The organism is Nitrospiraceae bacterium (assembly GCA_020632595.1).
Lineage (GTDB): Bacteria > Nitrospirota > Nitrospiria > Nitrospirales > UBA8639 > Nitrospira_E.
Map to the genome: position 1 here is coordinate 345,758 of JACKFF010000001.1, position 115,343 is coordinate 461,100.

Below are 115,343 nucleotides of genomic sequence, written 5' to 3' on the forward strand. Positions count from 1 at the left end.
TTTTCACCTATTCCAAGCACCCCATAGGGATGCCCGATTAATAACACCCCGGGCGAAACCACTGCTCTAATGGACCCAAGTCCATTTCCCAGCTCGATTTCCGTTCTTGCAGGCATTACCTCGATTGCTGCATGCCAAGGCGACGTCCTCTCCCCAACAATTGCACCTTTAGATCTAACTCCTTGTCCCACACGATGTAAATCGAAGGATGCTATCCAGCTTCCCATCACAGGCATGAGTCGTCGCGTCAGACCGCGGAATCCTTCACAAACAAGGATCTGCCATAAACTCCGCACAACCATCGTGACCCCGCCATGGGAACGAACAGCCTGCTTCGTCATCCCAACAAATTTAAGGAAAGTTCCCATTGATTATAGGCGGATTATGGCCATGTCACTCTCAACTCTATGGCCAGTAAATTTTCTTGCTCCTTGTGAGGCAGAAGCCTCCATTGAGAGGATTTTATCGAATAGACAACGCAAGATTAAAAATGATCTATACGATTTCGGAACTCGTTACACAATCTTCAAGGCGGCAAGCCGAGCTCGATATTTGGTCCCCACGGCCAATGGACTGTGATAGGTTTTAATAAAGTCCGCCGCATATTGACCAATTGTTTGCGCATAATGCGGCTCCGTAACGACTCGCTTCATAAACCACACGGCATGCTCAATATCAGGGTCTGCCCACTTCTGCCCCTTTCCAAATGGATACTCATCTTCCCTGACCGGAATAAGCCGATAATCCACGAGGCACGAATTGTGGGGATTGGTAAAATCAAGATTTCCTGAATACCCGGTCGCAATCACCGGCTTCCCGAGATACATGGCTTCCGCCAGCCCACGACCAAACCCTTCCGACCGGTGCAGGGACAGAAAACAATCGCACAGCTTGACCAGGGACTTGGTTTCCCGATCCGTTAATACCTTATCTATCAAGATGATTCGAGGATCCTCACAATCAATGGATTCAAGAAACGCCTGGTATTCCTTCGGACGCAAGCCCATGCCATTCATCTTAATGACCAATCCGACGCGCGTATCCGAAAGATCGGGAAACGCCTGCAAAAAAGCCCGGATGACCGCATGCGGGTTTTTTCGATGCACATAGGAGGTAAAATCGAAAAAGAAAAGGAAAAGAAAACGATCCTCAGGTAAACCAAAAGCTTCCCTGTGCACGCCGTTGGGCTCAGGAAAATCGACGGCCAAAGGCATCCTGATGACGGGGGATGAGGTTTTATCGGCAATGGCCTGTTCAATAAATCGTGAGGGAGCCCAGACTTCATCCACCAGTTGAAGCGATGGACACCACGCGTCGGGAAAATGGCTTAACTCCCATGCCCAATATCCAATATTGTACCGATCCGCAAAAAGGTCCTTACCCAGATGAATTTGAGCATTCCCCATCTCATCCGCATTGATGTGAAATACATTGGCCCGATAGGCTCCAGCTCTGGAAATCTTATCCATGAAAGGGAAATCCTGGTGGATGTCGGCCAAATGGATGCCATACTCTCCCTGAACATTTCGAATACCGAATGGGACTTCCGCCGCTGAGCAGGCCGCAGCAGATAATCGGACATGCTCCCCCATACCAAGCACCTCATAGGGATGGCCCAGTAGAAGGGCGCCAGGGGTCAGGACAGCCCTGGGGGAACTGGAATTTTTTTCAATATTGGGTGTTGCCTCTAATCGGATCATTCCATCTGATTCGTCACTGGACACGAAGGCCTTTCGATTAGCCAGCAACTGCCTTACTTTTTTCTTCAGCCCGAGAAATCCTTCAAAAGCCAACACCTGCCACAGACGTCGAAACACCATGGTGATTCCTCCATGATGACGAACAGCCTGTTTTGCCACACCCACAAAATCCGCAAAAGTACCCATTGATTAGCCTACAACCTTATTCCTATGTGTCCTGGACACCCATTCCTCCGTTGCATATGGAAGGCGATTCTTAAATGAACTAAGGGAACCATGAAGAAAAACCGCCATCCCATACCTTCAGTCCATTCCCAATCATGCATAAGAGAAGAAATTGTCCTACTGTGTGACGACATACTCATCGCTGGCGTTCTATACCGGGCAACGGCTATTGAAATGCCGTTTCCCCTGCGAGAGCATAACTCCGGCCCTGATAGGATCCGAAGACATAACGTGGTGGAGGAAAGCCGGGATCCTCAAACTGAAAAAAAACATCGTGCTGATAGACCTGCAACGTCTCCGGTGCGCAATGAAATACCACGCTTCGCCGAGTCATTTTTGGATTGGCTGCAGGGGCACCACCATGAGGCAGTTGAGGATGCCAAATGGCGACATCGCCCTTTTGTAGCACAGCCTGCTTCGTTTCTCCGATGGCCCCTGATCGGGCCATCACTTCCCCATAATAGGCTTCGAGAGCATGGCGCACCAACCAATCATCGGGCTGGCCAGGATTTTCATCACGAACTCGTTTATAGATCGCATGCTGATCACAAGGAAATCGATGACCTCCAGGCACATACATCAATGGACCGGCATCGGGATCTATGTCTTCCAGGGCACACCAGGCGCCAACAAAATAGTTGACAGGAAAGGTATGAAAAAAAGGGGCATCACGATGGATGGGCTGCTCGGTGCCATATTCAAAGGTTAACGACGTATAAATGCCGGCTTTATACCCGAAAAGATAATCCAATGCCCTCATAATTTCATCGTGGCATCCGATTTTCATGGCATTCTCGGAGGACATATGGAAATTTACCAGTCTGTGATGGCGCCCCTTGGCATCGAGATACTGATCGGCATATCCCTTATTAGTTTCAAGGTATCGTTGATAATCACTGACCACCGCATCGCAAAGACCGGGCTCAATCACCCCTTTTAAAATGGTAAATCCCTCGGTGATCATCTCCTTGGCCATCCTGGGATAGTGCGAAGGATACCGGTCGGCTCGTGATACAGCCTCCTGCTCTGCATCAGGCAGATCCAGCCACAAGGCTCCCATCTCACCTCTCGCGCTTACCGGTTGTTCAGATAAATTGACCATACGCAGGATTCTCCTGAAGGAATGATGAAACCTTTGCCATCCCGGAAGACTCATCAGACACACATCACAATCTGTCAGTTCGGAAAGCCACTACTTCACGGCACGAATAATAATGGGAAGCATATTGCCATATTCATACTCGGGATGATTATTCGAGACCAATCCAGAAAACACATCGTAATTGACACCGACACGGACATCGCGAAAACCGCACAGGACTAAATCATCCAACAATCCCCATCCATAATGATAAAAGGTCAACGCCCCCTGAGGGTTAATCGGATCACCATGGTATTCAGGCTCCATCAACAACTCGAGAGATCCATCCGCCAGGACCCGTGCCTTTTGAATCTCCCGGTCAAGCCTGAAAAAAAAGGGGCAGGTAAAAATGAGAGCTCCCCCTTTCCTCAGAACCCGATAAAGTTCTTCCAAGGCTTTTTTATAGTCAAAGACATGCTCAAGCACGTCATTATGAACAATGACATCAAGCGAACATGATGAAAATGACAACCCCGTAATTGACTCGTGTCTGACGGAGATTCCGCACGCTGTATGCATAGTTCCTCCCTGGACATCCTTTCCGATATATTCAGATCCGATAATCCCAGGGTAGATTTCCTGAAGACGTTGATATAAGACAGAGGTTCTCTCCAATATGGCTATCTGCACATCAGCATAATTTTCGGTCTCCAATGCAATGGCCGAATAGATCAGACGGTTGCGATTTCCCAACCCGCACTCACAGACTAATCCTTCCCGGAGATTCGGGAGGGGTCCGAAATAGACACCAGCATTGACCGTGAATTTCCTTACCCCCCGACATGCGGCACAATACCCGGACACCTCACTTTGCGATGAAAGATAGCGCTCGACCTCGAGTTGGTACGATTTAATCTGAGTTACATATTGAAGAAAATCATGTTTTCCATTGAACCACGTAAACATAGTCATTTTTATAGAAAATTAAGCACCGTCGGTTATCCGAGACCATTTTGGGTAGCCACAAGATATTGATGACCAAATTCCCGATCAGGTTCCAAGTGGTTCCCTTCGGCCCATTCATTCCATGCGTTAATAAAAACCACTCGTTCATCGCCAAAATGGAATCGCCGTGTTTGTTCAACAATCTGCCGCAACCAGTATTCGTATCGTTCGGGAGTTGCACCCACAAAGACATGAGAGACGTCTTGCCGACGCGCAGTATTGTCCCATGAAGGCATCACACCTTTAAAGAGTTTGTAAGAGGGCCAGGTTCTTCGTATAAAGTTTTCGGATGTCTGGACATAATCAAACAATACGCCCTGATACTCAGGATTAATCAAGGGTTGTGAGAGCTCAGCCTGCACCGGATACCGATGAGGAGGAAATTCAATAGCCGCATCAAACCCATAGAGACTTGGATCGTCTCCCATCGGCATTCGATCAAAGCATTGAACATAGGCTAAGTAAATTTCTCCAATCCCCGCGTTCACACAGTATTCCCGCCACAAATCCGCAGTCCGTTTCGGCTCCGGAAACTGGCCGAGGCGATACACAATCACCAAAGGCTTTCCATGGATTCTGACATACCGGGGATCCAGCAGCGCTGGAGCAATCTCCGCAATAAAGCCCGCATGATCCTCCTGTGTGTGACTTTGTGCGATGAGGATATCCTCCTCACACCCGTCCCATCGTCTCGTCCAGTTCTCATTGGCCCAACAGAGGCAGAACGGAAAGTCCGGAGAACCGGATTGCAACACTTCGTCAAAGGGTCGATTCAGCAGTTTCTTTCCGGCAAACCAGTAATAGTAATAGCAGAAGGCCGAAATGCCATATTGGCGCGCTAACCGGGCCTGCTCTTCTCGTACTTCGGGCATACGTAAATCATAAAATCCTAAATCCGCCGGCAGATGGGGTTGATAATGACCTTGGAAATTCGGTCGCGCTTTCGTTACATTCGTCCATTCCGTAAAGCCTTTTCCCCACCACCGATCATTTTCAGGAATGGGGTGAAATTGAGGCAGAAAAAATGCGATCGCACGCACCTCATGAAGTTTTTTCAGCTCATCGCTCCATCGTTCCATGAAAATTCGACTATTTTTCGCAATGAGAGGCATCTTCGCGTGCATGGAATCATTGGTGCTGACGCTGAGATGGTGAACAACCACGGAACGCGGTTGATAGAAGACCCGCTTCCCCAACCTTCTCACACGGAAGGCTAAATCCGAATCTTCGCAATAACTGGGTGCATAGATGTCATCAAATCCCCCCAAGGTCTTAAATAACTCAGCCTTGATGAGCAAGCAGGCCCCGGAGCAATAATCGACCTCCCGCACCACATTATATTCAGGCCTGCCCGGATCATCATTCAACCCCACCAGTTCCGCTGAACCATCCGGCTGAATAATGGCCCCAGCCTCCTGGAGCACACCATTGGGATACAGCAATTTTGAACCCACAAGGCCAACTTCTGATTGTTCCTGAAAGGTATTCACCAATTCATCAAGCCATCCCTCAAGCACCTGCGTGTCATTATTCAGCAACAGCAGATACTGGCCGCGAGCCAATGCAGCACCCCTATTGCAAGAATGGAGAAATCCAATATTAGTCTCATTCCTGCAATAACGAATGTTCTGCACATCCGGGAGAATATTGGGGGTCTCATCCTGCGACCCATCGTCGACGATAATCACCTCAAAGCTACACCGAGGCGCATGCTTCAAAATCGAAGCCAAACAACAAACGGTGTATTCCAGGTGATTGTAGACCGGGATCACAATGGACACCAGGGGCTCCTCCACTTCGGTAAAGTTGAAGGACTGAATGAGCGTGGTCATCCCACCCGGCTCAAGCTGAATGAGAGAGACCGGCTGACGAAGAGGACTCTGATGAGAGCTGTGTGGATTTCCATAATCATGCAGGACAGGCAATTGGCGGTCTTTCCACCGTCGATAACTTTCCGTCTTTTGAAAGAACGAGCCGAACCGTCCAAAGACAAACGACACGACCTGATGTTTTTGGTGAGAGGAAAGGGGCAATAGGGATTTTGCACTCGTTAGGATTCGATCAAGCGATTCAACAGGAAATTGCCGGCTTTGAGTCACAGGAAGACCTGAGCCCTTCAACCAATGCACAAAACTTGCGCACACCCTTCCCCGCCATGAGCCCTCTGGACACAGCCGTTCCCTCAGGATCCTGACTTTACTGATATTTCGCCAGAGCAAGGATGAATGCATGCGGCGTAATTCTTCCTCTTTCGTCAGCAGTCGGGCATACAGGTTGCCAAAACGCTGATCGCGTTCCTCAAGGACACGGGCATGTTCAGCCATGGTATTTCTCAACTGGTTTTGAAGATGCCCAAGCTGTTGATCGCGTTCTTCAATACCAGCCTGCAAGGCCATGTGTTGATTCCAATAGTCGGGAACCTCGGGAACAAATATCCCAGAAGGGAGGACAGGTAATTCTCCGTTCCCGACTATGGCCAGGAAATAGACAGGCTCGGGTATACTCAAAAACTTATGGGCTCGCCCTTGGGATAATCGAAAATTCGCTGGAGGCGTGAAGGAGTTATGGAGCGGACCAATACATGATCCATACCGGACTCGTTGGCCATAAAACTGCGCATGCCCGAAATAATTTAACAGCAGCTCCTGAAACTCTTCGAAATAGAGTTCCTTTACATGAAAGGAATTGACGAAATGTGGTTTATCGGAATATTCAGCCTTATCAGGGCTGGAGATTAAGACCAGACCGTCTGGGCGTAAGACTCGAACAAATTCCCGCATCATTTCATGATGCTCATCATGGTGTTCGATCGTTTCAAAACTCACAATAAGGTCTATACTGGCATCAGGGAGGGGAATGCGACCACAGGCTCCGTGCTTAAACTGGACGTTCGAACGCTGATAGCGTTCATCTGCATAGCGAATTACTTCTTCCGAGGCATCCACACCCACAACACTCCGGGCAACCTCGGCTAACAGCAGGGAACCATATCCCTCCCCGCATGCAATATCGAGCACATCCTTTCCTAACGCCAGTTCGCGGGCGAGGTAATAGCGGTGCAAATGTTCTAGTTCAATATCTCCAATGACTCCCGGCACATAACGTTCGCCTGTCCACGGAAGCTTTGGCCGTTCTATCACATCCGCCATGATATCCTGCTTTCTTTCAGTAGAAGACAGAGGGCTTGAATCAGATTTAATGCTTTCCATTTCCTGGCCTGCGCCCCCTATTAATGGTTTACCCCCTGGTGAACCTTGCTCCTCAATTTTTTTCATGATTTGGCTCTATGTAAAATTCACCGCCACCAAGCCGAGGTTACAATGACGTCTGCACTCTCCCAAACCACCGAAATGTGCTTTCGGCTGTACCTAGTATGGAACACCTCTAAATTTGACCCCATATCACTGAGCTCTTCTCACGATGGGGCCAAGGGCATCACCGAGGATTCAAATTCAATCGATAACATTGGAATCCCGATGAGTCCCCGTTGGACATGGCTTGAGTGGACTCGGAAAAACAGGGCATCGTCAATCCAATGATGAAGAGAATGATTCTCTGGCGTCCCCTCGGCTATCGCCGCAATCACCGAATAATCGCCGGTTGGGAGATACGGTAACTGAAAACGAAACATCGCGTGAAATCGCTGCCCCTTTTCAAGGGAGCGGTCCACGTCACGATACATCAAATACGTATTGTCCCCAAACAAATACTGACCTAAGCGATCCTTCACATAAAACCCCAGAATGGGCCGTGCTAAGGGTCGTTCCGACACACACCGGATGATCAGTGTGACTTCCTCTCCACCATCTAACGTTGTCAGGAGTGAACCATGTTGATCGGAAATCGCCACTTCACAAATACTGGCTCCACGCTCACCAAACCACGGAGCATTCGGATCGAAATCGAAAATCTCCAACTCATTTCGACGTGAAGAGTTCTTTAACATCTCACTTCGTGGATCTTTCACCCGCATAGCTCGATCTGTTGGGGCTTTGCGGCTTCCGCCAATACGAAAGGTATTAGCATTTTCTTTTTCGTGATACAGCGCAGCGAGAAAATTATGACAAATCTCTTTTGCAGGACCAATTTCCCGTACGACTCCATTATCAAGCCAAACAACCCGGTTACAAAGATTAGTCACGGAAGCCGTATCATGGGAGACAAACAGAAGCGTACCTTTTTCCCTGAATTGATGAAGAAAGCGCATACATTTTTGAGTGAACGCAGCATCACCCACGGCAAGAATTTCATCGATTATCAGAATATCGGCATCCACATGAGCGACCAGGGAAAATGCCAATCTCGCATACATTCCACTCGAGAAAATTTTGACGGGATGATTAATGAAATCTCCAATGGCCGCAAATTCGGTTATGGATTCATACCGAGCATCGATCTGCTCATTGTTCAGACCAAGAATAGAGGCAGCCAAATAGACATTTTCCTTTCCCGTAAATTCAGGATTAAAACTTGAACCCAATTCCAGCAACGCCGCGACTCGGCCTTTGACCGTTAACTCCCCACAAGTCGGTGCTAACGTGCCACACACCAATTGCAAAAAGGTCGATTTCCCTGATCCATTTCGACCGATAATCCCGACCGTTTCCCCTCGATATACGCTCAGATCCATACCTTGGAGACCCCAAAACTCTTCATAGAACTGTCGGTGCCCTCTCCATAGCATCTGCTTTAACCGATCTTCAGGCTTTCGAAAGATCTGATAGGCCTTCCCAAGTCCTTGTACGTGTATAGCCAGGTCAGACGACATCAGCAAATCCTTTTCGGGTTTTTTGGAACCATGCAAAGCCCAACCAACCGACGACCCAAAAAACAACCGTATACAGAAGCCAGTCTACCCTTTCCGGGATTTGTCCCCAAAATATGACCGATTTCGACGCATTCAGGACAGGTGTCAACGGATTGAGCTGAATGAATCCTCGATAGGTTTCAGGAATAGCAGAGAGGGGGTAAAATATCGGACTCAGAAACATCATCATCGTGGTCATCACGCCTACTAACGGCTGGACATCACGCAGAAATACCCCCATCGAAGCTAGAAACCAACCTAATCCTACAATCAAAAGAACAAACGGAAAAAGTACCGCCGGCAATAGCAAAACCGTTATGGGTGGAAGCCCATGGACTATGAGGTAAAAAACCAACAGAATCAAAAGACTGACGGCAGCATTAAAAAGTGCCACCAGCATCGATACCCAGGGCATTATCTCCAGAGGAAACACCACCTTTTTGATATACGACACATTTTCGAGCATAAGACCAGGAGCACGCGTGACACATTCGGAAAACAGATTAAAAATAATCAACCCTGAAAATAATATCAGAGCAAAGGCGCCGTTTTCCTCCATTGGCACCTCCCATCGAATCCGAAACACAATCGAAAAGACAAACGTATATACACCTAGCATCAATATCGGGACGACAAAGGCCCAGATTACCCCAAGCATTGACCCTCGATAACGAGCATCGATCTCTCGCTTGGCAAGGCGAGCAATTAAGGTTCTGTGCTGCCAGGCACAGATCAATGGTGAAAAAGGGTTGTACGTATTATTCATGTATAATGAACGGTCTTAGCGAAGATGGTCTTTGATTCTGCAACTGGGGGAAATGGCCCAGTGTGAATTCAAAGGCTAATTATTCCTCAGGCAACCCATTTTTTTTCAACACGATGCTCGCAAATATCCCAAAATGAAAATCTCACACTCATAAGAAACCTCGACTCGAACCATCTACTTAGTTTCTCAATGCCAGTAAATAAAAACCGACGGAATCACAGGGGTGGGCGACCAGGAAGTGGAAAAAATTCTAAAAATAAATTTTTGGGTATGCGTCAGAAAGAAGTGACCTACTCAAGCTTAGGGAAGATTCCATTTATATTATTGAGGGGGGAAAAGTCCAAATAGGGCTACGAGATCTTATATCAAAATCAACACTATACCATCAAGCATCCAGCCTAAGATCATCGAGCATTTCAAAGCTTTTTCAATATTTTATTGACGTGCCGTACTTTTGACAAAAAAGAGAAATACCTCCGACCTCTGAGGCCTAAATCCATCCCTAGCCGTGCCTAGACCAACACACAACCAGCCAAAGAATATAAAAAGAAATACGTACTCTTCACGATATGAATTCGCCTCTCAAACCATTCGCCCGTCATCTGTCAAGCCGGCAAGAATTTCTGGCCATCTGAGAAAGGAGCCACGCTGCCTAATAAACCTCTACACAAATCGTCACGCTAACCACCAACCAGACTAAGCCAACACATCTTCATAGTTTGCCGGCTACCGGCGGGTGAAAGCCTCAGAATAAGGACACCTCTAATTTGGGGCCGATCCCAGGCATTCAAAATGAAACCTAGTCAAACCGGAGAAGATCAGCAAAATGGTATTTCAGCGTCCCTGAGAGGCAAAGCCCCTTTTGACCTGCGCGCACCTCAGGGACCAACACTTCGTCTGGAGGTTCTACTCAAAAGGATTTCATTTCACTCATATATCCGAAAAAAAACGCCTTGTGCTGGACGTAGACGAGTCGGGAAAGGTTCAAGCCCTTGAAGGCACTTAACCTGTCTACCCATGGAGAAAGGTCACTGCCGATCAATCGCCCACCACGAAACGTGCTATTCTTTCTCGAAAAATGATTGAGGTTCCCACAGAGATGTTCCAAGAATCTGAACAGCTTAATATGTGAATATGCGCCCAGAAAATTGGCAGGATTATGCCCACCTGAAAGGAGCATATGATGAAGAGAGGATCCCATCAAAAGCACGTACCAGCGTGTAAATCCAATGTGGCCTTCGTCGCAGTCATTCGGAAGCCCACGATGGCTGAACTTGCGGGGTGATTTGATGGCCACCCGAATCAAAAGATTCAATGAAAAAATTTTCGCCTAGAGCGCACCACGGATGCATTTGCCGCGGGAGACTCCACGCTAGAGCCGCCAATTTGACGTGAAGGTCCTGCACGCCAATATGAACAAGTTGACCTTAAATAACAACAGAAGGGTTTCACGGTGGGCCGCAAGCATGTGGGCACGCGGATGAGACGCATGGGACTTGAAGCCCTGTATCAAAAGATCAAGACGACTCAGCGGTCTTCTGCTCATCAGATCTTTTCCTACTTGTGACGCCACCGTGCCATCGCTCGATTCAATCACATGTGGGCGATTGATGTGACGTAGGTCCCCATCGCCAGGGGCTTTGTGTATCTGGTGGCCGTGGGGAATTAGGCGACGCGTCGAGTGTAGGCCTTGCCCGCGTCCATCGAGGTATCTTCAAAAGGTGTGTAAATAGGAGAGAGGCGGTGTATCCTCTCGGGTGACGAAACCCACCGGGAAAATCCGGTTAACAAAAGGAGGCACCGCCATGAAGAAGCAGAGCACAACGCAGACTGGTGAATCAAGCCCAACCTGGGAGACCTTAGAGGTCTGGATTCGGGGTCATGTCCAACAATTTCAACACGTCTTGGAAGAGGAAGTGACGGAGTTGCTTGGCCGACAGAAATCTGTCCGGCGTATCGGCCTCGATGGGTCCTCTGGGTACCGGAATGGGTATGGCCAACCACGGCGGTTAACCTTGGGCTGCGGCACGAGCATGGTGCGGCGTCCACGGGTCCGCGAGTGCGAGGAACGCTTGATCAGTCGTGTACTCCCCTTCTTCAAGCGAAAAAGCACTGCTGTAGATCATCTCTTGCCCGAGTTATATCTGCACGGGCTGGTTCAGGGTGACTGTGATCTGGCTCTTGGTGGATTGTTCGGCGCAGACGCGCCGCTCTCGAGTTCCACCATCGCCCGACTCAAGACACACTGGCAGGCAGAATTCGTGAACTGGCAAAGCCGGTCGCTGGAGGACCTGGAGGTCGTCTATCTCTGGGTAGACGGCCTCTATGTGAAAGCGGGGTTAGAGAAAGACAAGGCAGCCCTCCTCGTGGTGTTGGCGGCGTTGAGCAATGGGCCAAAAGTCATCCTTGCTGTCGTGCCAGGCCACCGAGAATCCACCGCCAGCTGGAGTGCCGTGTTACGGGATCTGAAAGCTCGTGGGTTACGTACCCCCCGATTGGTAATTGGCGATGGCCATCTGGGGATTTGGGCGGGCCTGCGCAATGGCTATCCGGATGTCGAGGAACAGCGCTGTTGGAATCACAAGAGCCTGAATGTGCTCGACAAACTTCCCAAGCGCGCACAACCGGAAGCCAAGGTTCTCCTCTGGCAGATTCCCTATGCGCCAACGTGCCGAGAGGCAGAACGGCGAAAAGAGCAGTTTGTGCGGTGGTGTGAACCACAGGGGCACAGGGAAGCCGCCACCGGTCTGGAGCGGGATTGGGCCCGGCTTACGACCTTTTATCAATTTCCACAGCCGCATGGGCAACATCTGCGCACGACGAATCCAGTGGAGTCGCCGGTTGCCGCCGTCCGCTTACGCACGGATGCGGCCAAACGGTACAAGACAGTGGCCAATGCCACCGCCGTGATTTGGAAACTGCTCATGGTCGCGGAACAGAGCTTTCGTCGAGTGAAACATCCGGAGTTGATGGCCGAAGTCTATCGCGGAGTGGAATTTGTGGATGGAAAACAATCGAAAACTGAGGTGGCCGCCTAACTCTGTTTACACACTATTTGACGGAACCTCCGTCCATCACAATGGATGCCTAATGCTGACTCGACTCGACGCGGCGGCGGATGCCATGGAACGCTATGGTCGCTCAGACATCATTATTGCAGAGCGGGGCAGTCAGGGTACCAGTCATGTCTTACCCGAGTGGCTCAAGGCCCAAGGTATTGCAATCAGCATGTAAGGCGAAGCGCGTGGTGGAGCACCGCCTTTATGGAGCGGCATTACCCAGGAGGATGCGATTCATTTATCAAATGTGGGTCAAGTGGTTCAAAGAAACAGCGCAACCTCTAAGTCCTGGTTTTTGAATAATCTGGGATTCCATCGATACTTCACCCCGACTTCGAGGACCTGGTGCTATGGTTAGGAGCATATATTTTGCCAAATCACCGACAACCGTATCCGCCCCGTGAGACTTGGGAAGGTTCATGAGTGGATTGCTACCATGAAAAACAATTTCAATAGTCCCAATTGAACATAGGATCATCTCATGGACCGCATCAATCAAGCCCACCTTGATCTAAGTGGCAAAAGATCAAGAAATGTTCAATGAAATCCTAAACGGTGCCTATTCACTGCCTTAACCTTTTCCAGAAAAACACAGCCAACATTTAAGCGGTTGATGCCAACTATGCCGATGATGAATGTTTTTGGAAGAGCGATTGAATCGAGAGGGACTCCGGGTTGCAGACTGCCCATCAATCAACCAATCGTACCTCAGAGACGGTTGAGGCAACTATCTCCATAAAATCCGCGGATTAAAAAACTCAATATTTCGACACCTCTATACAAATTTCTCCAGCTAATTTTTCTTATAAGATTTTCAAAACTTAAGACTCATCGTGCCAACCGTTCCGATCTTATCGCTCAGCTTTCCAGTCACGGTTGCATATTCCGAAGCATCTCCTCCTGCAAGTAGTCGGGCACCGGCTCAATCTCCATGGGTGGATAGGATGTGGCTGGAATGATTGGCATGTCCGGTGTATTGGCTGGCGGCGTCACCTGCATTCCACTACTACCACTACTTGGCGGCACCATGGGCATCGTGGTTCCAGCGGGTACCGGCTGAATGTCCATAGGAACGCCTACCACCGGAGCTCTTAACCCGTGGCTTTCTCCTGGAGATGAGAAGGATGAGGACGCCGGCGAAAAATTCCCACCAGACTCTCCTTCATGAGACAGGAATGAGGGGGTGTTCACCTCTTCTTGTACCGATTCCATTTGCCGATCTGAACTTAAACCCGATTCACCCGACACATTCGAGGATCCAGCATCTGCTGGGTTCCTCGTCTCAGAAACCGCTTCTCTTGGTGGGGCTTTCGCGGTTACATAAAGAAATTGCAGGCGTCCCGCCGCATTGACCGTAAACGCGTAATCCCACTGCGCCAGAATTTTGGCCAAGGCCGGAAGGATTTTATCCTGCTGCAGATCGACCGAAATGACTTTATTCAGTTCTTCAACAGGAGCCTCATATTTGATACCCAACTGTTTCTGTAATTGCTCCAGCACCGTTCGTAAGGTCACCTGTGAAAGATGACCTGTTAGCCGATCACCCTCAACGTGGAGAGGCCCCTCAGAGGTCAATGCCATCACTTGTCCTATGAGTGCCCCAAATATTGCGAAGACCACCAGCGCAAGCCCACTTATCCATCTAGACATTCCTTGTTTGGATCTCATTGTGAGTCTCCTTATCTAGCAGTCTAGCAGTTCACACGAAAAAAACATGGACTATTCCCATCTACGATTTCCCACTTCGCCCCTTCGTCATTTGTGATTTTCACAACCAAAAACATCTAATTATCAGGAACATACGGAAATATTAAGGTATTTCCAGATCTTGCAATTAATAGAAATTCTTACCGAGGATTTCGCCCTATGTTGTTTAAAAAAGATAGAAGGACTATCGCCACCGGGCGATCTCAATCACTCACAAAAATGTTAGTCCCATAAATGGCGAAGGTCAAGAAACAGTATCGAGAGAATTGGATAATTGAAGGGTGCAATCCGTTTCGACTAGATTATTCCTTGGATCGAAAGCATGATCGTATTACTGTTGAAATCAAAGTTGGCTACGTTTGAGCTTCTCTTCTCGAATATATAATCTAAACGGAAACCCAGCCATTTTTGGGTGCGGTATTCCGGTCCAATCCGAAAGCGAAATCGATTATCTGTTCTATTCGTATTAAAGTTATCGTTCGCGTAGTAAAAGTTTCCTCTGATGCCAAAGCGGTCAGTAAACAGCTGTCTAGCATTAACATAAAAGCCTGTTGATCTAAACGTGGAAGTACCCTGAACCGCTGACTGCTGGATTGACGAAAAGGGCATCAAATAAATGTTTAACCGAGTCGTAGGATTCCAAAGCAAGCGTCCTTGCATGTAAAGGGAGGTCTGCTGCTTCGCTCCTAAGCTTAAATTCTTTGCGATAAGGTCCTGGCCACGGGCCGAGTCTTTATCGATAGGCGCATGGTCAAAATTTAAAATCTGGTAGCCTACATTGACTTCCCCCGATAGCCGGCGGGTAGGCGCCAAACTAAAGCCCGTAAACACCCCGTAACCGAAACTATTCTGCTGCTTATTCGTATTATAATCATAGTTGACTATTCGAACGCCAAGAAGGCCGCGGGTTGTGGGAGTTACAGCGATAAAAAGGCTTAAATTGCCATCAACACGCGTCCGGTCCCGCGGGGCAGCCTGCCCATTGTTTGTGTAATTTAAATCTTGGAAGGACGACCGAAGACGAATACCAAACGTTTGCCCCGAGAATTCAACTTGACTTAAAGCATGATTTATATTCCATTTGGTAATATCCGTTTGTTGCGTATCCACTTCCGACCCTCTTGGGTCAAACCCTTCTATATGTCCACCTTCAAGGTCTATGGCTACCCCACCAGGATAATTCAAGCTGACGTGTCCGAGAGCGTCTTGGGCTAGGGCATTATTTTGAGTAAATTTATTGTAGCGAAATATACCCGCGCGATAGTCAAGAAGGACTGAATGTTTACCTCCGCCAAATGGCATGATCGCCTGAAGACCAGGCGCGATGGTCGTAAGAGTGTCGCTTTTCCTATTGGTGTTTCTCCGAAACACATTGTCGGTATATACTTCTGCTACCCCTAAAAATGGATGGAGCCGGACAGGACCAGCCTTGAGACCATTCCCTATACCGGGTCCCTCCAGAAATTCACGAAAGAAAAGTGAACGTCGCGGCTGATGGGACCCTGTAAAATAAAATAATCCTGTATCAGAAAAGGATTGAGCCTGGCCCCTCACCGGCAGAAAAAATTCACTCCCAAAAAGCAAAACCAGGAGGAGAGGAAGGAGCCATTTTCTTTTAAGCATCGCTGACGGGGAGGAGAGAGACACCGTTCCTAATTGTGACCATACGAAATCAATCATCAAGTTACCTTCGCCTCATTTCGATGGAATTGGGGGGGAGGGATGGAGTCAGAAGAACACTCAATAATTTTTGGGCATGACTAACTCTTGAATATGGTGCCCTCATCAGACTGTTATGTCAATTCCAGGGTGAGTTCCCTGACAAGGATCGGACCTTACCATAGGAGCCGGCACAAGAAACAGCATTCTAACTTAATTAGTGCGATTTTTTTCGCAGACCGCTTTTCTTAGGAGGGGATGAATACCAAAATTACAGGATAAAGTCGATCACGGTGGGAAAACAAAAAACTCTACCGGAACCCTAAAGATTTAGATACGGGACTAATGCCGGACTTCATGAGAAATTACTTGAGGACAGTTTGCAAAAATCAATGGAGGAAGATTATTTGAGAAAATCGCAGAATACTAATGAGATTTCAAGTCACCGACTCAAATCCAACATTTAACGAACGCAGGAGAAGCATTCTTTTTAAATGCGACATTCTCGGAACATCCTCGTTCTCTTCATTGCCCTCGCGGCAGTTGGCCTTCGTTATCACGGATCCCGCCTCACAAAACCCTGAAGCATCTGGCTCTTAGAGCAGTTCCTTTGATGCACCCTGTCGCAAATACAATCTATTAGCAAACATTTGTCGCAGAGGACAATGTTGAATTTCAATAAACTCGTACATCTTTAGGAGGAGCAGGACGCGCATCTACGATAGGCAACGTAACACTCACCTGGTTCGAATAAGGGCTTTCGATTTTTCGATTCGGGTCGTATGCCTTAACCGCAAAATAATACGTTTGACCGGGGTTCAGGCTTGTCACGGTATAAATGGCCTGGGCTCCAACATCTTGAGTCTGTGTGTAACTGCCGCTTGAGGTCCCGTAGGCTAAAATAAATCCTCCATATTCCGCAGAAGGAGGATCCCAGGCTAGAGTGACTTCTCCCGCAACTGCATTGGAGGAAAAAAGACAGAGAAAGAGAACAGTAGTCCAAAATAAACCAAATGCGGATCGAAAAGAATGGATACGGGGAGAAGTTATTCGAGAGAAACCGTGATCATCTGCCATACGAGATCTCCTTCATGCATGTGATTCATGCCGAGCGAAAAGCCACTCTGCCCATGATCCAGGAGACTCTGTGGCTTGCCTGGCAACCTGGCAACCCTATCTCAACTCCGAGACGTAGGCCCATGGCTTTGCGTCCCACCCTTTCAGATGGTTTGCCTTTTTCAGCGTACAACCGTTTTAATTGCTTGATGATTCATCGGGATCTCTGCAAAATTCTTTAATAGGCGAGAAGAGAACTTTTAATTCCACAAGAATTCATGAAGGGTGCCAAACCCCAATCACAAAAGAACAAGAATTAATGAAAATGGATAACATGATTCATGACTCAATCTTATAATTGAGCTGACGCCATACTTTAACGAACTTCTCATCTCATGAGCCTACACCTGAAGCACGGGGAACTTGACCAGTTGCCCAAAACCTGTTTGTCAGGAAAATCGGCCTCACATGAGTCGGTTCCCAAGGCAGCAATATAGGAATCCAAGGTGCCTGCTCAGAGGGCTCACAGTTAACTTACATCAATATCGACAGGTTTATTTCATGTTGCTCGCAACTTTGGATCAAGATCAAGTTTGCGTGCGAGATCACGCTCTCATAGAGATTTTTTCTAATGCAACATTGTGATCAAAAGTGGCATCAAGTATTCAACTCAAGGGGGGTCGCAATCTGTCGCATCAATATATTTCAAAGGCCCAATGCTCTTCTTCTCTACTTTTTGGCTGAGGGCAAGCAGAAATTGCTTTAAAGTCAAGGTGAGACTATATTCAGTGCTTTAAAGTTAACCTCTTACCATCCTAGCAATTGCGAAAAGACAAGATAAATCCAGGAGGCTCCAAAGATATAGGTGATTTCTTTTTCACCAATCCGTTCATAAAACAGACGATATCCCAGAATCGGCACAATGGCTAAGATCAGGGCAGAAAAAAAATGCCCAACCACATCTCCTATGATGGCGCCAATCTCGGAATGTCCAGGTACCGCAAGCAAGATACTGCCACCAAGCATAGCTACCCACAACCATTTCACGTTGGCCATCAGCATGTCCATACTCACATACAAGGGAAAAAGCTTGTCATCACCAGATCATGTCTTTCCCATTGAACTCTCAGCTAATAATGGCTCGAAATAATATTATGACCGCTTAAAAACAATGGACCTGGAAACCAAAACTTGTCATGAGGAAAAAACAAATTCCATCATCAGCGTGACACCTGGGACGGCATGTGCTCTTAATCTCAAACTACCTCTTAGACTCCCGGCAAATCCGCTCACATGCGTTCTGCACCTCAACCCGCTTTCATGAGGAAACAACAATTTAGGTAATTATATGTATTTTGTTATAGGTTTCTATTTTAACCTTGTCTAATGTTGGATTTCCCAATTAATTGAGGTGCTGCCCGGAAACCCAATCGACATAACGGTGAGCCCATTCATTACCCATACCGCCACCGTACCCGTCTGATTGTTACGCCAAATTATATCTGCGCTTCCATCCCCATTGACATCACTGGTGCTCGCAATCTCCCACCCCTGAGGCACCACGCCAAAGAAACCGGGCGAGCGGAGAGTCACCCCATTCATCAACCAAATTGCAACCTCCCCGTTACTCGTTTTACGCCAAACCAGGTCCCCCATCCCGTCATCATTCACATCACCCACCCCTGCAATCTGCCAATCCGTGGAGACCTCTCCAGCGAAACCCACTGACAGGACCGTGAGCCCTTGCATAAGCCACACTTCCACTGCTCCAGTCAGGTCATTCCGCCAAATAAGATCGACTTTTCCATCTGCATTCATATCTCCAGTCCCGGATATTCGCCACTCCAACGGCACGGCACCCAAGTGGCCTGAAGAACCAATCAAGGAGCCGTTCATTAGCCAAATCGTCACTTCCCCACTCCTCGTGTTTCGCCAGACGAGGTCCGCCCTTCCGTCACCGTTGACATCACCCACACTCGCGATTTGCCAATCCATAGAGGCACCACCAGGAAAACCCACCGACATGACATTGAGACCATTCATCAGCCACACCGCTACCGCTCCTGTGTCGCTGTGACGCCAGATGACATCGGCTTTCCCGTCCTCATTGATATCTCCGGTACCAGCAACCTGCCATTTCGACGACACCACGCCCAATGAACCGGATGAAGCAATCCTCGAACCGTTCATCAGCCAAATCGCAACAGCCCACGTACTCGTGTTGCGCCAGAGGAGGTCTGCCTTCTCGTCACCGTTGACATCATTCCGAGTTGGGAAACTCACGCCAGCCTCAAATATCCAACCTAAATCTTGCAGCAGAGGCTGAGCTAACCCGAGATCGTGAATAGCCCTTCCGGAAGCTATTCCGGGCTCCATAAGCTGATCGGGCTTAACCGTGTTTGTGAAATGAGACACCGATGAACCCAATTGAACCGGGTTTGGCGCGTACATCTGAACATGGGTATCTGTTCGTCCGGCCGTCAGGGTCCCGGATGCCTCTTGCAGATTGACACCAACAAAATGAAGATTCGGACTCGCCACATTCGCATATTGCCTTTGGCTATCGGTCATTGAGGGGTAATTGGCCGGACTGCCTCCATGAAGCTCCAACCAACGCATAAAAACATCATTGGTTCCTAGGAATTTCTCTCCGGTTTGCACATCAACAAGTGACAAAAAACCGAGGCCATGAATAATTTCATGAAGTACCACCGTAACAAAATCAAATTGTCCAGATGGGGGATTGGCATCCAGCCCAAAATACCAATTCGTAAAATTTGCACTGAAGGTGGCACTTATATCACTGGTAGTAAGATCCAGGTCCTGTTCTGCAAGTTTATTGGCAAGAGCTTGGACATACCAGGTATTCGCGACAGGAGCATTGGGGAAATTTCGATGGACGGTATTAGGGCCGGCCGATCCCAGTATTCCTGCTCCTAAGGAATCAATTCGAGCATCCACTCGAATGCCCACTGTGCTCACCAGTACCTGCGCTAAAATATTTGCCGCATGCTCAAAGGCTTTCAACCGTGCCTCCCCAAGGGTGGTGGCCGTATTTCCACCCACTGGTGAAAAAGGCGCAGGATCGTTAAATCCTTCCCCTGGGCTATCTTTATTCACAATTATAATGGTGGCACCGAAGGTCTCGGGCAAGGGGTTAAAGCAGCCAAAGAATAAGACCACCAGAGATACAGATACGCAGAGGCTGAAGGGTATCGGTAACTGAGAAGGAGAGGGGCTTCCCAATCTGGCAACGTTAGGATAATTCATTAATGAACAAGGTCTTCCAAAAATCTTCAGGGTTTCAATGGCCTTAGGTCCTCAGGTTCATGATGATGGACCGCATGGTCCGATCCGTCAGGCACCTTCAGGATAGACTGAAACCGGCCCTCAACATTCACCATTGTTCCTCCCCCCGCATCCGGAACATCCCGTAAGCCTTCCGTACTCATACGACTCTGGGGTATCGAGCCAGAAGAAAGAGGTCTCAGGGTCCCATCCGGCTCTTCAATCCGCATTGGGGCTTTACCTGGTAGAGGGTTTTTCTGACCATGTTTACGAGACATCGCTTCCTCTTCTCCGCTATTTGTTTCAACAATAACCTCTGCTTTCAGGAGCGGGACACTAAGCAACATTATCCAAAGCATGGCAGATACCGGCATCATCATTTTCATTCTATTTCCTCCTTCAACAGTGCAATTTATTCTCTCTGGGAGAAAATTCCGCGGGAAGTCGATCAAAAAATTATCTTGCAATTTCCATCCAATCTACTATTCCTTTTCGTCCTTGACAACTAAAGAAAAATAAACACGATGTTTCATTGAAAAAGTATGCCATTTCTACCACACGTTGTGTGTAGTTATGCATTGGATGCATAAGCGAGGAACATTAGTATATCCCAAGAGTTCCAACCACTCCATAGAAAGAATATGTACAAGGCGTGTGGATGCCACGAATTTAGTCCTAAAGCAAGGGATTCGGCCAATTGGAATTCCCTTGAGAACATTAGAGGGAGGTAAGTCCAAAGTTTGCTTGGCCTTAGGATTTCGAATCTGAAGGATAAAAAACTACCAATACACCATTTGAAGGCAGCTCTTCTTGATTTTATTAGCAAGCCCAAAAGGGTCAATTGGGATTGAGGGATCCCAAGAAAAACATGGAAAATTCGATATTTTATTTGACATTCATGAAAAGTTCGAGGCAGCCTTGAGAGTAAATCCTAAATTGAGATGCTTGATTTCCTTCAAATAGGATAGCAGTTGAATGGCCATTACTTCATTCTGACTGAAACATTCTTTGTTGTCCGACGGGGGTTTGGGAAAAGGGAAAAGCTCCCTTTCTGAAGATAAAAAAATCACCGTCTAGGCCAATTTGCTTCCAGGGACGGCAACGAAGAGCAGGGTACATATGAATACGGTTTTTTCATCGACCATATTTTTATGAACTTTAGGCGTGATGCGCATTTTCAAGAAGGGATGGACATCCGGTCGCATGACATTTTCCCACTTTCCTTCAGGATATGTACCGAAGGGATTTAAGTGTGGAAAGATCCATTTACCTCCTTCAGTTCCAAACCTACTTGGGGCATAGTCCTTACCGCTTTTTCCTGTCCCATTTAAGCCAGCTGTGATTTACCTTAGATTCGAATTCTACATGCCACTCAAAGGATCGGTTAATTTGGACAACGGCGATAGCCATGGCCTTGCCTCACAAACCAAAAAAGAGGAGAACACGTGAACAGCGACATACAGCTTACTAGCGAACAAGGGGATCAAATGGTGGACCTTCTGAACTCCGGAACCAAAATCAAAATTGTGCCAATGAAGGAAATATACAGAACCACAATCAGGTGGAAAATCCAACTGAGTCTGGGCTTCGGTGCTGTTGGTCTCACTAATACTATCACCTGATCCAAGCCCAGAAGGTGACCAAAGACTCCCTTGGCAAGCAAAGACTTTCAGTCGGAGAGAAGTGTAGGCAAACGTGAAGTGCAATTTACTTGGGCCAAGACTTACTGCGAGTTCAAACGCCAGCGCTTTCTCTTTTCATCCGGCTCGTCCTCATCAACGAGTTTAATCTTGCCTTCCTTATGGAGTAACCGCAACATTTCACTACAGGTGTGGTCCAATTCCCCCGTGCCCATATTATGCAACCCAGCCCGTCGGGCAATTTCTTCTTGAAAAACTCCGGTTCCTCCCGGCTCTGCATCCGGATGCCCATGAAGAACCTCTAGTACATGGCCCTTCAATGCATTAATCAGCTCCGTCCCGCGTTGATGAAGGTTCATGGCGTCCCCTTTTACATAATTAATCTTTGTAATGACATACTGTCTTTTCCCATCAGACCCCGGACACTCAAACCTCATTCAGAGTTGATCATTCCCCTTTAATTTTCTCAGGATTACTTAACCAGTTCAAGAATCAGACAGAAACGTTTCTTCCTATCCTAAACGTTCCGTCTCCGTGGGTTGAGTGAACACAAGAAATCAGAAAAATAGTGGACCTTGAGCCATCTGTCCATTGAAGGGCATCTCTAAAAACTACTGACAATTTGGGCAGATTCTGGCATAAGTCCTCTGAAGGAGGATGAACGATGCAGACACCCCATCAACTTTGGTTTTGTTAATCTCACCAATCGCTATGCGGCCCTTAGTCAGCAGGGCGATCCCTTAGAACAGCTGGCGAAGGTGATTCCCTGGGGAGGCTTTCGCCCGGCCTTGGCCAAAGTTCTTCGCCGCTCCAAGCGGAAACAAGGCGGACGTCCTCCCTTTGATGCCGTACTGATGCTCAAAATCCTTGTCCTGCAAGCCTTGTATAACTTGTCTGATGATCAGACCGAGTATCAGATTCGTGATCGTCTGTCCTTCATGCGGTTCTTGGGACTCGATCTGGCTCAACGCATCCCTGATGCCAAGACGGTCTGGTTGTTTCGCGAAACTCTCGCTCAAGGCCAAGTCGTTGAGCGCCTGTTTGCACAATTTGAAACCTATCTGGCCGAGCACGGCTTACAACCGCGCGGTGGCCAACTCATTGATGCCTCGCTGATCCCGGTGCTCAAGCCACGCAATTCCCGCGACGAACATGCACCGATCAAAACTGGCGCCTGTCCACCGTAGTGGGAGCGTCATCCTGCCATGCGGCGCCAGAAAAATACCGAGGCTCGCTGGACCGTGAAGCATGGGGAGAATCATTATGGGTACAAAAACCATGTGAATGTGGATAAGACGCATAAGCTCATTCGGCAGTATACGATCACGAATGCGGCGGTCCATGACGGTCCGGTGCTGGAAGACGTCCTGCTGCCTGCGGAGGCTGGACGGGAGGTCTGGGCTGACTCGGCCTATCGGTCCGAGGCGATCGAAGCCCATCTCCACGCGACAGGCTTGCGCTCCAAGATTCAACGCAAAGGCTATCGCCATATCCCTCTGACCACTCAACAGAAGGCCCGCAATCGTGGGCGCTCGCTCATTCGCGCCCGCTTGGAACATGTCCTCGGCCATCAGGTGACCGCGATGGGCGGCAAATTGATTCGCACCATTGGGCTCGTTCGGGCTCGACTTAAGATTGGGCTGAAGAATCTCACATATAACTTCCATCGATTCCTGCTCCTCTCCGCACCACCGAAGAGACAGGTGGCCTGAGGTGGAGGCAACCAGTAAAGCAAAGGCCTAAAACACCCATGAAGCCGCCGCAGACTCTCTACTTCCAGGCCATCATAAATTTTCGAATCGAGATCGTGTGGCATTCAGACAAAATCAGGCGTTTTTAGAGGTCCCCTGAAGTTAAAACCGAGGGGAATTAGTCTCAAATAGTGATGTATTTGGGGGGAGAAATGTGGAATATGGAAAAGTTGGCTGGGGGACCAGGGATCGAACCTGGGCAGCCAGATCCAGAATCTGGCGTCCTACCGCTAGACGATCCCCCAACCTAGGCTGAGCTTAATTCACTGTACAAAAGCAGTCAAGCGAAGAAGCAAGACAAATCAGGAAGGCTGGTTTCTGGGAGTGACGGCTCGCTCGACCCCGGCGCGAATACGTTGAAGTGACCGCTCTTTTCCTAGTAGCGCCATCACCTCATAAATGCCTGGGCTGACTGTCCGGCCGGTCAACGCCACGCGTAACGGTTGAGCCACTTTGCCCATTTTGAGGCCCTGACGCTCAATAAGGCCATGTAGAATGCCTTCCAGAGTCTCCTTGGAAAATTCCTCAGCGACCTCCACCTGATCGGCAAATTCCTTGAGAATCGGAGCGACCGTCTGGGTGAGGTATTTGTTCGCAGCCTCTTCCTCCATCGTCATAGGCTCTGCCAGATAAGGTATAGCCCCTTGCACAATATCCACCAGCGTTTCCGATCGCTCTCGTAAGGGTGGGATCAAGGCCTCAGCGCCTCCAGGAATTCTAGACAAGGCGGCATGGTCATAGCCTGCGCTTTGTAAAAAAGGCAAAAGAGCCTCAGCCACCTGCTTAGGTTCGTTGTTTCTAATGTACTGCGCGTTGACCCAGCGTAATTTTTCAGGATTAAAGACGGCTGCCGAAGCCTGCACCTGCTTAAAATCGAAAAACTCGACCATTTCCTGAATGGAAAAAATTTCCTGATCGCCATGGGACCATCCCAGACGGACCAGATAATTGATGAGCGCTTCCGGTAGATACCCCATCTCTTTATAGGCCAACACCGATGTGGCTCCATGACGTTTGGACAGACGCGTTTTATCAGACCCCAGAATCATAGGGAGGTGAGCAAACTGAGGCACCGGAAACCCCAGAGCGGAAAAGAGCGGGACCTGTCGCGGGGTGTTGTTGACATGATCATCCCCGCGAATGACGTGGGAAATGTTCATAAGTCCGTCATCCACCACCACCGAAAAATTATAGGTGGGATAGCCATTGGACCTTAGGATGATGAGGTCGTCCATGACCGTGTTATCAAACACAATCTGGCCTTTAATGAGATCATGAACAACTGTCTGCCCTTTCTGCGGGGTTAGAAAGCGAAGAGCCGCCGGTTCGGCAGGGTCGGAAATACCTCGATTCCGACACCGCCCATCATATTTGATGGATTCGCCCTTAGCCTGAGCTTCTTTTCGTCTCGTCTCTAATTCCTCAGGCGTACAAACGCACCAGTAGGCCAGCTTTCGATTCAAAAGATCCATCGCCCGGTCACGATACAGTTCTAAACGGTCGGTTTGGCGGAAAGGCCCCTCATCCCAATTCAACCCGGTCCATTTCAAGCCATCCAGAATGACCTGAATAGCATCATCCGTGGACCGGTCCCGATCGGTGTCCTCAATACGGAGGATAAAGGTTCCACCCTCATGACGTGCAAACAACCAATTAAACAACGCTGTCCGAACCCCTCCAATATGGAGAAATCCAGTCGGACTTGGCGCAAAGCGAACTCGAACCTCACTCATGTGTTTTCACCGATCTTTCTCTGAGCATCCATGGCCATATAAAGAGACCTCTCCGGATAGGTGCCGTTGATTTCCCATGAGGCCAGGATGACCTCTCCACGCCTCTGTCGCCTGAGATCACAAGACAATCTTTTCCGAGGCAACTTCATACACCATGCAGGACGATCTCCCAAGTCATAACTCTCATTCTCCGGCCCGTTGCTTTACCATGCCGCCTTACCGATGTAAAGAACTGAATTGGCACGGCCTGCTCACTTGCCTTTCCCGTTACCGGCCCTTAAAATTTCACCATGGTCATCAAGAAAATTCTGAGGAGGCAGGACGCATGATTCGAATTATAAGGGAGGGTTCAGCTAAATATCCCTGGATTCTCAAGTTACTCATTCTGGGCATCGCTGTCACCTTTGTCATCGGCATGGGTTGGTATGGGTACGAGTCCACTCAAGGCAATGCTGTGGCAACCGTCGGCCCCTATAAAGTCACCAAGGATGAATATCTCCGGACGAAGCAAGGCTATTTCCGATTCTATCGCGACCAACTCAAACAAGAAGACGTCAAAGAAGAGACCATTAAGCAACTCGCCCTCGAAGGGTTGATCACCACAAAATCCTGGCAATTACTGGCGGATGAAATGAATTTAGCCGTCTCAGCTCAGGAACTCCACGATGCGATTGTAAACCAAAAAGACTTCCAAAAAGATGGCGTCTTTGATACGGAATATTACCAGCGACTCCTAGCGGCCAACCGGATGAAACCTCATCAATATGAGGAACAACGGCGGAATGAATTGCTGGCAGAAAAAGCGAGACTCCTTGTCTCTGAAGCCACAACACTCACTCCGACAGAAATGAAAGAAGTCAAAGAACTCGCTGACCGACAAACGCTTGATGGGGCCGAGCCTGACCTCACCGCCCTAGAACAGATTCGCCTTCAATTCCTCATGCAAAAGAAACAACGAGCCATGCAGGCCTTCCAGACGGCTCTTCGAGCCCGTGGAGATGTTACGATTCACGAGGAACTGCTGTAAGAAAAAGTCTCCGGCCTTCTCCTGACAATCTCATCTGTATGGAGTCCCCCACTGAGCCACCCTTGGAAGCTATCCGTAGGCACAGACTCCTCCTTCATATTTTCATAACCTGAGACCTTTGTCCTACGTAAAATAGTCTTTGCAGAGAAAAGACTTCCGGATTTTTCTCTATTTCTGCCAACGCCATTATTCAAGAATAAGCATGGCATCCCCATAGCTATAGAACCGGTAGCGTTCACACACTGCATGGACATAGGCATTCCTGACCTCCTCTAATCCCGCAAATGCTGCAACTAACATCAAGAGAGTCGTTTCGGGAAAATGAAAATTAGTGAGGAGCCCATCAAGGACCCGGAACTTGAATCCCGGCAGGATAAAGAGGCGGGTCTCTCCTGAACGGGGCCTGAGCTCGCCGGTGTCATCGAGAGCTGACTCAAGACTACGTGCCACGGTCGTCCCGACAGCGACAATTCTCCCGCCTTGCTTCCGAACCTCACGAATCCTCTTAGCGGTCTCCTCGGACACCTCGAACCATTCCGGATGCATGATGTGCCGTGTGATGTCCGTTGTCTTGACCGGCTGAAAAGTTCCAGGTCCAACATGCAGGGTAACCGTGACCGTCCCGATCCCTTTTTCTTCCAATTGCGTGATCAATTGTGGCGTAAAATGCAATCCGGCGGTAGGCGCGGCAATAGCCCCATCCACTTTGGCAAAGACGGTTTGATAATCCTCTTGATCGCGTGCAACGGGTTGGCGTTTCAAGTACGGAGGAAGGGGGATTTCTCCATGGGACAGTAACCATGTCCGCAATGCACCCGGGCCAAGCCAATGAATCACCGTTCGACCAGGCTCTTTTTCCACTACCTGCGCACGGGCTGATCCCTCGCATTCCACAATCTGTCCGACTCCAACTTTCCCCTGAATGAGAACTTCCGCGTGGTCTTCACCAATTTCTTTAACAAACAGCAATTCCACCCGGCCCCCGCTTGGGACCTTCTTCGCCCAGAGGCGAGCCGGAATGACTTTGGTATTGTTCACCACGAGCAAATCCCCAGGTCGTAATATATTGGGGAGGTCTTTGACCTGCCGGTCGATAATATCTCCAGTCGATCGGGTCAGCACCAATAATCTGGCATGATCACGTGGATGAACCGGATATTTGGCAACCAGAGCGTGGTCAAAAGGAAAGTTGAATTGGGAAAGATCCATGACCCGGCAAGAAAAGAAAGTAAAAGAATTAGTCGGTAGCAGTGAGGAGCACACGGTCAATAGGAAGAAGTATCGTGTGGGGGTAATAATGTCGGATAATCGATTGGTAGTCATACCCTAACTCGGCCATCTCGCGCATACCCCACTGACACATTCCCACGGCATGCCCCGCTCCATGACCCACCACGACCACTTCCTGACCCAATGATTCGATGGAAAATTGGGTGCTGAAAATTTTTGAGTATCCAACCACTCGTCGCAAGTCCTGCCCACGTAGAATAATTTCTCCACGGGAATGAAGCAGGCGCGCACGATCAACACGACCCGAAGGCGTAAAGGTATAGGGCGTAAAGGTCGCGATTTTACCAACGTCATACCCTTCTTTCAGCAGTTGCTGCTCAAGAAAATCGAACGTAAATGATGTACGCCAATCATATCGTGGGGCCTGCTCGTCAAACGGGCAATCGACACCTTTGAGATAGGGAAGATCCAATGCCCACACATACAACGCATCCTCAGTAGGACCAGCCGCCGTCGACGAATAGGCCGCAAAGATGGGGCGATTTTCATACGTCACCACTTGGCCCCTGGTGGCTGCAACAGCCTGCAGCACAGATTCAGCTTGTACGGAATGGCCATGATAGACTTGATCCTGCACACCGGCGACCACATCGAAGGCTTGCAATTGGTTTTCAACTTTTTTGTACAACACATAGGTTCTGGCAGCAACGGCTTGAGCTTTCAGGGCTTCTAGAGGCCACTTAGCCCCGACTTCACCCGAGACCACCCCTGCGACATATGATTCAAGATCAACCCAATTAACTAAGGTTAATCCGGATGGGTCCGATCGAATTTCAAGCGGGCCGCGAACCACCCATTCTGGCCGTAAATCCTGGAGCGCAGCCTTTTCGTTTTTGGTCTCCACTCCTACCTGATAGATGCCTGTGGATCCCTCAACCCGCAGACTCGACTCAGACACGACACGTTCATTAAGAAGAAGACCAGCGCCTTGCCTTCGAATAGTCACTCGACCTGAAACATGAAATCTTTTCCCGGAAGACAGAAGCAGGGAAAACGAATCCGCAGATTGAATGGAAAGAACCCGGGCAGCCTGGGCAAGCCCCACACGAATAGCCGGTTCATCCGCCCAAATGACCGGAGAATCCAATATCACCCAACTCACAAGGAGGAGACCTAGGCCCAAGCGATGTGCCACACATGCCATAACTCTTGCCTACCGCCGGAAGAAAAGATAGAAGATCACACTTCCGACCACACTGAGGATGAGACTGGTCGCAAGAGGAAAGTAAAACGTCACGTGATCCCGCTTGATGATAAAATCCCCGGGCAACCGGCCAAGCCAGCCCAAACCGCCCTCACCGTCGGACCATTTCCCCAAGGCCCAAAATATTCCCCCCAGCACGAGGAGGACCGTCCCCAGCAGTATCAGAGCTTTTCCCACTCCACTCATCATCTTGACTCTCACGCATTACCGGATAAGTTCCTCGGCGATTTGTACGGCGTTGAGCGCGGCGCCTTTTCGCAAATTATCCGCCACAATCCACAGATTCAATCCATTAGCCACCGATTCATCTTCCCTCACCCGCCCCACAAATACCGCATCAGTTCCCACCACATCGATCGGCAGAGGATACAAATTGCGACTGGGATCATCGTAGACTTGAATGCCGGGAGCGGCGGACAGTAGAGCGCGTGCGTCATTAGCACTCAGCTTTTGCTCAGTTTCAATATTCACGGATTCCGCATGGCAGATAAAGACCGGGACCCTGACTGTCGTTGACGTAATCGGCAACGACGATTCACCCAGAATTTTCCGGGTTTCGTTGACCATTTTCATTTCTTCCTTGGTATATCCATTCGGCAAAAAATCATCAATATGCGGCAAACAATTAAAGGCAATTTGATGGGGATAGACCGACACTTTGGCTTCTCCAAAACTGAGTAGTTGCCGGGACTGGTCAATCAATTCTTCCATCGCATCCTTGCCGGTTCCGGACACGGATTGAAACGTCGTGACAATGATCCGTTTGATTTGGACCGCATCATGCAGCGGCTTCAAAGCCACGACCATTTGAATCGTGGAACAATTGGGATTGGCAATCAGCCCCTGATGTCCCGAAAGAGCATGGATATTCACTTCAGGCACCACAAGTGGTACGTTGGGGTCCATCCTCCATGCGGAACTGTTGTCCACCACTACGGCGCCAGCTTTCACAGCCATCGGACCGAATTCCTTGCTCACACCGGCTCCTGCCGAAAACAAGGCCACATCCACACCTTCGAACGAGTTGTGTTCCAGCACCTTGACGGGAAGGGTCTGTCCGCGAAACATGACCTCATTGCCTTCGGAACGGGCCGAGGCCAGCGGAACTAATTCCCCGACAGGAAAATCCCGTTCTTCCAGGACCTGGATCATCTCCGTACCAACGGCACCGGTTGCTCCGACCACTGCGACCGTATAGGCCGATTTTTTCTTTATCATGTCAGGCTCACTCCCTCAAGAAAAACATGCATGGCGTCCAGTAATAGACATATCCTATCAGCTTAAAATCCTTGACTCAAAAAATGACACAAGGAAACCTATCGCAGGAGAGCATTCCAGCCAACACCCGAGGTTGAATATTTCGACACCCCCGTGATGGCCGCCGGAACCCTAATTAGACAGGAATATAGCGGATGCGGTGATTAAAGGTATCGGCAATCGCAATATTGCCCAGGGCGTCAACAGCCACACCAAACGGAAAATTGAGGCTACTATCCGAAGACGGGCCTCCATCACCAGCCCATGCCGATCGGCCATTGCCGGCGACCAGAGTCATTTCTTTTTTGATGGCATCCCATTTCCGGATTAAGTGATGATCGGAATCCGTGATGAGGACATGGCCTTGTGGTGTGATCGCGATGCCATACGGCCTGGCCAAGGCCTGAGATTGTTCATTCGCCCCACGCTCATAACGAAACTCGGCGCCATCCCCCGCCACCGTGGACAGAATCCCCGTGCGGTGGTCAAGCATTCGAATACGGCTATTGAAGGTATCCGCAATATAGAGATTTCCATGGCGATCAAGTGCCAACCCGCTCGGTCCCGCAAGCGCAGACTCAATCGCAGGCATGCCATCCCCGGTATATCCCGACTCTCCGGTTCCCGCGATGGTTGTGATGACACCCGAGTCCAAATCCAGCATACGGATACGATTATTACTCTGATCGGCAATATAGAGTCGCGTCCCGTCCACAACTAGTGCCACCGGTTCATTCAAGGAAGCGGAAGCACCGGAACCTCCGTCCCCCGTCCACTTTGCCTGGCCGGTCCCGGCCACGGTATGAATCATCCCCGTTTTGGAATCTACACGCCGAATGCGATGGTTCCATGTGTCGGCAATAAAGAGATTGCCTGCCGCATCAACGGCGACAGCAGAGGGAAAATTTAATTGTGCTCGTGTGGCCAAGGCTCCATCTCCCGCAAATCGATCTTTGCCCATCCCCTGTCCAACTATATACCGGACCGTTCCACTTAAATCAGGCGTTTGAGAGTAGGCCTGGCCCGGAATCTCATTCACATCCGCAAGAGGATCAACCTCCTCCTCGATGTGAGAAGGTGAAGATGGGGTCGGGGGCTGTGGATTCTCTCCGCCGACGCCCCGCATGACGAGACACCCGGCTACCGTTTCGATGACACCGGTTGAATGTCGCAAACGGCGAATGACATGGTTTTCAGAATCGGCAATCAGGAGGTTGCCTTCAGCGTCAAAACACACATTCTTGGGTTCATTCAGAACCGCTTGAGTCCCAGGCTGTCCGTCGCCCTGATACCCGGGCTCCCCCGTTCCCGCTATCGTGAGAATCTGCCCACTCTGTCCCTTCCCAATCATCTGTTTAGGATCCTAACTGCTTTACGATGTGATCCCCCATTTCAGCGGTTCCAACCAGCGTACACCCCTGACTCTCAATATCTTTCGTGCGATATCCCTGCTCAAGAGTCTTCTGAATTGCCGATTCAATCATCTCGGCTTCCTTCATCAATTCGAACGAGTGGCACAACATCATGGCTGCGGAAGCGATGGTCCCAATAGGATTGGCGATATTTTTCCCGGCAATATCCGGAGCACTTCCATGAATCGGTTCGAACATCCCCACTGTCGCTCCGACACTGGCGGAAGGAAGCATGCCTATCGACCCGGTCAACATCGCCGCTTCATCGCTCAGAATATCCCCAAACAAATTGGTCGTCACCACCACGTCGAATTGCTTGGGATAGCGAACGAGTTGCATAGCACAGTTGTCTACATACATGTGACGCAATTCCACATCTTGAAAGTTCTGATGCACGTTAATCACTTCTCGCCGCCAGAGCTCGGACGACTCCAGCACGTTGGCCTTATCGATTGAGTGAACAAGGCCACGGCGCTTCCGGGCTGCCTGAAAAGCCACTTCCGCAATCCGTCGGATTTCCTCCGTCGTATAGACTTCGGTATTGAATCCCCGATGTCCCGCCGCCGTTTGTTCAATGCCTTTGGGTTTGCCAAAATAAATCCCACCCGTCAGTTCCCGAACAACCAGAATATCAATACCTTCCACGACTTCCGGTTTGAGGCTGGATGCCGCTACCAATGCTGAATACATTTTTGCCGGTCGAAGGTTAGCAAAAAGCCCAAGCTGCTCCCGCAACCCGAGTAAGGCACGCTCCGGCCGACGCTCATACTCAAGACCCTCCCACTTAGGGCCACCCACAGCTCCCAAGAGGACGGCATCACTCGATTGAGCCAATTTCAGGGTCTCGGCCGGCAATGGAAAGCCTGTCGCGTCAATCGCCTCCCCGCCAACCTGCCCGTAGGTAAAGGTAAATTGATGCCCACACTTCTGACCAATGGCCTCGAGAACCCGAATCGCTTGTGGCATGATTTCGGGCCCGATTCCATCACCCGGTAATACGGCAATCCGTTTTTTCATGACTCCCCCAATAATATGATGAACACCTTTGGTTTGATTTTGGCGATAAACGCGCACACTAGACGGTTTGAGAGAAAACACCCACCCATGGACGAAGAAAATGGCAGGATATCAGTGGCTCATTGACTTAGATCAAGGGAACGCGTTCTTCAACACAACCCGATTTTTTGTTCGGCTCTGGCATGTCGTTCCGCCAAATCCGCCAATTTATTGAGCGCATTGAGGTAGGCCTGTGCAGAAGCAAGAATAATATCCGTATCTGATCCGTGACCGGTAACGGTTTCCCGATTTTCTTCGACGCGGACCGATACTTCTCCCTGGGCATCGGTCCCACCTGTAATCGCTTTCACGATATAGGCACGAAGAAGACTTTTCGTTTCAGTCAAGGCTGCAATGGTCCGGTACACCGCATCTACCGGCCCATCACCCGTACCCGTCAGTTTCGCGATTCGCCCATCCATCATCAATTCCACCATCGCGGAGGGACGCCGATCCAGGCCACTTTCCACATGCAACCCCTTTAAGGCATAACGCTCAGGAACTTTGGTAATTGCCTTATTGACGATTGTCTCCAGATCTTCCTCAAATAATTCCTTCTTTTGATCCGCCAGATGTTTAAAACGTTCAAAGGCCTCTTGCAATTCCTGGTCAGAAAGAGTGTACCCCAGATTCGCCAGTTCTTCACGAAAGGCATGCCGACCGGACAATTTGCCCATCACCAGCCGACTTTGGGTTAATCCGACGGATTCCGGTCGCATGATCTCATAGGTACTTTTGTCCTTGAGCAACCCGTCCTGATGAATACCGGACGTATGCGCAAAGGCATTGGCCCCTACAATCGCTTTATTGGGTTGAACCACCATTCCGGTGATATTGCTCACCAACCGACTGGTTTTGGAGATTTCCTCCGTGCGTATGTTGGTATCGGACTGGTAAAAATCAGTACGCGTACGGAGTCCCATCGCGATTTCTTCTAATGAAGCATTGCCGGCTCGTTCACCAATCCCGTTGATCGTACATTCCACCTGGCCTGCTCCCGCATATATGGCCGCCATGGAATTTGCGACAGCCAACCCCAAGTCGTTATGGCAATGGACGGAAATAATGGCCCTCTCCATCCCACGGACTCGCTCTCTTAATGTCCGAATAATCTTTCCAAACTCCTCGGGAGTCGTATACCCCACCGTATCCGGAATGTTCACCGTTCCCGCTCCAGCCTCCACCACGGCTTCCACCACCTCACAGAGATAGGTCAAATCGGAACGGGTGGCATCCATGGGAGAATATTCCACATCCTCAACATAACCCCGGGCATGGCGAACCATCTCCGCTGCCCTCTTAAGAGCTTCATCCCTGGTCATGCGAAATTGATGTTTCAAGTGGATATCCGAAGAAGACAAAAACGTATGGATACGGCATTTGGGTGCGCCTTTGAGTGCCTCCCAAGCCCGGTCAATATCCTCCGGTTTCGCCCGGGCTAGACTGCAAATGACCGGACCTTCCACTTCCTGGGCAATACGATGAATTGCTTCAAAATCACCAGGAGAGCTAAACGCAAAACCGGCTTCGATAATATCCACATTCAACCGGGCTAATTGCTTCGCCACGAGGATTTTTTCTTCGATGTTCATGCTTGCGCCAGGAGACTGCTCTCCATCCCGCAAGGTGGTATCAAAAATTCGAATCATCCGTGTCATGGCTCATTACCCCCACATCTGGTCTTCATCCAACGCCCCTTCTCCTCTCGATGGCCGGCCTTTCATTTTTGGAGTCCATCCGGTCTAATCTCTTCCGCCGGCTTTTTCCCCATCATACCTGCCACCAGCCTCCATCCCTGCTCCAACACGCCCGAAAGCGCATAGGCTGCAAACACCACAAAAAGCATTGCCTGCGGATACGCTAAGACCGCCATGAGAATGAGGACTGCATATACCAAATAATTAAAGTGGTGGTGTTCCTGCGTTTTCAATTCTTTCAAACTACGATAACGAAATGTACTCACCATGAGAAATGCCAGCACCAGGGTCAGGATGATCCCAAGGATTGGCTTCACCTTCTCCCCTAACGGCGCCACATGTTGATCAAAAATCACCAACGTGGCCATCACCCCTGCTGCACCGGGAATAGGAAGACCGGTAAACGGCTTGCCATCTCCACCTGTCGTCGCCAAAACGTTATGTCTGGCCAATCTCAGGGCACCACACGCCACAAAGGCAAACATCACCGCCGCACCCAACATCTTCGGAGCGCTCAACGCCCAGGAATACATCAGCAAACCCGGAGCCACCCCGAAAGCCACGACATCTGCCAACGAATCATATTGCAACCCGAAGTCACTCGTACTTTTCATCAGACGGGCCGACGTCCCATCCAAAACGTCAAACACGATCGCCACAAGGATCGCAACGGCCGCAGCCCCATAATCGCCTCCAAAGACAAACAGGATAGAGGCCAGGCCGCTGAAGAGATTCCCCGTGGTCAGCAGATTGGGAATTAAATAGACGACCCGACGTTTTTTTGGCTGTTTCATGAAGGCTCCACGCATAGCAACTCCGCCACGATGGACGACCCTCCCTTTACTTTCTCGCCAACTTTGACTTGAATGGCACTGTCGTGAGGAAGATACAAATCCATTCGAGATCCAAACCGGATAAGTCCAAACCGTTCACCTGCCTCAACCTGTTCACCGGGAGTGACCCAACAGACAATTCGTCTGGCAATTAACCCGGCAATTTGAACACACAGTATTTTTTTCCCATCGGAGCGCCTGAGCATTAACGCATTTTGCTCATTTTCCGCTGAAGCCTCCGAACGACTGGCTACTAAAAACTTCCCGGGGGCATAGACGACATCCTGTAGTACTCCTGCAGCCGGCATCCGGTTAATGTGGACATTGAATACATTTAAAAAAATGCTGATTCTGATACTGGGCTCTTTGAGGAATCGGTGCTCGAATTCCTCTTCTACCGCTACGACCGTCCCATCCCCTGGAGACACAATCAGGTTTTTCCCCTGGGGAATCGTTCTGACCGGGTTTCTAAAAAACCAGGCGGTAAACAGGGTTAACGATCCCATCAGACAAGTGAGCCAGACCGATCCGGCCACCCAAGACCCAAGCGTCAGAAGCCCTCCCCCTGCGATAAAAGGGATGCCTTCTTTGGCAACAGGAACACCTTTTGCCTGATCAGCCATTGGGAATGGGTCTCACGTTCGGCAACCTTCTCATCAATTTTTTTGTTTATCCACAAGCTGATCTTTTTGCAGCCAGGGCATCATCCCTCGCAGCCGTGAACCAACCTCCTCAATGGGGTGCTCCTCTCCTCTTCTCAAGAGAGCATTATACACGGGCCGGTTCGCTTGATTTTCCAGCACCCACTCTCTGGCGAATCGACCGCTTTGGATCTCTCCTAAAATCTCCTTCATCACTTTCTTCGTTTCATCGGTCACCACCCGTGGCCCTCGTGTCACATCGCCATATTTAGCGGTCGTGCTAATAGAATAGCGCATATTGGCGATACCACCCTGATAGATCAGGTCCACGATGAGCTTCACTTCATGTAAACATTCGAAATAGGCCATCTCAGGCGAATAGCCTGCTTCGACCAAGGTTTCAAATCCTGCCTGAATCAGTGAGGTAAGCCCTCCACATAAGACCGCCTGTTCTCCAAAAAGATCCGTTTCCGTCTCTTCTCGAAAAGTTGTTTCAATGACACCAGCTCTGGCTCCGCCAATCGCACAAGCATAGGCCAATCCGACCTTAGCTGTCTGCCCTCCCGGATCCTGGTGAATGGCTAACAAGCACGGTACGCCCGTCCCCTTGGTATATTCCGACCTGACCAAATGCCCGGGACCCTTCGGAGCCACCATAAACACATTCACGTGGCTGGCAGGTTGAATTTGCCCAAAATGAATATTAAAACCGTGCCCAAAGGCCAGATAAGCTCCTTGTTTTAAATTGGGACCAATATCTTTATTGTAGATGGCGGCTTGGGCTTCATCAGGAGCTAACAACATCACCACATCGGCACCTTTTACCGCATCCGCGGTCGGCATGACTTTCAACCCAGCCGCTTCCGCTTTGTTCCATGAGGAACCTTCCCGACAGCCCACGACCACTTGCAAACCACTATCCCGCATGTTTAAGGCATGGGCATGCCCTTGGCTGCCGAACCCCACGACGGCCACAGTTTTTTTGGCTAAAATCTGTCGATCTGCGTCTTTTTCATAATAAATTTTCATCATGCACTCCTCATAAAGATAATATAGTCCTTAGTCGTTCCGTCGATCGGGGTGGACGGATCCCCTCAGTCTAAAGGCAGATGTTGGTTGGCCTGATTAATTCGCTTTCGCAAGCGGTCGGGATTGGGGTTGTGTCGAGCGTGTCGGTTCGCGCCCAATGGCAATCCTGCCGGTTCGTACCAGCTCTTTGATGCCAAGTGGCTGCAGGAGATTGATGATCGCCTGGACTTTCCTCACATCTCCAGTGACTTCAATGGTGTAGCTGGTAGGAGAGGAATCCAGAACATTAGCTCGAAAAATATCCGCAATGCGAAGAGCTTCCGCTCGATCCTCTGGCCGGGTATGAACCTTAATTAGCGCGGTCTCTCGTTCAACAAACTCGCTTTCGCTAATGTCAACGACTTTAATCACATCAATAAGTTTGTTCAACTGTTTCAAGATTTGTTCGATAATCGGATCATCCCCCTTGGTGACCAGGGTCATCATAGATACAGAGGGATCCAGGGTCGGGGCAACTGACAAACTTTCTATATTAAAACCCCGTCCGCTAAAGAGACCGGCTACTCGGGACAAAGATCCGAATTTATTCTCTACCGTCAACGAAATAATGTGTTCCATAACACCCTTTTATGGTTGTACTCTAAGCTGTGATGACAGAATCCGAATCCGCCTGAGTACCAATTTTTTGCATGGCATTGGGCTTCTTTAAGTCCGGAGGATCTGCTAATAACATTTCATGATTACAGCCTCCGGCCGGAATCATGGGATAACAATTTTCAAACTGGTAGGTCGGGACATCAATCACGACCGGACCCTTAATGGAAAGCGCTTCACGAATGCCGCTATCCATTTCCGAAACCTTTTCAATTCGAATACCTGCAGCCCCATAGGCTTCGGCTAATTTCACAAAATCAGGAACGGTCCCCAGATAGCTTGACGCATACCGGCCCTCATAAAACAAATCCTGCCACTGCCGAACCATGCCATGGAAGCGGTTATTTATAATAAAAACTTTAACCGGTAGTTGCTCGACGACTGCGGTCGCCAACTCTTGAGTATTCATTTGAAAACTGCCATCACCGGCGACACACAGAACCAGTCGATCCGGAAACGCAGCTTGCGCACCCATCGCGGCCGGCAATCCAAAACCCATGGTCCCCAGTCCCCCTGATGTTAACCAGGATTGAGGATTTTGTAATTTAAAATATTGAGCTGACCACATCTGGTGTTGACCTACGTCTGTGGCCAAAATAGGATTTCGGTCGCTCGTCAGCTGATACAGGCGATCAATAAGAAATTGTGGCTTAATTTGTCCGTCAGGATCCTGATCATAGCGTAGAGGGTGCGCTTGCCTCCAGGCATTCAGTTGATCCCACCAGGGCTTTCTTTGCTCCTTTTGATTCCCATTCACCGTAGCCCGAAGAATATTATTCAATTCGATGAGTACTCGCTTACAATCACCGACAATAGGAATGTCTACCTGAATATTTTTCCGAATAGAGGTCGGATCAATATCGATGTGAATAATTTTCGCATCGGGACAAAACTCTGAAACCTTGCCCGTCACCCGATCATCAAATCGTGCCCCAACGGCAATAACCAGGTCAGAATAATGCATGGCCATGTTCGCGACATACGTTCCATGCATGCCCAGCATCCCCAGTGAAAGGGGATGGTTTCCGGGAAATGCCCCAAGTGCCATCAACGTCATATCCACCGGAATTTGCGTCAGCTCGGCCAGTTCTTTTACCTCCGGAGAGGCCCCGGATAACACGACTCCTCCACCCACATATAAAATCGGACGCTTGGCTTTCATGATCGCGTCCGCCGCTTGTTTAATTTTCCACCGACTTCCGTCGTACGTGGGATTATATCCGCGAATGGAAACAGCCGTCGGGTAATGAAAGTCCGCTTTATCGAGCGAAATATCTTTAGGAATATCGACTAAAACCGGGCCAGGACGACCAGTGGTGGCAATATAAAACGCCTCCTTAATCGTCTGTGCTAAATCTTTCACGTCCTTGACCAGGAAATTGTATTTGGTGCAGGGACGACTGAGACCGATGTTGTCGGCCTCTTGAAAGGCATCGTTGCCGATTAAGGCGGTCGGAACCTGTCCTGAAAAGACGACTATGGGAACTGAATCCATATACGCGTCCGCAAGTGACGTGATAACATTTGTCATGCCGGGACCGGAGGTAATCAGTGCCACACCGGGTTTCCCCATGGCTTTGGCGTATCCGACGGCCATAAACCCGGCACCTTGTTCATGTCGTGTCAGAATTACCCGAATATCTTTTTGCTGGTGCAAGACATCGAATATTTTGAGAACCACTCCGCCTGGTAAGGCAAACATGGTTTTCACGCCCTCACGCTTTAATGCTTCCAAGAAGATTTCTGCACCAGTGATTTTCATGATTCTCACCCTTTGGTTAATTTGACGACGGACGAAACCTGGTGTACCTCATCGTCCCGGTAAAGGCTCTCAAAAACCTCTCCGACAAAAAATATTCCCCATTTGTGGTAAATTTATTGAGTACATAAATAAACCATTGTAATCATTATAATTTTTTCAAGTCAATATTTATTGTAACAGGGTTGATCCCATTACGAAATACCTGTGGAGGACAGATCCTATAGGTAATATTTCAAAATCTTGCGGCCCTCTCAATGTTTAGAGAAAACCTTCAGACCTTAGCGCAACAACATCTGTTGAGGGAATTATCTCTCATCAACTCCCCCTCGGCTCCTGTTATTTCAGTGGAAGGGCGGGAAGTCCTGCTTTTTGCCTCCAATAACTATCTTGGGCTAGCCAACCATCACCAGGTAAAAGATGCCGCCATGAAGGCCATCGAAAAATTTGGCGTAGGATCTGGAGCCTCACGGTTAATTTCCGGCAACATCACCCCTCATCACGTTTTAGAAGATGAATTGGCCGGTTTTAAGGAAACAGAGGCGGCTCTCACCTTTTCCTCAGGTTATGCCACCAATATAGGAGTCATACCGAATCTTGCTACGGCAGATAGCCTGATTTTAGCGGATCGGTTATGTCATGCCAGTCTGATCGATGGTTGCCGCCTCAGCCGGGCCACGCTACGAGTCTTCCATCATAACGATATCAGCCATCTCAAGCGCCTTCTGGCAACACCACGCTCACGGACTTCGACGCTCATTCTGACTGAAGGAGTGTTTAGTATGGATGGAGATGTGGCTCCGCTGCCCGAAATAGCCAGATTGGCAGAAGAGTATGGAGCCACCCTGCTCATTGATGACGCGCATGGCACCGGGGTCATGGGCGCAACCGGTCGAGGCACGGTGGAACATTTTGGATTAGACTCCCGCCACATCCTGCAGATGGGTACGCTCAGTAAAGCCCTTGGGTCCAGCGGCGGTTTTATTGCCGGGCCAAAAGATTTCGTGTCCTATCTGGTTAATACCGCACGCTCATTTATCTATACCACCGCCCCACCACCCGCCGTTGCCGCAGCAGCGAGCGCAGCTCTGGCGGTCATCCGGCAGGAACCCCAACGCAGGATGATGCTCTGGCGCAATCGAGAGTTTTTGCATCACGGCTTAGTGACCATGGGATTCAAACTGACCGACACGCAGAGCCCTATTCTCCCGATCATGGTGAACGACCCGGAACTCGGGGTTCAGATGAGCCAATACTTACGAGCAGAGGGCGTGTGGATTCCGGCTGTCCGCCCCCCTACGGTCCCTAAAGGAACCAGCCGCCTCCGCATCACGGTTACAGCCGATCATTCTCTTGAGCACCTTGAGACCGCCCTCCGAGCACTACGGAAAGTAGGAACAGCCCTTAAGGTCCTCTGAGCGAAAGATTGCCCCATGAACTCTCCTTATTCCTGCCAGCTGATCCTGAAAAACGCCCTCTCCCTATGTCCTACATTTGAAATCCCAAGAGATCAATAATCCCCTCCATTCAAGAAAATCAAACGGTATTCCGACAAGATGAGCAGGAATTCCATGGCTTCGAGTTTTCCGGATTGCTTGATAAGGGTGCCTTCGTTTCAATGCGCCACGACAACCAAACCTACGCATTCATGACAAATTTTCGTTAAAAAAGTTAGGGTTTTTTGTATGAATACACAACTGTTGCCTGGAAAAATTGAAATACAGGGAGAGATTGCCAAAGGCCAAACCGGTACCATTTACTATGGGTATGATCTCGAACTGCGGCAGGAAATGGCGATTAAAGTGTATCATACCCATATCAATGGTCGGCTCATTCGTGGAAAAGCCTTCATCGAAAAAGCCAAATCGCTCCTTCGGTTAGAACACCCCAATCTCATTAAAATTTTCAAAGTAGAAGAGCAGGACGGCACCCCCGTCGTCTGCATGGAATTTTTTGATGCTCCCAGTCTCCAACACGTCATTCAGAATGAAGGGCCGCTTTCAGTCGAAAAAATGCTCTTACTCGCTCGTGAAATTGCGGAAGTGTTAGTTCACATCCACTTTCAAGGCATCATTCACGGCACACTCCATCCTGGACACGTCCTGGTCGGCCCTCAAGGACAGATCAAAGTCATGGATCTCGGATTATCTTGGATCCTGATGGACATCGTGAAAAACTGTGACGCTGAGTTACTCAGACCATTACCCTACCTGCTCCCGGAAACTGCCAAAAGCGAACTGCTGACCCTCGGCAGCGATTTGTATTGCTTGGGATTCATGATGTACGACATGCTCACCACGCGAGTGCCCTATTCCGGTCTTCCGAAGACATCGATTATGGGGAAACTGGCCTTCGACCAGGCTGACCCGATTTTTGACTTCCCCGACCATGTCCCGAAAGCCATCTGTGAGCTTATTCGCCAAATGACCCGGAATCAGTCCTCAGAACGGCTTCAAGATGCCACCCATGTCCTCACCATTTTAAATCAGCAATTGGCAAAATTTGCCCCTGAAGTTTTGATGCCCCCAGCGGCTCCTGCAGAACCTCAACCAACGCCGGAAATCCAAACAGCCATAATAGAGACACCGAGCCTTCCACCACAGGCACCAGTATCAGTAACCCCTCCAAGCCAACCGCCTGCCATGACTCGGCCGAAACATTCCACCGACTATCAAGGAATACACCGAGCCAAGACCAGAAAAAAATTTGGTGTAATGATTGGAATCGCCTTACTTCTCCTTATTGGTAGCACAATAGGTTATATGTATAAGGAAGAGCTCGGCATCCCTTTCCTGGCATCGAATCAACCTTGGGTCCCCGAGCAGCCACTCATCAACCAACCGGCTCCCAACGTTCAACCAACAGACTCATTCACGACCAGACCTCCTGACGACCCAATTTCTTCTCCGCTGAATACTTCAACGACCGGAATGCCGCAGGGGAAAACCGATGGCACACCAAATAGTGATACCTTAAACTGGGCAATCCCGCCCTCCCCTGCGCCAAAAACGGCGGTGACAGAGGATCACTCCTTGCAATCTGATGCATCACACCACCCGCAAACACCATTGACTTCTCCTACGGAACGCACCCGTGCACAATCTCCGAACCCGAGCCCACAACATATCTCTGAAGGCAACCAGGTTCCGGATCAACCAAACATTGAGCCACCCCAAGACCATTCCAACATAGCCAATCCACTATCTTCAAAAAAACCGGTTACTCCGGTCTCGGCCCCCACGCAGACAACAAATCCTCCAGCAACGGGGCCAAGAACTGTCCCCACGGTCACGGAGAAACCCGAGTCACACTCTGAACAGTCTTCAGTAGTTTCCCCCAAGGGATCGCAACCCTCCCAGGACTCAACTGCTCCCTCCCCGAACTCCGAGTCGTTAGACAACGTGGAAAGCAAGGAACTCAAAGACATATTGGATTCGGTTCAGAGCCCTGAGAACGGAGCAGCCCTTTCCACCGATGGAACAAGTCCTATACTTCCTTCACCTCCGAATCCCCCGTCTCTTACTCCTTCACCGAAAATCCCCCCTCTTTCATCTCCCGTATCCCCATAAGCACTGGCTCACAGTGCAAATTTTCAAAAACCCCATGCATGAGTCAACCACAGAAGACCAATATGTCTGCCCCTTTCGGCCAGCAGGACGATTCCTCCACATTATGAGGTTAAAGGTTCCCAAAAAAACCGGACTTAAAATCCGTGAATGCACACCCACTACAAGTCCTAAACGGGAATAGGTAAGCAACATGTTAGCCAAAATTCAAAGCGTGGGATTAGTGGGATTAGAAGCCAACCTCATTGAAATTGAGGTGGATATTGGTGGAGGCCTTCCACAATTTTCTATCGTGGGGCTACCCGATGCGACCGTTCGTGAAAGCCGGGACCGGGTTCGATCGGCACTTAAAAACACAGGGTTTCATTTTCCTGCAAAAAAAATCACCGTCAATTTGGCGCCAGCCGGATTAAAAAAGGAAGGGGCAGGTCTCGAATTGGGGATTGCCATCGGCATTTTGGTAGCCGAAGGGGTCCTGTCACAAGAAGCCGTCACCTCCTACATTTTTGTCGGGGAACTGGCACTGGATGGCAGAATCAAAGCGGTTCCCGGGGCATTGTCCATGGCTATGGCCACCCGTCACCCCTTTTCATTGATCCTGCCTCACGACAATGCCTCGCAGGCTGCCGTGGTCGACCACGCCACTGTATTTAGCGTCTCTACCCTCCCTCAGGTGGTGGAATTTCTTCAGGGGGCACTCACGCTCCTTCCTGCAAAAAATACCTTCTCCATCGAGCCACCAGGACTTACCGCCACGGAAGAAGACTTTGCCGATGTAGTGGGACAATTTCAGGCCAAACGTGCCTTGGAGGTGGCTGCCGCTGGTGGGCATAATCTTCTCATGGTAGGTCCACCGGGATCGGGGAAAACCATGTTAGCCCAACGGTTAACAGGTATTCTTCCACCCATGAGCTTTCAGGAATGTTTGGAAGCCAGTCAGGTCCATAGTGTGGCCGGAAACCTTCCACCTCATGCGGCCCTTCTTGCCAATCGCCCCTTTCGTGCCCCCCATCACACCATTTCAGAAGCCGGCCTCGTTGGAGGAGGATCCATTCCCCGTCCCGGAGAAGTCTCTCTGGCACATCATGGCGTCCTCTTTTTAGACGAGGCATTGGAATTTAAGCGGTCGCTCTTGGATAGCTTACGCCAGCCACTGGAAAATGGAACCGTCACACTGACCCGCGCACAGGCCAGCTTCACGTTTCCCGCTAAACTCATGTTGATCGTGGCGATGAATCCCTGCCCATGTGGATATTGCGGAGACCCTACCCATGAATGCATCTGTACGCCCTATCACATTCAACGATATCGAAGCCGTCTGTCCGGTCCACTCCTCGACCGGCTGGATATTCACATCGAAGTCCCCGCTGTCCCGGTCAAAGAACTATCGGGCAGAATAACCGGTGAAGCCTCTTCCGCCATTCGTCACCGAGTGATCCAGGCACGACAACGTCAGATCGACCGCTACCGTGCTGAGCAGACCCTCAACAATGCACAGCTCAAGCCTCGCTTGCTTAAAAAATATTGCCAACTGGATCAAGCCGGAAACACCCTGTTAGATCAAGCCGTCAGCCGACTAGGATTGTCCGCACGGGCCTATGGGCGGATTTTACGTGTGGCCCGAACTATTGCCGACTTAGGAGAATCGGTTATGATTTCTTCCACACATGTCGCCGAAGCGATTCAGTACCGAACATTCGATCGACCCATTCTGGCATAAGGACATTTCATGGAATCGTTTAAAGTGTTTCGATGGTGGTTCATGATTGGCGCCCTCATGGCACTGGCTGTCATCATGATTCAAGGCGGGATTCGCGATCTGATGCTGGCTAATGAACCTATATGGGAAATCAAACTGGTCGAATTGGGACCGCCCATCTTTGGGGGAGGTCTCTTGGGTGGATGCATTGCCCTCATCCTGAATCGAATCAAGGATAAGTCCTAATTCCAGTTACGTGTGACGACCTCCCGGCACCCTCTCCCCCACATCCCAAGCGCGCTCAGAATTTAACGCTCAAAGCGTGTCTTCAGCCTGGGCGAAGGAAGGCGCGTTCAGTACTTTCCATAGGTATCCCTAAAACCATCCCGAGTTGCCACACGTGTTTTCAACACTCATCCAAGGAACATTTCCTCTAGCCACCAGGCTGATCCGGTCAGTACAATACGGTTCAGTTCTGAGTCGATTCACTGAAGAAAAAAGGAGGCATGGTGGGCATGGATGTGAAAGTCGGACCGCATTGGTACCGCAATTCCAATGGAATTGTAGAAATTGACGGACTCCCCCAAATCGAAATGCAGCTTCGAAAAACCGGAGGAACCCCTGTTCGAGTCAATTTTGCCATTTTCGATAAAGTTGGAAAATTGCACGCAAAGATTGAAGCCAATTCCCTGGTCATTAACGAACAAGGAGCCTATCAACTGGAACGGTTGGAGAACGGCATAATTTTATCCAACAGAGGAGACAAGAAACGGGTACTGGCCATTAACGTGACTGGCACTGATCAGGTGGAAATACCGGAAGGCGAATTCTATACGCTCAAAGGGCATCTCCTGAAGATCACGCCCCATGAATGGTCAGTAGAAAAAACCACGAAACAGTCAGGCGAGACAGACATGAAGGGACAACCCGTTGCGGTTGGTTCTCAGTAAATGCGTCAGGGAAACGGGAGGTCGTTGAAGCCAAACATTTGTCTTCCCCAGACCACCACGGTCGTCAAATTTCAGCCGACGGGGCGTGACATCGCCCTTCACAAATTGCACACATTCGTCCGCGGACGCCGTCCCCTACTATGGCTGGTCCCAATGAACTGCAGAGGTCCAGCGCCACAACATCTGACCCTTGATACGTCCACAAGCGGCCACATTTCTGACAACAGTACCAAATAGTATACCCAGGCCACTCCCGATCACGCACAGCCATGAGTACAATCTCCTTTGCCTACCTCTTAATTACACGATCGGACTAATCGGACTCAATCGTCCGGCATTTCCGCCTGAATCTTTTCAGGCAGTGTCTGTACCCAATCATCGAAGGGCAGATCGGCATCCACGACAATTTCCAGCTTGCCATTGGGCAACCGACGAACGACCCCTGGACTTGCCGGGGCCAGGGGAATTTCCACTGCCTCTCGGGAAATATCCAACTCATCCGTCACTTCTAAAATTCTCGTAATATGCTGAAACGAAACCGTATCCAATAAACTCACGTAGGCTCCCTTCATCAGGCTGATCAATAGAAATTGTAGGAACTGTCCCAGACCCTGTCAACGAATTCCGGGGTGGCGACATTCACACCGCGGCTGAAAAAACCTGCCTGAAGATCCGCCCGGCAGCAACCATATCTTCATGATTGACATCCAAATGCGTCACCACCCGAAACGCCCGATCCCCCATGGCATTCAACAGGACTCCGGCCTCCCGGCAGTCAGCTAATAACGTGTCGGTCGTTTTAGAAGAATGGGGGACCTGAAACATCACCATATTGGTCTCAACTGTCTTGACATCAACGACCACACTGGGGATGTCCTCCAAGAGTGTCGCCAGATAATGCGCATTCACATGATCCTCTGCCAATCGGGCAATATGATGCTCAAGTGCATACACACCGGCAGCGGCCAGAATGCCCACCTGCCGCATCCCCCCGCCAAACACTTTGCGAAGACGGCGCAATGTTTGAACACGTGCCGCATCCGACACCACCATCGACCCGACGGGAGCCCCCAACCCTTTCGACAAACAAAACGACACCGTATCAAAGGGACGAGCATAGTCAGCAGCCGCCACACCGGTTGAGATCACCGCATTGAACAATCGAGCACCATCCAAATGCAGGGACAGTCCATGGGTGCGGGCCACCTCTGCAATTTGATGGATGACCTCCAAGGAATAAATCGATCCTCCACCCACATTATGCGTCTGCTCCAGACACACCAACGTCGTTGGAGGATTATGAAGCCCCTTTGGCCGAATAGCGGCTTCGACCGATTCCGGCGAGAGGCGCCCGCGATTACCCGGCACGCAAACCAATTGGACACCGGAGAGCGAAGAGGCCGATCCCCCTTCATAGCGAATGAGATGGGACGTACTATCCACGATCACCTCATCACCGGGCCTGGTGTGCAACCGGAGAGCCAATTGATTGCCCATCACCCCTGAAGGAACAAAGACCGCAGCTTCTTTGCCTAACATTTCAGCGGCCATGGCTTCCAATCGATTCACGGTCGGATCTTCTCCATACACATCATCACCCACTTCGGCCTGAGCCATCGCCTCCCGCATGGCGGGTGTGGGTTTCGTCACAGTATCGCTACGCAAATCAATTTTATGCATAAGCCGATTCCTTCCAAAAATATTGACCCTGCAGGTATTCTAAGGAACCGTCTGTCTTCACACAAGATTTTCCTTTTGGCATTGGTCTACAATGCGGGCGATGAACACACGTCTCCTCGTCACCGGCGGAGCGGGCTTTTTAGGCAATCACCTCCTACGTCGGGCCAATCAATTTGTCGCAGCCGGAACGCTGCACGCCACGCCCTCCACATCCCTTCCCGGCGTAACCTTTCATGTGTGTGATCTCCAAAGCCCTGAGGAAGTTCGAATCCTCATGGATCGGGTGCAACCAGACGTCATTATTCACACCGCCTGCTCGGAGCAGGGAAAAGGCATTGAAGCGATCCTCCCTGCAGCAGGACTTCTTGCCATGCAATCAGTAGAACGAAATATTCGCTTCATTCACCTTTCGACCGATCAAGTCTTTGATGGGACTTCGGCGCCTTATACCGAAGAGAGCCCCACGAACCCCATCAACCCCTATGGCCATGCCAAAGCCAAGGCGGAGGAACTCATCCGCTCCCTGAACCCGAAGGCCACCATCATCCGCACCTCGCTGCTCTATGATCTGCGCACGCCGGACCGCCAGACGACACGCTTAATCAAGGCCACACAAACCGGCGAACCGTATCGCTTGTTCGTTGATGAACTTCGCTGTCCCGTCTGGGTTGAAAACTTTGCCAAAGTCTTATTGGAGGTAGCCACCATGGATGCCCCAGGCATCTTACATATAGCAGGCCCTGAAAGCCTGAACCGTTGGGACTTGGGGATAGGTTTGCTCCATCATTTCGGGATCACGCCGACACCAAATATTCAACAGGGAACCATCGAAGAATCCGGACTGGTCCGCCCCAAAAACCTTACCATGATCTCTTCCCGTGCCAAACAGCTTCTCCGTACACCCCCATTTTCCTTTTTGGAAGCCAGGGAAAAATTTCAAAATCTCAAAATTTAAAAAACCTGGCAACCACCATGAAGAAGCTATAAGTCTCTTTTCCCCCCATGGTTAAATCGTGTTCGTCGTCAAGGGATTTATCCACGGCTATTCGCTAACATTCTACATTTTGACATATACCCATATCAGATCATACATCTATACATATGAAGACAACTGTCGATAGGTCTCAATCACTTTGACATGAAGCCAAAAAATTGGGGATGGGGATTGCGGTTGACGCGCGTATCCTAGTGTCTGCCCATCGAGAAGATTCTACATGGCATCACTCGGACTACGACCATCTAGGAAGCTTAGCGGAAAGGGCCAAATCCTGGGCCATTCCCTGGCCATGTCTGCATAAATTTCTGGCGATTGTGACTCATCCGCGAATCTTCAAAATATCCACGGCCCTCCGGGTGCCTGTGAGCAAGTAGATGCGTGGTTAGAATCCCCCAAAGTCATACTCCTTTCAAAGACACATGACTATTGGCAATTATTTCGACTGGCGGTGATAGAGGGAAAAGTTCAAGGTCCTCTCGTCCATGATGCCCGCATCGCGTCTCTTTGCCGACATCATGGCATTCAGGAGTTGTGGACAGCGGATCGTGACTTCAGCTGATTTCCCACTCATTCTCCTCGCAACCCACTGCACTGATACATTGGTGCCTGCAAGCCATGGGAAAAGAAGTGGCTAAGAAAAATGGAAAAATCCCAAGGAGAAATGACTTTGTTTTCGTGGGGATAACCGTAAAGAATATCTTACGGCAAGAGCTGATTACACCCATGGGCCAAGCCCAAGGAACCCCGGCCGCATGGAAGAACCCAGTGGAACGAGTACCCAAAAGCCATGCTCCTGATACCTTACCTTCAAACTCTCACCAACAAACTTGAACCCTAATCCTAATTTATTAGGGGTTTCGTTTATGAATGCCGAGTTTGTTACCGTCGGGGTCCAGGATTATGGCTGCCCGGCAGTGAGGAAGGTCGAAAGGCTCAAGGGCAAACTGGACGTTGTGGTACCTGAGATGTTCTATGGTTTTGTCAAAGTCCTCTACTGTCAGCACAAGCTGGGGACCGTCCCCGGATGGCTTCAAGAAGGGTTCTTTGCCAATGGCCAGCGTGTGAGGACCAACCTCATACTCGACCCAAAATCCGTCGACCAGATCCATGGAAGTCGCACTGGCGAGCCCTAGAACGCCCTCATAAAAGGCACGGGACCGCGCCAGATCTGTGGCCGGGTATACAATAAAAGCAAATTCAACAATCTTCATTGGCGGCATCATATTCGGTGATAGCCTAACAGAGTCAGCATTTTTCGGTCTCCTTATCAGAAGATCTGCCTTCTGCCCTATCAAATTAACCTGCAGATCGGCCAACCGGGCTGACACTCAAACCAGGGGGCGGACCTTGTCTGAGCTTGGCGAGTTGGTCCGCCTTTCCGTTGCTTGCGTCAGCACGATTGAATGTAGCCGATCTGGGCATCAATGGTTTGGGGTCCTTTTGCCGGTACAAAAGAGACGCGGCCGCCGGGACAAAACCCGGCAACACATAACATCACGTTGACACGAGAATTGGAAACACAAATTCAATGCGTTCACCGGCCAGCATATTTTTTCTAGTAAATCCGAAGATGAATTCTCAATTTATATAGTCAATCAGTAGGCCAGATCCATTTTAGAAACCCTAAAATTGGCCAGGCGAATCATTCCTCAATTAACTAAATATGTCAAATTAGCAACCGCCTCAATAGGACCGACTCCCGCCAAAAATTGGGTTGGAAAAGGAAGTGAACAACCCCTATTGACAGTTATTTCTTGTGTGGCAGATATCGATCCACGAATACTCTGGGGGGCACGACCGAAATCCCCTTGTATCCCGATATCTTCTGCAGGGCTTTATCACCACTGCAAATAAATTTTGACCGGCCTGCCAGAGCACAAGCCATAAATTCATCAGGATCGGAGCACACACGTTCATTTAAAGGGGGGGCATGAACGACAATGGCATGGGAGATCAGAAGCTCGAGAAACGGAAAAAGGTCAACGGTTGCGTATTTCTCGGACAGCTCAACGCCAACTCGTCGGTATTCGTCCAGAATTTCAGCAGAGACGACAATTTCAACTTGGCCAACTCTCCAAGATTTCAGAATGTCAAAAGGCGGTCCAGCGAAAAACACCCCAGAAATAAAGACATTGGTGTCAAGGACGAGCCTCATGAAGCGGTTCGGACTTTGGCAATGGCCTTTCCAATGTCCGAACGCTTCAACCTGGCGTCCCTCGCTTGCCGCCTGGCCTTATCGATTAGCGAATCAAATTCATTCAAGACAGGCTTTTTGATGCTTTTGAGAATGACCGCGTCGTCTTGCCCCACTACCACAAATTGATCGCCTTCTTTTAAACCCAGTTGCTTTCGTATCTCTTCCGGAATGACGACTTGGCCCTTGGATGAAAGTTTTGTTGTGGCTATAGATGCCATGTTAGTCTCCTTTTCTTTAAACTTACTAGTAAGATTATATTCAATAGATCGGATATATCAAGAGATTTTCTTAATCAAAACAATTTCCCTGGTTGCCTTAGGACAACGACCCGTGGAGGCAAAACAGGAGAGCAGATGGGGAAGAGGGCCCATCTCATTCATTCAATATTATTTGAGAATTTCTCAGAAACCTACCAGGAAAGAGATTTTTCTTTGCGGTCAAGGACTTCTTGAAGTTTCAGGCGGGAAGTAGCCCCCTGTCGAAGGATGCGTAGCTCCGGAAGGATTTGTAACACCGTGGAGGGTTGACCACCCGGCGCAGGTCCGCCATCGACAATCACGTCAACCATCGACCCTAATTGGTGCATCACATCTTCAGCGGATTGCGCCGGCGGCTGTCCGCTTCGATTGGCACTGGTGCCGGTGAGCGGACCGGTGTGCGTCATGAGTTCGCAAACGCGTGGATCATTGGGCTGCCGGACACCAATGGTTCTCTGTCCGCCGGTCAGGATAGGCGAAAGAGTGGAACGAGCCTGCAGAACAAGCGTGAGCAAACCCGGCCAGAACTCTTCCATGAGTGTTCGAGCGACACCGGGGATATCTGCCGTCAGTTGATTCAGTTGGGACGAGTCACCCACTAACACAGGAAAAGGTTTGTGGCTGCGTTCGCCTTTGATCTGCATCAACCGCTCTAATGCCATGTCATTGAAGGGACTGACCGCAAGCGCGTAAAAGCTGTCGGTCGGTACAGCCAGGACTCCGCCATCCTGCAGACATTGTGCAACCTGATGAATCAGTTGGGGCGATGGAAGGGAATTGAGTTGGAGAACGGTGGCCACGACAGAGCGCCCTTAAATCAGGATGGAACCTGCAGCACGCGGTGGCCGATGTCTGAACGGAAATACCGGCCTTCAAACTGAATCGGGGCAAGTGCCTGATGGGCATGATCTCTGGCTCCGGCCAGGGTCGAATCAATCCCGGTTACCCCTAGGACCCTCCCGCCATTCGTAACAATCTTATTATTGGCATAGGAGGTCCCAGCGTGAAACACCATAACCGACTTCGACTCTTTTTCCGGGAGGCCGGTGATCGGCAATCCCGTTTGGTAGGACCCGGGATATCCGCCGGAGGTCAACACCACGCACACCGCTGCCTGGTTGTGCCACTCCACATGCAGTTGGTCCAAACGATGTTCGACCACAGCTTCAAGCACATCCAATAAATCTGTTTTTAAGAGTGGCAAGACCACCTGGGTTTCAGGATCGCCAAAGCGGGCATTAAATTCCAACACATAGGGCTTACCATCCTTCACCATAATCCCCGCGTATAACACGCCGTAAAATGGACTCCCCACCCTGGACAACCCTGTGACCGCCGGAGACAGCACTTCATCAAGAATACGCTGACGGAGTTCCGGTGTTCCCAATGGAGCCGGCGCATAGGCCCCCATCCCTCCAGTATTCAAACCCGTGTCCCCTTCCCCGATTCGTTTATGATCCTGGGCGGGAATCATGGGGATCACCGTTCGACCATCGGCAAAGGCCATTACGGTAAGTTCTTCTCCATCAAGAAATTCTTCCAGCACCACCCGGGCGCCGGCGACTCCAAATCGCTGTTCTTCCAGCATGCTGCGAACCGCTTCACGGGCATCCGCCCTGGTCGCACAGATGATGACCCCCTTCCCTTGCGCCAGGCCATCGGCTTTCACGACAATCGGGAGCGGGCAGGATTCGACCCAGGTTAAAGCCGGCTCCAGCTGGTCAAATGTGCGGGAAGAAGGGGTGGGAATTTTTTCCCGCACCATGAGTTCCTTGGCAAACGATTTGCTTGATTCAATAAGCGCCGCATTGCGAGTGGGGCCAAAAATCCGTAAATGTGATTTTCGGAATTCGTCGGCGATGCCGAGGGAGAGCGGCAGCTCGGGTCCGACCACTGTGAGGTTGATTTCTTTGGATTGTACAAAATCCTTAAGACCTCCAAGATCATCCGCCTGAAGTGGCACACATTCAGCTACCTGAGCGATCCCCGCATTACCGGGGGCACAAAAGAGTTTCCTCACACGAGGGGATTGTGCAAGCTTCCACGCGAGGGCATGCTCGCGACCACCGTTGCCTATGATTAATACGTTCACCGGAAAAACTTGTGCCTCCCGTCATCCCTTTAACATATGGAGGTCAGGAACATTGCCCCAGTCCTCTTATTTTCACCCAGGGTATGCCCTGATGTTCTCTTCCATCATAATTCCCCACCCATCCAGAAAACCGAAAAGAAACGACAACAATAGAACACAACGCTTACCACGTCAGAACAAAGGAACAAGGGAAGATGGTGAAAATGTCGAGGTTGGATCTGTTAATGACGGAAATGGCGCATGCCCGTCATAATCATGGCCATCTTATGCTCATCCACGGCTTGGATGATCTCCTTATCCCGAATAGACCCTCCTGGCTGAATCACGGCGGTAATCCCTGCGCCTGCGGCGGCATCGATGCCATCACGAAATGGGAAAAAGGCATCGGAAGCCATCACGCACCCTTTGATGGGAAGATTCGCTTTCATTTGAGCCAGTTTCACCGAATCAACCCGGCTCATTTGGCCGGCGCCAATGCCGACGGTTTGGGTCTGCGTGGCAAAGACAATGGCATTAGACTTGACGTGCTTGCAGACTTTCCAGGCAAAATCGCAGGCTTGATACTCGTAGTCGGTCGGCTGCCGTTCGCTCGGCATGGATAACTCACCCATCTCATGCAACGACCCAAGATCCCGGTCCTGCACTAAGATCCCGCCCACAATTTTTTTCATGTCCAACGCATCCCGTTGAGCACTTTCCAACGCACCCACCGCTAACAGCCTCAAATCTTTTTTCCGTTGAAGTTCAGCCAAGGCCTCTTCCGAAAATGAAGGCGCAATCAATACCTCCACAAACGTAGAGGTGATTTCTTTGGCCATGGCCAGATCGACGTTTCGATTACAGGCAATGACCCCGCCAAAAGCGGAGACCGGATCCGTTTCTCGCGCCCGGACATAGGCCTCCACCGGCATATCCCCGATGGCGACCCCGCAGGGATTATTGTGTTTGACGATAACGACCGCCGTTTCATCAAACTCCTTCACCAGTTCCAACGCCGCATTCGCATCTAAGTAATTATTATAGGACATGGCTTTGCCATGAAGTTGTTTGGCCTGACAAAGCGAGGCTTCTTTGGTCTGCCGGTCCCGGTATACCGCACCGGCCTGATGCGGATTCTCTCCATACCGTAGATCTTCGATCTTTTCATACGACAGACACAACAACGAGGGGAATTTTTGCTCTGAGGTATCGGCTAACTTGGAGGTGAGATAATTGGCGATCAGGCTGTCATACCTGGCGGTATGGTCAAAGACCTTTTTAGCTAACTCGCGTCGCAAGCCTAAAGAGACCGTTCCCGACTGCAAGGCCTCCAAGACCCGCTCATAATCCTGAGGATCGACCACCACCAGAACATCCTCATGGTTCTTGGCCGCCGACCGGAGCATGGAGGGTCCCCCGATATCAATGTTTTCAATGGCTTCTTCAAACGTACAACCAGGCTTCGCAATGGTCGCTTCAAATGGGTAGAGATTCACGATCACGACATCGATGGGCTCAATTCCCTGCTCGTGCATTTGTCGCACGTGCGCATCCAACGAACGCCGCCCTAATAACCCACCATGAATCTTCGGATGTAACGTTTTCACCCGCCCGTTCAAGATTTCAGGAAACCCGGTGTAATCTGCCACCTCGGTCACGGCAACTCCGGCGTCCCGAAGCATCTTGGCGGTTCCACCTGTCGACAAAATATCCGCATCAAGTGCCGCCAACCCCTTGGCCATTTTCTCTAGACCGGTTTTATCGGATACGCTAATCAGCGCCTTTCCCAATTTTGCCATGTGTTCTCCTGCCACGCGTCTCTGTTAATGGGTAAAAAAGGAAAGTCAGCTTAGCAAATGACCTGAAGAACTTCAACGAATCCTGAAGATCATGCCCCAAGGACCAGCACCCTATTCCTGCTCGTTACCCTATTCCACACCAGCGACATTTTCCTTTGCGAATCTTGAAATTTTGATGTTTCAGCACGACTATTTTCTTATAAACCTCGCATCAGGAAGAGGCTGATTTTCATCCACAACATATTTCTTTATACACCCATAAAGCCAAATTCCGATTCTGCCGAAATAATATATTGAAAGCCGGTTTAATATAATGGCAGTACCATCATTTTGGACAACCCCTCTGTCCATTTGGTTTCAGTAACAAAATTTTCTACTCACATGGTACGCGAAAAGGAGAGCCATGAGTATCAGGGGATTGTTGCATGTTCTGACCTATTCTGGCCGGCGAAAGCCACCTCCGGCCTAATATGACAACCAAAATTTCACCATACTCACGAGTCATATTCCGTTACGATCTTTTTACAACACTGTAAGGACTCTCATAGTCATAAGGATTCATCGATGGATTTCACCCTGATGTTCGTTGTGTTGTTGGTATGTCTTGCATTCGGTGCCATTATGCTCACAGTAAGCATGGGTCCTCCAACAAAGAATAAAAAAGAAGAAAGCCGGATCCAGGGCACGAGCTTCATTCCATCACAAATGTTCATGGGTACCGATGGCGTTGGAGGCATTGCTGTCAACGACCAAACGCTCAAAATTTGCCTGTTATATAGTCCTGCTGTCCCACCACGATTGATTCATATTTCAAGCCTGGTCGGTTCGTTCTTAGTGAAAAATGGAGAAGTCCTTAACGAAGCGCTAAGAACTGCCCCAAAAGCACTCATCTCATTTCAAAAACTTATGCACGCAAACGCAGAAAGATTGATTAAGAGTTGGCAGGCCTCCTCTTCCCAAAAAGACAACCAGCGAATCGACCTCATGGTGTGGATCCACGATGAAGACGAACCGTTCCATGTTGTTAATTTCCTCAATATGGAAACCAAAGAAGGGGGCATTCTCTTTGAAAAATACTTAGATACGGCAACACATTGGCACAAAGTTTTGAATGGACTGATACTCCAAGCCGACCAGCTCGCGTGTCTTCAGATAGAATCGGACCAGAATGCCACAGAACAGCCGACAAAGAACCCTGCTTTAACAAGCGCAGCCTCATAGATTCTGCGCTCCTGTCTCACCAGCCGTATCCCCAGACTCCATAGTTCCTCTCTTCTCCACTTCCGCAAATTCCTACTTTTGGCGTTCCTCAAAATCTCAAACGGTTGTCAGTACCCCACCCATTCGTGAATACCGGGCCTGACCTACTCGGCTCTTCCAGGAATTCCAACAGTCACTTGTAATTTTTACAGCATAGATCCCCCACACAATTCACAGACACACCAAAAAGCGCGCGAGGAACGCTCCCCTTCAAATGGGGAATGGTGCAGGCCACCGCTTTGACGTTCGCTTCATCTTAATACTCATTGGGCCTACTCCTAAGGCCGTTTGCATTCATCTTTCAAGCAAGGAAACCGTTCTCTCATGCCCCAATCACGTGAATTCACGATAGTCAAATATGTGATGGTATGTATTGGCATTCTTCTATCCTATGCATTGGCGTCAGAGTGGAACACCTTCTCCTTCTCCCAAGAACCCGATCTTCTTCAAGCCATCCAAAATCGTAATTTGCCCCTGGTTCAGAAGCTGGTCTCTCAAGGATCCGATGTCAATCAGCGCACCCCACAAGGAGCGACGCCTCTCCATTTTTCCGCAAGATCCGGACAATTTACGATGACTCGTCTTCTGTTACAAAAAGGCGCAGACCCTGAGGCTATTTATCAGTCCGAATGGACGCCTCTCCATTTCGCCGCGAAGGGAGGACATGTGGATATCGCCGACCTCCTCCTTCAACACGGTGCGCCCGTGGATGGTTTTAAAGGAAAAATCACGCCACTCCACATTGCCGTGCAAGAGCATCACCACCGGATGGCGTCTTTTCTGTTAGCTCACGGCGCAACGGTCCAATCCTCATTTAAGGAAGGCTGGACGGCGCTGCACATCGCCGCACAAACGGGAGATGCCGACATGACTCGCCTGCTTCTGGATTCCGGCGCGCCGATCGATGCCACCAATACCATTGGCATCACGCCCCTTCATTCTGCCGCTCTTTCCGGCCAACGGAATCTGACCCACTATCTGCTGTCACGTGGAGCCACCTGCTCTCTTCCCTCACAACCACTCCAAAGTTCCACTTCTACCGCATCCGGTCAACTGTATGCGGCTCTTCAGGAAGTCTTCCAGCACTGTCCTACTCCTCTAGCTTCCTAATTTTCCTGTAATTGCTGAAGCAATCTCAGATCAGAAATTGTACTCAGAACAACATCTGCAAGCACATATTACTTCCCTGATTTTTCTAAATTCGAGGGCCGTGACCTAATTTTGGATTTTGGTTGTATAAAGTGTTATAAGTACGTGGGGAGTATTTGAATGGAAACCTTAAGTGAATTCCTCCGAAAACAAAAAGCAGCTGACAATCCTGAAGAGCGTGCCCAACGCCAAGAGGCATGGCTGTCTGCTCTGAACAAACTGTTTGCAAAAATTCAATCATGGCTTGCGGAAGCGGAAAAAGAAAATTTAATCGAGACAAGCATCCACCGGGTAAATCATATTGAAGAAAGCCTTGGCACATTGCAGGTTCCTCGCCTAACTCTGAAAGTGGATCACAAAACAATTACTCTAAAGCCAATTGGTGCAACAATAATTGGCGCGGATGGTCGAGTAGATATGGTGACTACAAAAGGAACTTTTATGTTTCTATACCTAGCCGACCAGGACAAGTGGGTACATGGGTCTGGAACGAGACCATCTGAATTCCGTGAATTAACTGAAACAATCTTTACTGATCTCCTCAAACGCGCTCTAGCGTGACTGACCTTGACGCAATCCTTCAAGCTTATCAGGCCTCCATTGATTGCCTGAATATTGTCGGCGACTTACTTGCCAAATCAACAAAAGGAAAAACATTCCACAATACGATCTTTTTCGGTAAATCCCCGAATGAGGCTCAGGAACTGCTTGTTTTTAGCAAAGAAGAGCAGTCTGATTCCACGATCCTTTCTCTTCTCTCCGGGTTTGAGAAACTAATTTTCGATCATCTCGCAACACCGCTGCCAATAAAAGCATCGAGTAAAGAAGGTTTTAGCGGCCTGAACGATGCCATCAAACAATTTGAAAGCCAGGTTTCAACACCCACTTACAATGACGTCGAACGTCTCTGCGGTTATAGACATTGGGTCGCCCACGGGAAAAGGTGGGAAAAACCTAGTTCTGCTGATCCAGCAAACACCCACAACTGTCTCATCGAATTCATGCGTCAAGCGTCTATCCTGCAAATAAAATCCTTGTCCTAGGTTGGGCGAAAATTTCTGTTCCTCATTCCTAACACGTTAAGAAATCTTAGGTTGTGCAAACCTGATTTTTTTGAATTTCTAGGGTCAATTCTTCTCTCATTCGTACTTATAAAAAAATCCACGTAAACAATTGTGAGGATCTAAAATATTCCTTTTAAAACCCAGCAATGGCTACTTCCGGGAGAGGATCCAGTCACGGAACAACTATCAAAAAAAATTTCTGATGATGGAAAAATGAAATCGGCATTTCCTCTATGAGCTGGATGTATTTTGCTCTGTTGGCGGCACTCAGCGAATCCCTGAAAGACCTACTGAGTAAGCAGGGAGTGCGATCCGTCTCCCCTCAACTGGCGGCTTTAGCCGCTGGTGCGACTCCCATTCCCATACTTCTGAGCATTGTACTGTTCACGGATTCAGTCCCTTTGCTGGGCCCCAGGTATGGGTGGGCACTGCTCATTGGAGGAACATTGAATATCCTGGCCCTGTTCCAATTCATGAGGGCCTTACAAAGTTCTGATCTGTCCCTGGCCATTCCCTTCGTTTCCTTTACTCCTCTTTTTTTATTGATCACCTCACCTTTCCTGGTCGGGGATATCCCAACGACACAGGATATCGTGGGCATCTTCTGTATTGTGGGGGGAGCGTATGTCCTACACATTCAGTCAATACACCATGGTTTTCTTGCGCCATTGTTCGCAATCTTTCGAGAACCGGGTCCAAGGCGAATGCTTTCCGTGGCGTTCATATATAGCCTCACGTCGAATTTTGACAAAATCGGCGTGCAGAATTCCTCTCCTCTCTTTTGGAGCCTCTCCATTTCCAGCGTGATGACCATCGGGTTTGTGTTCTTGCTACGATTCCTGCCGGGAAAGAATATTGCCGCTCCTCGCCCGACCACTCTCGTCATCCTTTTGCTCGTCGGCCTGTTTCAGACCATAGGCCTCCTCGTTCACAATACCGCTCTCAGTCTGGGACCGGTTCCTTCCGTCATCGCCATAAAGCGATCGAGTATTCTCTTCGCCGTCATGTGGGGATGGATGTTTTTGAAGGAAAAATACGTAGGGGAGCGGTTGATTGGCGCAGTCTTGATGATGATCGGAGTTGTCGTATTAGGTTTCGGGTACACGGACTAACCTTGTCGGCCCGACAACCAACCGAAAGACATGAGTTGAATCACACAACCGAGAGTTATTTCAGGGAGAGAGAGGAAAGTTCGGCAACCGAAACCAGCGGACCTGGAAAGATTCCGAGCAAAACCACACCGGCAACGGCGCAGGCCAACACAAAGGATACCTGGGGAGAAAGGACCAACCGGGTATGCAATTCCTGTTCGGAGGATGGCTCACGCATATACATCACCATGACAATGCGCAAATAGAAAAAAGCCGAAATGGCGGCAAAGATCAATCCAATGATCGCCAGCCATGCCAATCCGGCATTAACCGCCGCCATGAAAAGATACAGTTTCCCAATGAACCCGGCGGTGGGAGGAATACCCGCCAACGACACCATAAATACCAACATGAGAAACGCGCCACCCTTATGTCGCTTGGCCAATCCGGTGAAATCTTCTATTTCCTCGCCTTCCAGGCCACCCTTCCGTAATACGGCCACCATGGAAAATGCTCCTATCGTCATAAACGAATAAATGGCCAGATAGAGCATCAGGCTCGAAACGCCCTGAGACGAAACCGCTCCTTCTATCCCGGCCCACCCGGCGACCACGACACCAATCAATGCATAACCCGCATGGGCAATGCTGGAATAGGCCAGCATCCGTTTCACGTTGGTCTGAACAATGGCCACAAGATTGCCAAGAGCCACAGTGATAATACATATAACCAGGATCAATAAATTCCAATCCGGTTTGATTCCACCGAAGGCTTCCAGAAGCACACGAAGGAACGCAGCAAAGCTGGCCGCCTTGGAAGCCACCGCCATAAACGCCGTCACAGACGTCGGGGCTCCTTCATATACATCAGGCGTCCACATATGAAAGGGCACTGCCGCGACTTTAAATCCAAATCCCACAATCAGCAGCATGAGCGAAATAAAGACCAACGGGTCATCGATCCCGCGCCCATTGACCACGGCTGCGATTTCCACCAGCCGAGTACTCCCAGTGACACCGAAAATAATCGAAATCCCATAGAGCAAAATTCCTGAGGAAAAGGCTCCCAACACAAAATATTTAGCCGAAGATTCGATTGACCGCAGCTCAAATCGCTTGAACCCGGCCATAATATAGAGGGTAATCGACATCAGTTCGATTCCCAGATAGATCGTGAGCAAATCAGCCCCGGATACCATCACCATCATTCCGGTCAATGCCAACAGGACAAATGCGTAGTATTCCGCGAGCTGGATCTTTTCCTCTTTAAGGTAACCCATTGACAATAAAATGGTCAGACCACTCACCAGATACAGCAACATTTTCCAAAATACGGCATACGAATCCACGACCACTAAATCACTAAAGGCCATCACCCGCTCACCAAACCCGTTCACCGTCACCACGCTGCCGACCACCAGAATGCCGAGACTCATCCACGCCAGGAGATCTTTTTTGTGTGCAGGCGTAATGGGATCAAGAACGAGAATCAGACAGGCCATGCCCACAATGAGCAATTCAGGAAGAATGAGAACAAGATCGGCGAGAGGAAGCGTCATGGGGCAACATCACCCTTCATGATGAGTCGATGCCCAGATGGCTCGGCCGTCATCGCCAGGGTGTGCCCTCGGCCATCTCCCCCCTCCTGAACCATGACTGATGTAGATTGAGACGCGATGACCCGCGCCACGCTCGCATGCATCACATCCAACAACGGTTTCGGATAAAGCCCGATCCAAAACACCAACACCACCAATGGAACCAGCATGCCGAATTCACGGACATTCAAGTCAGTTAATTTGGGGAGCATCTGCGGAGAGGCCGGCCCATAGATCATCCGTTGCACCAAATACAAAATATAGGCGGCAGCTAAAATAATCCCTAAAGCCGCGAGAGTCCCTGTCAGTTTGCTCCAGGCAAAGGTTCCAACCAGGACTAAAAACTCTCCGACAAAACTATTCATGCCTGGAAGACCAACCGACGACAACGCAAAAATCACAAAAAATGTTGCGTATTTTGGCATTGCGTTCGCCAACCCGCCATTATCGGTAATTTGCCGGCTATGCGTCCGTTCGTAAATGATGCCCACACACATAAAGAGCGCGCCGGTCGTAATGCCATGGTTGATCATCTGAAGGATCGCACCCTCAATACCCTGGGCATTTAACGCAAAAATTCCCAGTGTGACAAACCCCATGTGACTGACACTGGAATAGGCAATAAGTTTCTTGAGGTCCGCTTGCGCTAACGCCATATAGGCGCCATAAATAATGGCGATGACCGACAGAGTCATGATGAACGGGGTGTACGCAACCGAGGCATCAGGCAACATGGGCAAGGAAAATCGTAAAAACCCATAGGTTCCCATCTTGAGCAAGACACTTGCGAGAATGATGCTCCCGGCAGTGGGGGCTTCAACATGGGCGTCAGGGAGCCACGTATGAAAGGGAAACATGGGGACTTTCACCGCAAACGCGGCAAAGAAGGCCCAGAACAAGAGGGATTGCAAGCCAGGAGCATAGGACGCGTGCGTTAAAGCCAAAATATCAAAGGTTCGCCCACCTTCAAAAAACAGCACCAGAATCGCTACCAGCAGCAAGATACTCCCGGCCAGGGTATAGAGGAAAAACTTGATCGCCGCATAGACACGATTGGGCCCACCCCAGACGCCAATCAGGAGATACATCGGAATCAGCATGGTTTCCCAAAACACATAAAACAGCACAAAATCCAAGGCCGCAAAGACGCCGATCGTCGCCGTCTCCATCACCAACAAACTGATCAGGAATTCTTTCATTCTGGTTTGAACCGACGTCCAGGAGACGAGGATACAAAGAGGAGTGAGAAAGGTGGTTAAGAGGACAAGCGGCATGCTGATCCCATCCACACCCAGGGAATAATGAATGGCGGGAGAATCAATCCAGAGATGCTTTTCCACAAATTGCATGCCGGCCTGAGCATTGTCGAACGCAACCCACAGGGGCAATGAGACCAGCAAGGTCAGGATGGAGACCGTCAACGCAATAGACCGTGAAAGTGCCTCGTGAGCGAGTAAAACCGCGACCACTCCGAGCAGCGGGAGGATCAGCACGATCGTGAGCCAGGGAATCCCACCTGTGGGAATAACCATCTCAGTCACGATTCAAAGTTCTCCTGCCATACGGTTGCCTGTTGAACCATCACGAGTACCCCATCATACGTTCACCCATCCACACTAATAAAATATCATCGCACCTAAAATGACCGCCGCGCCGACAGTCATGGCCAGCGCATAATTCTGTGCTTGTCCGCTTTGAAGTCTTCGCGTCACCCATCCTCCCCAGGCCACGGCTCGCGCCACTCCATTGACCGCACCATCAATCACCGCAATATCCACCCGTTTCCATAACCGATCCGCCAGATTCAATGTTGGCATGACCACGGTCCGGTCATAGGCTTCATCCACAAACCATTTATTCAAAGAGAACTGATACAGCGATCGCCACTGATTCGCCAGGCGGTCCGGCAAGCCGGGCGACTTGACATAGACCCAATAGGCACCCGCAATCCCTAACAGGCCCATTGCGGTGGCCGTCAGCATAATGCCCATGGCCGCAGATCCTTCGTGATGACCTCCAGCAGCGGGAAATGCGGGAGCCAAAAATTCCGGTATTCCCATGTATCCTGCGAGGATGCTCAGCACGGCAAGAAACAGAAGAGGAATCGTCATCGCTTTTGACGGTTCATGCACATGCTTGGCATGGTGAGGATCCACTCGTGATTCTCCCCAAAATGTCACAAACACCAATCGAAAAGTGTAAAAAGCCGTCATGAGAGCCGTCAGTAATCCTAAGACGGCCAGAACTTTACCCAGGCCACTAGACATCCAGGCAGCCAGGAGTAATTCATCTTTACTGAAATATCCCGCAGTGAGAGGAAAACCGGACAGCGCCAGAGCCCCAATGAGAAAGGTCCAATACGTCACAGGCAGCTTATCCTTGAGTCCACCCATATGTTTCATATCTTGTTCATGATGAAGAGCAATAATCACCGACCCACACCCGAGGAATAACAAGGCCTTAAATGCTCCGTGGGTCAGAAGATGATACATTCCGGCAATATAGCCACCCAGCCCACAGGCCATCATCATGTAGCCAAGTTGACTGAGTGTGGAATAGGCCACAACCCGTTTGATATCGGTTTGCGTCAACGCGATGGTCGCGCCAATAAACATCGTGACTCCACCTACCACTGCCACCACATCCATGGCCACGGGAGAAAGGTTAAATAACGGAGCAAATCTGGCAACCATAAAGACTCCTGCCGTCACCATCGTCGCGGCATGAATAAGTGCTGATATCGGAGTGGGACCTTCCATCGCATCCGGCAACCACACATGCAGAGGCACTTGCGCAGATTTCCCGACTGCTCCAACGAATAAAAAAAGGCAGATCAAGGTCATCACCGATATTTCCCAATGACCTCCGACAGAACCAAGAAGATTCACCAGGCCACCAGCCTTCTGATCCAACTGAGAAAACACTTCCTGATAGTGCAAACTGCCAAAAGTGACAAAGACCAGCAGAATACCCAACATGAATCCGAAGTCCCCGACACGATTCACCAGAAACGCTTTGGTGGCCGCTGCCCTGGCTGACTCGCGCTCATACCAATGGCCGATTAACAGGTAGGAACAAAGACCCACGGCTTCCCAAAAAACAAACAGTTGCAGGAAATTATCGGACATCACCAACATCAACATAGAAAAGGTAAAGAGCGCGATATTGCTAAAAAACCTGGCATAACCCGGCTCTCCATGCATGTAGCCAATCGTATAAACATGGACCAGTGAACTCACTATGGTGACGAGCAACAACATCGCGACCGTAAGCTGATCGATATATAACCCTAAGGCAATATGAAGGTTTCCCGAATCCGCCCACGTATAGAGAGGAATCTGAAGGGCCTGACCACCCGCCACGTCGGCAAGCGCCATGATGGAAAGAAGGAACGACCCCAGGACGGCAGGCACGGCCACCCAATGGCTTCGGTCTTTGATCCAATGGCCGAACAGCCCCAGGATGACAAAGGCCAGGAGTGGGAGAAGAGGAATTAAGGCGTAGAGCATCGCCTTACCATTTCAGCAACCGGAAGTCGTCAATGTTGGTACTGGCCGAATGCCGATAGAGCGCGATGATAATCGCCAGCCCTACCGCAACCTCCGCAGCAGCCACGGTAAGCGCAAAAAACACGAACACCTGTCCGGAAAGATTACCCAAATAGGAAGAAAAGGCTACAAAATTAATATTCGTGGCATTCAACATCAACTCAATGGATAATAAAATGATGATGATATTGCGTCGAATGAGCACTCCCACCAACCCGATTGAGAACACGATTCCGCTCAATACAAGATAGTAGCTCACGGGAACGTCCATTAACCCTTGGCCTCCAATATCCCCTTTTTGGTGAGGATAACCGCACCCACCATCGCCACTAAGAGAATGAGAGACGCGATTTCAAATGGAAACAGATACGTGGAATACAGAAGCTCACCGATCGATTCCGTATTGCCCTGAGTCAAATGGGTCGGTTCTCCCTGATCAGGGAGATTCGCACCCAATGAGGATTCACCTTTCACCACCAGCAGGATCGCCTCTGCAAAGACCATACATCCCAGAAAGAGTCCTACAGTCAATTGGTGGTGAAAATGTACTTCACCCTTCAAATTGAGCAACATCACCACAAAAAGATAGAGCACCAGAATGGCGCCCGCATACACCAGGATTTGAATCACGGCCAGGAATTCCGCATGCAAGGTGACAAAAAGCCCGGCGACGTGGAAAAACATGACCAGGAGCGCCAGAGCACTAAACACCGGACTCCTCAGGGCCACGACAAGAGCCGCCGTTACCACAATCACACTGGCAAAATAGAAAAAAACTATCGTTCCCATCACCGGTTCATTCAAAATTTTTGGCGATATTCATTGGCCGGCAGGTGGACCGAGTGCACCGCCAGGCCATAACGACTACAGTTCTTTTTGCGGAATCTCTTTAAACCCTACGTTAAAATAGGCCACATTGGGATGTTGAAATTCGAGTCGCTTTTCCCGAACTGGAAAGTTGCGATCGCCAATAGCCAGAAGCTGCTCCTTATTTAATTGAAGCTGGCGCTTATCATAGACCGCCCATTCATACTCCTGAGTCATGCCCAACGCATCAACCGGACATGCCTTCACGCACAACCCGCAAAACAAACATCGGGTCATGTCCATGTAATATTCCTTGGAATACCGCTTCGTGGGTTCCCCCGGAACCTCGGCACTCACCACACGGATGACACGGGAGGGACAAGCCGCCTCACATAAATCACATCCCACGCACTTTTCTGTTCCATCATCGTAGCGCAGTAACGCCAACATACCGCGATAGTTGGACGGCAACTGTTTCTTCTCATGCGGGTATTGTAAGGTGATCGGCTTATAATGAAGGAAATGGGATAAGGTCGCCTTCATCCCTAACGCAATCTCATAGAATAGAAGCGTTTTGGCCCATTCCTTGAGTTTCATACCATTCAACCTTCTTAGCTCCCAGGAAAGAGAAATGCAATAATCGACGTCACCACAATATTAGCCAACGCGATGGGAAGGAGGACCTTCCACCCGAATCGCATGAGCTGGTCATATCGTAATCGCGGTAATGTGGCACGTAACCAAAAGAATAAAAAGAGGAAAAACGCCACTTTGAGGACAAACCACATGATGCCCTCAATCCAGAGGAGATGGCCCACCCCGATGTACTCCATAAGAGTGCCTGGATAGGGAGGATGCCAACCACCAAAAAACAAGACAGTGGCCACGCAAGACACCAAAATCATATTGCCGTATTCGGCCAGAAAGAAGAAGGCGAATCGCATGCCGCTATATTCCGTAAAGAATCCGGCCACCAACTCACTTTCCGCTTCCGGCAAATCAAATGGGGTTCGATTCGTTTCCGCTACTGCAGAAATAATAAACACGACGAACGCCACAGCTTGAGGGAACCCCCCTCCTCCGAAAAAGTACCAGTTCCAAAATCCTCCTGCCTGCGCATTGGTAATCGCCACGAGACTCAAGGAGCTTGAAAGGAGCAACACGCCGACAATTGACAGCCCCACATTCAATTCGTAACTAATCAACTGGGCCGCAGACCGCAGGCCTCCAAGAAGGGAATACTTACTGTTTGATGACCACCCGCCCAAAATAATGCCGTATGCCCCGATTGACGCAAACGCCAGGATATAGAGAACGCCGATATTGATGTCGGTAATCACAAATGGTTTAAAGTTGACGCCGCCGACATCAATGGTCCAATCCGGGCCAAACGGAATCACCGCGAATCCGATGAGGGCAGGAACTAATGACAACACCGGCGCCATGCTAAACATGAACTTATTCGCTCCGGCTGGGATGATGTCTTCTTTGAAAAAGAGCTTTAGGCCGTCGGCGACCGGTTGCAAGATGCCATAAGGCCCGACTTCCATCGGCCCCATCCGATCCTGCATCCAACCCAACACCTTTCGCTCCAGGAGGGTGAGTGCTGCGACAGTCAGAAGCACCGCCACCATCACCACGCCAATTTGGCTTAACGTTAAGGCTAATCGAATTCCCGTATCCATGCCGGATTCACTCCTCTCCTCTATATACCGACCCACATGCTGAGAACCGCCTCATGTTCCCACCACTTTTTCAACCAGAACGCGACCCACTTTGAAATAGGGCACTTGCGTTTCCGAATCAACACTATACGGCAAGAGACGGCGGACCTCTTCATCAAAATGCTCAGGGAACATTACGACCCCTTGCGGGATTCGCTCACGAAGCCCTACCGGGGTGATCACCTCACCCAAACGATTGCTCACCTTCACCGTGTCCCCTTCACCAATACCACGTCGCGCGGCATCTTCCGGATGCAGATAGAGTTTGCCAGTCGCTTCAACTTGCAGTAAGCCTTTGGCTTTTCGCGAAAATTTCCCGGAATGAAACAAGGATTGGGAAACCTGCAAGATCATGTCTTCCGCACCAGCAGCGCCATCCTCTGTCGGCAATTGATACCGCGTAGCAATATCCCGCTGATAATCAGTCTTGAGATATCGGGCGATGACTGTCGAATCCGGTTGAGCAGGCAAGGGGGCAGGGCCCAGGGTACGCGTACCGGGGAGAAGATTATGGATCTCTTTGCCAATTTCCTTGACGTCTCCATATTCCATCGGATCGTTCATCATCACCGACAGCGCGGAAAACACTTCCCAATCCGGTCGACTTTCCCCAACCAGATCAATGGCTTTTCGTACTGACTGAATATGCCCTTCCGTGTTGGTAAACGTTCCATCCTTTTCCGCATAGGAACAGGCTGGCAGAAGGACATGAGCTTGCCGGGCCGTTTCGGTGAGAAACAATTCCTGACATACCAGAAACTCAAGCTTCTCCAATGCCGCATGAATACCCGAAGACGGAGGCAAGGAGGCCAGCGGATTTTCACCAACCACAAACAAGGCTTTTAGTTTGCCGTGCTGCGCATCTTCAATCATTTGAGGGAGTGAAGATCCTGGTGTATCGGGAATGGGACGACCCCACGCTTGCGCCAAGCGCTTCCGCACGTCCGGGTCACCCAGGGATTGCCCACCAGGCAACACCGACCCGGTTCCTCCCATTTCAAAGGCTCCTTGATCATTATTTTCTTCCGCCAGGGGAGCAAGTCCACAGCCGAGTTTAGTGAGTTTTCCGGTTACCAATAACAGGTCCAACAAATTCATGGTCATGCCGAATCCGCCCACAGATCGCAGGACTCCCGGTCCGACAAGAATCACAACCTTCTGTCCTTTGGCAAACATCTGGGCTGCCTGAGTTAACACATCCGAAGCCAGTCCGGTTTGCGCGTGAATCGCATCCCAGGACAGGGCTTTCAGGCTGGCGGTCATGTCGTTGGCATACGACTGGGCGCTGGCCTGAAGTTCCGGATCCACCAGTTGCTGATCAATCACCGCTTTCAGCATGCCCAATACCGCCCCGGCATAGGCCGTGGGGTTGACGCCCAGATGATGGTGGGCCAGATTCACAATATTGCTGATGCTCCCAATAGCAGGTTCCAACGCTTCAATGGTGATGAGCTTCGCCCCTCGCCGCTTCACCGCTTCTTTGACCTTCAACCCTGAAATGGGATTGGTTTCCGTAATATTGGTCCCGACAAGTAAGAGGGTATCTGCGGATAGAATATCGTCAAAGTTCACGGCCCAACGATGAGTGCCTTGCACGCGTTGCATGGCATGCACCGCATTCAGGTGGCCATACCGCACACTACTATCAATCCGATTGGTCCCCACCACGCCGCGCATGAATTTCTGAAAAACATAGATATCTTCATTCGTACATCGTCCCGTAATTAACCCGCCAATCGCATCGGGACCATAGGTGGTTTTTATTTCCTTGAAACGCTGCCCCACCAACTCCAACGCCTCTTCCCATTGCACAGGGTGGAAGGCACCCTCTCGACGAACAAGAGGCGCCGTCAGCCGATCAGGATGAACGCTGACATGGTAGCCAAAGTAGCCACGGGCACACAGATCACCATTGTTGCGGCCGGCCCCGTGGGTGGAATTCACTTCGATTAAGTCATTATTCTTCGTTTGAAAGGTAATTTGGCACCCATCTCCACAATAGCCACAAACGGAATCAGTCCGCTTCAGCATCCATGGACGAAATTCATACATGGAGACTCGACTGGTAATGGCTCCGACCGGACAAATCTGGATACATCCACCACAAAACTCACAATCCAGTTCATGGGCCCCGAAGGCTTTAATTTCCGTCATGGTGCCGCGTCCCACAGGCGCCAGGGCTTTCACATCCATGACCTGATCACAATAGCGCACGCATCGCAAACATTGGACACACCGGTTCATCTGCGTCTCAATCAGCGGACTGAAATACTCCTTCGGAAAGACCCGTTTGAGTTCCTTAAATCCGCTGGTCGTCGCGGTATATTCATGGGAAAAGTCCTGAAGATCGCAGCGCCCGCCTTGATCGCAGACGGGACAATCCAACGGGTGATTGGCCAAAATGAAATCCAACACCGATTTGCGGGCGCCCTGCACCACCGGGGAAGAAGCCGATTTCACCACCATGCCCTCCGCCACTTGGGTACTACAGGAGGTTTGCAACCTGGGCATTTTTTCAATTTCCACTAAACACATTCGACAATTAGCATCCGGGGTCAGTTTCGGGTGATAGCAAAAGTGCGGCACCATGACGCCAACCTGCCGCGCAGCCTCAATGACCAGCGTCCCTTTGGCAACCGTTGCCGATTTCCCATCAATCGTAAGCGTAATCATGTCCGTGATTGGTTTTGGGGTTGTGGCCATTTTGGTTACACTCAATGCGTGAAAACTGGAATTTCCTTGTTGCGTGGCATTGTCTCTTGAGCCTCACGAATAAGGGCCTCATATTCCCCACGCCAATGGTGCAGTGTGCTCACAATGGGAGATACAGCCGCATCACCAAACGCACAGACCGTCCGGCCCGGGATATTTCCGCAGAGTTCATCAAGGACTCCAATATCTTCAGGACGCCCTCGTTTGTTCCAGATCCGCTGAAGAGTCTGCACCAGCCAGGAAGTTCCTTCCCGGCAGGGTGTACATTTCCCACACGATTCATGGTAGAAGAATTCCATCAATCGCAGAGCAGCCCAAACCATATTCGTGCCTTCTTCCATTACCGTGACACCGCCGGATCCCAGCATGGACCCCGCTAAAGCCACCGATTCAAAATCCATTTTCACATCTAAATGATCAGGCGTCAGAAATGGAGCCGATGCTCCCCCAGGGATAAAGGCCTTCAGGGGCTTATCCGATCGCATACCCCCGCCCAAATCATAAATCAATTCACGAAAGGTGATGCCCATGGGCGTTTCATAATTACCAGGCCGCTTCACATGTCCGCTTAAACAAAACACCCGCGTTCCGCAACTTTTAGGTGGAGAGCCAATCGAGGCAAACCACTCTCCCCCTCGATTGATAATATGAGGAATATTCGCCATCGTCTCGACGTTATTCACCACAGTGGGGTTTTGATACAATCCATGTGTCGCCGGGAACGGGGGCTTAAAGCGAGGCATGCCCCGTTTGCCCTCTAGCGATTCGAGCAATGCCGTTTCTTCCCCGCAAATATAGGCTCCCGCACCAAGGTGAACATAGATATTGATCGTCAACCCGCTCCCGAAAATGTTGTCGCCCAGATACCCGGCCGCATAGGCTTCCTCAAGAGCCTTCTCAAGAATCTTCGCGCCGAGACGAAACTCTCCACGAATATAGATATAAGCTGTTTGTGCGCCAATAGCGAAACAGGTAATGGCCATCCCTTCCAGCATTTGATGCGGATCACGTTCCATAAGTTGCCGGTCTTTAAATGTTCCCGGTTCGCTTTCATCCGCGTTACAGCACAAATATTTGGGACCAGGATGATTCTTCGGAATGAACCCCCATTTTACGCCGGTGGGGAAGCCGGCTCCCCCACGACCACGCAAACCTGACTTTTTTACCACTTCAATTACCTGATCGGGCTGCATATCCTTGAGAACTGTCCGGAGAGCTCGATACCCACCGGTCCCTTCATAGTCGGCCAACGAACCGTTGTATCCCGGTTGTTCCATATTCTTCAATAAGATTTTTTCGTAGGTGGCCATAAAGACACTGTTTCGTGAACGGGCAGTGATCAATAACCCATGAATTGCTGATCCACGCCTATTCCCTGCAAAAGACTTCTGTCATTTAGCAAGGGGCTGAGGATACATGAAGGGTCCTGATTTAAGCGAACAGGTTCCGTCTCGCCTCAAATCGTCCAGGACGCGTCCGACCTTTTCTTCGGATAATTGCTCATAATAATCATCATTCACTTGCATCATGGGACCTGTCCCACAGGACCCAAGGCACTCCACCACGCTGAGGGTAAAAAAGTTATCTGCCGTTGTCTGACCCTGTGCAATGCCAAGTTTTTTCTGGATCCATCCCACCACATCATCAGATCCGACTAACGCACACATAAGCGATTTGCAAACTTGAAGATGGAACTTCCCGATCGGCTTGAGATTGAACATGGTATAAAACGTGACGGTCTCAAACACTTGTGCCGGGGTCACATCCAAAATTTTGGCAATCTCCTGCATGGCCGATTCACTCACGAATCCCTCTTCACGCTGCGCCAAATTCAATAACGGCAACAACGCCGATCGCTTTACGGGATAGCGGGATAGAATATCATCCACTTCGTTTTTGAAGCGCTCAAGTAGCATAGAACACTCGTGAGTTATAGCGAGCCGTCAACGCCCAATGGCCATGATGTCCATGCCCGCTTACCTTCATCACACCATTCTCCATGTTATCGATCGCATTCCCCCATCACAATATCGTACGTTCCAAAAATCGTGATGATATCCGAAATCAAATATCCACGCGCCATGTGATCAAAGGCGCCCATATGAATAAATGAAGGAGAGCGGATTTTCAACCGATAGGGACGCGAACTTCCGTCACTAATGATAAAAAAGCCCAATTCACCTTTAGGCACCTCCGTCGCACAATACGTTTCGCCCTTCGGTGGCTTAAACCCTTGCGTAAAAATAATGAAATGATGAATCAGGCTTTGCATATCCCTCATCACCTCTGGCTTGGGAGGTGGAATGGCTTGAGCATCGACGGCCATAATCGGCCCCTCAGGCATTTGATTGAGGCATTGCTCGATGATGCGGGCGCTTTGCCACATTTCTTCCATTCTGATCCAATACCGGTCGTAGGTATCCCCGTCTTTTCCAATTGGCACTGCCCAATCCACACGGTCATACACGCCATACGGCTCCAACTTCCGAATATCATAGGAGACTCCCGACCCCCGAAGAACCGGCCCTGTGCATCCGAAATTGATGGCATCCTCCGCAGAAAGGAGGGCCACGCCTTTGGTGCGGGCAACCCAAATCCTATTTTTTTGCAAGAGCGTGTCGTATTCCCGAATGTGTTCAGGAAACGTTTTCAAAAACCCCCGGAGAGCCGTAATAATTTCCGGCGTAAGATCCGCATCTACGCCTCCAATGCGGTAATAATTCAATGTCAGACGAGCGCCACACAATTTCTCAAACATATCCAACAAGATTTCGCGTTCACGGAAGGTCCAGAAGAACACGGTCATCGCCCCAATATCCAGGGCTTGTGTTCCCAGCCAGAATAAATGCCCAATGATACGTTGCATTTCGGCCACGATGGTCCGCACATATTCCGCCCGTTCCGGAACGGTCATATCTATCAGTTTTTCTACGGCCCGCACATAGGCATAGTTATTGGTCATGGCACAGACATAGTCCAATCGGTCGGTATGCGGGACCATTTGCATATACGTCAGGCCTTCAGCCAGTTTCTCCACTCCCCGGTGCAAATATCCAAGATCGGGCGTGGCCTTGCTGACCCGCTCACCATCCAACTCCAACACAACCCGAAGCACTCCATGCGTACTAGGATGTTGGGGACCCATATTGAGAAGCATTTCCGTTGTGCGTTTAGTGTCACCTGGATGATCATCCGCCATGAATTGATGACGTTGATCATCGGGCACCTCGGATTCCGACCATTCGCCGATCGGTTCATCCAACCTGGGAAGAAAATCAAACCGGCTCCTCCATCCTTTTCCTTCGGCCGGAAAATCCTTTCGTAACGGATACCCTTCATCATAATCATCAGGCATCAAAATTCGACGAAGGTCGGGATGCCCGGTAAAGCGGATGCCCATCAAGTCATACACTTCACGTTCCAGGAAATTGGCCCCTTTCCAGATGCCACTGATTGAGGCGATCTCCGGATGATCCTCTGTCACGCGCGCTTTAATCCGGATGCGGGTCCCATGGGGAAGAGAGAGAAAGTGATAAATGACTTCAAATCGTTCGAGGGCATCAGGATAATCCGCCGAACAGATATCGGTAATATGATCCAACGCCATCGCGGGATCGTCATGGAGAAATTGCGCAATTTCCAGCCAATGATCGGCTTGTACTTGTGCCCACAAATCCAAACGCACGGGATCCTGCTGCGCCGTCAGCACAGCCTGAGGAAAGCGATTGACCAAAGATTCGAGAAAAGCATGCATAAATCGGATATGTTGCTGAATCGTAGAATATCAAAAGACCGTCTACACAACTTCCAGAGCTATTTCACGAAGTATTTTTCTTTCTGAATTTTTTCTTGGAGTTTAATGAGACCGTCCATGAGTGCCTCAGGTCTCGGGGGACAACCTGCGATATAGACATCCACAGGGACTATTTGATCCACGCCCTGAACCACACTGTAACTATTGTAATGATTCCCGGATGTCGCGCAGGATCCCATGGAAATCACATACCTGGGCTCCGCCATTTGATCATAAATTCGACGGATCACCGGTGCCATTTTCCGACAGACCGTCCCAGCCACAATCATCAAATCTGACTGACGAGGTGACGCACGAAACACCCCGGCCCCAAAGCGATCGATGTCATACTTGGAAGACACCGAGGCGATCATTTCAATCGCACAACAAGCTAACCCGAACGTCATCGGCCAAAGGGCTGATTTCCGACACCAGGCAATACAATAATCCAGATTGGTCGTAATAATATTCGGTTCAAGCTGTCGTTCAAGCATCCCCATAAGATTACCGCAGGTACCTCAATGTTCTGTGTGAAGCTCGTTGCGTACACCCACAAGATGGGGGTGCCATTGTACTGGGTAGACTCCGGTTTTTTCCAGGAGAAAAGAACTATTTTCTTAATCCCAATCCAACGCACCTTTTTTCCAGGCATACCAGAACCCCACAATGAGAATAGCCAAAAACACTCCCATTTCAACAAGGCCAAGAAGGCCAAGCTTCTTAAACACCACCGCCCAAGGAAATAAGAACACGACCTCAATATCAAATATGACAAAAAGCATGGCAATGATGTAGTAGCGCATCGGAAACTGAACCCTGGCGTCCATAAACAACGGAGCGCCACTTTCGTAAGGAAGCAGTTTCGCCCGATAGGGCCGGCTTGGACGGATTATCCATCCCACAACCAAGGACCCGACTCCAAACAGTGCCCCGATAACCATAAAGATGATGATGGGGAGATAATTAAAAGGAACCGGTTCACTACCCATGGATCACGCTCATTCCAAAATAAGTCATACTCACTCCCCTAACGCCGCTTATCATCTTTCTTCTCCGCCTTCTTCAACCCGAGAACACCACATCATCAAAAAAGGCCGGATAGCGCAACCCTTGAAGGGCGAAAGCCTCCATCCCTTTTCGCTGAACAAGAACCTTAAACGTGGTCCCCATACCATGCGGACGTAATAAATGCGTTAACGCCCGTACATCATCAGACTCCGGATCCTGGTCTCGCACCAATTCTTCGACTCCTAACCCGATCAGCCAATTGGCCATGGTCGTCAATCCGACGAAGTCCAGCCCATGGGTCATCCCAACGCTTGCCAAGGCGGAAAAGTTGACGTGAGCCGTCATATCCTGCTCTCCAACCCTCACATACGGATCAGTCGAAATAGCATGGCGATGATAACATAAGAAGGTCCCGTCCTTTCGGTCGGACCGGTAATAATCACGATGCGTATGACCATAGTCGACAGTCACGACAATACCGCGGCGGAGAAGGCGAGCCACATGCTTCATCCAAACCTCAGAGGCAAGATGGAGTTCTGAGGTTTGCCCTTCACTCAAGGCTACCTTATGCGTCTCAAGGTATTTGATCAATTCCGGAGACAGACGATGATCCAGACATTCAACAAAACGCCCGCTTTTGTAGGACACACATATTTCATGAAGGCGTTGGTCAGCCATTCGGACCCGATGGACAGGTAAGGCATCAACTAATTCGTTGGAAAAAACAACTCCGGTTATGGAATTTGAGTCAACCTCCTCTATGGCAGATTTCCAACTCAAGTGTTCTTCCCCCCAGCCTTGCCCTAAGGCGCTGAGCCTGGCTGCCTGACGCGATTGGAGATGGGAACTCCGCTCGATAATTTGATATGAGAGGCGGTGAGAGAAATCAGAAGCGATGGCTCGGCATTCTTGAATGAAATCAAAGGCAAAGGTTCCGTTCCCTGCACCAATTTCCATAAAAGTAAATTGAGGGGGATGGTTTAACTGGTCATCAATAGCCAAAATCTGGCGAACCAATGTTTTCGCCAAAATAGGGGAGAGTTCAGGTGCAGTAAAATAATCACCATCCCATCCGATTCGGTCTGAAGAGGAGAGATCAGGTTCTGCCTTTTTGGTCATATAATATCCGTGTGGAACATCGTAGAGGGCCAATTCCATGAAACGCGCAAAACTCATGGGCCCATGAAGGCCAATTTCAGACACAATCTTCTCGATAAGATCTGAGTTACTCTGTATTTTCTGTGGTTCGGATGGCACGAATGGACTATGGTCACTCCTTCAATATGCCTATTGAGAATCGGTTACGATAACGGCCTACCTTCAGCCAAGTCAAGCAATCTTGTACTTTTTAAGGCAACAAAAAACAATAGATTCAATATGTTATGGATACGATCCTGGTCAGCAGAGAAAGGAAGAGTAGTGGTCGACAGAAAGGGATTGCCGTCACAACAAGACCGGCATTAAGGAGCAGAGTAAGGAAGGCCTTTCAAGTGTTAGGTCCCATGGCATTTCTTATATTTTTTTCCGCTCCCACATGGGCAGGGATCGTTCCGCCCGACTTTCTCTTCGGCACGTTGAACGGTGCGTTGTTGAGGAGTGGCAGCGGATTCACCTCCGCGATTCAAATTTAATTGTGCCGGGCGAGGGGTTTCCCGCTCAGGCTCAGGCCGTTCCCCGCGAACCAATTGAAATTTAAAAAGCCGTTCCAGGGTATCATTTTTAATCCGTTCCATCATACCTGCGAACATGTCATAGCCTTCGCGCTTATATTCGGCGAGGGGATCCTTTTGCCCATACCCACGCAGGCCGATTCCATCCTTCAATTGGTCCATTCCCCACAAGTGATCTTTCCAATGATGGTCAATCATTTGAAGCAGAATCGTGCGCTCCACATAATGCACTAAATCTTCGGTGGCGCCATGCTCATGAATTAGGGCTTGGACTTTGTTCCGATAGGCCTGCTTTAATTTTTCTGGAATTTCTTCCTTGAGCGCATCTCGACCGACGTCCTTGATCTCATCAGCTTGAATCACATCCACGCCGAATTGTCCCTGCACCGACTCCACTAATCCGGCAATATTCCATTCTTCGGCATATTGTTCCTCTGGACAATAGATATCGACAAAGCGCTCGCCCACTTCCTCGATCATACCGAAAACGTCTTCCGTCACATCGGTGGCGCGTAACACATTCTGTCGATGCTTATAAATAACCTCCCGCTGCTTACTCATCACATCATCATATTCAAGAAGGTGTTTGCGAATTTCAAAATTATGGCCTTCGACTTTCTTTTGCGCGTTTTCAATGGACTTGGTGACCATCCTGTGCTCAATGGGCACCCCCTCCTCCATGCCGAGCTTGAGCATGAGGTTTGAGACCCGTTCAGACGCAAAGATACGAAGCAAGTCATCTTCCAAGGACAGAAAAAACCGCGAGGATCCAGGATCTCCCTGCCGACCCGCCCGGCCTCTCAACTGATTGTCAATCCGACGGCTCTCATGACGCTCGGTCCCGACAATATGTAACCCTCCGGCAGCCAAAACTTCCTTTTTATTCTGATCACAGGCGGCTTTAATCGCGGCGTAGGCCTTTTGTTGCTCCTCCTCTGTCAGATCTTCCCCACGATAAATAACCTGTTGTTTGAAGAGTGCTTCAGCATTGCCTCCCAATAAAATATCGGTTCCTCGGCCGGCCATGTTGGTCGCAATAGTCACCGCACCCTTTTGCCCGGCCTGGGCAATAATTTCAGCCTCTTTTTCATGGAACTTGGCATTCAAAACATGATGCTTCACACCCCGATGCTTCAATAAAGCCGAAAGACGCTCGGATTTTTCAATAGAAATCGTGCCAATCAGAACGGGTTGGCCCTTCTCATGATACTCTTTGATCTCGTCGGCAATGGCTTCGAATTTTTCCTTTTCCGTCCGGTAGACCACATCCGGATTATCAATGCGAATCATCGTGCTATTGGTGGGCACCACATTCACTTCAAGGTTGTAAATTTTCGCGAATTCCGCGGCTTCGGTGTCCGCTGTCCCGGTCATGCCCGCCAGCTTATTGTACATACGAAAATAATTCTGGAACGTCACGGATGCCAAGGTCTGGTTTTCGTTGGCAATTTTCACCCCTTCTTTGGCCTCCACAGCCTGATGAAGCCCATCACTCCATCGCCGTCCCGGCATTAATCGACCGGTAAACTCATCCACAATCATTACCTCGCCATCTTTCACCACATATTCGACATCCCGGTGATAGAGCACATGGGCCTGGAGAGCCTTAATGACGTGATGCACCAAACTCAGGTGTTTTAAGTCATAGAGATTATCGACACCCAAAAGTTTCTCGACATGCGCATTGCCTTCCTCGGTCAACGACACCGTTTTTGTTTTCTCTTCAACCGTATAATCCTCTTCTCGTTTGAGGTGAGGAATGATCCGATCCACCTGGAAATAGAGGTCTGTGCTTTGTTCGGCGGGCCCGGAAATAATCAGCGGCGTTCGAGCCTCGTCGATGAGAATACTGTCCACTTCGTCAACAATGGCAAAGTTCAACTCCCGTTGAACGCCCTGACTCAAATCCGTGACCACCAGATTATCCCTCAGATAATCAAAGCCAAATTCATTATTTGTCCCATACGTGATATCGGCCCCGTAGGCCTCACGTCGCGAACACGGCCGAAGGAATTGCAACCGTTTGTCCGGTGCATCATAGGTCGGATCGAATAAAAACGAGGCGTCATGTTGAATGGTTCCGACTGATAAGCCTAAGCCATGGTAGAGCGGTCCCATCCACTGGGCATCCCGCTTCGCCAGATAATCGTTGACTGTGACCAAATGGACCCCTTTTCCCTCCAACGCATTTAAATAAACGGGAAGGGTCGCAACGAGGGTTTTTCCTTCACCCGTTCGCATTTCAGCAATGCGTCCCTGGTGCAAGACCATACCCCCTAATAACTGCACATCAAAGTGGCGCATGCCAAGCCGGCGCTTGGACATTTCCCGGCACACGGCAAACGCCTCGGGGAGCAAATCGTCCAAGGTCTCTCCGGCTTCCAGTCTTTTTTTAAAAATTGAGGTCTTTGCCGCTAATCCCGCGTCATCAAGGGGTTGCAACGAACTCTCAATTTCATTAGCTCGAACCACTAGGGGCTTGAGCCGCTTGAGCTCTCGATCATTTTTGCTTCCAAACAGAATATTTAATAGACGAACAAACATATCGACCTTACACCTCGGGTACAGAAATAGGGTTGGAGAAACTCACGATGGATAGGGATGGAGGACTAGATACACCTTTCCACGCCGTACAGTTGTCTTAGTATACCGAATTACAGGAGGGAATCAACTCAAGAGAAGGGGATTTATGGCGGCAATGGCGCATCATGCGACAAACGACGACACGATGCAGAGGATAGCCATTTGCTTGACAGAATCTTTGGTATTTCCCTAGCATAAGCCTCCTTTATTATTCAGGGTTTCAGACGCTTTTGGTCTGCACATACCATGACCTATCGAAAAAGTCTCACCATCGTTTTCATTCTAATGCTCTTCCTCATCATGGGAAGCATGCATCGGACCTACGCTTCGCATATTACGGACCATACCCATCACCACACACCAACCACCCACAGCACGGGAATCTGTTCCTGGATGTGCGCTGCCGCACAAACCATTTCCGGAGACAACCTGGATATTTCCCCAAGTTTTCAACTCCTTACCATCATGGAATGGCCGGTTCCTCCGGTCCCTTCTCTTATTTCCACTCATTTTCTTTCAACCAGAGCTCCCCCCCGGTAAATCAGATTAAGTTTAGCTCCTAAACCCCTTTCCCTAAAACCAGTTAGAGAGAGCGGTTTCACAGAGCGCGATCAGATGAGGTGGCTTCATCCCTCTTCCTGATCAGGAGAAACCGAACAGAAGGTAAACTTCTTAACGGGAGAGTGAATTTTTAACCGGCAAAAACGCCAGCCGGTTTTATTTCCGATATGCCGTTACACGAAACAATCAAAAGACAAACCGTGGACGTAAAGCAGAAGGACCGGTCGTCAAGGCACTTAAGGGGAAGAGGTCTTATGATAGGTCGGCACAATCTGATGTTCTATATTATGGGATTGCTTTGGTGCATGCTGACCTCCAACCCAATTTCTTTGGCAGAAAACTCACCTGAAAGCTCAGAACCTATTGAAACATTAGAGGTCATTGAAGTGACTGGGACAACGGTAACAAAAGCCAGCATAACCTATTCATTTCCGTTGCCCTCTTTCAATTACTTAGGGACACCCACGACCTTTCACCACCTGGCCGTTCCCGATCTCCATTATGTCAACCTGCCACAGCAGCCCATGCCCCGTATTCTCCTGGACCAGATCGGAACAACACGCGGGCGAATAAAAAGTGTCAAACCCCTGAAAACCGAACGTCCCCTCTATCCGCGTATGGCCAGAGAGCAAGGCTGGCAGGGGAAGGTGGTGCTACGAACACAGATAACCGCCGATGGCATAGTCAAAAATGCCACCGTTCAGGAAAGTTCAGGATTTTCTCTCCTGGATGAGAGTGCCGTACAATCGGTGAAAAGCTGGTTGTTTGAACCAGCAAAAAATGGAGAATTTGCGATTGCGTCCACCGTAGATTTACCCATTCGATTTGATTTGCTTCAATAAGCTTTTGGAATATTGCCATTATTAATAAGGTTAGGCTATGACACCTCTTTTCCAAAAAATCAGACTCATCGCGGTTTTTCTCTTCCTGACCCATATCGGCATGGGCAGCCCCTCAAGTCAGGCTGGAGAAGCACATGACCTTCTCGCTCAGGCCTTTTCGTCTTATGAACACCAACAATGGACTGCAGCAATTGCCCCCTTGGAGCGCGCGCTGAACTTATACCCGGGATACGCCGAGGCCCACCATCTGTTGGGATTAATTCTCAATAATCTTGATCAGCCTGCTAAGGCCATTATGGAGTTGCAACGGGCGGTGGAGGCCTATCCCCAATTTGCTCAAGCCTATGTGGATCTCGGTTCCATTTACCAGCAAGAATCCCAATTCTCAAAAGCCGAGCAAGCATTCAATCTTGCCTTAAAGGCGTATCCCAAGTTTGCAGAGGCCCGCATCGCCTTGGCAGCTTTTTATGATCAACAACAACAGGCGCAGCAGGCCATCAAGGCCCATCAGGCCGTCTTGGAACTCGAGCCTCATCGCGTCGATTCCTTATACGGCATCGCGTTTTGGCTGGCCCAGGAACAAAAGCCTGATGAAGCCCAACAGTACGTCGACCAACTGGTCTCCCTTCATCCCACGTATGTAAATGGATGGTTAATGGCCGGATCGCTCGCTCAACAATCCGATCACGTGGACAACGCCATTCAGGCCTACCAACATGCCGTCAAATTAAACCATGATTTAGTCAGCGCCTATTTCAACTTAGGCATCCTTTACCAGCAAAAGGAAGCCTTCAAGGAAGCGGCGCAAGCGTTTGAACAGGTCACGAAACTCAATCCCAACAATTCAGAGGCACACGTCAATCTGGGAGTCGTCTATACAGCTTTATCAAAAATTGATCAAGCAGAGAAGGAATATCAAACAGCCCTCTCTTTGAATGATCAGTTGGCCGAAGCCCATTATAACCTTGGCATGTTGTATGAGTTTCATCGCAATGCTCCCCAAAAGGCTCTCAAACACTACGAAGAATTCTTGAAGCTCGGGGGACAGGACGAACGAATTCAAACATTATTACAACGGAGCAAATCGTGAACTCCACGTTTGAAGAATCCTCTTCCCATGTGAACAATCGGATTTTTCTCCTGAGCGCCCTGGGCAGCGCCATTCTTCATGCGGCAATTCTTGCAGCCCTGGCCTATATTCCAAGTCCTCCCACATTCAAGGACCCCACGCCAACGGTTCAGGTAACTTTGGTTCCGGCTCTCCAAGAGATCAGTCCCACCCCACAACCGATCACGAAACCCCTCACGCCAACCAAACCGGATTTTGCGCAGCCAACACCACCGTCCCCTCAGACACAGCCTACGCCGTCCATGCCGGCGCCACCGATGCGAGCATCCATCAAACAGACCCCATCCAAACCTCTGGCTCCGCCGCCGCCTCTTCCTCAGGCACAACCAATGCTCAAAGACACGCGAACAGAGCAGGCCATGAAGAGTCGCCAAATGATGAAAATGGCAGTGCCTTCTCAACACCAGCAAAGGCCTCCGCTTGCAACAGCACCACCGCAGCAGGAACAACCCACTGCCAGAACCCCCTTACCCATGAACAATCGCAAACAAAGAGCCCAACACACACTGCCGCCACCGCCAAGCCCGGCGGCTCGCCCCGCATTAAAAACTCCGCCACCAATGGCGGCCGGGTCCTCAACTTCAAAACCGAAAATCGTGGCCTCATCCAAGCCATTGTATCCCCGTGTGGCGCGGGAGTCTGGTTGGGAAGGCACGGTAATTGTCCGAACATTGATTACCGCCGATGGCGCTCCCAGCCAGGTAGAAATTCGAAAGAGCTGCGGTCATGAAGCCTTAGATCTGGCTGCGCAAGAAGCCATTAAAAACTGGAAATTTCTGCCAGCGAAAGACGGGAACATCCCCATCGCCAAATGGGTCGACATCCCGATTAAATTTGACCTGAACAGTTAAGCCACGCAAGAAGAAGGGAACCTCGGCATGATTCAATTACTCATGGGTGGCGGATGGATGATGATCCCCATCCTAGGCTGCTCATTGTTAGCGCTGACCATCAGCATCGAACGGGGATTCCAATTCCGCTCGTTGCGCTTTAGCCGCTTGGCGGACCGGATGATCAAACTGGTCGAACAGGGAAAATGGACCGATGCGCTGGCCTTGGCTGAACAGCGTCAGAGCCCCACACTCCGCGTGCTTGCGGCAGGGATATTCCATCGAGACCAACAGCCTGACAAAGCCATGGAGGCCACGGGAATCGCCGAAATATCTCGTTTAAAACGCGGGTTACCCGTCCTGGATACGGTCATTACGTTGGGACCCTTACTGGGCCTGCTAGGGACCATCATTGGAATGATTGATTCATTCGGCATCATGTCCAAAACAGGCCTCGGCAATCCCCACGCGGTCACAGGGGGAGTGGCTGAAGCACTCATTTGCACGGCGGCAGGAATCGGGGTTGCCGTCATTACGCTCATTCCTTACAACTTTTTTCTTTCCCTGGTCGAACGTGAAACCGAGCGTATTGAACAATATGCCACAAAACTCCAGTCGTTCCTGGGGCATTCCTAACTCTCCCGTTCAGAAGACGTGCGGTCATGAAAAACCCAGGACACCAACGCAGCAGGATCCCGGGCGGCCATCCGAAAGTTCACTCAAACTCAATTTTCATGTCTGAAACCAACCGAGGGACAACCATTGAGCCTGAAAGACAATGGGACCTGAAGAAACAGGTGACTCATGCCATGTTGTACATGACCACCCTGTTCCTCATGGTTGGACCAGGATTGGTGGGATGCCGCACGACCACTCACCCGCCACCAACTCCAAGTTTCGAACCAGTACCCAACGGGAATACGGCCAGGACCTATGCATTTATCAATGGGCAATGGTTTGATGGGCAAGGCTTTAGTCGGGACACATGGTATGCCGTGCAGGGCTCACTCACCCGCGTACGACCCGAGTCCGTTGAACAGACCATCGATCTGAAAGACGGTTTTGTCGTACCGCCGTTTGGTGAAGCCCACACCCATAATGTCGAAGGCGCATGGAACATCGACCAGGTCATCAATCATTATGTGCGGGATGGTATTTTTTATGTGAAAAATCCCAATGACATTTCTGAATTTGTGGAACAAATCCGCGGTACACTCAACACCCCAACGACCATTGATGTCGTCTTTGCTCATGCCGGCCTCACCGGGCCTAATGGCCATCCCATCGTTCTTTACGAAAACATGCTTCGCACTCATCGATATGAACCGGTCATTGGTAAACGTGAAAAAGGTTGGTTCAACGGTCGGGCCTACTTCTCTATCTCTTCACTAAAGAATTTCGAAGAGCAGTGGCCGACGATCATGGCCACCAAGCCGGATTTCCTGAAGCTGTATCTTGCCGATTCAGAACATTTCGGAACCGAACCCCATCCCGTTCGGCATGGGTTTCGGAAAGGGCTGGATCCTCAGCTTATCAGCCCGATTGTCGCACATGCGCATCAGCAAGGCTTACGAGTTTCCGCACACATTGAAACAGCCGCTGACTTTCGGACAGCCATCCAGGGACAGGTCGATGAGATCGCCCATCTTCCCGGGTGGTATCTCCCTTCACCCGCTCAACGATCAGCCGTCCTGTTAACTCAAAAGGATGCCCAACTAGCCGCCGCACACCGGACCGTGATCATCACGACGACTGTCGCAGAGCACTTTCATCCGCCAGGACACCATCAGTCTGATTCGAAGGCACATCCCCACTCGCCTGCGCATACCACTGACCACAAAGGGCAAGCAGCGGAAAATATCCGTGAGGTTGCCCGTGCAATTCAGACGGAAAATCTCAGGTTACTGCAGCAAGCGGGGGTCCCCATTGCCATCGGAAGCGATCATGCGGAAACGGCCCTGGCGGAAGCCCTGCACCTTCATCAAATGGGGATATTTGACAACCTGACCTTACTGAAAATGTGGAGTGAGACCACCCCTCGGACGATCTTCCCCTCAAGGAAAATTGGACGATTAGACGAGGGATATGAAGCCAGCTTTCTTGTCTTACAGGGCAATCCGCTTGAGGACTTCACACAGGTTCGAAACATTATGTTTCGTCTCAAGCAAGGTTCCCCTCTTTCATGGAGCGCACCTCAGAATGCAGATGACACAGGCAAACATGCGCATTAACCTGCGAGTCGTTCTGAGATAACCGGGATTTTTTAAGGCACCAGACATACCAGCTTTCACATGCCTAACAAGCCATCGAGCCTTTCCATAATGCCGCGTCAACTTAAACTGCCCTCCATCATCTTGGCAGTGGTGTATCTCGCGCTGGTGAGCATAGCCACATATTGCGTGGCATCTCATGAGATCCAACATTCTCCAATCACTCATCATTCCAAAAACGCCAGTTCCCATTCCTCGCTCTGCTCATGGGCCTGTCAGGTCAGTTCGAAGGCGAACTCGGCCGACACAACCCACACGGCACTTCTTACCCTCACCCTCTTCATTGTCGGAGTCGTCTATCTCTGTTTCGTCATCCCCACGCAGGCGACCCTGAATCCCACTCTCGCTCGGGGCCCTCCCATTTAACCAAAGTCCCGCGTTTCACAACCAATCCATAATTTTTCTCCATCAGGGCTAAGGCTTTGTTTGCTCTGATCATGATTCATAGGTTCCGGAAAGGATTTATGCACCGATGAACAACCACAAATGTATGATATTTCCTTATGTAATCATAAGCGTGATGATTTTTACGTTGACGGGGGTTTTTCTGATCCAACCTCCATTCAGCAGGGCTGACGAGCAAATTGAAACACTGCCGACACTCACCGTGGAAGGAACACGGATTGAAAACATCGATGCGGTCAAGGAAGAACTGGCTCGTCGGCCTGCCAGCACCATCCTGATCCCCGAAAAGGAAATCAAGGAATCCCGTGCGTTTAATTTAACCGACGTCCTTCAATTTGCCCCGGGCGTGCGATTCCAATCCCGGTTCGGTGCCGACGAGGGACAATTCCAGATCCGGGGGACCTCCCTCAGGAACAACTTTCACCATCGTGGAATCAACATTCTCATCAACGGGATTTATTTCGGCGATGCGGACGGGTTCTCCGATTTCGAATCCATCGACTTGATGGCCTATGAACGTATCGAGGTGTATAAAGGGTCCAACGCCCTCCGGTATGGAGCCAATACCCTGGGAGGAGCCATCAACTTTGTACCCCGGACGGGCTACAACGCCTCCCTCTTCCAAACACGTGGATTGGCCGGGAGTTTCGGCCTCTATTCAGGACAAGTCTCCAGCGGCCAGGTGACCAAACCATTTAAGGTGGGCACCATGGACACCACAGCCGATTACTATATCAGCGCTTCGGGGAATCATCAGGACGGCTTCCAGGATAACAGCCAGCAGGCACGCGGACGGTTAAATGCCAATTTCGGATTTCAGATCGGTGATCACCAGGAAGTGCGCGCCTATATCCTGGGAGCGGAGGTGTCAGAAGCACTTCCAGGATCGATCACCCAGGAGCAATTGGATTCCAATCGAAGACAGGCGAACACCTTGGGGGGAATCAGTCCGTTCTCCTGCGGTCCAAACGAGCCCTGTAAATGGGGGCGGTACTATAGTTATATCCGGGTCGGGGCCGCGTATCGCAATGAATTCGCTGCCCACCAGTTTTTTGAAATTATCCCCTATTATTCCTACCAGTATCTGGATCATCCTATTTTTCAAACGATCGTCCAGGACAACTATAATGTGGGAGGGGAAATTCGATACGTCAATTCACATCCTATTTTCGGGCATGCAAACAAGTTCCTTATTGGCAATCAGCCACGATACGGGGACACGAATCAACGGCGTTTTGTCAACAATTTAGGCAAACGGGGAAATCAGACCCAAAATCTCACGTTGGAGACGACCAATCTCAGCACCTACCTGGAAGACCAATTCAATGTAACCGATGATTTCCTTGTCATTGCAGGCGGACGATGGGAATACGGGATCCGGCAGGGCAGAAATCAACTCTACAGCCCCTTTACGGGAAATTTAAATACCAGCGATACCGGTGTACGTCATTTTAATGCTCTCATCCCCAAGATGGGGCTCGTGTACCAAACCACCCCGACCTCACAAATTTACGGAAACGTCAGCCGCGGCTACGAACCTCCCGTCAATGTCGAATTGACCTCATCGATCAACCCCGACGGCTCAGTCCCCACAAGCCCCTTCATCAACCTGGATGCCCAACGGGCCTGGCAGTTTGAAATCGGGACCCGAGGCAGCACGGCGGATAACCGCTATACCTGGGACCTCACCTTCTATAACCTGGAAATGCAAAAGGAAATCCTGACATTTAATGTTAATAACCAACCCACCTATCAAAATGCCAAAGGAACGCGACACACAGGAATTGAAGCAGGAGGCAGCATGGTGGTGGCCAACGGACTGCTGGCTCAGGGTCCCAAAAACCAAAGCGATACGATCACCGTTCGAACCGCCTATACGTGGTCGTTATTTAAATTCACAGATGACGTGTACGGCGGAGGAGAAAATGGAACTCAAAAGTTCTTGGTGGCCAAGGACGGCAATCGGGTTCCCGGCGCGCCCGAGCACCAACTTGCCGGGGAAATACGTTATGACCATCCGGTGGGATTTTTTATCGCGCCGAATTTTGAATGGATCATCGCTGGATATTACGTGGACAGCTTGAACACTGCCAAGAACTCGGCTTATTTCATCGTCAATCTGAAGGCAGGCTATAATTACAGTAAGAACCTGTCAATTTTCGCAGAGGGACGAAACCTGTCCAATCAAACCTATGCGGGTGCTGTCGTCGTCAATGACAGTCTGGGCCGGTATTTCAACCCCGGTCAGGGGATCAGCGGGTTCGGGGGAATCGAATGGAAATTCAATTAATCGATTCATTCTAGACACCATCCTGCATGTATAGGGAATATTGAGGTTGTCACACCTAGTTCGTTATTCTAGGTGTGACGCTCAATAGGTCCACAACTGAAGGTAAGATGTTTTTTTTAATTTCCAATTCACCCTACTAACCTGTTCAGTACAACGAACCGGCATTGAGATTTTCATGAGACTATCTGCCACCACAAAGAAGAAAGCCCGCATCGAAATCATTCCGATGATTGACACGATGTTCTTTCTCCTGGTGTTTTTTATGATCGCGACACTATCCATGACCATTCAACATGGGATGCCGGTGAATTTACCGACGGCCGACTCGGCAACGGATAAAGTTCCCGATCAAATTTCCCTCACACTGACCCATGAAGGAACGCTGTACTATAATAAGGACCGCATTGAACTTTCGGAACTGGAAATACGGCTGACAAGCCTTCGGCAAACCGACTCGGACCCCTCGGTCGTCATAAACGCCGATGAACAAGTTCCCCATGGCCAGGTCATCAAGGTGATGGATATCATTCGATTGGCCGGCATTCCCAACATGGCAATTGCCACAAAACCTAACTCGGAACCTTAAACGCCCGGACCCCATGAAGCACCCCTCATCAATCCCCCTCACCAATCTATACTCTCGATTGGCACCTGGCCTGATCGTGCTGTTGATTGGATTACACGTCGTGCTCCTGGGTGCGGGAGCCTTCTGTTCTTCAAGGTCCCTTGATTCCAATCCCACCCATCACTCCCACCCCGCCGAATCTTTCTCTCTTCTTTGCTCATGGGCCTGTCATGTCGCCCAAATTGCCTCAGGCGCCGGATCGATTACTCAATGGGCAGCACCATTTCTTCCCATTTTTCTCTGGTCTCTGACACCGGCATTCAGCTTTCCTCGAACCTTCCCCGTATACATCTTCTCTCCTCGCGGCCCGCCCGTTCGTTTGTGGCTTCATGGATAGATTGGGACTCTCAACCAGTCCATCCTTGAACACATACCGTAAGAGCGGCGTTTCGCCGTGAGCAATATGGTTGATGGTGGAATGATCTCCATTCCCCATTGATTCACTGTCTGGCGCTCCAGAAGAAACCACGCTCAACCCGATTGAAACCATTTCGTGCCGGACTCCTCTGTCAACAACCGGACACGATCACATAATGTTAATCGTATGACACAGCATATATGCTGCGGAAGGAGAACCCATGGACAAACAACTCTTGCGTGTTGGTGAAGCCGCTCAAACCTTAAATGTCAGCCGATGGACTATTTACCGATGGGTTGAAGAGGATCGCCTGAAGGCGACCAAAATCGGAAAAGGCAGCTTACGAATATTTCGGGACTCCATTGATGCGTTGATTCAACAAAATCGAAAAGACCATTGGGAATTTGCAATCACAGAATGCCAATGAGCATGGAGTGAAATGTTGCATCGATGAGTACCCGTCCGTAGACACCCCGCATATGAAGAGCTAGCCTGACGGGAAAGGTCATCGACATTTATGCTGACATCACCCACGATGAGGAAAACCACTCCCACACAGTCGCTTGCCGCGTGCATGCTCAGCATATGCTTCCTGCTCGTGACCGGAGGCCTTGCCTATACGACTCCGCTCCACATACACCACGGGAATCATGATCAGCAGACTCATGGGAACAGTTGGTGTAGCTGGACGTGTCAAGCCGGGCAAGGCCTTCAGACGCTGTCAGCTGACATTCCCCGCACGTTTTCGCTGTTGGGCGTTCTGCCGCTCTTCAAACCAACCGCACCGGATCTCTTTCGCCATCACCATAAACCTTCTCGTGCTCCTCCCCGATTTCTCTCCGCCTAGATTTGTCGTCTGATCCATAACGGCTCCTCTTTGATGAAAGAAGAAGTTACGGTTCCCGCATAGTCTCAATCCAATTGTGTGTCTCGAACTAACTCAGAGACCCGCTCATTTCTTCTATGCGACAGTTGAATATTTCTAATATTTGCCTTTTCAGCAACATATGATTGAAAGAAACCCACATAGGAAAAATAGGAGAGCGTTCAAAAAGGCTCGTCCAGCAAGGCCGCAGTCGCTTGGGCGAGCGGAGCGTACGAAGGAGTACGTGAGCATGGCTAAGCGGCGAGAACGCCGCTGGTGGCATTTTTCAACACTCCCTCTATGCACTCCTTGTGGATAGGAATGGAGGCACTCTCACATGGGGTATGGTTACGTTAACTTTTCCCGACCACCCTTCCGTTTCATGCTGTTAATCGTCCTTCTGATGGTCTGTCCAGGCCACGGGTTCGCGAATGATCAGGACATACTTCCCCTTCGACTCGATCCACGCCCCTTCAGCCCCGCCCTCTGTCAAAGCAGCGGCCATGACAAATCCATAAGGATTCAAGTGGCAAAATATCGGGATCTCGTCATTCGCCGGGTTCCCGGACAATTTATCCCTTCTGAGTCAGGTGAAGCCAGAACCAAACAGTATGTCCATTTCATCAGATTGCAGGATTTAACCGACGGAGTCGTCAACCAGGGAGCGATTGCCTTTGATCGGAATTATGCCGTGATCTTTACGGCGGAGCATCCCGACGGCGTAGCACGGACCAAATTTCTCACCTCACTCCCCGAACCACAACAAGGAATAGGGAACGCCGCCCTTAATACGTTTTTACACCTCCGTCAGGTTCTCTATGCGGCCATCGACTCCTGCCGTTCGTATCCACCATTTGTCGTATACGGTACGGACGAGGAAATTGACCGGATTGAAGCCGCCAGACGGACATTCTCCCAACGGGTCCATCAATTCAATAGTGATCCCACCGCATCGTCTGCATTCACCTGGCACGAAACCGGGATGTCCGATGGATTTGTCGATCCCGATGCGGGCATGGGCACAAATGTCAGCTACCAGGCGATGAATCCACTAAACTTTTATGTGCCATCGAAATATCCCTAACCCCAAACATTCTGGAAATGAGGGCGGTATACAATACGGACCATCTCGCTGTAGCAACAGGTAGTACCCATCTGTAGACGGACCATAGGGTCCATCGTATGCTGGAACCGCCGTGTCAACGTTCTGAAGCTGACTTGCCACAATGTGTCGGTCCGGTCAACCGGACGAGATATCAACAAAGGAAGGGAAGAAGCATGGAGAGAATGAGAATCACGTTTCTGGCTTTGGTAATTCTAGTATGTGCATCCACCATCATGCCTCTTGCGGCCCAATCCGGCTCCACACCGAAAGACGGCGAGTTAGTCTTTCCGGCCGGTTACAAATCCTATGCCGCCTTTCTCCACGGGATTCAAAAACCGGACGCCGTCCGAGACCTCTATATCAACCCCACCGGGGCGAGCGCAAAAGCGGGCCAACCGTTTGCCAATGGCAGCATTCTCGTCATGGAAATCTACAACGCCAAGAAAAATGCCGAAGGGACACTCGAAAAAGGGGCGGATGGAAATCTGGTGAAGGCGGATTTAGCCAAGGTCTTTGTCATGCAAAAAGAAGCCGGATGGGGAAAAGACGCCCCGGAAAATGTCAGAAACCGCGACTGGATTTATTCAGCGTTCAAGGGAAATGGAGAACGCTTGGATGTCGATTATACGACCTGCCGAGGGTGTCATTTACCTCTGGGAGCATCCAAAGACTTTGTGCACCGGTATGATGAATATTTTGAGAAACGAGTGCAGGCGGCTCACTAACCAAGCCCGTTCATCGTTTCCTGGTTACGGGCAGAACGAATCGGCATAGAACATCCAGGGACGGACCGGCCTCCAACCTTGGACGAGTAGGGTGAAGGTGGTTTGCGTATCTGCAGCCTCCTAGGCCTTCACCCTGCTTCTATGCGCCCCCACCTCTTTCTTCCTCAACTCAGTTGAACAGGGCTCAAATAAATTTCGCGGCACATAGTTTCGGCGTAGGGCCTCAAGATTCCTAAAAGACCTCAAAATCCCTCTCTTACGTCGGACCTTGAAACCACATAAGCCTTTTAAAGTGTTGACAATGTGACCAGCAACCTCTCGTGAGAAATACCGGCCTGAGATGGCCTTGGCAAAAGTCTCCGCTAGGGTCAGGAGTATTTGATAGATTGTCGGGATTTCAATGGCAAGAAGCCCATGATACACTCGTTCAAAAGGCACGCAATGGCAAAATCCAAACGACAGACACAATCAGTCGGCTCTGAAACAACAAGAAAGACATCGAATCCTCCGTCTTCCATGTTCTCAGGATCGAAGACCTTCCTTGAACTCTTCATCATTATTCTGGCCGGTGCCGGACTATTGTTAACCGCTTACCTGACCTATACCGCCTCGTTCGAGGTTCACCCGGCATTTTGCAGCGAAGGCTCGGGCTGCGACATTGTGCAGAGCAGCCGATGGGCCACCTTTCTGGGTATCCCCATGGCCTTGTGGGGCTTCGTGACCTATGTGGTGATTGCGGGGCTGGGCTGGTCCGGCCGTGGCAAATCCGGTAGCGGAACGGTATTGATTTACGTGGCGATGAGCGGATTCGCCGTCAGCGCCTACTTGACCATCGTCTCGGTCGTGGAGATCGAAGCCACATGTCCATGGTGCCTGACTTCATTTGCCATCATCACGACAATTCTTGCTCTCGCTCTCGCTCGACGGCCTCCCGATTGGACGAAATCACTGAAAGAGGCAGCCGTGATCGGCCTTGTCATCGTCGGCGGACTTCATTTGCATTATAGCGGGGTGTTCGATGCAGCTGCCGGCCCGGAGGATCCCCAACTTCAAGCCTTAGCCATTCATCTCAATGAAAGCGGGGCCAAGTTTTACGGTGCTTATTGGTGCCCACGCTGCCAGGAACAAAAAGCCGAATTTCTTTCGTCCGCCAAACGGCTTCCTTACGTGGAATGTAGTTCTGGGGGACGAGGAAGCGCTCTCACCGCTCCCTGCGTCAAGGCTGACATTAAAAGCTATCCCACGTGGATTATCGGTGAACGCCGGTTAACCGGCCTCAAGACCCCGCAAGAATTGGCACGAGCCTCCGGATTCGATTGGCAGGAGTAAGTAGAAAGTCCATCCACTATTTTCAGAAACTCAGAAACCACTTGGTTTCTCTTTTTCGTTCCCTTCCTGCTTCCACTCATTCCAGAACTCCGGTAGAGGGTTAAAAACTGCACCATGCAGGGAAGTCATTCAACCATGATTTCCAAGCATACGGCCATTAAACCGCCTCAATGTAGCAAGCATCGGCACACATCCGTAGCTCAGAAGTCGCAAGTCGTGTATATCTGTTGTTGTTTCTAAAAATTCATTGCGCTCTTTCAGCATCAATCGGAGCGGCGTGATTCCTCCCAGACCCACCCCGCTCCATCTCAGGGTGAAGGCATTTGGACTTGCAACCTCCTTGGCCTTCACCCTGACTTTTTATTCCAAAATGCATAATTTGATATTCTTTTTTGCTCTCCATGATGCTCGACCTCTTGAACAATCATTTTTCCTGGCATCCATACTGCCTTTTGAAAAACTGCTCATTCGCCGGGTTCCTCTACTACCCCATTGGCTTGGGCTTGAGAGATAAGTCTGAAGTTCATCAATTCGTGATTTTTCCGGAAACGTTGGTTGAGTGGCTCGAATTATTTTATTTAACAAATTAACTGTAGTATCGACATGCATCCGGTGCGGCGCTGACACACATTCCACATCCTTAAAGTAGCGTAGGCTTTCACCCTTCTGGTAAAAATACATACTCTCACATTGAGAGATTATGAACGTTATTCTTCTTCCAACATTCGAATATCCGTGGAGGCACCCATGATAAGATTGGTACTTTTTGGAGCCGTTTCTCTAGTCCTCTCTATGGGCCTTGGAGGTGATATATCGGGAGTCCTCGGGGCAGACCCATCTGTTTCGATGGTTCAGGCGGGGACGAAACACATCATCGACCATCAAGGCATGCAAACCACCGGCCCAGCCGCCCAACTGGATAAAGACGGGACCCTTCACCTCGCCTGGGGGGGCGAAAAGCAGGAAGATCGCGGAGTCTATTATCTTAAGGTTCCACCTCGACAGGAACAGTATCCAGAACCCATCAGAGTCAATCCATCCAGTCCTCCGGCCACATCCCTCCACGAACCACCGGCCCTGGCGTTAGGCCGCAACAACGATGTATACATCACCTGGACAACACCTCACCCCGATGCCGGCGGTAAATTATTCACCAATCTTCTCCTCCTGAGCCGGTCACTTGATGGGGGGAACACCTTTCTTCCTCCTGTTCGAGTCAACGATGACGACGTAGTCACCGGCCATTCCTTTGACCATTTGACCGTCAGCCCGAATGGTTCCGTCCATATCGCCTGGCTTGATGCCCGGGAAGGAAAGAAAGATCCGGCCACCTACACGGTCTTCTCCCAAGACCAGGGCAAAACCCTTTCACCAAACCTGAAAATTGACGAATCCAGTTGTGTCTGTTGCCGGACCCATATGACTACTGCCTCTGATGGCACCGTCTACCTGGCCTGGCGTAAGGTCTTAGCCGGTGCGGTCAGGGAAACGGTGGTGTCCCGTTCCACCGATAACGGGAAATCGTTTTCTGCACCGGTCATCGTGGGCAATGATCAATGGGTCTATGAGGGATGTCCCCATCGTCCCGCCACCATGGGAGTCGATCAGCAAGGGCGCCTCTATGTCACCTGGTATACGGAGGGCCCTGATGATACTCCGGGTGTGTATCTAGCCTATTCCGATGATCAGGGAAAAACCTTCACGCCTCGGCGTGTGTTGAACATGTCCAAAGGAACGTTTCCGGATCATCCTCAACTGGCGGTGAATCGAGAAGGTCATCTACTCGTATCCTGGGAGGAGCAGTCTCCAGTGCGGAGGGAAGTCGTGTTCACCTATTCCCTCGACCGAGGACAGACCTTCAGTCCCCCGAAAAAGGTGAATGAGAAAAAAGCCAAAAGTCCGGCTGTGGCCTTAAATGATCAAGGGCAAGCCGTCATTGCCTGGTCGGAGCAGGTGGCGTTCCCGGGATGGAGTACGGTGGTCCAGCATTTTTCTTTTCCCATCTCTCGAACAGCTCAATGACACCAAAATTTATGATCGGGCCTTCTCTGCTCGCTTCAAGAATCGTGGGTATTGCCGTGGCTTTGGGAAATCCTTCATCCCCCCCACCCTTCTTAGTCAATTCAATACCGGTCAATCCCTCCCGCCTTTCCAGCTCAGCACCTTGCAGGGCGCAAAAATCCATCCGAATGAATGGGAAGGACGAGTTCCCATCTTGAATTTTTGGCCACCTGATGTTGACCTTTTAAAGAAGAAATGCCGTCTTTGGAACGTCTTAGTCAGAAGCGCTCTCCAAATCAATGAGCCATTCTGGCAGTCACCACCGACATTCGCCCAGGAAAAATGGAATCATTTTGGCAGCAACTCGGCTTACATTTCGATCTCCTCCTGGATGAACAGGATGAACGCTCTCAAACGCGAATGGCCAGAAATCGCGCCACAACTGTGATCGTAGATACCCACAGCCAAGCTGAACCAATGAATCCTATGACCAAGGGAGTTGGATAGCCCTGAATCCCTCCCGTTCATCAAACACCTCTTCAACCCGAAGTCCATGCGCCAACGCCTTCAACCGATTGCCCTCCTGACCTCAAGCCTGTTTCTCGCCATGCTCCTGGCTTCCACGGTGTGCATGTCCGTGCAGGACCTCTCTCACGAATCGCAGCAATCCCATCACAGCAATACGAAACCTCTTCATGGGATGCTTTGCAACTGGGCCTGCCACATCGGAAAACTTTCGTCAACGTCACTCATCACCTCTCCATCATGGCATTCGCCATCACAGGAAGTGGGCGCCGTCCTTTCTGTCTATGCCCAACCTGGCGTACGCCCTTCTCTTCCGAATAAATCTGCCAGAGCTCCTCCACGCATCTTCTTGTCCCGTTTTTTCTAAATGATTTTCAAGGCTCCGTTGTGAGTTGCGGGAGATTCACGCCTCCTTCCCCATACTCATGAATCCGAACCTGGGTCTCACCCGCAAATTCCTTCAGGAAGCCTAATTTTTAGTTGCTGGCCGCATGCATAGCCGGTTGGCTCATGCATGTTCTATTTATTTTTTTGTAAGGAGAGTATCTTGTGAAACAGTTTCTTTCAGTCTGTCAGTGGAATTGGTCATGGCGTTTTTGCATAGTCCTCTTGAGCCTTTCCCAAATTCTTAGCGTCTCATCCCCAACGTTCGCTGCATCAATCGACACTTCTCAGGTGAGCCAAGAATCCCTTCTTCAGCAACAACAGGAGCTGGAGGGAGAACTCGATCACGTCAACAGCAGGCTAGAAGAAATCAGGAAACAACTTAGGGAATTACATCACATACCTGCTTCCCAACAAACCGATGAACAACGCCAGAAACAGGCGACCCTCCAGGAGGAGGAAGTGGTGACACTCGAAGAGATGAGTATTGTCAGCACCCGGATTTTAAAACGTCCCGAAGGCCTGACACTATCCTCCACCCCTCAATCGGAAACCGAATCCCAACCGACCCGAACGATGAAAGAATCCATGGAATCTCTTCCCGGCGTGGTACTCCGCCAGGCTAATGGACCCAGGGACTTCAGTATTTCCATTCGAGGATCCGGAATTAAAACGGCCTTCGCCATCCGGGATATCAAAGTCTATGAAGATGGCTTTCAGCAAACGCAGTCGGACGGATTGTCACGACTCGATATCCAGGACCCGTGGTTTATGCGATCGACCGAAGTGATTCGAGGAGCGGCTTCCTCGCTGTATGATAATTATGCCCTCGGCGGGATGGTGCATTTTAAAACCCGGCGGGGAAGTGACATCAATGGAGTCGAGGGGTTTTTTGCCGGAGGATCATACGGATATAACAAACAGGCGGGCGCGTTCGGCCAACACTGGAAGAATCTTGATGTATCGTTATTTGCCAGTAACGCCGCTGAAAACGGGTATATCGATCATAGTGGATATAACACCCAAACGTTGAATTTGAATTTCCGCTTTACCATTGACGAAAAACAGAGTCTTTACGTCAAAGCCATCACCAACTGGCTGGACACGAAGGTGCCGACCCGGCTGACCAAGAGCCAATTTAATGCAAACGATCGTCAGGCCGGAACTGGAACGAAAGCAAGGGATCAATCTCGCCTCGACCGCCGTACTATTATCGGATTAATGTATGAACGGCAGTTGACACCCAACCTCATCTTGACGACAGAAGGGGATTATGACGTCAAGGATATCAACCAGTATTTCAATCAAATCTTCGATAATGTGAATACCAATTGGAAACATTATACCGATTTGCGCCATACCGGCCACATCTCAGGCATGCCGCTGAACAGCTATCTCGGGTTTTTTGTCAATAACATGGAACAGGAGGGTCAGACCTTCCAAAATTTAAATAACGGCCAGGGGACACGAGGCACATTGATCCAGAATAACCGGGGAACCATTCGAAATATCGGGGGACGGTTCCGCGAAGAGCTGACATTTTTACCGAACTGGACCCTCGCCGCCGGGCTGGGATTTGAACAGTCAATCGTAAGCATCCAGACAATTAATTATACCAATGGGCAGGTCTCCAGCCGTCCCAGCACCACCAAAACCTACTATAACTGGGCTCCTGAAATGTCACTGACGTGGAAACCCAGAGCAGGCTATCGGCATTGGATCAGGGGTTCCACCGGATATGGCATCCCGCAATTCAGCAATTTAACCCGAAACCCCCTCACAGGTCTTCCCGGCTCCAATTTTGACTTGAAGCCCCAAAAAAATGTGAACGTGGAATTTGGTCACGAAGCCCAGCTTCATAATACCTTCAATGTCCAACTTGTGGGCTTCTGGATCTTCTTTCGCGATGAAATTATTTCGCAAAACATTTCAGGTACGAACACGGCCTCCACCAATGCCGACTCTTCCGAATATCGGGGTGTCGAGGTCTCTGCGGATTGGCGACCGATACCCGGTTGGCAATTCCACGGTGCCTACACCCACATTGATGCCAAGTACATCAATTTCACGGACCGGTATCTGGTGAATGGGGTGGCCACCGATGTCAAACAGGACGGCAATGACGTCCCCAACGTTCCTTCGGATGTCCTCAACATGAAGATCATGTATGATGATGCAAAGAACGATTGGGGAGCCTGGGTCGAGTCCAATTATTACAACAGCTACTTTCTGAACAATGGCAATACCGTGGGAATTCCTTCCTACTGGGTCCTGAACGTCAATCTTCACAAGACCTTTACCTTCAACAATGACTGGGTTCGCTTTGCGAAGTTCTTTTTCGAAGTGAACAACATCGCGAACAAGACTTACGCAGCGTCCGGTCAAGTCGTGTCGGACTCCACACCCGATGCCGACAAGCAACTGTTTTTTGCCGGGTATGGGCGCTCTTTCTACGGAGGCGTGACAATCGGAGTATTCTAGATACTCCACCGTTGCCTCCGGATGGTCAGTCATGGGTGAGGGAGGCTGGAGTGCCCCCTCCCCTGGCCGATCGCCGACCTCAACGCTTCACCTGAATTTTCGCTAAAAAAAAAGACGGATCACTGGATATGACCCGTCTTTTTATCTCTGAAATTGAGAAAAATTTAATGGCCCTGTTGGAGATGCTTCAAAGCTTCCTGACTATGCTCGCCCGCAACCTCGCCGTGTCCCTGTTTGCCATGGTCCACCGCTTCCCCGAGATGACTAATGCCTTCATCGACATGGGCATTGGCACCTTCTTGCTTGGCCGCATCGGCATGCGAAAGGGCCTCCTTTGCATGCTTGGTCGCTTCACCGGCATGTCCCATTTCTCCATGAGCTTTGGCCTCACCGGCATGTCCGATCGCTTCGTGCAAATGCTTGTCGGCCTCCGCCAGTGTGACAGCCGGAACCGCCAAAATGCCCAATACTCCAACATAACCGACAATTCGAATAAATGTAGAGACTGTACTGCTCATGTCTTCCCTCCTTTAATTAATAGGTTACCACCATTCACCAGCCTATTTGGCCCATTCTATCTTTTAACACCATGTTGGTCATAATCCTCTATGCCACGTACATCAACCCACATGTATGACTCTTTACCCGACACACAATGTCAACTGCAAGCTAATTTTAATTTTGTGCCACAAGGACCCCTTATTCATAACTGCGTCGCTCCGGCGTATGTATCATTGTCCACCCCAATCAGATTTTCTGAATTTTCATAGAATGCAATAGAAAATGTGTTGCATGCATGAGCAACCATCTGTAGACGATTTTTATGGCTAGTCCTATACTCCGCCCAAGTCGGACAGCTCTTTATGTGCTTCTGTTGCGACCTGACTCACAAGAAAATTTGAACGGAGGTTAAAGTCTGTTGCTCTTTTGGATGGAAGGTGCGATAGGGAACCCTGACCCCCTAGAAAAACCTTCTTCCTTCTGTGGAGAACGATCGGGATGAAGCCTGGTATCGCCTACCTCCGCTTTTCATCCCGGTCTTCACGGAACTTGAAACCCGCACACGGAAGCATAAAATACATACCGATACATGAATCTACTGACGTGATTTTCTATCACCATATGGTTTCCAAAGGAGGATTTATGATGCGTGGGTCTGTCATTCTTTCAGGGTTTCTTTTGTTCGGCCTCTTGTGTGCCGGATCACCTGTGTTCGCGCTTCAATCGGGTGGCGTTGAAATCGGTGATCTCGAAACAGGCTCTGTGACAGGACAACCCTTTAAACGTCTTGATGTAGATCTCGCATTTACGGCGATGCAGATTGCCGGGAAAAATGTCTGGTACCCGCCGACAGCGATTCTTAGCCTTGTTGCAGGGGGAACCGGAGGACGAGCCGGACGACCGGTATTATTTCAAGTGACCAATACACTGACCACAGACTATACGTTTCATCTTTCAGCTGACTCGGCAATGGCGGGGCCAACATCCTTAAATGTCTCCCTGGTTTTAAAACCAGGAGAAACAAAGTATATCGGCATTCCGACGAGTGATTTGACCTATATCACGGCCAACAATTTATTAATCTATGGCAATCCAGCAGACAAGGGAGGCCTTTCCGGGCAATTACTGGTTATCCGATAAGTCCCAGTGAGGGCCGGCAACCCATACAGCAGATAAGCCCTGCCCTTCATCATGAAGGCAGGGCTTATCTGCGTGAGCAACAGAAGATGGTCACACATTAATAATTAAGAGATGATATCTCTCCTGTTCGAGCCTATTTGTCAGAAGGGCAATACCCTTGGCTGCGTGGCTTTCGTTTTCCATCCCCTGATTCACATTCTGGCAAATCCGCAGGCAATACGATACAATTTTCAATCTTAGTTTTTCTGAATCTGCCCGATTGAAAACCCTTCGACTGAAAGAAGATCCTCATGCTGAATTCGAGTCATGGCATTATCCCTCTCACTCACTCGCACAGCATACCGTGGCAGAGCATCTTCCTATGCCTTTTATTTCTCTGGCCCTTGCCAGCGTCCGGGCACCAGGCTGGAAATTTTTATCGTGACGCCCTTGCAGCCATTGAGAATCAGAATTTCAAGACCGCCCAATCCTTACTTGAACAGGCCATCCAGGAATTTCCTGGTTTTCCCGAAGCCCATCATTTGTATGGTTTGATGAAGTTTCAACTCACCCAACAGCCTGGACAGGCGATTTCCGCCATTCAAGAGGCTATCCGCCTTAATCCGAATTTAGCTCAAGCCCAATATGACTTGGCATTGCTCTTCATTCAGCAAAACGATATGGAAGAAGCTCAAAAAGCCCTTCAGCAGGCCCTCGGTGTCTATCCACGGTTTTGGGAGGCTCGGCTCACACTGGCAAAACTCCTGGATAAGCAGGCACTCACAAATCAGGCTATTCAGGAATACCAGACAGTTCTCACTCAACAACCGTACCAGGAAGAAGCGCTGTATCATCTGGCTATTCAGTTCATGCAAGCTCAGGATTACGACCAGGCACAGGCCCTCCTTACCCAATTGACAGAACACCACCCACACCAGACAGACGGATGGTTATTGCTTGGCCGGATTGCGGAGCGGCAGAATCAACCCTCACAGGCCTTAGATGCTTACCAACAAGTGATTCAAATTAATCCGGAACAGCCGGAAGCCCACTACAATCTTGGATTTCTTTACCAGCAACAAGGAAACCCGTCAAAAGCCATTGAGCATTTCCGACGCGTCAGTGAACTCAAGCCCCAGGATGCCGAGGCCTTTCTCAACCTTGGGGTCCTTTTCGCAGGAAACCATCAGTTCGTGGAGGCAGAACAAGCATATCTCGCAGGAATCGCCTTGCAACCGAATTCCCTTGAGGGCCATTTTAATCTTGGCGCCTTTTACGAATTCCACAAAAAGGATCTTCTTCAAGCACGAATCCACTACCGGAAATACCTAGACCTTGGCGGAACGGACACTCGAATCCAACAATTGCTTAACCAACTTGAGCAATAGATCATTCCCATTCGCTCAAGAAATTTCCCGCATTCTTCTTCAAGACCTCTCCTGCCGAACCACTTGCGATCCACTCCATTATCTTCGTCATCCCGTATTCTACCTCCTTAGGCTCATGGGCTTCGCTCGTAAACCCTTACAAATTCTCAAAGGGGCACTTCTAAAAACAGTCGAGGTAGCGTGTTTGCTCCGCTGTCACTGGGCTAGGCATGCCATCGGGAAGGACCATGAGAAAAGAGCGGGCCTCCTGATTGAGCTTTCTTTGCGTCATGATCGTTCCCCACCCCATGGTTACACCGTTTGCTCTCGACTGACGGTCGTGAGCACCAGAAATCGCTGGAAGTTGTAGGCGAGCTTCTTCAGCCCGATCTTCGCGTGGGCCCGGATCTGGCCAATCGTTCGAATCAGTGTGCCGCCCATCGCCATCGCCTGGTGGCCGAAGATATGTTCAACGCGGGCGCGGATCCGGCTCCGACGCTGATTCGTATGCTGTTGAGCGGGCGTCAAGGGGCTGGCTCGATAGCCTTTGTACTGCATCTTGGACCGCAGCTTCCGCTTCTTGAGTTGCGCTTCGATCTCGTCCGACCGATAGGCCGCATCGCCCCACACGTCCCGTCCGGCGGCCTTGCTCTGCAACACGTCCTCCAGGACTTGACTGTCATGCACGGCGGCATCGGTCACGGTATACCGTCGAATCAGTTTATGCGTCTTATCCACGTTCACATGATTCTTATAGCCAAAGTGACTGACCCCATGCTTTTTCGTCCAGCGGGCATCCGTATCTTTCTGCCGTCGCTTCGCAGGCTGCGCCTCCCACTCTGCCGGGCACTCCCCGGCCTGCACGGTCGCGTTTTCCTCCCGCGTATTCCGTTGCTTGGGCACCGGGACCAGCGAGGCATCAATGAGTTGGCCCCCGCGGGCTTGTACCCCCGGGGCCGCCAGATAGGTGTCAAATTGCTTGAAGAGCTTCTCCACGACGCCGGCCTGCGCCAACGTCTCCCGGAATAGCCAGATGGTCTTCGCATCGGGAATCCGCTGATGCAGGTCGAGGCCCAAGAAGCGCATGAAGGAGAGCCGATCGCGAATCTGGTATTCCGTTTGGTCATCGGATAAGTTATAGAGGGCTTGCAGCACGAGGATTTTAAACATCAGAATCGCATCAAACGGTGGTCGGCCTCCCTTGGTCCGCTTTGACCGACGAAGACTTTTCTCCAGCATCTTGCCAAAGCCAGCCCAGGGGATCTGTTGGGCGAGGTGTTCTAAGGGATCGCCCTTCGCCGTAAGCGCATCGTAGCGGTGAGTTAAATCAAAGAAACCAAGTTGGTCCGATGTATCCATGTGCGATCCTCCTTGGACCAGACTTATGCCAGAATCTCACAAAATTGTCAGCAGTTTTTAGAGATGCCCAAAGTTCATTCACAACCATCTCATCTTTTCAAACCATATATCTAATTCATCTCCTGAAATCAGATGACCACAATTGGCCTTAAACAAGGGGCAGGAAACAAAGTTTTTTTTCAAAATGACCTGTTTGGAATTTTCGAAAAGTACTCTTTTTCAAGCACAAATAGCCACAAAAGGTGAAAACCTAGCCATTTGTGCAGTATTTCCAATCGGCAAGTTTTTCAAGATTCAGTCGATATTCTCCTACCAAAGAACCTCCGCGTTGAATCAGTGAAAAATGGGAAATTGGTGTGAGGTTTGGGAGGTTATTGATCCTTTTATCCAGGGAGACATGGAAAATGGGACGCGAATCAATCAAAGGATTACAGAATCCGTTATGCAATCAACAGGGTGCCTACATCCTGATTACAGGTATCACTGTCGTGGCTCTGTTTGGGTTTGCAGCCCTGGGGATTGAAGTTGGACGGTGGTATGCCATCCAGGGAGAAATGAGTAAAGCGATCGATGGGGCCGCCTTTGCTGGTGCCAAGAATGTGAACAATCCCAACATTACGGACCTCCACGGGTTTGTCCAACAAGTGGCTCAAGCCAACTTTCCTCCAGGACTGTTAGGGACGGACACACCAACGTTCTTAGTTTCCGACGACGGAAACGGGAAAATTACTGTGCAAGGCGCCACGAATTCCATCAATTCACTCTCAAGAGTCGTTGAGGGAAGCCATGGTACGACTGCAATCGCAGCAGACGGATCCGCCAAACTCCGTAACGCGGAAATCGCCTTAGTTCTTGACGTGTCGGGATCAATGGGAGGCAGCCCCATCAGCGATCTGAAAGATGGAGCCAATAGCTTTGTACAAAATTTCACCGATCAGGAATCTGACAATAGATTCGCATTATTGACCTTTGCCACAGGCGTCCAAAAACCATTTCCTATGGACCACGGATACGTCTCCCCTATGACTTCAGCCATTAACGGATTGAGTGCCGGTGGGGGAACCAATGCCGAAGATGCGTTAGCTCAAGCCTTGACCCTTCCGTGGTCCGATCAATCCGGTATTCCTGCGAATGAGCGCACCAAACAAGTTGTCATTTTTTTCTCCGATGGAAATCCATCAGCCTTCCGAGGCCAGTTTAAACATGAAGGGGTGACTTTTGATGGAGTGGCGGCTTTGGACGGAGGCTATGCCAGTGTGTATTCCTATATGGGATATCCTAATCCACAGGCATCCTACGACAGTTCATTTAGAATCAATTTGACCGGGGATGGGAAAAAAACAGGAACATCTTGTTCTCCGCAAAAGATAAATAACGTATGGTATTACTCGGTCAAATGGTACATTTTTCAAGATAGCACATATGGATTGAATAGCTTCGGCCCAACTTACGGGATGAATACTGAACACTGTGCTATGACCAATCCTACCCCCTTGGGAGACTATGTGAACTACCTGGTTCGTCAAATGGCCATAGACAATGCACAGGCCATCAAAAACAACGGAATTGAAATTTATACCATCGGCTTGGGGAATATAGACCAAAACTTCTTGAGTGCTCTCTCCAGTGGGCCGAAATTTGTCTATTACACCCCTGACTCATCAGAACTGGAAGGGATTTTCCAACAAATTGCCAATATCCTTAAACTTGTCCTTATTAGTTAAGCAACCACGATGCCACACAATGGCAGACACAACACGGACTGGGATAGTGGGTCCACATGCAGGAGGGTTCCCCAATGAACAGCTTGATCAGGTCTTTTCGGAAACTGATGTCTCCATGCCAGACCGAATCGGGAATCTCGGCTGTGGAAGTGGGAGCGACCATGCTGGTGTTTCTCACCGCTCTCTTTGCCGTAGCGGAAATGGGTTGGTTTTTTGTGCACCAGAATACTCTCACGTCTGCAGTACGAGAGGGCATTCGTATTGGAACCGTTGGTGCGACTTCAGTCGATGGCAATGGGAATGCCTTATCCCGGGAGGACTCAATTAAACAGGCAATTCAGCAAAGTGCCTCAGCAGTCATGGATATCGACCCGTCAAACATTTTCATTTTCCCCGTTGATGCCGATTGGACCGATCCCGATGATCCGGCTGTGGTTGGAACGGCAAGTGCCGGCGCTGCTGGAGCTTTTATGCGGGTCAGAGTAAATTTCACCCATCAATTTTTCACACAATTGATCGGTGGTTTATTTGGACCAGGTGATACCATTGTCATTTCGTCCGAGGGAACCTATCGCAATGAAAATTTCATCTTAGGAGGCGGCTCATGATGGCATCATTGTTACAGACAGGGCGGAATGAACGGGGAACCGCTTCCATCGAACTCGCCTTTTCCCTCATGATTTTCCTCTTCGTTGCATTTGGCATCGTCGAATACGGAAGCATCATTAATGAACGCAATGCCCTCACACAGCTTGCCAGAGAGGGGGCAAGCTTAGCCTCGCGAAACTTGACGACCAACCAGAACATGATGGACCTTCTCGGCTCCACCGACAATGCCCTGGATTTTAAAAATCATCCATCCAAATATCATATCTACCTAGCCCAAATCACCGCTGGGACCGTCGCGAACAATAACCCAACCTGTACGATCGTTGAGCAAGGGGGCTTTAATGGAGCCGGGGTTACGCCTCCGGCCCTTCCGAATTGTGATTTACCCCAAAATCTTTATGACTATTTGGTGTATGTGCCCGGTACCGGTGCAACAGTTCAACAATTTACCGTGGTAAAAGTCTATTATGAACATGATCCAATGACCCCTGTCGGGGCACTAGCAGCTCAATTTGGATGGGCGGGCAATCTGGGAGATAGCGTGACCTTGTTTAGCCGGGCAATTTTTTAATCTATCCCGTCAGAAGTTTATTCAGGAACATTCTGACGCACCCTTCTCGGTCCTTCCTCATACCTTTCGCCTCTGAAATGGGAATGCGTAAAACCCAGGTCAGTAATGAAATATTACCGTTCAGATCTTTAAGAAGTTTTTAAAGATTAAACGATATGCGACCCTGCACAAGCCAGCCAAACACCCCCTAAATGGTTTACAGCCTGAGAACCCCTGGCAAGGACAAGCATTAAAAATGGGTTCGCTTCACAATGTTGGGGTTAATTTGCCCTATTTCTTCGTTGTTCAATAAGACTCTTAATCGTAGATCTGACCACCTGCAAATTGGTCGAATCCACGCGAATAGTCTTGCCATGTTCGAGCCTGTTTAAGGGCTCTTCTTTGGTTTTTTGCTCCTCCATGACTCCAACCGTTGCGTCAGAGGCGTCAGTCTGTTGCTTGGCCCGACTTGCTATTCGATCCACCAACACCTCGTCCGGCGCCCAAACGTCAAATATGACAACATCCACGTGCCGTTCCTGAGCAAGTCGGATGAATGATTGTCTTTGGGCCCCCTCAAGGAATGTAGCATCCACAATGACGGAATAGCCCGCCTGCAAGATGGTATTTGCAAGATCCCTTAACCGCACATAGGTCACACGAGTCATGTCTGACCCGTACAAGCTCTTTGAGGTTGTATGATCAACGACGATTTTACATTGTTCGGCATGAATCCGTTTCCGTTCCACATCAGACCGTATCCGCAGGGCACCCAAGGCTTTCACCAATTCAGTGGAGACCGTCGTCTTCCCAGTCCCCGATACTCCATGCATCAGCATCAACATGGGAGGAGCAGGCATCATCAATCGATGGGCCAACTCCACGTATCGGATTATTTCTTTAAGGATATCCTCCTGTACCGGGCCTCCTGTTTCGACCTGAGCCAGACGCAAGCCAGCCACTTTAGCTCGAACGAGTGCCCGATACACCTCATACAGCCGGAACACACTCATTCCAGCATAGTCACCAGTCACTTCCAGATAACAGTTTAAAAACCAATAGGCCAAGTCCATTCGGTTTTTGCTCTCTAAATCCATGACCAAAAACGCGACTTCACTGATGACATCAATCCAACGCAATCCTGGTTTAAACTCCAAAGCATCAAACACACAGATTCGGCCCTCAAATAGGGCAATATTTCCCAAATGAAGGTCACCATGACACTCTCGAACCTGCCCTGAAGATTTACGTTCTTTGAGTGTTGGCCTTAATCGCTTCCATTCCTGGATTGTCCATTCCTCGAGATCCTTCATACAGAATTGAATCCGCGCAGGAAGGGCTGCAATAGGAATATCCTCAAAGCACTCTGCTATAGGTCCCCGTACCCTATCCGGCTCTCCATAGGAAAGGGGGTCTCCTGCAGATTCAATCCGGCCATGGAATGTGCCAATATCTATGGCTAGTTGACCGATCAAAGATTCATTCAGGTTACCCGTCTCAAGGAGATGGTAAAACTCCTGATCGGGAGGAAATTGTTTCATTTTGACGGCCCATTCAAAAGGGCTTCCGTCGCCATCCATCCGAGGATCTGATGGAGACCCGGTGATGGAGACCACTCCCAGATAGAGCTGTGAGGCTAACCGTCTGTTGAGACGAACCTCTTCTTCACAAAACCATCTCCGTTTTTCAAGAGTCGAAAAATCGACAAACGAAAACAACACCGGCTTTTTAATTTTGTAAACATACCGACCGGTTAGCAACACCCATGAAATATGCGTTTCCACCACTGTAATCTGACTCACAGGGTGTGAATAACATTTCGGATTCTGTAGCGATACCACTAGCTGAGAAGAAGTCATAGCCATTGAATGAGGGTTATCGGCCACATGAGAGGAGATAACATTACATCCATTCGGATCAAAACCACTGAATGCACTTGCCCATACTACCCAATTTCACGTCTTTCCCCAACCAGGAAAAAGCATCCACTGATGATGAACGTTCATTTGACTTGTGAAGAAAATCCCCGAACAGGTACACTAGGAATAACTGACCAATTATGTTGAGACGAATCAAAATCTTTTTTATTATCATTCTTCTCCTGTTGGTCGGGTCCACCTTGGCTGCCCTCTGGTTCTTACCGGGGACGTTCTCCGCCAAAGGCACGCCGCCTGAGTGGGAAGTGAAAGCTGCCAGGTTCATTCGCCATCTGGCAACTCCCAGCCACTTTCTCAAAATGTCAAACCCCGTCCCTTTTTCTCCTGATAATCTTGCACAAGCTCGACATCATTTTGCCGATCACTGCGCCACCTGCCACGCCAATGATGGAAGCGGGAAAACCCATATGGGTCCGAATTTCTATCCTCCTGTCCCTGACCTCAGGGACCCTGCGATTCAAGCTATGGCTGATGGAGAATTGTTTTATATCATCCATTACGGCATTCGATTTACAGGAATGCCGGCTTGGGGGAAAGGTCTGCCGGAAGAGGATCTCGACAGTTGGAAATTAGTACTACTTATTCGACATTTCCCCAACATCACTCCTGAAGAAATCACGGAGATGAAACAATATAATCCTCTTACCCGGGAAGAACGGGAGCAACAAGAAGCCCTTGATCGATTTTTATCAGGAGAAGATATCTCTCCCCAAGAGCATCATCATTGATTTTATCATCCAAGGAGTCACCATCATGAAATATTTCAGCATTCTGGCCATTTTGTGCTCCATGTTTCTGGCCGCCCCCGTCTGGGCCCATGGCGATGCCTCTCATGTGATGGGAACCGTCACCGAATTGGGAAATGACCATGTGGTGGTCACAACTCCAAAAGGGGAATCCCTAACTCTCGCCTTTCATCCCCAAATTATATTTCAACAAAATGGCATTCATGTCGAGAATGCGCGGCCGCAGGTTGGGGACCGACTGGTGGCCGAGGTTTCAAAAAAGGGCGTCCCTGAAAACCGAGACTGGGTTGCGACCGAAATCACGTTTTCCACACCCAAAAAGAAACCTTGATTGCTAAATACAAATCATGACCAAGAATGAGAAATACAAGTCAATCGCTTTTTTAGGCGAAGGCAAATTTATGCTCCCACCCTGACGGAATGAACAAAAACTTAATCCTTTCTATATCCTCAACATCTTTTGAAGATAATTGCCTTTTCGATCCCCCCAGGATTTTAATCAATTTCCCTGCCTTTAAATACCCATAACAACTTCATGCCCATGACTGAATCACAGATTTATAGCCATGCATCAGAACTCTTTGACGAACAGCCCCAAAAACAAGCAGAACAGGGAGCCGAGATTGAGCAAATGGGCCGAAGTGGATACTCACCTGAATGGAAGCCGGTCTGAGATCTCATACGGGAGAAATGGCACCAGTCCGGTTACCAAAGAAGACTCGTGGGTCAACAGAATCATCAGATGAATCTGGTATATTTGCATCTCTTTATGGTAGAGGAATATGCTGTAAAAAGATGATGAAGGAGAAACTGGTTTTTCTTGTATTCCTTACCCTGCTTTCTGGCACCGGATGCTCTACCCCCTACAGTAGCACCCTTCCTCCAGATCTGGCCGAACAAATCGACCCACAATTGGTGTTCCCACGCATCAAAGAGGATCCTGCCAGCTTCAAGGGAAAACTGATCATACTTGGAGGACAGGTCCTGTCGGCAAAACGATTAAAAGATACAACCCAACTCACGATCCTTCAATTACCCCTCATCAATGATCAGGAACCCACAACCGAACTTACACAATCCCAAGGACGATTTATTGCGGAGCAGAAACAATTTCTAGATCCCGCCACAGTCCCTCCTGGAAGCCGAATCACCCTGACCGGAGAACTGTCCGGCTCCGTCCAACGGAGTCTCGATGAAACCATATATACCTATCCCACTCTCATCATTAAACATTTCAAAATATGGCCAACCTATCCGCCTGATTACGCCCGTTATGGCCCTTATCCTCAACCCTTGTTCTATCCCTACGGGTTTCCGTACTGGGGGGGATATGGCCGGTTTTATCCCTATTATCCTTTTGGATACTGGTAAGACCCTCTCTCCAACCCTCAGCCTCTCTCTCCACTGATTTTCCAAAGAGGCCCAGGTTTTCAAGCACCCCATCATTTTGAAAGATTGGAACCGTCCAAGAACTCCACTATGCCACGGCAACCCGATTCACCATTTATAAATATTAGAATAAAAAAAGGAGGAGGCATGGCCTCCTCCCACAATACTCGGGTATCACAACTTAGTTGAAAAACGAGCAGCGAATTTACAACTTTGTGTCCGGTTGATTGTCCTGGGATGTGGCTTCAGTTGGCATCTCTTCCCCTGACGGGACTTCCACTAAAGGGTCTTCGCTGACAGAGTTTTTTTCACTTGTGGTCTCTTCCATAGGAGGAATTTCCTCCACGACCTTGGCTTCCATTGAAGCGGGAGCGATGACTGCCACGCTATCGAAATCAGCCATTAACCCTATCGTATCCTCTCCTCCGTCTAACAGGAGCGTAATATTCGTGGTATCGTTCCGCCATTCCGCCACCATCTTTAGATGGCCACGAAGCAGGGCTTGTCCCCAGAGACTTTGATCATATTGGTACAAGGAATCTAGCCAGATTTCCTGAACTGATGTCGGCATACCATAGGACTGGGTTATCCAATTTTGCAACGTATGAAAATCTTTCACATAGTCTGCCGCATCATCATGGTTGGGTTCAAATAAATAATTTGCCTGAGCAAGTTGGTCTTCATAAAACGTGTAGGTTAACGACGCGTCAATTCCTTCGATTTGACGACGATATCCTACCCGCTGCTCGTAGGACTCCAATACCGGAGATTGGAGTTCCCAAATTGGTTGCACCGGTTCATTCAGCTTGACTTCCTGGGCATTCATTCCCCACTCCGTACTCCGCCGTTCCAACGTCTGAGGTTGGGCGGGAACGACCGTTTTTTGAATCACGGAAGGTGGCGATTGATGGTGGGTTGGTCCCGCCAGCAACTGACCATTGGAATCCCGGTGACGGGTCAACACTAAATATTCTGAGGCTTCATAGGCAAAACTTGTGGTCAACAGTGTTGTTCCCATCATGATAACTGCGCCCGTCAAAATAGAATGTGTTTTCATAGCGTTTCCCATTGTTCCCCAGGTTTTCAATCGCAAGGAATGATCAGAGGATCCCTGAAAGGATGAATACACAGGTGGATCTCCCGTTATCACGACTCGCTCGTCAATATAGGATAGTGTCGGTTGTTAAGAAGAGAACTTGAGGGAGATGTAGCTGAAACCGCTTATCAGACCAGAGCGAGCCTTCACGATCCCGGCTAGGATGCGAATTATTGAAAAGCAGGACCATTGGAAGAGAAGAATGCATGTTACGGAATAAAGTAGAAAACGTGCAGCTTTGAAGAGATTGAATTGAGCATTCGGTTCAAGTCATTTCGCCTACCCAAGCTATACCAGAGGTGAAAAACCTATCGAGAACAGGAGCAGCCACATGGGACGAAGAGAGAAGAAAGAACAGGCATTAAACTTTGACTGAAAGACTGACAAATACCCCACGACACAGACAGTTAACACCAGGCAATATTGGCAGAGGAACCCCCGCCACTCCCAGTCAATGGCTGTGCAATAATTTCCGCCCAATGCTTTCTCAAATTGTTAAACATCCGAAGATACCCGGTATAAGAATTGGGTTTTTGTATGTATCCATTCACCCCCATCCCGGCGGTATGACAGATGTCCCTTGGGGCTTTTGAGGTGGTCAACACCACAATGGGTATGGATGCCAAAGATGGGTCCTTCTTGATTTCGGTGAGAACCTCCCCTCCGGTCATGTGAGGCAAATTCAAATCCAGGAGAATCACGCTGGGACGTGGCGCGCATTCTCTCCTCAAAAATGGACCACGACAATACAAATAATCAAGCAATTCCGTGCCATCATTCACACACCGTAATTCCTGTCCCACCGGGATCTCGTCCCATGCCTCTTTGATAATCTCACAATCGTCGGGATTATCATCAACAAGCAGAACCGTATGAATAGGCAGCGTCATCATCAGTTTTCTGAAATTAGGGAAACAGGAGATCAAAATCTGTGCGGGGTCATACTGCTTCTCAATAGCAAATAACCTCTCACCTTTATCGGCAATGTGCTTTAGAAACTTTCCTGGGCCCAAGCCTCGCAGGCTTACGGCTGTGCGAATCCGGTCGAAACACCGGCCGCAGTCAAAGAGGAAACATTCCGATGAACTGAGAACAACTGTCGAAAGGGAGGAGACTCCTGAAAATGTTTGGGCCAACTAGGAAGATGTCGGACGTGGAGCCACTGCACCAGAGCATCCCAACCATTCACCCGAATAACATCGGCATGAGGAATTGCACGGTTCCAGGGTTGATCCATGACAAAGACTTGTCTATCGAGGGAACGATAGGCCTGTATATGGTGAGGATGATCGTCAATGGCGGCTGTTATCGTTTCTGGGATTTCGGTTTTCTCCTCAGTGTGATAAAGCGCATCAAAAGGAAGACCATGCCTTTCTAACCAACGAAGAGTCTGAGGTCGTGAATGCGGACGCCTCGCCGTCACGATGATAATCCGATAGCGACGATGAATAACAGTCAAGGCCTGTTTTGCCCCAGGAAACAGAGGCAACCGTGGGATAGACTCCTGATGAAACCGGGAGAAAATCTCTTCAAGGAGCTCAGGATCTAATTGGCTGGCATCTAATCCACCGGCACTGCCATACAGACCCACAGGCCATAACCTTCCCGTCAATTCCTGGAATAAACGCTGTACTTCAGGCTCCGCGCGGCCTAAGACATTATCAATATCAACTGCAAAACATGGTCTGATCATAGAAGATTACTCCATCGACATTCCCTTCAACACGTAACCCTGAAAAGAGAAAGCCCCAACACAGAAGGTGTCCCCTGCCCTTTCTTCTACCATAGAAATATTCGAACCAAACAAGCAAGCGGACGGCAAAACCCATTCACCCATCACACAAGAGGAATATAGCTCTCCTCCCTCACAGGGATCACATACACCGGAGGGGAGTGTTGAAAAATGCCGTCAGCGGCGTTCTCGCCCCTAGGCCGTGCTCACATACTCTTCCGTACGATCCACTCGCCCTAGCGGCTGGGGCCTTGCTGGAACGGCCATTTTTGAACACTCCACTATCTTTCTCTGGTGAGCCCCTGAGACTCAGAAGCGAATGAAACGCCAAGATTTTTACAATATTTACCAGTCCCTAGAGGGAATTTTCAGTTGGAGGGAGGTTAGTGGGCTAGGCTGGCAGCGAAGGACTGGTCGTTCAGATGGCTTCGAAGAGGCCGATGGGTTAACGCGAGATAGGCATGTTTGATGGATCCCACCGGTGTCACTTCCATCAGAAACGGGGTTTCCCAATCATCATCCGCCACGTCCGGTTCCTCCGGAATGAGCACCCGTCGATACCGTTGTTCATATGCTGCTAAAATCTTTAACGGGACTCCTCCCACAGTTCCTACATGTCCATCTGCCGTGACGGTGCCCGTCAAAACCGTCTCCTCGTCCACGGGCTCATTTTTAGCAAGAGCAACGACATTCAGAGCCGCCATGGCCGATAAACTTTCCCCGTACAACGTGACTCCCGGATAGGGCAAAATAAACTTGACCGTCCAGGAATCAGGATTCAGCCCCGCGGCTTCAACCACCAGAACTAAAGCATCTTTGACCGATTGTTGGGCATACGGTGAAAACTTTCCTGGCCTGGACAGAAATTGAAGATCCAAACCTTTGTGATCCCGGCGCTGAAGAAATTCCAATTGAATTTCCGCAACAATGCCAACCTGTTCGGATTGCGCATTCATCGTGGTCCCAAGAATGGGAATCACGGTTCGGACATGTTTGATTGGTGGACTCGATTCTGAAGCAGCCTGGCCGGCGGAAGGACCCCCCCAGGTCAGGAACACCGAGAGGAGGCTACCTATGAGGAAAAACCATGATGTCGAAAAAAGACCCCGTTGAGTACCACGCCTAGCAGATAAGGAATCTGAAAAACCCCCGTGAATTGATGATGCTCGACATCCACCCATCGCCATCCCCCGTGAAAGCTGTCTTCTCCTTTTCGGCCTGGCAAGGAGAACACTTAAATTCCATGAGGTCAGGCACTATGTTTTTATTGGCTCTGATGGTCCCGAGCCTTACCAATTCGAAGAATTTTCTGTCATTGCAGAACAGAAACATCTTCCCGATCACAACACATCCTTGGAGATGAAAAGCCCTCCACTCTCATCGCGTGTGCACTACCGAGGATGCGGTTAAGAACGGCCGAAAGAACGCCGATGAGGACACCAGACATTCCCCACAATGAAGAAATGAAAGTTCCTTCCTAAGAACCCCGCATCGGTTTTCATATGGCCATCAAACGAATTCCAACAACTTCCGCTCAAGTGGGAATGTACCTCTGTGGAATCGACCGCTCATGGCTGAAGACTCCATTTCTCGTGCACCGGTTTCTCATTAAATCTTCCAGCGATATTGCCAAATTAGAGCAGGCCGGAATTCAAGAAATCATCATTGATACTGACCGCGGGCGTGACATAGTCCAAAATCCTGAACCGCCGCACACCCGTGATGATGTCTCATCCACACCGAATGCACCAATACCTGATTCCCCCGGCCCGCCCGAAGTCGCACGACTTGGCCAGCTTTCACCCTCCGTTCATGGAAAATCACTATCCGGTGAACTCACTACGATGAAGATGGTACGGATGTATATGCTCGAAGGCGTCCAGGATATTCTCCGCACACTGCAGAAAACCGGACGGCTCGCCATGGAACAGGTTCATCAGATCACCGAATCCGTTATGGCTGAATCCCTCAGACATGAAGAAGCCTGTATCGCCATGATTCGGACCAGAGACTTTTCTCCGGCCTTATTTGATCACGCACTCGCAGTCAGTACATTAGCCGTTTTACTAGGACGAGCGGTGGGTTTGGACAATACAGCATTACAACACCTGGCAAGCGCGGGCCTTCTCCATGACGCAGGGCTCTTGAACATTCCGCAAATTCTTCACCGACCGCTCAACCAGTTATCTGACGCCGAATTAGTCCTTTACCGGAAACATCCCCATAGGGGAGTTGAAATGCTTTCTCAACAGTCGAGTCTTCCGGACGAGGTGGATACGCTAATCCGGGAACATCATATTGCCCGTGATGGCACAGGATATCCTGCGAATAGTGATCCAGACAAAATTCACACACCCAGCCGAATCCTTCGAATTGTCGACGAGTATGATGAATTATTAACCGGTCACCACACAGGGAATCCCCTCCCGGTCAGAAACGCCCTCCAATCGTTGTATCAACAAGGCAAGAAAGGGCTCTTAGATGGCGCATTAGTGGCGACTTTCATTAATCTTATTGGAATCTATCCCACCTATGCCCTGGTAGAATTGAGTACAGGGGAACGGGGAATCGTCACAGCAAACTCCAGAGATAATCTGCTTCAACCCACGATCCTCCTCATCCAGGATGCAATTCATCAAGCTTTGCCTGAACCGATCCCGTTCAACTTCTCTGTCCTCTCCTCTCATGAATCACGGCCAGAAATTGTGCGAGTCCTTGCTCCCGAACAAGTCGGCATTGACCTTGACTCTGCTCTGGAAAATTGGATGACCCTCTAGCCATCCCTGCCTGTGGGTCAGCTAGCCAATACTCCCTGGCCCTAACCCGGAAGAACAAATTCCCGCCGAAATCAACCGGAATCCACAGCAATGTCAAAGTAGAAACACCACTGAGCCCTTCCGCAAGTTTCAAACAATAATGTCGATACAGGCCCAAGCATGACCCAAGGATGTTTCACCACATCAGGGGCGGAACGGAGGGCTCAAAAATGGAACAGATCCGCCAGCATCCGACCACAAAAACATGGCGTCTCTTGGGCCTCGCAGGCCTGGCCCTCTCGGTCGCGTTCGTCCTGAATGAAGCCCAAGCCCGGGGGCTGTCCATGCCTTCCTCCATTCCCTCCCTCAACGCCCAAGGGACTCACCCCACCAACATGCCATCAACGGCCCACATTTTGGAAAAACATCGAACTTCCCAACCGACAAAATTCACCAATAACAGTGAGGCAGGTTCAAGAGAAAGAGAAAACAAAGATAAAATACAAAAGAAAAGATTCGGGTTGGCAATTTTATTTCTAGGCACGTTGGCCGAAAAAAGCTCGCACGGTTTTTCGTAACGACCCAGCATTAGTCCGGATGGGAAGCGTGCCTCCTCTCCAGAGAAACGAACCATTGACGGAATACGAATCTGGATTTGCCCTACGTTGATAAAGTGTGAGGAGAGGAATCTGCAGAGAAAAAAGTCGGAGATAAATCTTCCAGCGCCAACAACAAGGCATGCGTCCCGGAACGCCCATGACCATTGGCTTGAATCGCAACATACAGCTTTCGAACCAGTGAAAGCCCTGTGAGAAGTATGCCCATTCGTTTGGCTTCATCTAATGCCATACCCATATCCTTAATAAAATGCTCTACAAAAAATCCGGCTTCAAAATCCCGTTTCAATATCCGGGGTGCCAGATGGTCAAGAGTCCAACATCCCGCAGCCCCACTGGATATGGAACGCAACAAGGTTTCGCCATCCAACCCGGCTTTGTGGGCATACAATAACGCCTCACACACACCAATCATCGTGCCCGCAATGGTTATCTGATTACAGAGTTTGGCATGCTGCCCGCATCCGGCTTGGCCTTGATATACGACAGTTTTTCCAAACACGGACAAGATCGGCCTGACCGCTTCACATACCATCAAATCTCCACCCACCATAATGG

The 115,343-nt window shown here is 49.8% G+C and carries 100 protein-coding genes, 1 tRNA gene, 1 pseudogene and 1 riboswitch (2 of these 103 running past the window's edge); of the genes and pseudogenes, 43 read left to right on the top strand and 59 right to left on the bottom strand.

The annotated features are described in order from the left end of the window. The 7 genes from H6750_01575 to H6750_01605 form a co-directional block, all read right to left on the bottom strand. On the bottom strand, positions 1-116 hold the beginning of the coding sequence (locus H6750_01575) for a glycosyltransferase (GenBank protein MCB9773001.1). 1,075 nt of this gene lie to the left of the window's left edge; only the first 116 of its 1,191 coding nucleotides appear in the window; it begins with the start codon at positions 114-116; the stop codon falls past the left edge of the window. Positions 117-515: 399 nt separating this feature from the next. After that, positions 516-1,886, bottom strand: coding sequence for a glycosyltransferase (locus H6750_01580; protein ID MCB9773002.1), 1,371 nt, complete (start codon positions 1,884-1,886; stop codon positions 516-518). 205 nt (positions 1,887-2,091) lie between these two features. After that, positions 2,092-3,027 (bottom strand): phytanoyl-CoA dioxygenase family protein, encoded by a 936-nt coding sequence (locus H6750_01585; protein MCB9773003.1) that lies wholly within the window; start codon positions 3,025-3,027, stop codon positions 2,092-2,094. A 90-nt stretch (positions 3,028-3,117) separates the two neighbouring features. After that, a complete protein-coding gene (locus H6750_01590) occupies positions 3,118-3,972 on the bottom strand; it encodes a class I SAM-dependent methyltransferase (GenBank protein ID MCB9773004.1) in 855 nt (284 codons plus the stop codon). A gap of 32 nt (positions 3,973-4,004) precedes the next feature. Beyond that, positions 4,005-7,160, bottom strand: coding sequence for a glycoside hydrolase family 99-like domain-containing protein (locus H6750_01595; GenBank protein MCB9773005.1), 3,156 nt, complete (start codon positions 7,158-7,160; stop codon positions 4,005-4,007). A 266-nt stretch (positions 7,161-7,426) separates the two neighbouring features. Continuing rightward, the gene (locus H6750_01600; GenBank protein ID MCB9773006.1) at positions 7,427-8,779 is read right to left on the bottom strand and encodes an ABC transporter ATP-binding protein; all 1,353 of its coding nucleotides are present in this window, start codon (positions 8,777-8,779) and stop codon (positions 7,427-7,429) included. Further along, positions 8,769-9,584: an ABC transporter permease gene (locus H6750_01605; GenBank protein MCB9773007.1), complete on the bottom strand. Its 816-nt coding sequence runs from the start codon at positions 9,582-9,584 to the stop codon at positions 8,769-8,771. The genes H6750_01600 and H6750_01605 overlap by 11 nt, the downstream gene beginning before the upstream one ends. Positions 9,585-11,389: 1,805 nt before the next feature. Between H6750_01605 and H6750_01610 the strand changes: the two genes are divergently transcribed. Together H6750_01610 and H6750_01615 are read left to right on the top strand one after the other, a co-directional pair. After that, positions 11,390-12,622, top strand: a complete 1,233-nt coding sequence (locus H6750_01610; GenBank protein MCB9773008.1) for an IS256 family transposase — start codon at positions 11,390-11,392, stop codon at positions 12,620-12,622. Positions 12,623-12,674: 52 nt separating this feature from the next. Next, the gene (locus H6750_01615; GenBank protein MCB9773009.1) at positions 12,675-12,818 is read left to right on the top strand and encodes a hypothetical protein; all 144 of its coding nucleotides are present in this window, start codon (positions 12,675-12,677) and stop codon (positions 12,816-12,818) included. Positions 12,819-13,513: 695 nt separating this feature from the next. Here H6750_01615 and H6750_01620 read toward each other — a convergent pair. The 7 genes from H6750_01620 to H6750_01650 all read right to left on the bottom strand — a co-directional run bounded on the left by H6750_01620 (position 13,514) and on the right by H6750_01650 (position 22,352). Next, entirely contained in the window at positions 13,514-14,311 is a 798-nt protein-coding gene (locus tag H6750_01620) for a hypothetical protein (GenBank protein MCB9773010.1), read from the bottom strand. A 336-nt stretch (positions 14,312-14,647) separates the two neighbouring features. Then, a complete protein-coding gene (locus H6750_01625) occupies positions 14,648-16,033 on the bottom strand; it encodes an outer membrane beta-barrel protein (protein MCB9773011.1) in 1,386 nt (461 codons plus the stop codon). A gap of 651 nt (positions 16,034-16,684) precedes the next feature. Continuing rightward, positions 16,685-17,086: a fibronectin type III domain-containing protein gene (locus tag H6750_01630; GenBank protein MCB9773012.1), complete on the bottom strand. Its 402-nt coding sequence runs from the start codon at positions 17,084-17,086 to the stop codon at positions 16,685-16,687. Between the two features lie 78 nt (positions 17,087-17,164). Next, positions 17,165-17,253: riboswitch (cyclic di-GMP riboswitch) on the bottom strand. 619 nt (positions 17,254-17,872) lie between these two features. Further along, complete coding sequence (locus tag H6750_01635; GenBank protein MCB9773013.1) at positions 17,873-18,121, bottom strand: hypothetical protein; 249 nt, start codon at positions 18,119-18,121, stop codon at positions 17,873-17,875. 327 nt (positions 18,122-18,448) lie between these two features. Then, complete coding sequence (locus H6750_01640) at positions 18,449-20,335, bottom strand: VCBS repeat-containing protein (GenBank protein ID MCB9773014.1); 1,887 nt, start codon at positions 20,333-20,335, stop codon at positions 18,449-18,451. 26 nt (positions 20,336-20,361) lie between these two features. Next, on the bottom strand, positions 20,362-20,739 hold the full coding sequence (locus H6750_01645; GenBank protein ID MCB9773015.1) for a hypothetical protein: 378 nt from the start codon (positions 20,737-20,739) through the stop codon (positions 20,362-20,364). Between the two features lie 1,337 nt (positions 20,740-22,076). After that, the gene (locus tag H6750_01650) at positions 22,077-22,352 is read right to left on the bottom strand and encodes a hypothetical protein (GenBank protein ID MCB9773016.1); all 276 of its coding nucleotides are present in this window, start codon (positions 22,350-22,352) and stop codon (positions 22,077-22,079) included. 318 nt (positions 22,353-22,670) lie between these two features. Between H6750_01650 and H6750_01655 the strand changes: the two are divergent. Then, positions 22,671-23,705 (top strand): annotated as a pseudogene (locus H6750_01655) (IS5 family transposase). 210 nt (positions 23,706-23,915) lie between these two features. On the opposite strand, the gene H6750_01660 reads toward H6750_01655, so the two are convergent. Beyond that, a tRNA-Gln gene (locus H6750_01660) sits at positions 23,916-23,989 on the bottom strand. A 57-nt stretch (positions 23,990-24,046) separates the two neighbouring features. Further along, entirely contained in the window at positions 24,047-25,477 is a 1,431-nt protein-coding gene (gene gltX / locus H6750_01665) for a glutamate--tRNA ligase (GenBank protein ID MCB9773017.1), read from the bottom strand. 325 nt (positions 25,478-25,802) lie between these two features. On the opposite strand from gltX, the gene H6750_01670 reads away from it, so the two are divergent. Beyond that, a complete protein-coding gene (locus tag H6750_01670; protein ID MCB9773018.1) occupies positions 25,803-26,504 on the top strand; it encodes a SurA N-terminal domain-containing protein in 702 nt (233 codons plus the stop codon). Between the two features lie 186 nt (positions 26,505-26,690). On the opposite strand, the gene queA is transcribed toward H6750_01670, so the two are convergent. The 12 genes from queA to ilvB form a co-directional block, all read right to left on the bottom strand. Next, positions 26,691-27,713 (bottom strand): tRNA preQ1(34) S-adenosylmethionine ribosyltransferase-isomerase QueA, encoded by a 1,023-nt coding sequence (gene queA / locus H6750_01675; protein ID MCB9773019.1) that lies wholly within the window; start codon positions 27,711-27,713, stop codon positions 26,691-26,693. A 28-nt stretch (positions 27,714-27,741) separates the two neighbouring features. Then, positions 27,742-28,938, bottom strand: coding sequence for a SpoIID/LytB domain-containing protein (locus H6750_01680; GenBank protein ID MCB9773020.1), 1,197 nt, complete (start codon positions 28,936-28,938; stop codon positions 27,742-27,744). Between the two features lie 9 nt (positions 28,939-28,947). Further along, on the bottom strand, positions 28,948-29,184 hold the full coding sequence (locus H6750_01685; protein MCB9773021.1) for a DUF2905 domain-containing protein: 237 nt from the start codon (positions 29,182-29,184) through the stop codon (positions 28,948-28,950). A gap of 18 nt (positions 29,185-29,202) precedes the next feature. Then, complete coding sequence (locus tag H6750_01690) at positions 29,203-30,216, bottom strand: aspartate-semialdehyde dehydrogenase (GenBank protein ID MCB9773022.1); 1,014 nt, start codon at positions 30,214-30,216, stop codon at positions 29,203-29,205. Between the two features lie 175 nt (positions 30,217-30,391). Continuing rightward, positions 30,392-31,606: an SMP-30/gluconolactonase/LRE family protein gene (locus tag H6750_01695; GenBank protein MCB9773023.1), complete on the bottom strand. Its 1,215-nt coding sequence runs from the start codon at positions 31,604-31,606 to the stop codon at positions 30,392-30,394. 4 nt (positions 31,607-31,610) lie between these two features. After that, a complete protein-coding gene (leuB, locus tag H6750_01700; protein MCB9773024.1) occupies positions 31,611-32,684 on the bottom strand; it encodes a 3-isopropylmalate dehydrogenase in 1,074 nt (357 codons plus the stop codon). A gap of 149 nt (positions 32,685-32,833) precedes the next feature. Next, entirely contained in the window at positions 32,834-34,381 is a 1,548-nt protein-coding gene (locus H6750_01705; GenBank protein ID MCB9773025.1) for a 2-isopropylmalate synthase, read from the bottom strand. 62 nt (positions 34,382-34,443) lie between these two features. Next, positions 34,444-35,214, bottom strand: coding sequence for a CDP-diacylglycerol--serine O-phosphatidyltransferase (gene pssA / locus H6750_01710; GenBank protein MCB9773026.1), 771 nt, complete (start codon positions 35,212-35,214; stop codon positions 34,444-34,446). Next, positions 35,211-35,876: a phosphatidylserine decarboxylase family protein gene (locus H6750_01715; GenBank protein ID MCB9773027.1), complete on the bottom strand. Its 666-nt coding sequence runs from the start codon at positions 35,874-35,876 to the stop codon at positions 35,211-35,213. Before H6750_01715 ends, pssA begins: the two co-directional genes overlap by 4 nt. 33 nt (positions 35,877-35,909) lie before the next feature. Beyond that, positions 35,910-36,923: a ketol-acid reductoisomerase gene (gene ilvC, locus H6750_01720; GenBank protein ID MCB9773028.1), complete on the bottom strand. Its 1,014-nt coding sequence runs from the start codon at positions 36,921-36,923 to the stop codon at positions 35,910-35,912. A 96-nt stretch (positions 36,924-37,019) separates the two neighbouring features. After that, positions 37,020-37,541 (bottom strand): acetolactate synthase small subunit, encoded by a 522-nt coding sequence (gene ilvN / locus H6750_01725; GenBank protein ID MCB9773029.1) that lies wholly within the window; start codon positions 37,539-37,541, stop codon positions 37,020-37,022. A 22-nt stretch (positions 37,542-37,563) separates the two neighbouring features. Next, positions 37,564-39,339 (bottom strand): biosynthetic-type acetolactate synthase large subunit, encoded by a 1,776-nt coding sequence (gene ilvB / locus H6750_01730; protein MCB9773030.1) that lies wholly within the window; start codon positions 39,337-39,339, stop codon positions 37,564-37,566. Between the two features lie 254 nt (positions 39,340-39,593). On the opposite strand from ilvB, the gene bioF reads away from it, so the two are divergent. The 5 genes from bioF (at position 39,594) to H6750_01755 (ending at position 45,551) form a co-directional block, all read left to right on the top strand. Then, on the top strand, positions 39,594-40,754 hold the full coding sequence (bioF, locus tag H6750_01735) for an 8-amino-7-oxononanoate synthase (GenBank protein ID MCB9773031.1): 1,161 nt from the start codon (positions 39,594-39,596) through the stop codon (positions 40,752-40,754). Positions 40,755-41,021: 267 nt separating this feature from the next. Further along, the gene (locus tag H6750_01740; GenBank protein ID MCB9773032.1) at positions 41,022-42,905 is read left to right on the top strand and encodes a protein kinase; all 1,884 of its coding nucleotides are present in this window, start codon (positions 41,022-41,024) and stop codon (positions 42,903-42,905) included. Between the two features lie 190 nt (positions 42,906-43,095). Further along, on the top strand, positions 43,096-44,622 hold the full coding sequence (locus H6750_01745; GenBank protein MCB9773033.1) for a YifB family Mg chelatase-like AAA ATPase: 1,527 nt from the start codon (positions 43,096-43,098) through the stop codon (positions 44,620-44,622). A gap of 9 nt (positions 44,623-44,631) precedes the next feature. Further along, a complete protein-coding gene (locus H6750_01750) occupies positions 44,632-44,847 on the top strand; it encodes a hypothetical protein (GenBank protein ID MCB9773034.1) in 216 nt (71 codons plus the stop codon). Between the two features lie 269 nt (positions 44,848-45,116). Then, a complete protein-coding gene (locus H6750_01755; GenBank protein ID MCB9773035.1) occupies positions 45,117-45,551 on the top strand; it encodes a hypothetical protein in 435 nt (144 codons plus the stop codon). A 323-nt stretch (positions 45,552-45,874) separates the two neighbouring features. Here the strand turns inward: H6750_01755 and H6750_01760 are convergent, their stop codons facing one another. Then, positions 45,875-46,123 (bottom strand): hypothetical protein, encoded by a 249-nt coding sequence (locus H6750_01760; GenBank protein ID MCB9773036.1) that lies wholly within the window; start codon positions 46,121-46,123, stop codon positions 45,875-45,877. A 67-nt stretch (positions 46,124-46,190) separates the two neighbouring features. Further along, positions 46,191-47,231, bottom strand: coding sequence for a low-specificity L-threonine aldolase (gene ltaE, locus H6750_01765; protein MCB9773037.1), 1,041 nt, complete (start codon positions 47,229-47,231; stop codon positions 46,191-46,193). 100 nt (positions 47,232-47,331) lie between these two features. On the opposite strand from ltaE, the gene H6750_01770 reads away from it, so the two are divergent. Then, positions 47,332-48,186 carry a sugar nucleotide-binding protein gene (locus tag H6750_01770; protein ID MCB9773038.1) on the top strand — a complete coding sequence of 285 codons (855 nt, stop codon included), beginning with the start codon at positions 47,332-47,334 and terminating at the stop codon, positions 48,184-48,186. 890 nt (positions 48,187-49,076) lie between these two features. Here the strand turns inward: H6750_01770 and H6750_01775 are convergent. From H6750_01775 to purH, 6 genes are all read right to left on the bottom strand, one after another. Next, positions 49,077-49,439: a VOC family protein gene (locus H6750_01775; GenBank protein MCB9773039.1), complete on the bottom strand. Its 363-nt coding sequence runs from the start codon at positions 49,437-49,439 to the stop codon at positions 49,077-49,079. Between the two features lie 536 nt (positions 49,440-49,975). After that, positions 49,976-50,383 carry a putative toxin-antitoxin system toxin component, PIN family gene (locus H6750_01780; protein MCB9773040.1) on the bottom strand — a complete coding sequence of 136 codons (408 nt, stop codon included), beginning with the start codon at positions 50,381-50,383 and terminating at the stop codon, positions 49,976-49,978. Next, entirely contained in the window at positions 50,380-50,643 is a 264-nt protein-coding gene (locus H6750_01785) for an AbrB/MazE/SpoVT family DNA-binding domain-containing protein (protein MCB9773041.1), read from the bottom strand. Before H6750_01785 ends, H6750_01780 begins: the two co-directional genes overlap by 4 nt. 191 nt (positions 50,644-50,834) lie before the next feature. Beyond that, the gene (locus H6750_01790) at positions 50,835-51,482 is read right to left on the bottom strand and encodes a threonylcarbamoyl-AMP synthase (protein MCB9773042.1); all 648 of its coding nucleotides are present in this window, start codon (positions 51,480-51,482) and stop codon (positions 50,835-50,837) included. A 17-nt stretch (positions 51,483-51,499) separates the two neighbouring features. Continuing rightward, entirely contained in the window at positions 51,500-52,774 is a 1,275-nt protein-coding gene (gene purD / locus H6750_01795) for a phosphoribosylamine--glycine ligase (GenBank protein MCB9773043.1), read from the bottom strand. Between the two features lie 221 nt (positions 52,775-52,995). Then, on the bottom strand, positions 52,996-54,552 hold the full coding sequence (purH, locus tag H6750_01800; protein MCB9773044.1) for a bifunctional phosphoribosylaminoimidazolecarboxamide formyltransferase/IMP cyclohydrolase: 1,557 nt from the start codon (positions 54,550-54,552) through the stop codon (positions 52,996-52,998). 564 nt (positions 54,553-55,116) lie between these two features. Between purH and H6750_01805 the strand changes: the two genes are divergently transcribed. The 5 genes from H6750_01805 to H6750_01825 all read left to right on the top strand — a co-directional run bounded on the left by H6750_01805 (position 55,117) and on the right by H6750_01825 (position 59,137). Continuing rightward, the gene (locus tag H6750_01805) at positions 55,117-55,773 is read left to right on the top strand and encodes a hypothetical protein (protein ID MCB9773045.1); all 657 of its coding nucleotides are present in this window, start codon (positions 55,117-55,119) and stop codon (positions 55,771-55,773) included. Positions 55,774-56,136: 363 nt separating this feature from the next. Then, the gene (locus H6750_01810; GenBank protein MCB9773046.1) at positions 56,137-56,922 is read left to right on the top strand and encodes an ankyrin repeat domain-containing protein; all 786 of its coding nucleotides are present in this window, start codon (positions 56,137-56,139) and stop codon (positions 56,920-56,922) included. Positions 56,923-57,081: 159 nt separating this feature from the next. Then, entirely contained in the window at positions 57,082-57,522 is a 441-nt protein-coding gene (locus H6750_01815; protein MCB9773047.1) for a hypothetical protein, read from the top strand. Beyond that, a complete protein-coding gene (locus H6750_01820) occupies positions 57,519-58,004 on the top strand; it encodes a hypothetical protein (protein MCB9773048.1) in 486 nt (161 codons plus the stop codon). Before H6750_01815 ends, H6750_01820 begins: the two co-directional genes overlap by 4 nt. 254 nt (positions 58,005-58,258) lie before the next feature. Then, on the top strand, positions 58,259-59,137 hold the full coding sequence (locus tag H6750_01825) for an EamA family transporter (protein MCB9773049.1): 879 nt from the start codon (positions 58,259-58,261) through the stop codon (positions 59,135-59,137). Between the two features lie 55 nt (positions 59,138-59,192). Here H6750_01825 and H6750_01830 read toward each other — a convergent pair whose 3' ends face one another. The 15 genes from H6750_01830 to secA form a co-directional block, all read right to left on the bottom strand. Beyond that, a complete protein-coding gene (locus H6750_01830; GenBank protein MCB9773050.1) occupies positions 59,193-60,674 on the bottom strand; it encodes an NADH-quinone oxidoreductase subunit N in 1,482 nt (493 codons plus the stop codon). Next, positions 60,671-62,245 carry an NADH-quinone oxidoreductase subunit M gene (locus H6750_01835; GenBank protein ID MCB9773051.1) on the bottom strand — a complete coding sequence of 525 codons (1,575 nt, stop codon included), beginning with the start codon at positions 62,243-62,245 and terminating at the stop codon, positions 60,671-60,673. The genes H6750_01830 and H6750_01835 overlap by 4 nt, the downstream gene beginning before the upstream one ends. A gap of 84 nt (positions 62,246-62,329) precedes the next feature. Then, positions 62,330-64,222 (bottom strand): NADH-quinone oxidoreductase subunit L, encoded by a 1,893-nt coding sequence (gene nuoL, locus H6750_01840; GenBank protein ID MCB9773052.1) that lies wholly within the window; start codon positions 64,220-64,222, stop codon positions 62,330-62,332. 4 nt (positions 64,223-64,226) lie between these two features. Next, positions 64,227-64,532, bottom strand: a complete 306-nt coding sequence (gene nuoK / locus H6750_01845; GenBank protein ID MCB9773053.1) for an NADH-quinone oxidoreductase subunit NuoK — start codon at positions 64,530-64,532, stop codon at positions 64,227-64,229. Further along, positions 64,532-65,050, bottom strand: a complete 519-nt coding sequence (locus H6750_01850) for an NADH-quinone oxidoreductase subunit J (protein ID MCB9773054.1) — start codon at positions 65,048-65,050, stop codon at positions 64,532-64,534. Before H6750_01850 ends, nuoK begins: the two co-directional genes overlap by 1 nt. Before the next feature lie 75 nt (positions 65,051-65,125). Continuing rightward, positions 65,126-65,665: an NADH-quinone oxidoreductase subunit NuoI gene (gene nuoI, locus H6750_01855; GenBank protein ID MCB9773055.1), complete on the bottom strand. Its 540-nt coding sequence runs from the start codon at positions 65,663-65,665 to the stop codon at positions 65,126-65,128. Between the two features lie 14 nt (positions 65,666-65,679). Further along, positions 65,680-66,753 (bottom strand): NADH-quinone oxidoreductase subunit NuoH, encoded by a 1,074-nt coding sequence (gene nuoH / locus H6750_01860; protein MCB9773056.1) that lies wholly within the window; start codon positions 66,751-66,753, stop codon positions 65,680-65,682. A 51-nt stretch (positions 66,754-66,804) separates the two neighbouring features. Beyond that, the gene (gene nuoG / locus H6750_01865) at positions 66,805-69,495 is read right to left on the bottom strand and encodes an NADH-quinone oxidoreductase subunit NuoG (GenBank protein MCB9773057.1); all 2,691 of its coding nucleotides are present in this window, start codon (positions 69,493-69,495) and stop codon (positions 66,805-66,807) included. An 11-nt stretch (positions 69,496-69,506) separates the two neighbouring features. Beyond that, positions 69,507-70,814, bottom strand: a complete 1,308-nt coding sequence (gene nuoF / locus H6750_01870) for an NADH-quinone oxidoreductase subunit NuoF (protein MCB9773058.1) — start codon at positions 70,812-70,814, stop codon at positions 69,507-69,509. A gap of 81 nt (positions 70,815-70,895) precedes the next feature. Then, positions 70,896-71,420: an NAD(P)H-dependent oxidoreductase subunit E gene (locus H6750_01875; GenBank protein MCB9773059.1), complete on the bottom strand. Its 525-nt coding sequence runs from the start codon at positions 71,418-71,420 to the stop codon at positions 70,896-70,898. 86 nt (positions 71,421-71,506) lie between these two features. Beyond that, the gene (nuoD, locus tag H6750_01880; protein ID MCB9773060.1) at positions 71,507-73,258 is read right to left on the bottom strand and encodes an NADH dehydrogenase (quinone) subunit D; all 1,752 of its coding nucleotides are present in this window, start codon (positions 73,256-73,258) and stop codon (positions 71,507-71,509) included. A gap of 59 nt (positions 73,259-73,317) precedes the next feature. Continuing rightward, the gene (locus H6750_01885) at positions 73,318-73,797 is read right to left on the bottom strand and encodes an NADH-quinone oxidoreductase subunit B (protein ID MCB9773061.1); all 480 of its coding nucleotides are present in this window, start codon (positions 73,795-73,797) and stop codon (positions 73,318-73,320) included. A 117-nt stretch (positions 73,798-73,914) separates the two neighbouring features. Continuing rightward, the gene (gene ndhC / locus H6750_01890; GenBank protein MCB9773062.1) at positions 73,915-74,286 is read right to left on the bottom strand and encodes an NADH-quinone oxidoreductase subunit A; all 372 of its coding nucleotides are present in this window, start codon (positions 74,284-74,286) and stop codon (positions 73,915-73,917) included. A gap of 73 nt (positions 74,287-74,359) precedes the next feature. Next, entirely contained in the window at positions 74,360-75,508 is a 1,149-nt protein-coding gene (locus H6750_01895; GenBank protein ID MCB9773063.1) for an SAM-dependent methyltransferase, read from the bottom strand. A gap of 290 nt (positions 75,509-75,798) precedes the next feature. Beyond that, complete coding sequence (gene secA, locus H6750_01900) at positions 75,799-78,519, bottom strand: preprotein translocase subunit SecA (GenBank protein ID MCB9773064.1); 2,721 nt, start codon at positions 78,517-78,519, stop codon at positions 75,799-75,801. Between the two features lie 285 nt (positions 78,520-78,804). Between secA and H6750_01905 the strand changes: the two genes are divergently transcribed. The 18 genes from H6750_01905 (at position 78,805) to H6750_01990 (ending at position 97,283) form a co-directional block, all read left to right on the top strand. Continuing rightward, a complete protein-coding gene (locus H6750_01905; GenBank protein ID MCB9773065.1) occupies positions 78,805-79,098 on the top strand; it encodes a hypothetical protein in 294 nt (97 codons plus the stop codon). 275 nt (positions 79,099-79,373) lie between these two features. After that, on the top strand, positions 79,374-79,961 hold the full coding sequence (locus tag H6750_01910) for an energy transducer TonB (protein ID MCB9773066.1): 588 nt from the start codon (positions 79,374-79,376) through the stop codon (positions 79,959-79,961). A 37-nt stretch (positions 79,962-79,998) separates the two neighbouring features. Continuing rightward, positions 79,999-81,051, top strand: a complete 1,053-nt coding sequence (locus H6750_01915) for a tetratricopeptide repeat protein (GenBank protein ID MCB9773067.1) — start codon at positions 79,999-80,001, stop codon at positions 81,049-81,051. Further along, entirely contained in the window at positions 81,048-81,941 is an 894-nt protein-coding gene (locus H6750_01920; protein MCB9773068.1) for an energy transducer TonB, read from the top strand. Before H6750_01915 ends, H6750_01920 begins: the two co-directional genes overlap by 4 nt. Before the next feature lie 27 nt (positions 81,942-81,968). Beyond that, on the top strand, positions 81,969-82,556 hold the full coding sequence (locus H6750_01925) for a MotA/TolQ/ExbB proton channel family protein (GenBank protein MCB9773069.1): 588 nt from the start codon (positions 81,969-81,971) through the stop codon (positions 82,554-82,556). Between the two features lie 173 nt (positions 82,557-82,729). Beyond that, positions 82,730-84,151 (top strand): amidohydrolase family protein, encoded by a 1,422-nt coding sequence (locus H6750_01930; protein ID MCB9773070.1) that lies wholly within the window; start codon positions 82,730-82,732, stop codon positions 84,149-84,151. A 90-nt stretch (positions 84,152-84,241) separates the two neighbouring features. Next, complete coding sequence (locus tag H6750_01935; GenBank protein ID MCB9773071.1) at positions 84,242-84,556, top strand: hypothetical protein; 315 nt, start codon at positions 84,242-84,244, stop codon at positions 84,554-84,556. A gap of 151 nt (positions 84,557-84,707) precedes the next feature. Beyond that, entirely contained in the window at positions 84,708-86,885 is a 2,178-nt protein-coding gene (locus tag H6750_01940) for a TonB-dependent receptor (GenBank protein MCB9773072.1), read from the top strand. A gap of 175 nt (positions 86,886-87,060) precedes the next feature. Beyond that, on the top strand, positions 87,061-87,471 hold the full coding sequence (locus H6750_01945) for a biopolymer transporter ExbD (protein ID MCB9773073.1): 411 nt from the start codon (positions 87,061-87,063) through the stop codon (positions 87,469-87,471). A 617-nt stretch (positions 87,472-88,088) separates the two neighbouring features. After that, positions 88,089-88,295 (top strand): helix-turn-helix domain-containing protein, encoded by a 207-nt coding sequence (locus H6750_01950; GenBank protein MCB9773074.1) that lies wholly within the window; start codon positions 88,089-88,091, stop codon positions 88,293-88,295. Between the two features lie 90 nt (positions 88,296-88,385). Next, a complete protein-coding gene (locus H6750_01955; protein ID MCB9773075.1) occupies positions 88,386-88,715 on the top strand; it encodes a hypothetical protein in 330 nt (109 codons plus the stop codon). Between the two features lie 355 nt (positions 88,716-89,070). Then, complete coding sequence (locus H6750_01960) at positions 89,071-89,817, top strand: hypothetical protein (GenBank protein MCB9773076.1); 747 nt, start codon at positions 89,071-89,073, stop codon at positions 89,815-89,817. Between the two features lie 203 nt (positions 89,818-90,020). After that, positions 90,021-90,563, top strand: a complete 543-nt coding sequence (locus H6750_01965; GenBank protein ID MCB9773077.1) for a cytochrome P460 family protein — start codon at positions 90,021-90,023, stop codon at positions 90,561-90,563. 441 nt (positions 90,564-91,004) lie between these two features. After that, complete coding sequence (locus H6750_01970) at positions 91,005-91,892, top strand: Vitamin K epoxide reductase (protein ID MCB9773078.1); 888 nt, start codon at positions 91,005-91,007, stop codon at positions 91,890-91,892. Positions 91,893-92,639: 747 nt separating this feature from the next. Then, positions 92,640-93,914 carry an exo-alpha-sialidase gene (locus H6750_01975; protein ID MCB9773079.1) on the top strand — a complete coding sequence of 425 codons (1,275 nt, stop codon included), beginning with the start codon at positions 92,640-92,642 and terminating at the stop codon, positions 93,912-93,914. Between the two features lie 321 nt (positions 93,915-94,235). Next, positions 94,236-94,400 carry a hypothetical protein gene (locus tag H6750_01980; GenBank protein ID MCB9773080.1) on the top strand — a complete coding sequence of 55 codons (165 nt, stop codon included), beginning with the start codon at positions 94,236-94,238 and terminating at the stop codon, positions 94,398-94,400. Beyond that, positions 94,393-94,785, top strand: coding sequence for a hypothetical protein (locus H6750_01985; GenBank protein ID MCB9773081.1), 393 nt, complete (start codon positions 94,393-94,395; stop codon positions 94,783-94,785). Before H6750_01980 ends, H6750_01985 begins: the two co-directional genes overlap by 8 nt. 497 nt (positions 94,786-95,282) lie before the next feature. Beyond that, positions 95,283-97,283 (top strand): TonB-dependent receptor, encoded by a 2,001-nt coding sequence (locus H6750_01990; protein MCB9773082.1) that lies wholly within the window; start codon positions 95,283-95,285, stop codon positions 97,281-97,283. A 164-nt stretch (positions 97,284-97,447) separates the two neighbouring features. On the opposite strand, the gene H6750_01995 is transcribed toward H6750_01990, so the two are convergent. Then, positions 97,448-97,801, bottom strand: a complete 354-nt coding sequence (locus tag H6750_01995) for a metal-binding protein SmbP (protein ID MCB9773083.1) — start codon at positions 97,799-97,801, stop codon at positions 97,448-97,450. 625 nt (positions 97,802-98,426) lie between these two features. Here H6750_01995 and H6750_02000 point away from each other — a divergent pair. Both H6750_02000 and H6750_02005 read left to right on the top strand, forming a co-directional pair. Further along, positions 98,427-98,924, top strand: a complete 498-nt coding sequence (locus H6750_02000; GenBank protein MCB9773084.1) for a hypothetical protein — start codon at positions 98,427-98,429, stop codon at positions 98,922-98,924. 290 nt (positions 98,925-99,214) lie between these two features. Beyond that, a complete protein-coding gene (locus H6750_02005) occupies positions 99,215-100,291 on the top strand; it encodes a tetratricopeptide repeat protein (GenBank protein ID MCB9773085.1) in 1,077 nt (358 codons plus the stop codon). Positions 100,292-100,582: 291 nt separating this feature from the next. On the opposite strand, the gene H6750_02010 is transcribed toward H6750_02005, so the two are convergent. Continuing rightward, positions 100,583-101,629: an IS5 family transposase gene (locus tag H6750_02010; protein MCB9773086.1), complete on the bottom strand. Its 1,047-nt coding sequence runs from the start codon at positions 101,627-101,629 to the stop codon at positions 100,583-100,585. 404 nt (positions 101,630-102,033) lie between these two features. Here H6750_02010 and H6750_02015 point away from each other — a divergent pair, with 404 nt between their 5' ends. The 3 genes from H6750_02015 (at position 102,034) to H6750_02025 (ending at position 104,533) form a co-directional block, all read left to right on the top strand. Then, positions 102,034-103,353, top strand: coding sequence for a VWA domain-containing protein (locus H6750_02015; protein ID MCB9773087.1), 1,320 nt, complete (start codon positions 102,034-102,036; stop codon positions 103,351-103,353). Between the two features lie 74 nt (positions 103,354-103,427). Beyond that, on the top strand, positions 103,428-103,961 hold the full coding sequence (locus H6750_02020) for a pilus assembly protein (protein MCB9773088.1): 534 nt from the start codon (positions 103,428-103,430) through the stop codon (positions 103,959-103,961). Next, positions 103,958-104,533, top strand: coding sequence for a pilus assembly protein (locus tag H6750_02025; protein MCB9773089.1), 576 nt, complete (start codon positions 103,958-103,960; stop codon positions 104,531-104,533). Before H6750_02020 ends, H6750_02025 begins: the two co-directional genes overlap by 4 nt. A 260-nt stretch (positions 104,534-104,793) precedes the next feature. Here H6750_02025 and H6750_02030 read toward each other — a convergent pair whose 3' ends face one another. Beyond that, complete coding sequence (locus H6750_02030; protein ID MCB9773090.1) at positions 104,794-106,314, bottom strand: AAA family ATPase; 1,521 nt, start codon at positions 106,312-106,314, stop codon at positions 104,794-104,796. Positions 106,315-106,571: 257 nt separating this feature from the next. Between H6750_02030 and H6750_02035 the strand changes: the two genes are divergently transcribed. The 3 genes from H6750_02035 to H6750_02045 all read left to right on the top strand — a co-directional run bounded on the left by H6750_02035 (position 106,572) and on the right by H6750_02045 (position 108,566). After that, on the top strand, positions 106,572-107,177 hold the full coding sequence (locus tag H6750_02035) for a cytochrome c (GenBank protein MCB9773091.1): 606 nt from the start codon (positions 106,572-106,574) through the stop codon (positions 107,175-107,177). 25 nt (positions 107,178-107,202) lie between these two features. Then, on the top strand, positions 107,203-107,526 hold the full coding sequence (locus tag H6750_02040; protein ID MCB9773092.1) for a hypothetical protein: 324 nt from the start codon (positions 107,203-107,205) through the stop codon (positions 107,524-107,526). A 464-nt stretch (positions 107,527-107,990) separates the two neighbouring features. Next, a complete protein-coding gene (locus tag H6750_02045; protein MCB9773093.1) occupies positions 107,991-108,566 on the top strand; it encodes a Slp family lipoprotein in 576 nt (191 codons plus the stop codon). A 223-nt stretch (positions 108,567-108,789) separates the two neighbouring features. Here the strand turns inward: H6750_02045 and H6750_02050 are convergent, their stop codons facing one another. From H6750_02050 to H6750_02065, 4 genes are all read right to left on the bottom strand, one after another. Next, a complete protein-coding gene (locus H6750_02050) occupies positions 108,790-109,641 on the bottom strand; it encodes a hypothetical protein (GenBank protein ID MCB9773094.1) in 852 nt (283 codons plus the stop codon). A 446-nt stretch (positions 109,642-110,087) separates the two neighbouring features. Beyond that, positions 110,088-110,573, bottom strand: a complete 486-nt coding sequence (locus H6750_02055; GenBank protein MCB9773095.1) for a response regulator — start codon at positions 110,571-110,573, stop codon at positions 110,088-110,090. A 131-nt stretch (positions 110,574-110,704) separates the two neighbouring features. Then, a complete protein-coding gene (locus tag H6750_02060) occupies positions 110,705-111,373 on the bottom strand; it encodes a hypothetical protein (protein ID MCB9773096.1) in 669 nt (222 codons plus the stop codon). Between the two features lie 422 nt (positions 111,374-111,795). Beyond that, complete coding sequence (locus H6750_02065; protein ID MCB9773097.1) at positions 111,796-112,470, bottom strand: hypothetical protein; 675 nt, start codon at positions 112,468-112,470, stop codon at positions 111,796-111,798. A 444-nt stretch (positions 112,471-112,914) separates the two neighbouring features. On the opposite strand from H6750_02065, the gene H6750_02070 reads away from it, so the two are divergent. Both H6750_02070 and H6750_02075 read left to right on the top strand, forming a co-directional pair. Further along, positions 112,915-114,189 (top strand): DUF3391 domain-containing protein, encoded by a 1,275-nt coding sequence (locus tag H6750_02070; GenBank protein MCB9773098.1) that lies wholly within the window; start codon positions 112,915-112,917, stop codon positions 114,187-114,189. Positions 114,190-114,398: 209 nt separating this feature from the next. Beyond that, positions 114,399-114,746 carry a hypothetical protein gene (locus H6750_02075; GenBank protein MCB9773099.1) on the top strand — a complete coding sequence of 116 codons (348 nt, stop codon included), beginning with the start codon at positions 114,399-114,401 and terminating at the stop codon, positions 114,744-114,746. 82 nt (positions 114,747-114,828) lie between these two features. On the opposite strand, the gene H6750_02080 is transcribed toward H6750_02075, so the two are convergent. Next, positions 114,829-115,343, bottom strand: the 3' portion of a protein-coding gene (locus tag H6750_02080) for an NAD(P)-dependent oxidoreductase (protein MCB9773100.1). Its footprint extends 445 nt past the window's final position; only the last 515 of its 960 coding nucleotides appear in the window; its start codon lies off the right edge, out of view; it ends in the stop codon at positions 114,829-114,831.

Coding starts and splice junctions, on each gene's coding strand:
- H6750_01610 (MCB9773008.1), top strand. CDS start 11,390: ATGAAGAAGCAGAGCACAACGCAGACTGGTGAATCAAGCCCAACCTGG.
- H6750_01755 (MCB9773035.1), top strand. CDS start 45,117: ATGGATGTGAAAGTCGGACCGCATTGGTACCGCAATTCCAATGGAATT.
- nuoF (MCB9773058.1), bottom strand. CDS start 70,814: ATGGCCACCTACGAAAAAATCTTATTGAAGAATATGGAACAACCGGGA.
- H6750_01770 (MCB9773038.1), top strand. CDS start 47,332: ATGAACACACGTCTCCTCGTCACCGGCGGAGCGGGCTTTTTAGGCAAT.
- H6750_01715 (MCB9773027.1), bottom strand. CDS start 35,876: ATGGCTGATCAGGCAAAAGGTGTTCCTGTTGCCAAAGAAGGCATCCCT.
- H6750_01975 (MCB9773079.1), top strand. CDS start 92,640: ATGATAAGATTGGTACTTTTTGGAGCCGTTTCTCTAGTCCTCTCTATG.
- ilvC (MCB9773028.1), bottom strand. CDS start 36,923: ATGAAAATTTATTATGAAAAAGACGCAGATCGACAGATTTTAGCCAAA.
- H6750_01670 (MCB9773018.1), top strand. CDS start 25,803: ATGATTCGAATTATAAGGGAGGGTTCAGCTAAATATCCCTGGATTCTC.
- H6750_02015 (MCB9773087.1), top strand. CDS start 102,034: ATGGGACGCGAATCAATCAAAGGATTACAGAATCCGTTATGCAATCAA.
- H6750_01805 (MCB9773045.1), top strand. CDS start 55,117: ATGGATTTCACCCTGATGTTCGTTGTGTTGTTGGTATGTCTTGCATTC.
- H6750_02020 (MCB9773088.1), top strand. CDS start 103,428: ATGAACAGCTTGATCAGGTCTTTTCGGAAACTGATGTCTCCATGCCAG.
- H6750_01945 (MCB9773073.1), top strand. CDS start 87,061: ATGAGACTATCTGCCACCACAAAGAAGAAAGCCCGCATCGAAATCATT.
- H6750_01990 (MCB9773082.1), top strand. CDS start 95,283: ATGAGTATTGTCAGCACCCGGATTTTAAAACGTCCCGAAGGCCTGACA.
- H6750_01965 (MCB9773077.1), top strand. CDS start 90,021: ATGAGAATCACGTTTCTGGCTTTGGTAATTCTAGTATGTGCATCCACC.
- H6750_01640 (MCB9773014.1), bottom strand. CDS start 20,335: ATGAATTATCCTAACGTTGCCAGATTGGGAAGCCCCTCTCCTTCTCAG.
- H6750_01650 (MCB9773016.1), bottom strand. CDS start 22,352: ATGAACCTTCATCAACGCGGGACGGAGCTGATTAATGCATTGAAGGGC.
- H6750_01595 (MCB9773005.1), bottom strand. CDS start 7,160: ATGGCGGATGTGATAGAACGGCCAAAGCTTCCGTGGACAGGCGAACGT.
- H6750_02035 (MCB9773091.1), top strand. CDS start 106,572: ATGTTGAGACGAATCAAAATCTTTTTTATTATCATTCTTCTCCTGTTG.
- H6750_01600 (MCB9773006.1), bottom strand. CDS start 8,779: ATGTCGTCTGACCTGGCTATACACGTACAAGGACTTGGGAAGGCCTAT.
- H6750_01620 (MCB9773010.1), bottom strand. CDS start 14,311: ATGAGATCCAAACAAGGAATGTCTAGATGGATAAGTGGGCTTGCGCTG.
- nuoL (MCB9773052.1), bottom strand. CDS start 64,222: ATGCTCTACGCCTTAATTCCTCTTCTCCCACTCCTGGCCTTTGTCATC.
- H6750_01630 (MCB9773012.1), bottom strand. CDS start 17,086: ATGGCAGATGATCACGGTTTCTCTCGAATAACTTCTCCCCGTATCCAT.
- H6750_02050 (MCB9773094.1), bottom strand. CDS start 109,641: ATGAAAACACATTCTATTTTGACGGGCGCAGTTATCATGATGGGAACA.
- ltaE (MCB9773037.1), bottom strand. CDS start 47,231: ATGCATAAAATTGATTTGCGTAGCGATACTGTGACGAAACCCACACCC.
- pssA (MCB9773026.1), bottom strand. CDS start 35,214: ATGAAACAGCCAAAAAAACGTCGGGTCGTCTATTTAATTCCCAATCTG.
- H6750_01585 (MCB9773003.1), bottom strand. CDS start 3,027: ATGGTCAATTTATCTGAACAACCGGTAAGCGCGAGAGGTGAGATGGGA.
- H6750_02060 (MCB9773096.1), bottom strand. CDS start 111,373: ATGATCAGACCATGTTTTGCAGTTGATATTGATAATGTCTTAGGCCGC.
- H6750_01830 (MCB9773050.1), bottom strand. CDS start 60,674: ATGACGCTTCCTCTCGCCGATCTTGTTCTCATTCTTCCTGAATTGCTC.
- H6750_02000 (MCB9773084.1), top strand. CDS start 98,427: ATGATGCGTGGGTCTGTCATTCTTTCAGGGTTTCTTTTGTTCGGCCTC.
- H6750_01645 (MCB9773015.1), bottom strand. CDS start 20,739: ATGAAAATGATGATGCCGGTATCTGCCATGCTTTGGATAATGTTGCTT.
- H6750_02075 (MCB9773099.1), top strand. CDS start 114,399: ATGGAACAGATCCGCCAGCATCCGACCACAAAAACATGGCGTCTCTTG.
- H6750_01760 (MCB9773036.1), bottom strand. CDS start 46,123: ATGAAGGGAGCCTACGTGAGTTTATTGGATACGGTTTCGTTTCAGCAT.
- queA (MCB9773019.1), bottom strand. CDS start 27,713: ATGGATCTTTCCCAATTCAACTTTCCTTTTGACCACGCTCTGGTTGCC.
- H6750_01970 (MCB9773078.1), top strand. CDS start 91,005: ATGGCAAAATCCAAACGACAGACACAATCAGTCGGCTCTGAAACAACA.
- H6750_01775 (MCB9773039.1), bottom strand. CDS start 49,439: ATGAAGATTGTTGAATTTGCTTTTATTGTATACCCGGCCACAGATCTG.
- H6750_01695 (MCB9773023.1), bottom strand. CDS start 31,606: ATGATTGGGAAGGGACAGAGTGGGCAGATTCTCACGATAGCGGGAACG.
- H6750_01785 (MCB9773041.1), bottom strand. CDS start 50,643: ATGGCATCTATAGCCACAACAAAACTTTCATCCAAGGGCCAAGTCGTC.
- H6750_01980 (MCB9773080.1), top strand. CDS start 94,236: ATGGAATCATTTTGGCAGCAACTCGGCTTACATTTCGATCTCCTCCTG.
- H6750_01705 (MCB9773025.1), bottom strand. CDS start 34,381: ATGACACGGATGATTCGAATTTTTGATACCACCTTGCGGGATGGAGAG.
- H6750_01605 (MCB9773007.1), bottom strand. CDS start 9,584: ATGAATAATACGTACAACCCTTTTTCACCATTGATCTGTGCCTGGCAG.
- H6750_01905 (MCB9773065.1), top strand. CDS start 78,805: ATGACCTATCGAAAAAGTCTCACCATCGTTTTCATTCTAATGCTCTTC.
- H6750_01815 (MCB9773047.1), top strand. CDS start 57,082: ATGGAAACCTTAAGTGAATTCCTCCGAAAACAAAAAGCAGCTGACAAT.
- nuoI (MCB9773055.1), bottom strand. CDS start 65,665: ATGAAACTCAAGGAATGGGCCAAAACGCTTCTATTCTATGAGATTGCG.
- purH (MCB9773044.1), bottom strand. CDS start 54,552: ATGGCAAAATTGGGAAAGGCGCTGATTAGCGTATCCGATAAAACCGGT.
- bioF (MCB9773031.1), top strand. CDS start 39,594: ATGTTTAGAGAAAACCTTCAGACCTTAGCGCAACAACATCTGTTGAGG.
- H6750_01690 (MCB9773022.1), bottom strand. CDS start 30,216: ATGATAAAGAAAAAATCGGCCTATACGGTCGCAGTGGTCGGAGCAACC.
- H6750_01960 (MCB9773076.1), top strand. CDS start 89,071: ATGGGGTATGGTTACGTTAACTTTTCCCGACCACCCTTCCGTTTCATG.
- H6750_02010 (MCB9773086.1), bottom strand. CDS start 101,629: ATGGATACATCGGACCAACTTGGTTTCTTTGATTTAACTCACCGCTAC.
- H6750_01780 (MCB9773040.1), bottom strand. CDS start 50,383: ATGAGGCTCGTCCTTGACACCAATGTCTTTATTTCTGGGGTGTTTTTC.
- H6750_01910 (MCB9773066.1), top strand. CDS start 79,374: ATGATAGGTCGGCACAATCTGATGTTCTATATTATGGGATTGCTTTGG.
- H6750_01590 (MCB9773004.1), bottom strand. CDS start 3,972: ATGTTTACGTGGTTCAATGGAAAACATGATTTTCTTCAATATGTAACT.
- nuoH (MCB9773056.1), bottom strand. CDS start 66,753: ATGGATACGGGAATTCGATTAGCCTTAACGTTAAGCCAAATTGGCGTG.
- H6750_01995 (MCB9773083.1), bottom strand. CDS start 97,801: ATGAGCAGTACAGTCTCTACATTTATTCGAATTGTCGGTTATGTTGGA.
- H6750_02070 (MCB9773098.1), top strand. CDS start 112,915: ATGGCCATCAAACGAATTCCAACAACTTCCGCTCAAGTGGGAATGTAC.
- H6750_01810 (MCB9773046.1), top strand. CDS start 56,137: ATGCCCCAATCACGTGAATTCACGATAGTCAAATATGTGATGGTATGT.
- secA (MCB9773064.1), bottom strand. CDS start 78,519: ATGTTTGTTCGTCTATTAAATATTCTGTTTGGAAGCAAAAATGATCGA.
- H6750_01750 (MCB9773034.1), top strand. CDS start 44,632: ATGGAATCGTTTAAAGTGTTTCGATGGTGGTTCATGATTGGCGCCCTC.
- ilvB (MCB9773030.1), bottom strand. CDS start 39,339: ATGAAAATCACTGGTGCAGAAATCTTCTTGGAAGCATTAAAGCGTGAG.
- leuB (MCB9773024.1), bottom strand. CDS start 32,684: ATGAAAAAACGGATTGCCGTATTACCGGGTGATGGAATCGGGCCCGAA.
- H6750_01955 (MCB9773075.1), top strand. CDS start 88,386: ATGCTGACATCACCCACGATGAGGAAAACCACTCCCACACAGTCGCTT.
- H6750_01930 (MCB9773070.1), top strand. CDS start 82,730: ATGTTGTACATGACCACCCTGTTCCTCATGGTTGGACCAGGATTGGTG.
- H6750_01580 (MCB9773002.1), bottom strand. CDS start 1,886: ATGGGTACTTTTGCGGATTTTGTGGGTGTGGCAAAACAGGCTGTTCGT.
- H6750_01925 (MCB9773069.1), top strand. CDS start 81,969: ATGATTCAATTACTCATGGGTGGCGGATGGATGATGATCCCCATCCTA.
- gltX (MCB9773017.1), bottom strand. CDS start 25,477: ATGAGTGAGGTTCGAGTTCGCTTTGCGCCAAGTCCGACTGGATTTCTC.
- H6750_02040 (MCB9773092.1), top strand. CDS start 107,203: ATGAAATATTTCAGCATTCTGGCCATTTTGTGCTCCATGTTTCTGGCC.
- H6750_02005 (MCB9773085.1), top strand. CDS start 99,215: ATGCTGAATTCGAGTCATGGCATTATCCCTCTCACTCACTCGCACAGC.
- H6750_01680 (MCB9773020.1), bottom strand. CDS start 28,938: ATGGCATGTGTGGCACATCGCTTGGGCCTAGGTCTCCTCCTTGTGAGT.
- H6750_01850 (MCB9773054.1), bottom strand. CDS start 65,050: ATGGGAACGATAGTTTTTTTCTATTTTGCCAGTGTGATTGTGGTAACG.
- H6750_01885 (MCB9773061.1), bottom strand. CDS start 73,797: ATGGGGATGCTTGAACGACAGCTTGAACCGAATATTATTACGACCAAT.
- ndhC (MCB9773062.1), bottom strand. CDS start 74,286: ATGGGTAGTGAACCGGTTCCTTTTAATTATCTCCCCATCATCATCTTT.
- H6750_02025 (MCB9773089.1), top strand. CDS start 103,958: ATGATGGCATCATTGTTACAGACAGGGCGGAATGAACGGGGAACCGCT.
- H6750_01825 (MCB9773049.1), top strand. CDS start 58,259: ATGAGCTGGATGTATTTTGCTCTGTTGGCGGCACTCAGCGAATCCCTG.
- nuoD (MCB9773060.1), bottom strand. CDS start 73,258: ATGCATGCTTTTCTCGAATCTTTGGTCAATCGCTTTCCTCAGGCTGTG.
- H6750_01685 (MCB9773021.1), bottom strand. CDS start 29,184: ATGAGTGGAGTGGGAAAAGCTCTGATACTGCTGGGGACGGTCCTCCTC.
- H6750_01635 (MCB9773013.1), bottom strand. CDS start 18,121: ATGGCCAACGTGAAATGGTTGTGGGTAGCTATGCTTGGTGGCAGTATC.
- H6750_01740 (MCB9773032.1), top strand. CDS start 41,022: ATGAATACACAACTGTTGCCTGGAAAAATTGAAATACAGGGAGAGATT.
- H6750_01745 (MCB9773033.1), top strand. CDS start 43,096: ATGTTAGCCAAAATTCAAAGCGTGGGATTAGTGGGATTAGAAGCCAAC.
- H6750_01615 (MCB9773009.1), top strand. CDS start 12,675: ATGCTGACTCGACTCGACGCGGCGGCGGATGCCATGGAACGCTATGGT.
- H6750_02045 (MCB9773093.1), top strand. CDS start 107,991: ATGATGAAGGAGAAACTGGTTTTTCTTGTATTCCTTACCCTGCTTTCT.
- nuoK (MCB9773053.1), bottom strand. CDS start 64,532: ATGGACGTTCCCGTGAGCTACTATCTTGTATTGAGCGGAATCGTGTTC.
- ilvN (MCB9773029.1), bottom strand. CDS start 37,541: ATGGAACACATTATTTCGTTGACGGTAGAGAATAAATTCGGATCTTTG.
- H6750_01835 (MCB9773051.1), bottom strand. CDS start 62,245: ATGGTTATTCCCACAGGTGGGATTCCCTGGCTCACGATCGTGCTGATC.
- H6750_01915 (MCB9773067.1), top strand. CDS start 79,999: ATGACACCTCTTTTCCAAAAAATCAGACTCATCGCGGTTTTTCTCTTC.
- nuoG (MCB9773057.1), bottom strand. CDS start 69,495: ATGGCCACAACCCCAAAACCAATCACGGACATGATTACGCTTACGATT.
- H6750_01950 (MCB9773074.1), top strand. CDS start 88,089: ATGGACAAACAACTCTTGCGTGTTGGTGAAGCCGCTCAAACCTTAAAT.
- H6750_02055 (MCB9773095.1), bottom strand. CDS start 110,573: ATGATGACGCTGCCTATTCATACGGTTCTGCTTGTTGATGATAATCCC.
- H6750_01935 (MCB9773071.1), top strand. CDS start 84,242: ATGCCGCGTCAACTTAAACTGCCCTCCATCATCTTGGCAGTGGTGTAT.
- H6750_01875 (MCB9773059.1), bottom strand. CDS start 71,420: ATGCTACTTGAGCGCTTCAAAAACGAAGTGGATGATATTCTATCCCGC.